Raw genomic sequence first — 110,874 nt, 5'->3', positions numbered from 1 at the left:
GACCATGCAGGTCGCCGTTTTCCCGACCGTGTTGGCGATGTCGTTGCACATGAGAAGTTGGTGCGGCGACTCGACGATGATTTTTACATCGTTTTTAATCGCAAGTTGGATTTCAGCTTTCGTTTTGCCCGGTCCGGCAAATGATACTGAACTCATGTCGGCTCGGATATTTACAAGCGCCTTTAGTTCACCCCCGGACGCAATATCAAAACCATCAACAAAAGGCGCAACTGATTGAATGAATTCTGGAAATGGATTTGCCTTAACAGCGAAATGCAGCTTCATACCGTCAGGCATAGCGGCTCTCAAAGCACGCACGCGCGTCGCCAAAGTTTGCTTGCTATAGATAAAATTGGAACGGCCAATCTCATCTCGCTGGGCGATCTGAAGAAGGTCTTCTCCCTCAAAGCGAAGGCGGTTTTCAAAGATGGAAAACGGGTCCAAAATCGAGCTGTGATGACTGAAATTGATCAAGTGAACTGCTCCACAAGCGCTTTGACATCAATCTTTCCATTGGCGTTAAGCGGCATTTTATCAACAGAAACTAATTTATCTGGAAGCATGTAGTCGGCCAGGTCCTCGCGCAGCAACACACGAACCTGTTGAAGATCAAGAAAGCCGTCATCGGCGGGTTCATAGAATAGAACAATTCGTTGGCCAATTGTCGTATCGTCTATTCCGACCGCTGCGACACTTGCTACGCTAAGCAGTCTCATGACAGATTTTTCAATCTCTTCTGGTGAAATCCTGAATCCACGGGACTTTATCAGCCGATCTTTTCGACCTGAGAAGTGGAAAAAACCATTGTCATCTTTCCAACCTAAGTCACCTGAGAAAACCGCCTTGCCGGAGTATGGTGGCAACCATTGCGGACAGTCTTTAAAACGTTCGGCGGTCTTTTCGGCGTCGCGCCAGTACCCCTGTGCGACCAAAGCACCTGCATGGACCAATTCGCCGACCTCATTCGGGTCGGCCTGTGTCAAATCTGGCCGGACGATGCCAACATGAGCGTGGGGTATCTTTTTGCCAATACTACCAGGCCTTTCTGACCAATCTTCGGACGGAAGATATGTCGACCGGAAGGCTTCGGTTAGGCCGTACATAACAACGAAGTCTAGGTTAGAATGGCGTTGTTTTAGATCGTTAACGATTTGCGAATCCATACGCCCACCAGTTGAAGCCAGCAGCTTCAGGTCGGGAAGTTCTGTTTTTGATGCAGTCGACAGGCTTGCAAAGATTGACGGCACTGCGAGGCAACACTCAACGCGGTATTTTGCAAGGCTGCGTGCAAATTCTTGTGGGAAAACAAAACGTAACGAGACAATTTCAGCCCCAACATTCAGCCCGCTCAAAACAAAATTGAGCCCTGCATCAAAGCTCATCGGAAGAACAGCACCCAGAACCATGTCTTTCCGCAGATCAAGGTAACAACAAACACTGTCAATGCCGTGCATGAGGTTGCTATGGCTTACCATCACGCCCTTGGGGCGGCCGGTTGACCCAGAAGTAAAATACATAAGCGCCAGGGCGTTTACGTCGCGCGTAGGTGGCACGAAGGTTGCCTGTTCAGGATCGCTAGGCATCTTAGGTTCAAAAACAGCGTCAAATTCAATTCCGGCTAAATGCTTCGACGCGGAGACGAGCAAAGACGCGTCCGTTGTCTGCAAAATGTAGTTTATTGCAGTCTTATGATACTGTGTGTTGATAGGGATAGCGACGCGCCCGGCGCGCAAGCAAGCCAAAATTGCGCACAGCGCTTCAACAGAGTTTTCTAAGAGAATAGCAATTTGCGAGCCTGTCGGCTCGACAACGAACCGCGCAGCAAGTGTATCAACGAATGCATTTAGTTCGCTGGCCGAGTAGTGAGCATCTTTTTGGCGCCAGATGATTTTTTCTGGCATGTTCTGCGCATGTAATCGCAACGCATCGTCAACAAACGTGCCAACGGCGAACTCAAAGGCGTCGTCAATCATTGGGCCGGCTCATTCAAGCTCTTGCAAAACGCGGCAACCTCTTGGCCGTTTTCAAGTGCCCAATAAGGATCCGCGGCGAGCTTTTTTGAAAATAAATCTGCAAAGTCTTTTGCGGGCCCGGCGCTTACAGTGACGCCGTTGAGTTCAGTAAACTTCCAACGACCTGCATCTGCGAGCTCTGCCACAATTTCATCTTCTTTTGCGGGAAAAATATCGACCTCAAGATGGCGTGCAAAGAAAGTCCATTCACCAGAAACCAATTTCTGATCATCCGCAAACACGCACTGACCGCTCACTTTCTTATGAAAGCGATAGGGCACTGCAACACGTTCCTCCGCAAGGTGGGAGTGTGAAATATTTTTGGGCCCCACACCTAACAGCAAGATCTTTGTATCCAAGTCGGCAAGCGTCTGAAAAACGCCAGTCGCTTCATAAGCTGATGCTGTTTCTATCGCGCCCAGCGCATTTGCGTTCGGTCCTATGGCGGCGACAGACTGGATCGGATGCTTGCTTCGGACCGCGCCTTCCGACGTCCGTATCCATTCGCTCAATGCGCCCATCGCAGAAGATGGTGTCTCTTTGTAGTGATATTGGCCGGATTGGATGAAGTCGAAGGTAAATGTTGGTGCAACGATTGTTCCGGTGATGCCAACTAATTCCTGCAAAGGATCAAAGTAGGTTGAAATACCTTTTTCCGGCAACCCGAAACCCATCAGATCAGAATGCACGAATACCGTGTCTCCAGCCGCAATTTTCAACGCCTTGAGAGTTTGATGTACGCTTGTTTGGGAAACGCGCTTCATGACACCTTTCGAGATAACACAAGCGCAACAATTGCACTTGGTGTGTCAAAGTTCTCTATATCCATGTCATCATCTTCAAGTTGGCACTCGAACCGATCTTCGACGAACATCGCGAGCTCCATGGCCTGCATGGAGTCCAGTTTTCCGCCCGAAATCAAAGCCGTATCACCAGAAATGTCTGACAAGGTATAGGTGGTTTCAAGATGTGCGATTACGGCCTTTGCTATCTCTTCTTTGCCGGTCATTACTTCATTGCCTCGTTGATCCTTGTTCTTAGGTATTGCGCCGTTGGTACACGACCAAAGTGGTCGGGCCCGCAATATACAAGCCGGTCGGCATACGCATCGAGCTTTTCCTGAGCCCGTGCTGCTGCTCTGGCGTAGCCAGGCTTTCGGGTCCGTATGCAGTTGCGCGCAAAAACATAATGTGGTGGGCGCATTTCGGGGCCTTCAACCAAATTCACCTGTTTCAGCTCATCCCAGATATTGGACATGTCATTCGCAGCCAGTTCTTCACCCTTAGTGGGCGTTTCGACGCAGCAAAAACTGAACCCATCATTGTCGCTTTGCTCCGAGTAAAGCCCCATCGAACTCCATCTGAAGAAGCTCAAATCATCGTCATAGTTGTGAAAGTAGCCCAGCGTCGAAATAGAGGCGCGCGGTGCAAAGAAGTAGATGAGGTGCATACTCACCGGATCTTCCAGAGGCCGAAGGTCATCGCTGATGTCGCAAAGCTGGGTCAACCGGTGAAAACTATCGCACCAGATGACTGCGTCGTAGGAGCCCACATCCAAACTCGCGGCATCAGACCCAAAGCCAACGGACAGGCTGGCCTCAGAAAACCCCAATGAGCCGACATGGGCGTTCGACATTTCACGAACACCGGCGCTCAGTACTGTCTTGTACGCCGTTTCGCAAAACCCACGCATACTGTGCGGCATTGGATGGATGTTGGCGGAAGCCGTTTCGTAGGGACGCGACACGGACCGAGGTATCGCAATCTTTTGGTCGTTCAAATCACTTGAAGCCTTCAATTGCGCTGCCGTTTTGTCGTCGAACAGCCGGACGCGTTTGAGGCTGGCGAAGATGTGGTTTGACGAGTCTGTGTCGCGCGCTGGGCTTGCAAATGCTTTCGTATTTACGCGTTCCAAATGCTCCGCGGCAGTTCTCCCCCAACGCTGTTCGTAGTATTCCCGCAACGTGTCCGCGCCCAAACCATCGCTCTTGGATGCTTTGATCTCCGCGAGCATTTTTTCGCGCGTCGAAAGCGGAAGACGCGACAAATCAGGTGCCGACATCCCGTCAGACACAGTGCCCGCGAACCGGCTCGCATAGGATATGTCCATTTCTTTGACCGCGCCGCCCGCAAGCTGCGAAATCAGTTCGCTTATGTCACGGTCAAAATTGTCAAAAACCTGGCACCCAATGTCCAGAGAGAACGGGCCATGCTCTATGCCGTTTAGGATCCCGCCAACCCGTGATGTTTGTGGGGCCCAGTCGACCTCGACATTTAATACTGATCGTAGGTAATAGGCGGCAAAAATCGCGTCAAAACCGCCGCCGACGACAAGTGCCTTACCCTGTCGCACGCCGCTAGCCTTGCTGTTTTCGGGCCGTCACATACCACTCACAATAGGGGATACGCTCGGTCCCGATATGATTGACGGTTTCAACATGTTGCAGATCAAGAATGTCCCATCCTTCAGGGTACATTTTCAAGATGTCTTGCTCACTGTGAAAGGCTGTCTGGCCTACATTGACAAGCTTTCCCTCGTCGATTTCAGTCCAAAGACCATCGCCAATTTCCGTACCTTTCCGGTGGGATTTGTCGGAGAACATATTGCTCCAAAATACGCCGCCCGGCTTCATGCAGCGATGTATTTCTTGCACAGCAGTGATGGCTCGCGAATGTCCAACCTGGGTGATCGCCTGGCGATTTATCGCCATATCAAACGATGCGTCTGCAAAAGGCAGCGCGGTGAAGTCTCCAACCCGCAGATCACCCGTGAGCCCCTCACGTTCAAATCGGTCTTGAGCGAATTTGACGCCGCTTTCAGCGGCATCAACTCCGGCAACTTGGACACCTTCTCTGGCACACATCCAAAGGTTGTTTCCGGCGCCAAACCCAACTTCTAGTACACGGACCTCATCCTTCGGCATGTCGCGCGGCAAATGCGAAAAGAAAAAGTTTGGGACATAGTTGAACGGATATTTGTTGAGATGCTGCCCGGAAGCGTAAAGTTCTTCCCAAATGGGATCAAAATCCAATGCTTTTGGGTTGCTCATCTTATCTCGCATTCTATCTGAATCTCAGGCGTGCGACACGGTCAGAAGCCCGATCCGCCAGCAACTCAAACTGGCATTTCCCTCGAACGGGCGTCGCATGCTCGCCCAGCATGATTTAACGTTAGTGGCATAGTTATTTCTTTATTTCAGCTTGGACAAGCACTATGCCAACTTTTCATGAGCGATTTCCCGAGCACCACTCACCTCGTCATTACCTACACCGATTGGCAGTCGGAGCTGGTAGACAAAATGGCGCGCATGGGCCCAGAAAGTGCCCCCCGAATTATACAAATCGGCCGGCGAACATGGCCTATCGCCTCCGCATCAGTCAGATCGCTGCGCGGCTTTCAAGAATTCGAAGCAGATGGCCCGTTACCGCAGCTCTCTGACCCGATCGCGTTTGAGCAGGCGTATCTGTTAGAATATGCATATCAGATGTCACGCTATTCGAAGGGCTATGCAAGGCGCTCGCATGCGCTCGTCCGCCCGCATGAGTATCGAGACCACTTTCACCTTACAGCCAGAAAAATATTGCGCTTTTTGCAGCGTGAACACGTTTCGACTGTTCTAATTTTCAATATTCCACATACCGGCGATGACTACCTGTTTTACAGGGTGGCGGAGACGCTTGGGATCCGGACTGTGTTATTGGCGAGCACCCTGTTCAAGAACAGGTTTTTCTCATCTCCCAGCATCGAAGCGTTCGGTCAGCTGCGCGCCCTCGATACCGTAGCCGGGCACACCAATCCTGACAGTCCAGCGGAGAATGATGATCTGGCGCGCGAGATCGAACGCCAAGTCTCAAACTACATGTTTGCTCATGATGCTAAACGCTCAGTCTCAGGTGACATCAAAGCGAGTGCTTACGCATTGTATGTTCTCATCCGGAGGGCTCCGCGAGCGGCCTTCTTGGGAAAGAACTTCCGCAGTATTTGGCGGGAAGTCACTCGATTGCGCAAGGACCTGTTGTCGCGGCGCAAGACACTCAACTACCTCGAAGGGCGCGGGCGCAGCGAGAGGTATTTGTCATGGCTGACAGAACTTGAGCAGCGGCAAGACACACTGCCACTCAAATTCATTTATGTCCCTTTGCACTTTCAGCCTGAGATGACGACATCACCACAAGGTGGGGTCTACAACGATCAAGCGCTGGCAGTCGAACAACTCGCAGCGATTTTGCCTGACGGCATAGACTTGGTTGTGAAAGAAAACCCAAAGCAGGGTTCTTTCAACAGAGAACACGCATTCATCGAGCGCATCTCCCGGCTTTCCAGAGTCCATCTTGTCCACCCAAGCCTCAGCTCCGCCCTGCTGGCAGAGAAATCTATTGCTACAGCGACGATTACCGGAACGGCAGGTTGGGAAGCTGTGCGCGCTGGAAAACCCTGCATTGCCTTCGGCTTTCCTTGGTATTTGAGTTGCCCAGGCGTTCACAAATTTGCTCCTGATATGGACATCAACCAAACTCTCAGTGCCTCGCCAACATCGCAAAATTGCCAGACCTTCTTGCACCAGCTAGCTGATGCGGCTCATCCGGGTATCGTATATGAAGCCTATCTGGCCACCGGGGGCGATGACGCCAAGCAGCTCATGAAGACCACGATGGAACAGCTTCGGGGCTTACTACATGGGGATACTGCGTTTACCTTCGACTGAGCGAAACGCATTTAAATCCGAAAAAACAAAGGCCGCAACAAGGGTTGCGGCCTTTGTTTTGTACCAAATTGGAGCGGGCGATGAGATCTGAACTCACGACCCTAACCTTGGCAAGATATTAATCATTTAAAAACAAATAGTTACATCTATATTTTGTGATTCAAGGTGTATCAAATGGCAAATATTCGACAACTGAGCTCTGGAAACTGGAATGTTCAGATCAGAAAGAGCGGTTCAAAGCCGCGTTCACAAACATTTCACAGTAGAGAAGATGCCAAACGTTGGGCAATCCAACAGGAAGGCACTGAACAGTTCACACATCCTACTTTTGAGGAGGCAGGGCTTAAATATTGTAACACGGTATTGGATGGAAAACCGTCCTCTCGATTGACAGCTATGCAGGTTATTCGAATTGGGAAATACGCGTGTATGTCCAAAACGATGGAGCGGATATCGCCCCAAGATGTGAATGCCTACAAGCAGCAACGAGCTTTTGAGGTTTGTTCTACAACCCTACGCGATGACCTATTGAAGATACGTAGAGTTTTTGGATGGTACGTGTCAGAATTATTTGCAGAATTTGGGTTGGTTCTTCACAATCCTTGCGAGGAAATTCGACTACCGAAAGCAAGGAGGACACGGGACAAAGTTATTTCCCGTGATGAGTTAAGCCTATTACTGGATAATATGAGCGAAGAAATGGCCGTTGTCGTTGAGTTTGCATTTGAAACGGCAATGAGGCGATCAGAAATTCTCAAGCTGACTGTTCAAGACATCTACTTAGACCAACGTTTCTTGCGTGTTGTGGATGGAAAAGAAGGGTCTCGCGACGTCCCTCTCACAAAACGTGCCATAGAGCTCCTCCGCGAGGCTCTCAGAGGCAGGAAAGCAGCTGATGAAATTGTCTTTGCAGTAGCTGCCTATAGCGTCACGCAGGCTGTAAGGCGAGCTAGGGAGGCACTTGGGTTTTCGAGCGACATTCGGTTCCACCAACTCCGCCACTCACGGATTACTGAAGTGGCACGGAAGGGGCTCAATCAGGCACAAATCATGGTAGTAAGCGGTCATCGAGACATTCGGAGCGTTCAGCGCTATTCGCATCTAAACGTGCAGGATGTGATCGATCTAATTGACTAGAAATTTTAGTGGGGACGGCCCTTTGCAGACCTTGGCTTCTCTACATTGACGCTACGGTGCGACACTCCGAACCTGCCGTCCGCTGCTGCAGCAAGATCAACCACTCATTGGATGGATGGGCCGCGGATTAAGCCCTTGATCGCTGCGTCTGCTTCAATGTGAGTTTCGTCACATCGAGAAATTTAAACGGTGCAAGCTCTATGTACTGGAACAGACATTGTCTTTGCCGTGACATAGAGTTCTGATTTACTGCAGACATACTAGGTTTTTTGAAATTGGAGAGAATAGATGCCTACTCGCATGCTGTCCGCTTTGGCGCTTGTCGCTCTGACCTGCTCACCTTGCAACTCGGAAACACTGAAAATTGTAAATTGGAACGTCAAGGTCGGTAGTGTTGAGGAGATAGCGAAGCGTCAAGTTAGCGTCGCGGCTGTACCAAACGGACAAACACCTGACATCGTCGTCTTGCAAGAAATCAACTCGTTTGCATCTGCTCAGCTTGTTGCAAAGTTTATGGGAATGGAAGAGCCTTACATTGCAGTAAGTGACTTTGGTGACGATCACGAAATCATCTTTTTCGGCCTTGAAACAGCAGTAATATCAAGCGTTCCAATAAAATCTGTGCACGAATTTCAGCCTAGAGACTTTAATGGCGATCCCGATCTAAATGGACCTTTTATCATTACTCCAGATGGAGAAATTTCGATCGGCGGCTCAGAGAGCATAACTCCATTAGAAGTGCCCACTGATATCATTACTGATGCCGACGATGCTGAAGTTCGGATCACAAGGGGTTTGCTGCGCGTAGAACTGGAAAATGGATTGGTTATTTACCCTGTGCACTTCAAGTCAAACCTTCCAAGGATTTGTGGTGAACTTCGCGACCTAGGCGAGGGACTCTCGGCGGCAAGATTCTTCGAACGTACGATTCCTGAAGCTGCAGACAGAGCTCACAGTGTCGTAACTGCCATTCAAAGCCTGGCTCGTGAAAAAGTTGATGGGCAGCCGAACCCAAATCCATCGATTGGTTCAAAAGACACGCAAGCGACACTAACCGCCTTCACCGAAGGTCACAGATTGACGGCAGTTTCAAGAGAAAATACGGCTGCGGCCCTTATGCAGCTAGTTTCTACAGATCTTCAAAAACCCGAAGTAAAAGCAGTATTAGTTGCGGGAGACTTTAACACACCTTTGGTCGAGGCGTCCAAAGTAGGAACTGATTTGGCGGAAGACTGCATGCCCCAGCCCTTAAGCTGCAGTACTCAGCAGGTGCCGGACAGCTGTGGTTCAAAAGACGGATACGACGATACCCATTACATTTTGCAAAGTGGAGTAGTAAGTGGAGCTGCGCTAACCCCCTTGCTGCAGGTTGATGAAGCCACCCACACGGGAGCAGGATTTGCACCGTCCCCAATTGACAACATCTACGCGTCAGAAGGTATCATTGTTGAGACTGCAGCCAAGATTGTTAGAGGATCTACGGAGATTGCTTTTGGATCGGATCACTTTCCAATAGAGGTTCATATTTCAATAGAATGAGATCGTATCGAAGCATCGTTCGGACACGCCGATCTTCAACGGCCCATTGCGGTCACTCGATGTGAGCTTGAAATGCTGCGTCCGCAGCCCACAAAGCGGACTTTCGCTGCGAGCACGAACTCTGAGTTTGGGCGAATTTGCTGACCGCGGGACTTTGCTGCCATTGGGCCAACGACGCCTCCGGTCGCGGAAGAGGTTTGTATGCCAATTATGCGCGGTCCTAGGAATGAAAATAAGCTGACGAGGAATACAGTGAGTAAGACAAGGACTTCTGCATGCATTCAAGATCATTCCGGACATGATCAACCGCTGATTTCGCCCCTTGTGATAACGGCTCGGAACAACGGTGCCTGCTTTGTGCTGATAAACGCTGACGAAAATCACCGCGCCGGATGTCACTCTTCGCTTTCCCAAACCCTACCTGGATGGCGTGATGGAGCTCCGCAAGGCCTCGGCCATCTTTCCCCCCAGCCAAAGTTCTTTGTGAAACTGCCAGGGTGCCAATCTTTTGAGTAGTCCGGCATGATGCTCCCGATTGATAGCGATCGTTTTCAAGCAGACTCTCAGACATTGAAGAGCAATCGTCAAACTCGGACGGCTACGATGCCCAGAGTCTCCGGACCACCCGATGATGGCATGCCACACCAAGGCATCAACGCTGGAGTGCAGTTACGTGTCAGCTTGTCCCTTGTTTGGAGGGTAAACGGTCTCAAAGGCTTTGAGCAGGTCAAGCATTGTTTGCGGAGGTAATTTTTGTCCTCGTGCCATTTCTCTTGTAATGCGGATTACGGCATCCGTTCGCATCCATTCAGACGCCCGTTCATTGTACGCAATCATTGAAGCGTTGTGAGTACGAGCCATGAAGGTTGCCAAAGCCGTGAGGGCAGTGAATATGGTACCTTGCCCTACTAGGAGCGTGGTCAAGTTAGGATTATTCTGTGCCACGAATAAAGTGACCAGAAAAAGCACGGCTACTACCAAGACGATAATTAACAGCGTGTAGAGTGCACCGCTCTTGGGAGGCGCTGGCAAAGAGCCCTTTGTTTCGTCCAACCGATCCGCTAAATTTAGAAGATTGGCATCTACGACCGGACTCTCACCACCTAAATCCATGGGTGCGCCACGTTCGAGGCCTTCGTCTTCTCTTATTTTGTTGGCTGTTACCTCGAGCTGCTCACGAACTTTGAATGCTGTTTCCGTCATGGTCACCGTCCAAAACTAAGTTATATTTTTGTATCCATTTCTTGATCCGGCCAAAAGGCCTACGTCAGTCAATTTTTTTTGCGCTCGTTCCAGATGTTTCGAAAGCGTCTGAGGCGCTCCAGTAATGCCTGTCCAAAACTCAACCATGTACAGCAACGCCGCACTTGCGCTTAGTTTTTCGAAGGGTGCGCAAGCCCAGACGGAGCTACCAAGCGAAAGTTTGATGGCCTTAAGACTATCCGCCCCACGACACACGGACAAATGAAGCAGCCCTGAACCCGATGGTCTCCGGAGCATAGAGATCTCAGAAATATCTAAGTATCCGTCGGTGAACTCCAGGCGTCTCGATGCCTCAAAATGTGTAAGAACTGAAAGTAACCCGCCATCTTCAAAAGCAGCTTCTGCTGCATCAATGAAATCGCGCTTCGTCGCTCCGAGCTTCACTCGCAATCCAGCAGCTTTGAGATTAAGCACTTGATGACGTCTGAGATTATAGCACTGGTAATACTGGGGCCTTGTTATCGCTCTTCCAGTTTGATCGGTTTCTGGCTTGATATATCTAGCCCCATGCAAGACATGCCCCTCCGGGTATGATCTCTCAACAAAGGTTACGGAGTCAAAGTAGTTTTGAGGCGATGACTGTGCGCCCACACCGCCGCGTCGCAAGCTGTCGATGAATTGGTCTTCTGTATCTGGCAGCGCTACAATCACCCAGGAGTTTGATTTGCCAAAGAGTTTAGTTTTAAGGTCAATGGGCGCAACTTCATAAAACCTTTCCTCTTCATTACTCATTTAGTGCCGCGAAGCGTATGCCAACTTTTGTCTCGACTACAGCAACTCTCATCTTAAGCTCTTCTACGCTATCAAACCAAAGCTGCACCTCGACTTCGCCAATTGTCGGATAGGCTTCGTATGCTTCGCGATTGAGTTCCAATGCCCTTTCAACACTACCGACAACTTCTTGCCGTGTCTGATCTTGCCGCACTGCACCAATGAGTGATCCGAATGCCACTTTGAAAGATGAATCAACCTTCGCTGCAATTCCTGCCACAGCACTCAACGATCTTGAAACCGCCGTCCACACGTGGTTCTCCTGACGAACTCTACCAATTCTTTGTGGTTGGCCGGAACCGCCAAGAGCAGCCCTAATTCCGGGCGGCAATTCGCCCCCACCATCCGATCCACTAGTTTTTGGCGGCTCACCTCCGTCGAAGCTTTCCAGTACACCGAAGCGGTACACTATTCCTCCACCTCCAGAGCCTGCTTCTGGAAGTGGCATTATCACAAGCTCCCTCTCCAATTGCCCTGCGGATAGTGCCAGCCCGAGTTCTACCGCACTGCGTTGTGCCGCGACATAGCTCGCCCGATACTCATAGAAATTGTCGTGCGCCTGTTGTTCTTCGATGCTATCAGCTTCAGATTCCCAGTATTTTGTCTCTTCGATCCGAATCTTATCGCGGACATAGGTCTGAAAGGGCTGAACCTGGAATTGCTCAAAGTTGAGTTCATTTGCAAGCCAGATATTGGAAACTCCTCCGATATCCTCAAATCCCTCGATTAGTTTTCGATCGGCATCGGTTCCAGCAATAATTTTAATCTGGAAATCAGATGTAACCGCGACCCTATCGTAGGCGTCAGTATCTGTCCGACGATGGGTCAAAGCGATGGTTCCAGGCCCAGCCTCGTGCACTCTATGTTGAAGCTCCAAAAGGTTCTCTGCGTTGCCAAACAAGTGCGAGTATTTGTTGTAGTCTCCCAGTTCAGAAGTAGCTGCTGTCTCACGATAATCCCAAACGGGCCCCGCTCCTCCGAACTTAGAAGTATCTTGAGTGTCTAGCCAAGACAGCGTCGAGTTTATGTCTCCGACTGGCTCATCTGTCTCCTCTGAGACAGCAAATGAGTTTTCAACATCAATTCGATAACTGCTGTTACTATTCGCTATGACGTCGATACCGGTAGCCGACCCAGTTCCGTTCAGCGTTAACCATCCTTCGGCCAACGCTTCCGTCAAGGAAAGCGTAGTATCGTCGGACAATCTTGTGACCTTCGCAGACTGTGCGCCTGAGCCCAACAAGTTAGACATTTTCCCGCTCGGCGCAGCTCGCCCGCTGTCCACACAAAACGCAGGAATTTTGCCGCTTCCGCCCCCACCCACCGTGTAGGTCCCTGACGGAATTGCCATGCGTTGAGTGCGAGCATCAGCTTGTAAAACAGAGAGAAAAACAACCCCAATTGCAAAAAATAGACGGAAAAATGACTTCATAATACGGCCCCTCAATGTGAAACCAGATTTGTACTGCAAATTGTCTAAAACGCTGAAATAGCTAAGCCCATAGTAGCAAATTCGGTGACCGTTAGGAAGAAAAATCACGGGCGCGGAAAGCGATGCTCTAACCACGCCGGATTGTTCCGGAGACCTATTGAAAGGAGCATGCGCCCAAGTCTTATTTCATTAAGGCATTTTTGATTTCTGAAGCTAATCTACTTCAGACATCTCTTGGTGCTTTCGAACTCTTGAACGCACCCCTATCTGGAGCTCGAGTACGCCGAACTGTCCGCTCCCTCATCTTGAAAAGCCGCGCGATCTCCGAGATTGCCCGTTGCTCGCATCCAGCGCACCTCTTCCTTTTGTGCTGGCGTGAGCGCAGGGGGGCGACCACCTATCCGCCCTAGATTGCGCGCAGACGCCAGCCCTTCCCTTGTACGCTCTGAATTCCGCTCGCATCGGGCAAGAGCTATGGGCGGATAAAGTGAAAGAATCCTGGGCCCATTGATTTCTCAATTTTAAAAATTCAGATTGAATCTAGCGGAGCCTCAGCTGGCGACGTTCAGCTTGGGTACCGCTCAATTCGGCGGTGTCCCTCCCTCAAAGCTGACGTTGCGGGCGCTTCGCCGCGTTTTGGCAAAGGCTCGCGACGTTACACACCTAAGAAATAGGAGCCATTTAGAAGCGCACGCCAAACAGGCCGCCGTCTTCGGTTGCATCTGTAAGCCGCGTAGGCAAGACATGCGCATTGATATCAAAACCACCCTTAAACCCTTCACTTGGAATAGCGTCAGAGTTCATTGTCACGATGTACTGGAATCCACTGCTCTCAGCCCGCGCTGCACCCACTTGAAGGGCCTTCGCCACTTGCCTCTCATCGACGCCGTCAAAGAGATGACTGTCATGGATCAAGAAGCCGGGCGAACGGCCACTATTTGATGACAGCTCCATCATCATCAAATCAAAGCAGAAAATCTGCATGTTCGTAATGCCCTTGCTGCGCTGACCATCAATTTTGATCTCAAAAGTTGGACCGGCGGAACCTGCATCGATCGTGAGGCTTCCCGCCTGCTCGTAGAGTGATTGAGACAGGTCTTCAAAAGATATAATGGCCTCGTTGAGCAAATCATTGCGTTCATGGATATCGTCGCGAAGCGCTTGGGAAAGACGGTTTCGCTCTGTATCGAGGTCAGCCTTCGTGCTTTCAAGCATTTCAGCGGTCTCTAAGCGTTGGCGAACTGTTTCTACCTCTGATTCAGCGCGACCAAGCTCTTCGCGCATGGCCGTATATTGTTCAAGCGCTCCACCGCTTTGCAAAACTTCCATCAGTTGGCGACGCCGTGCATCCAAAGATTGCTTTTTGGCCTCACGGTCTTCGATCCGTTTTTCAGCTGAGGCATGCTCTGCCCCAAGGTGCGAGCGACGGTTTTCAATGATAGTTTGGTGGAAGCTTTCGACCTCGTCCAGGCGGCGTTTCAACAAATCTGGCAAGATAACACCAGCTTCAGCATAAAGCTTGGCAAGATCGGCGCTTTCTGGTGCTTCCTCTTCTTGAAGGGTGGCATCGATCTCACTTATCAACCTGCGGTCAACGAAGTTTTCATCTCCTAACGCATTGACCGCTCGGGTGATCGCGCTGGCTTCGGCTTCGAGTGCGCTATATTCTGGAATAACATCAAAACTGTTCAATTGGTCGCGGACCTGTTCAACACGACGCGATACGACAGCAAGTTTTGTACGCAGATCAGCCGCGCGCCCAAAATGGGGCCCAAGCTCGCCCGAACGCGCTGCCTTACCTAGGCTTTTCACGACTTTTTCTTTTTCTCTCAGACCTTGAAAGCCCTGCGAGATGGTCCAGTCCATACCCAAAAGGTAAGAAATTGCGACCTGTTGGTCCCACACTGCTTGCATACCGGCTTGTTGGGTAGGCGCTTGGAACGCACCGCTGGATTGCCTGCGGGCAAAATAGGAAAACAAGGATCTAAATGTCGGTTGAAACTTAATATCAGTGTCCGGCGGTGCTTCCAAACCAAACCACTTCGCACCAAGTGTATGGGTCCAGTTCGCATTGGAGATGGCAAAGACACCTTTGTCCTCATCGAACTTGGGGGGATCGGCCAGTCCTCGACGGGACCATTCAAGTAGACCTTGCTGGGAGCTGCGCCCGAACGCTCAACAGTGACCTCATCACCACCAACATCCATTTGCATGTCGAATGTGGAATTTTTCAACTCATCAGAGCGAAAGATGCTGTCTGGACCAGCTTTCCCACCTGTCAAGAAATGCACAGTATCGACAAAGCTCGTCTTGCCAGCCCCATTTCGGGATTGGAGATCAGTCGCACCTTCACTTTTGTCCGCCAACAGTATGTTGAGCCCGGGTCCAAATTCCAGAGTCTTAAAACTCTCAAGATCGCTGCCCATGCGCCGGATCATTGGTCTGCCTTCATCACTGTTCCGTGCTTGGTTTGAACGGCACCCATCATGTAAAGCAGATCAAGCGCTAAAACGAACCAATTATATTCAATGGGTGCATCCGGAGACGTAACAGAACGCCGATCTCTGATTTCATTCCAAAGCCGGGACACAGTCATTGGCTCACACAACAGGTTGAGCAGCTCTGCACCCACACCGATCAAGGCGCGCTCTGCACGAACATGCTTTGTTGGCAAGATCATCCGCTCACAGCCTCCGGTTCTGGGTCTTCAAAAATATCGCACCGATCAAAGAAATAGGTCATCACGGCCATCGCTGCAGCTTGCCGCTTCGGCTCTCCTTTAACGCCTGCGAATTCCTGTAGGTAGCTGAAAATTTGGTCCGGCTCCAAGCCAACGGCCTTTAGCTGGCCATATTTTTTGCGGAAGGCTTCTGCGATCTCTTCGCCCAGCTCAACGGGGCCTGTTTTACGAAAATACATCTCGACCAATCGCGTTTTCGGACGTCCGAGTTGCATAAGCCCTGCCGCCTCATCGGATAATGCGTTTTTCTCAAGCTTCAGCAACGATGGGGGCGGAGGCAGTGGATCGTTCGGATCTAGTTCTCGTTTCTCCAAGACATCAATGACGGGCTGCAAGTCTTGTAGGACCAGAGCGCTGAAGATGGCTGCAGTTGGTACTGGTCCGTACATCGCAAGTTTTGCATCATCGCTCACCATACCATGAAGTGCCCTGAGCTCAGACTCTGCCCAGATTTCAAAATGAATATCCGGGTGTGCGATACGCATCTTGTCTAAATGATCTATAACTGCCGGTGGCTGCCCACCAGTGTGGTTGTGAACAAAGACCCAGATCTTCAAGAACCCCGGCCATTTGGCCATCGCGCCTGCAAAATCCTCATCAATCTTGTCGATGGTTTTTTTGTCTGTTGGCGTTTCAGGGCCGTAGCACTGGAACACAGTCCCAGTGCTGACCAAGCGCCCGTCGCACTTCCAATCGCCCTGATTGCCGTAGGGCCGCACGATTTCGAAGTCGGCACCGTACGCATCGCTCGCAAGTTTGGCGAACCAGTCTTGGAACTCAGTTCCCTTCTTTTCCAAGAAAGCCGTCCTGAAATGCAGTGCCCAAAACGCCTCTGAAACAGGATCCATGCTTTACCTCAAACGATCAGGGTGTTCGTAAGACCCATTTTACATATGCGGACACCAATAGTGTCATATCACCCAATGGCTACCACATTTTGTCTCCGAAATCTGTTGTTGTGGCAAGATAAATCGCCAAGTTCAGCAACCTGGAGTTGTAGTCATACGGCGTGGCATTTTGCACGATGTCTTGAATTTTAGCGACCGCCATCGTGGTGGACTTTTGCCAACGGAGACGGGCTTTGGCCAACCGAGGGTCTGCTTTGGTCCCAACGTCGGAAAGTTTCGCACGTGCAGCGAAAGTCCGCAATCCGCCCAGATGACGAGCTCACGCTGCTAGTAGCGAGGTCTTGTCAGCGTGTTGGTAAATGTCACTGCTTGTCAGCCAGTCAATAAGTAGATTGCGCATTCGATTGCAGGGAATGAAAATCGTCGTGGTCTGACGGTTCCCGCGCTGCCCATATTCCCCGTTTGCAAGCCTCCCGAACCCGCCTTTTCTGATTTGAAATCGAAACATCCATTGCACTAGCTCAGCCAAGGCATACGCCTCACAGAAGTTCGGATCTTGCTTGCAAGAAAGGAAGTTGGCGATCTGGGGGTTTGGGTGTTGATCATACAAATAAATGGCGTGTGAAATATCTGAATGCTTGTTAGTACCGCGAGTAGTGTTAGCGATCCAGCTTATTCCAGTTGTCGTCCAAGCCCCATTTTGTTTCTTTTTTGGATGGCCAAACATTCTGCTGTTCTGCGACCAATATGAACTGTGAGGCTTCTCACCATCTTTGTTAGAGAACCAGTTAATTTTTGCGCAAGTAAGCCCTATCTTCTCTGCGGCAATGTCCTTAATCGCGGGCTCTCTGCTTCTAAAATTCATAAGGCTCACTCCAACCGAGTTGCCTACTTTTTGGCGTATTGACTTACTTACATGCTTGGTTTGAGCTGTATAGCTCATGCCGGTACTTTCGAGAGCAGGGATACTTAGAATGGTAAGAGCGCTGGCAACATCATTCTTCCAAGCTCTCATCTGCTCTGAAGGAAGTTTGTCGATGACTAAGGTAACATCCTCTCTGCTAAGAGCAAGTTGCTCAAGATAGTAACGAAAGAAGCTTCCTTCATTTAGAAAAGTTAGGACCGTTACTGACTTTGGCTTCGTCAGCAATTCAAGGGGTATTGTTGAAACGAAGAGGTTTCCTTTTGTTTGGTACAACGATCCAGACTTAGCGCGGTAATATAGATTGAGGTCAAAGGTCTTGCTGCCTTGCGCTACGCGATCATCCCAGGCCTTTGTCGTTCGAATGAGACCCGTATGATCCATATTAACAAGGCCAAGCCCTAGGTAATCGGAATCAAACTCATGCGCGCGCACACCTTGAAACTGTTCAAAGGGATTTAAGACTTCATCTATTATGAGATGGTAGTCGCAGAGCGGGGAAACTTGTTTGACGCCTTTCGGGACTTGTTCTGCGGCGAATGAGCCAAGCCGATAAAAGAGTTCGTGTGTGCAAACAATGTTTTTTCGGGCTTGGATTAGGGTACGCAGGTGGTCTCCCTTTGTACCGCTTATTGGCTCACCATGCTCAAAACCCGGTCGAGAAAACAAAATGCCAATTTCTGCGGCATCAGTTTCTACTCTTTCTGTTTCAGTCAAAAATGGAACGACAACAATATAACGTTCCTCGGGTTCAAATGACTGGATCATAGCTGTTGTCTTGCCCCATCCACAGGGACGGTCTTTAATTGTGACTGTTGGCATAATAAGCCCTTCTATTGATTTATATGATTAATTGCTGTGCCTGACGAACTGACTGCGCGAAAACCAAAGCCGGAATTTTTGATACGTTTGGCGTGCATCACAGGCGCCACAAGCGCCATAAAAATAAGGTGCTTCAGGCGTTCAGCCGTATAGAAATGTTATTGAAATGAAACTTAACCGAGCAAGAGTTCTTTGCGCACTTAGCTGTTCTAAGGGCGGTATCCTTTGCCAGACTACTGTTATATGGGAGTGATCTTGAGAATTTCAAGGGTAAGACCAAGAATTTATTCGATATTTCGAGCGTTCCCATAGTGATTGTTGCAACGAACAAGGAGTGGATATTGCAAAACATCTGAAAATTTATTAATTAAAAACAATAATTTAACGTATTCTTTCTGATGGCGGAAACAGATTTGATACGTTATCGAAAAAATCTAATCAATAGCTGTGGTTTTGCCAGTGCTTCTTAGCGTTCTTCTGCGAATGGCTAATGTTCCAAATAGACTAACTAACGTCCTTGCTTGTCATAATCGAACGGTGTTTTTGAAGCATTTCCTAGTTTTGGACTGCTTTTCTAGAACGAAGTAACTATGAAGATGAGTGTTTCAGTCAATGTGTTAAGAAAACTGCGTAGGCGTCAGGGGCTTTGCCCCTAACAACCCCAACTTCTTAAGATGAGAAAATTGTCAAAAACCCGTGCGGAGCGAACTTTGTGAGCGTGAGCACTGATCAGCCGATCACTCGGCTTAATGAACAAAAAAGTCCTGAGAATCAAAATTAGATAGATACTTAATCCGATCGTCTTTCTGATCCAATCTGAGATTACAGTATTGGTGACAAACACATACACTTGCTTTACGGGCTGTAGGTCGGGTTTCCGTCCAATTAGAACCAATTTCCTATATTTTTCGCTAGATATTGAAGACTCACTATGCACCATCGTTGGGAGTCCCCATGCCCCCCGGGGTGGGCCCTTGCCGACCTCGTTAAGTTTGTCAGATTGTTTTTGACGCTGCGATCTTTTCGTTATTCTTTGAGCACAACCTCGACGAGGTTAGGGTCAGATTGTTTTGTGATATGATTTCATTGAATTTTTCCAAGAAGATTTATTAACCTTCACATCTGCTTGGTGTGAACGGTCGATTTTTCAACCGCATTAATATCAGATTTTTGGTGTTGAGTGGTCGAATTGCTCGGTGTGCTGTTGATTTGGTGCTGGCGCAATGTTTCGTCTTAGTCGGTGGGCTTCAATAAGATCCAGCTTTCAACACCGAAGCCTTTTGCCACACGATACAGATTATCAATCGAGATGTTTTGCTCAGAACGTTCAACGGCACTCAGATAGGTCCGATTCAGCCCCGCTTCTTCGGCCAGCCTTTCTTGGGACCAACTTCGTTCTGCTCGAAGTAGCCGCATGTTGCGTGCAACGATATCTCGTAGTGGGCTCTTGGGTGTTGTCTTCACACACAATTCTATTGCGCATCGACGGTTTTAACTCTACCTGTTTTAAGATACATTTCGTGTTGGTCGTAGCTTTATTGAGGAGTGGCGTATGTGGTTCCTAATTTGGAGTATGCTAAAGCTCTGGATCGGCATAGCCGTCTATGCGGGATATTTTGCAGCGTTTTATTACTGGTACGTGGGAGCTCTACCGCTGCTGTACTTGCCTTTAGTGCTTGCAGTAATTTGGGTGGTTAGTTGGGTCATCGTGATTTTGACAAGAGTTTTGGATCATGCCTTTGGGCTTTCGATTTTCCCTAACGATAGAAAACCATGATCTGATAATGTAGTTTGCGCGTACTCAGAAACAGCGAACTGAAACGTAACTGCCAGACCCGAATCTGTCCGCAGATGGACGAACGTAATTCGTGATACTGGATTGCTGAATTTCTTGAATTGATTTTGCGGATTTCTTACGCGGCAAGCCGTCAGGTCCGACAACTGCCCAGAGTTCATCGCCGCACATCTGCAGGACTGGTTGAAAAAGGTTGGCATCCGACTGATGTAGATCTAACCTGGGAGCCCTCGGGAGAACGGATACAATGAACGCTTCAACGGAACGCTGGGACGAGAAGTTCTGAATGGTGAGTGGTTCCACAGCATCAGGCAGGCGCAAGTCGCGATCAATGTTTGGCTTAGACAATATAACCAGATCAGGCCTCATCACGCTTTGAACATGCGTCCACCAGTGCCTGAAACCTTATCAGAGAATCCTCAAATCACTTGAAGAAAAGACCGGAAAATCCCGCAGTCAACTTTTTCGAGAGGCGTCAAAAGTTCTGATCCAAGCACGACATGGAAGCGACACAAACGAGGGCAGGGCGGATGACTGACGATTGGCGTGGCCAACTGTCGCCGTATCCAAGCGACAAAGGAGTAGGAGTTAAAAGTTGAAGAACTGGTTTGGAAAGACGATTTCGGTGTAGGGGCTTGTTTTGGCGGCGATCCCAATTGGGCAGTGGTTGTCTGAAGCTGAAGATAGAAAAATAGATCGCTTATCCACGATTTTGCAGGCACATGCGAGTTGCGCAGATCGTCCTACCTTCAATGAGAGCGAAGTGCCGACAACCGACATTGAGCTGCTTCAAAACGCGCGTCTTTCGCCTGAGCATCTTGACGAAATGTGGAATACACTGTGCTCCGAAGTGACGACGCATCTTTGGGGTTGAATCTGGACTGCCAGTGCCAATCGACATTGTTTGGCGACCATCAACCGAATGAAGTATTCAAATTAGAGGAGCCAAAGTCTGGAATGAGCCCAAATTGACGAATGCTGCGACCTGCATGAACGTCTGCTAAGCGGATGCGAGACTACTTCGTTTCCAATCGGAACTTCAGGAACCTCTCTCCCTCGTAGTCGACATCGCCAATGTGCTCTGCACCTAGTCTTCCGAGCGCTCCAAGGTTCTTCCTGGATGGTGGCAGCAGAAACGTCACAAACAGAATGCGGTCGTCAGCGATGGCGAAATCTATAGCCTTCTTTGAAATGCGCCTACCAAGGCCAAACGCATCCGGTCGCAAGACAAGCCCAAAATCCCACTCGTCACCTTCCTTCTGAAAACCGCCCCACCCAACATATTTGCCGTCGGACTGAAACGCCCAATGCCCGAGCCCATCCCGCGCCCAGTATTCCTCTTTCATTTTGACAAACTTGATTGCCATCTCCGTGTCCCACGCACCCGTCAAAAGCGGCATATGTTCGCTAACCCTCGGGTCGGACATATGCTTTGCAATCTCGGAAGCCGGTACATCAACCAGCCGAGAAAATGTAATCTCAAGTGTCAACGTATCTTCCCTTATGTCCTTGAATTGCCTTATCCGAGGAGCGACTTGGTCGCAATACGGCCACCTAGCTAGTGATCAGACTCCGACGTGAGGAACCGCCTGTGAGCAAATCCGAATTTCCACCAATCCCAATGAGGGACGATGATCTGGATGCACGCAACTATCATTTTGTCGAGATAGACGGCTCCGACCCTCGCGGAGCAGAAGCGCTGATTGACATCGGCGAGCACGGCATTTCCGTTTTGCCATATTACTATGTTTCAGATGGTTCCAATGCCCCATACGGTCAAAGGATTGATGGCAGCCTTTCTCGCGTGTGGTGTCGCGCCAGCTTGCTACTGATGCTTCGCTCCGCAAACCAAAAACTGTCAGCGTTTAGGTGTGAACTCGTTGTCTATGATGCATATCGCCCAATAGCCACTCAGAGAGGGCTGTGGGCTTGGGCCTTGGAAAAGGTGAGGAAAGACCATCCGGCGCTTTCTGACTCCGAGCTGGAGGTCCTGACCAGTCAGTATAGCTCGGACCCGAGAAGATTTGACCTGGGGGATGCGACCACTTGGCCGATACATACATCCGGGGCCTCAATTGATGTGATGCTTCGCTCGCTTGAGACGGGCAAGGAGTTGGATCTGGGGGCTGCGTTTGATGATCTAAGTGTCGTGGCTCACACAGACCATCTGGAGCAGGCGCTTGATCGTGGTATTATTGGGCCCGATGACGCTGCTTTGCTTAACCGCCGCATGCTATACTGGACCATGACAGAAGCGGGATTTGAGAATTACCCTTCAGAGTTTTGGCACTTTGACTTTGGTAACCAGATGTATGTGCTCAACGCGCGCTCCAAAAACGCCACGTTGAATCGAGCTTGGTACGGCTATTGCGAGCCTCCGGCGTAGTCAGCTTAGAAGCACCCACTATCCAAAGCCGACATTGGAGATGGTTCCAAGAACGGCAGCTTCGTCCGCAAAGCCGTCGTCGTTTGGTTTGCCTTCAAAAGAAAAGAGGCTGGCTATTCTCAAGTAGAAACGCTGGGCACGCTTTGGATCAACACTGGATTTTAGAATCGGCGGAGCAAAACCCAGAACGCCTGCTTTCTATGAGCGAGGAAGAGTTCAGATCAGCCTTGGCTGATGCTGGGTTTTACGCCGACGAGCTAGTCTGTCAGTTCCACTCTTCCGTACGAGAGCTGATTTCTGGGCTGCGGAGTAACAAGCATTGCTGAAGATGTCCGTTATGAGCGCTCAGCAACCGTAGGTTTGCGTCAATTCACTATTGGCGTATTCTGCTCAGAAATTCATATCGACGGATTCATGAAGCGAGAAGCTACCTGTTCATGCGGCGCACTACGAGTGATTTGCCTAAGTGACCCCGAGCTTGTGTCACTATGCCATTGCAAAGAGTGCCAGAAGCGTACAGGCGCTCCGTTTGGCATCGCAGCCTTCTTTCAAAGAAAGAATGTTGAAGTTCATGGACACTACAAGAGCTATGAGCGCTCGTCAGATGCGGGCTTTGGCCTGACATTCCACTTTTGTACTGAGTGCGGCTCTACAGTTTTTTGGGAGCCATCTCGCAAACCGGATATGGTCGCGGTTGGTGTTGGTTCGTTTGGCGATCCGGATTTTCCCGAGCCCACCCAAGAAGTACATGTAGATTGTCGTCACACCTGGGTTCGCACACTGGGCTGATGGCCTATAAATGGCCGCTTCGTCCGCGATGCAGTCATTGGCTCATATAGCATTATTGCAATTGTAGGGCAGCGCAGCCCTGATACGAAAGGCTATGGACCTGCCTTAGCCAGTGGGCGTAGTGCTGCTCTGCGCCGATGTCGGGGCCTCTACGGGGCAACAGAGAGCTCAGATGGATTGTTCCGTGATGCTTAGAATGTCAATTTTCTTGGAAAATTAGATTGAGGTGCCTTTGCGTTCAGTTAATTCAATCGCGGGCGTAGCTCAGGGGTAGAGTTATCCGCAAAAGCGAAGCTTTGTGCACCTTGCCAACTTGACTTGTTCACACTCAAATTGTGAACGCCATTGCCCAAAAACGAAACAAGGGCTACAGTTTTCACTGTAACCCTTTGTTTCCATTGGAGCGGGCGATGAGATTCGAACTCACGACCCTAACCTTGGCAAGGTTATGCTCTACCCCTGAGCTACGCCCGCATCCGTTGGTGAAGCGTGAAATATAAACTCCGATCCAATCCTGCAAGCGCTAAATCGGTATTTTGCAAAATTTTCGTACGCGCAGCCCGTGCCCGCCCCGTTCATTCAAATATCGATCGGGTCCTGCGGGGCGGGCGTGCTTAGGGCATCGGGCTTCTCAGGCGTTTTGCGCCGAATGATGATGTCGCCATTGGGCAGCACTTCGGGCGGGTGGTAGCGGTCGAGGTCGCGCAGCTGGTCTCCCAACTGGTCCATGAAGGGTGCGACGTCGTCCTCCAGCTGGGTAAACAGGTCGCGCAGGCTCTCGGCCAGCTCATCAAGCCCTTCAAAAAGCGGCGGCTCCGGGTCCTGCGCCGCGGCGGGCACCACACATGCGGCAAGCGTCAAAGCAAAGACATATTGTTTCATGGCGCCAATATAAGCGTTCAGAGCGCAATATCCAAACTCACCGGAAAATGGTCCGATGCGGTCAGCAGGTCGGACCTCAGCGCCGCGTTGCCCCAGCAATCGGGGTCATCAAACGGGTGCCAGATATGCCAAACCGGCTGTTTCGCGGCCAGATCGGGTGACACCATGATGTAATCCAACAACGCGTTCAGGTATCGGTTCTGGTCGCGCAAATGAAACCGCGATGTGGTGCGCCCGGTCCCGATCCGTCGTGACAGCGCGTCAAGCGCGTGCGGGTCGACCATTTGCGGCGCATCCGGGCGGCCAAGCCCCATCACGATTTCGACGCTGGAGCGGCCAAAGAGCTTTTCATACTCGTCCAGCCCCGGCCCGTCGTTGAAATCGCCCATCACGATCAAAGGCGCGGCCTCAGACAGCAGCGCATCGACGCGTTCGCGCAGCCAGATGCACTGCGCCAATTGCTTGCGCCGATTGGCAATCGATAGCCGGATCACTGCGTCGGCATTGCGCGCGCCATGCGGTGCTTTCGATTTCAAATGCGCCCCGATCAGGCGTAGCTCAGCCCCTGATTTAAGCCGTAGCGCGACCTCCAAAGGGGGTTTCGAGAACGTAACATGGTCCTGCCGGTCATCAATATCGAGGTCGATCTTGAACACGCCGTCAAAACGCGGGGCATCGCCTTTGCCACCCTTAAGCGGGCCCTGTGGGTCGTGGCGCGCCTCCATCTGGTCGGGGTCATAAAGCAGCGCGATCTCTTGCTGCGTGTCATTGCTGAACCCGATCAGCGCCTTTCGCGCGCGCAGATCGAACTTGCGCGCAAATGTTTCCAACGCAACGATGCCGCTGCGTTTGGCGCTGCTGTCGGGCGCCTCGATCACCATCACCGCATCGGCATCCATCGCCTGAAACACCGCGCCCAACGCCGCAAGTTGCTGTGATTTGGTGACATCGCGCCGCCCCGACCAGCTGTCATCGTCAATCAGCTGACCCGCATCATCAAACAGGTAGGTGAACCACTCCACATTATAGGTGGCCAGCCTCACGCAGCCGCCTCGGAGATTTCTTCCCAAGCGCGGTTGATCATCACCAGCCGTTTTTCGGCCAATTTCACCGCCTCTTCCGGCAGGCCACGTGCCAACATCCGGTCAGGATGGGTCTCACGCACCAAAGCGCGCCAAATCTGGCGAACTTCCTCCAGCGACATTTTCGGGTCCGCGCCCAGCACCACATAAGGATCATGATCGGCATCGGGTACGTAGCGTGCGCGCAACGTCTTAAACTCCGCGCTGGTCATGCCAAACACGCCCGCGACGACGGCCAAAAACTGATCCTCGGCGTCGTGATAATTGCCGTCAGCAATCGCGATGTGAAACAGCCCTTCCATCAGGTCAAACAGCGTATCATGACGGTCGTCAAACATCGCGGCGATCTTGCGGGCGTAGCTGTCAAAGCCTGCCACATCTTGCCGCGCAAGGTTGAAGACCCGGGCTGCATGCGCCTCATCCTCCGGCGGGATGGTGAAAACCTCGCGGAAGGCCGCGACCTCGTTTCGCGTCACTTGCCCGTCGGCTTTGGCCATTTTGGCGCCCAAAGCCACCACCGCGATTGTGAAGGCTACAGTGCGCTCAGGCTCCGCCCGCAGGCGGTCAAATACAGCGGCCAGCCCTTCGCCATTGGCAAGGGCAGAGAGTGCTTCGGCAATGCGGTCCCAAATCGACATGGGGGCACGCTACCCCAAAGCCACGGGGAATGTCAGAGGCTTTTCTGCATCAGCACAAGATCGAGCACACGGCCAAATTTTTCCCCGATTTCAGGCAGATGGCCGGTTTTTTGGTATCCTTGGGTCGCGTGAAAGTGAAGTCCTGCAGCATTTTCGCCAGAAATGCCGCCGACCATGACCCGAACCCCTTGATCGCGCGCGATATCTTCAAGCGCGCCCAGCAGTTTGGCGCCTAACCCCGCGCCACGCGCTTCCTCCGCCAGACAGATCGAGTGTTCCTTGACGGATGCGTAGCCCTTGCCGCTGCGAAACGGACCAAAGCTGGCGAAGGCTATGATGCGGCCCCCCTCCTCGGCGACCAGATAGGCGTCGGCTGCCGCAATAGCCGCCATGATCTCAGCCTCGGTCTTGTCATCGGGCAGAAAGGTGATGGTCGTGTCGCGGATGATCTGGTTGTAGATTGGCAAAATGCCCACCGCATCTTCCGCGCGGGCAGGGCGGATCACAGCGCTCATTCCAGCCTGACCTCGCCATTCGGACCATCAAAAATGGCCACCAGTTTCGGCTCCGGCGCGGGCATGAATTGCACTGTGTCGCGCGGCATCATTGGCCCCAGCAGTTCTGCCATCTGCACGGCTTCAGGGTGGTGCAGCGTTAGCCGCATCAGCCGCAACCCGCTGTCGGGCAGCGTGTCTGTCGGATGCGCCTCGCCTTGCCATTCGATGATCGCGGGCGCCCAACCGCCCCAGGGCAACACGCCGTCATCCGGGACCGCCATCTTCCAGCGCAAATCCCCGCGTTGCAACGCTATAGGCGTTCCAAACCCGTCCGGCAGGTCAGCCAATGCGGCCTCAATATCATCGCAGCGCAAAATCCAGTTGGTCAGGCGCGGCGCGCCTTCGAAATGGTCGAGGTTGAACCACCGGGGCCGCCCCGGGGCGCGGGCCTCAGGGTTGATCGCGATCAGCTCAAAGTAGAAATCCGGGCCCATCCCCGTCAGCCGGTTATGCGTGCCCATGTCGGGGTGCTGGCCCTCGACCGGCAGCGCCACGCCCAGCAAGCCCTCTACAATCGGCGCGCCGGTGTTCAGGGCAACGCAGCTCATCGCAATATGGTCTAGGCTCAATCGGGTCATGCAGCCAGCCTACCGCCGCAAAGCCGCGCTTGCCAAGGGCGCAAAGCGCGGGCAGAAACGCGCCATGACCGATTTGGCCGCCCTCAAGTCCGACGCCCGCAAAGCCGCCTTCGCACGCCGCAAATCCGCCCGCTCGGCTGCGGCCGACGCGCAGGCCGTGGCGCATTTGCTGGGCGTATTGATGCCGCACAAGGGCAAACCCATGGCGGGCTACATGCCTATCCAGACGGAGGTCGATCCGCGCCCCGCAATGGCCGCCCTGCAAGCCTTCGGCCCTGTTGGCGTGCCGGTGATCGACGGCAAGGGCCAACCGCTGAGCTTCAAGTCCTGGTCGCCTGAGGCGCAGATGGTCGACGGGCCGTTCGGGGCCAAAATCCCCGCCAAAGGCGCGCTGATCACGCCGCAAGTGGTCATCGTCCCGCTGGTGGCGTTCACGCGGCAGGGCCACCGGCTGGGCTATGGCGGCGGCTTTTATGACCGCACGCTCGAAGGGCTGCGCGCGCGCGGGCCGGTCACGGCCATCGGCTACGCCTACGCTGCGCAAGAGGCCGAAAACCTGCCGATGGAGCCCACCGACCAGCCGCTCGATCTGATCGTCACCGATCAAGGCGTGATCACCCCACAGCCCTAATTGAATTGCGCAACCGCGCGGCACCGCGTAGGAAACCGCTATGAAGCTGCTCTTTTTAGGCGACGTCATGGGCCGCGCAGGCCGCGCCGCGATCACCACTCATCTGCCCCAGCTGCGCGCCGCGTGGAAGCTGGATTTCGTTGTGGTCAATGGCGAGAACGCAACAAACGGCGCGGGCCTGTCACCGGCCCATGCCAAGGACATGCTGGCCGCTGGCGCCGATTGCCTGACGCTGGGCGACCATGCGTTTGATCAAAAAGACATGCTCAGCTTCATCACAGAGGAGCCGCGCATCATCCGCCCCCTCAACTTCGCCAAAGGCGCGCCGGGTGCGGGCGCGCGGGTGTTTGAGGCCACGCGCGGGCGCAAGGTCCTCGTCAGCCAAATCCTGGGGCAAGTCTTCATGAAACGCGCCTATGAGGACCCGTTCGGCCAGATCGAGCAGGCCTTGAAAACACACATTCTGGGCGGCGCGGTTCAAGCCTCCATCGTCGATGTGCATTGCGAAGCCACATCAGAGAAAATGGCCATGGGCCATTGGTGCGACGGGCGCGCCTCTGCGGTGATCGGCACCCATACCCATGTGCCCACGGGTGACGCCATGGTGCTGCCAGGCGGGACCGCCTACCTGAGCGATGCGGGCATGTGCGGCGACTACAATTCGGTAATCGGCATGGAAAAGGCCGAACCTATGCGCCGCTTTGTGACCGGCATGGTCAAGGGTCGCTTTGTGCCCGCAGGCGAGGAAGCCACGCTCAGCGGGCTCTACGTCGAAACCGATGATCGCACCGGAAAGGCCACCAAAGCCATCCCCGTGCGTCAAGGCGGGCGGTTACAGCCCTCGGGGCCGGAACAGGCCTGAGCCCATGCGCGAAAAGCTGGGTCTCTTTGCCATTCTGGCGGTGCTTGGGGCAGGGTGGGGGCTTACCCAGCCGCTCACCAAAATCGCCGTCAGCGAAGGGTATCGCCAATTCGGGCTGATCTTTTGGCAGCTGGCCATTTCGGCGGCGCTGATGGGCGCGATTGCCGTGGTCACGCGTCGGTCGCTGCCGCTGACGCCCGCGGCGTTCAAAACCTACCTGATCATTGCGCTTATCGGCACGGTCCTGCCGAACGCGGCCTCTTATCAGGCGGCGGTCTATTTGCCGGCGGGCATTCTGTCGATCCTGCTGTCGTTGGTGCCCATGCTGGCGCTGCCGGTGGCGCTTGCGCTGGGCAATGACACGTTCGAGCTTCGTCGCTTGCTGGGCCTTTTCTTAGGCCTCATCGCCGTTTTGCTGATCGCACTGCCGGAGGCCAGCCTGCCGGACCGCGCGATGCTCGCCTTCCTGCCGCTGGCCTTGGTTGCCCCGTTTTTCTACGCATTTGAGGGCAATTATGTGGCCCGCTGGGGCACTGCCGGGCTGGACCCGGTGCAGGTGATGCTGGGCGCATCGCTTGTTGGAACGCTGATCACGCTGCCGCTGGCACTGGTCAGCGGCCAATGGATTGACCCGCGCGCGCCTTGGTCGCTGCCCGATGGCGCTTTGGTGCTCAGCTCCGTCATTCATGTGCTGGTCTATACTGGCTATGTCTGGATCATCGGCAGGGCCGGATCAGTCTTCGCCGCGCAGGTGGCCTATCTGGTAACGGGCTTTGGCGTCCTTTGGGCGATGTTGCTGCTGGGGGAGCGTTATTCGCTCTGGGTTTGGGCCGCCTTTGCTGTCATGTTGGTTGGGCTATCCTTGGTGCAACCACGCGCGCGCACTGACACAACCCGCTGAGACCCGCTAACACTATGGATCTTTTTGCTTTTGACCAAACCACCCAAGCCATCATCGCGCTCTGCGTTGTGGCAGGTATGTTTGCCCTGTTCCTGCGCGAATCCTACCCGACGGAGGTGGTCGCCCTAGGCGGGGTGGCCGTGCTGCTGATCACCGGCGTGCTGCCTTATGAGGCGGGCCTCTCGGTTCTATCCAACCCCGCGCCATGGACCATCGCCGCCATGTTCATCGTCATGGGCGCTTTGGTCCGCACCGGGGCGCTGGATTGGTTCACGCAGGCCGCTGACGCCCGCGCGGCGACCAACCCGGTTCTGGCGATTGGCGCGCTGATGGCCTTTGTGGTCGTGGCTTCCGCCATTGTGTCGAACACGCCCGTTGTGGTGGTCATGATCCCTGTCTTTGTGCAGCTCGCCAAAACCATTGGCGTGTCGCCGTCGAAAATGCTGATCCCGCTCAGCTACGGGGCGATCCTTGGTGGCACGCTGACCCTGATCGGCACTTCTACAAACCTCTTGGTTGACGGTGTTGCGCGCGAAGGCGGGTTAGAGCCCTTCACGATTTTCGAGGTCACACCGCTGGGCATCATTCTGGTCGTCTGGGGCATGATCTATCTGCGCTTTATCGGCCCGCGCCTGTTGCCCGATCGCTCCAGCATGGCCGCACTTTTGTCCGACAATACCAAGAAGAAATTCTTTACCGAAGCCGCGATCCCCCCCGAAAGCAACCTGATCGGGCGGGAGGTGATGGATGTTCAGCTGTTCAAACGCCCCGGCGTTCGGCTGATCGACGTGGTGCGCGGCGACCTGTCGCTCCGGCGCAATCTCAAGGACGTCTCGCTGCAAGTTGGCGACCGGGTGATCCTGCGCACCGAAATGACGGAACTTTTGTCACTGCAAGCCGACAAGCAGCTCAAACGCGTCGACCAGCTTTCCGCCGTTGAGACCTCCACTGTCGAGGTGCTGATCACCCCGGGCGCGCGCATGGTGGGCCGCTCGCTAGGCTCTTTGCGTTTGCGGCGGCGGTTCGGGGTCTACACATTGGCCGTGCATCGCAGCAATCAAAACATTGGCCAGCAGCTGGATGATCTGATCGTGCGCGTGGGCGACACGCTACTGTTGGAAGGCGCGCCCGAAGACGTCGCGCGGCTGGCCTCCGAAATGGGGTTGGTCGATGTGGCCCATCCCACCGCGCGCGGGTTCCGCCGCGCCCATGCCCCCATCGCGCTGGTGACACTTTTGGGGATGGTCGGGCTGGCGGGGCTGGGCGTGGCCCCGATCTTCCTGCTCGCCATTCTCGCTGTGGCCACCGTGCTACTGACCCGTTGCATCGACGCGGAGGAGGCGTTCTCCTTCGTTGATGGTCGCCTGCTCGCGCTGATCTTCGCCATGCTCGCTGTCGGCGCCGCGCTAGAGGCCTCAGGCGCCGTCACCCTGATCGTCGAGGCACTTGCGCCCGTGATGATGAACCTGCCGCCGTTCCTGGTGATCTGGGGGATTTATCTGCTGACCTCCGTGTTGACGGAACTGGTCTCCAACAACGCTGTCGCTGTGGTGGTGACGCCCATCGCCATCGGGCTGGCCACGGCCATCGGCATCGACCCGCGCCCCTTGGTGGTGGCCGTGATGGTCGCCGCTTCCGCCAGTTTCGCCACGCCCATCGGGTATCAGACCAACATGCTGGTCTACGGCCCCGGCGGCTACAAATTCACCGATTTCATGAAGGTCGGCATCCCGCTGAACCTCAGCATCGGTATTCTGGCCTCCGCCGTCATCCCGTTCATCTGGCCGCTCTGAGGGAAGGCTCATGCGCACAACACTTGCACTTCTTATCGCCGTGACAGCGCTCACCGGTTGCGACCGCGTCCTTGACCGCGCGTTGAACCGTCCAGACAGCACCATCACCCTGCCGCCGCCCCCGCCTGAACGCCTCGCCCCACCGGTCTTTGCCGTGGTCGATGGCAACCGGGTCATCGCGGAAATGGCGGACGGCGCGCAATGCATCGGGCTGTCGCGCACCGCCCGCCCCGGCGCGGGCTGGACAGGCACGTTCACCGACTGCCCCTATAGCTACACCTACGCCGTGGCCCTCGCAGCGGGCGCGCCGACCGGGGCAATCGTGCTGCAGGAGGTCGTGGGCCCAACCCTGCCCGCCGAGGAGGGCGATATCCCCTTCCGCCCGGTCGCCGAGCTGCGCATTACGGTGAACAATGGATTAGTCTACCGCTTTGAATCCGCTGAAGGATTCTAAAACTGCCCACAGTTTGGGCAGCCATGCAGAATGCGCAATCCCGCTCTTCCGAAACGGAACTTGTCTGCGCGCCTCACTGTGGCCAAATGCCTGTTATCGCTAACACGACAACAGCCCAAAAGAGGAGGCTACATAATGACTGCTTTGATTAACTCCGTATTGACCGCCGCCCAAAAGCGCCGTGCCTATCTTAACACCGCCTATGAGCTGGAAAACCTGCCGCTCGACGTCGCGCTTGATCTCGACATCTACGCAGGCGACGCCCAAAAAATCGCGCGTCAGGCCGTTTACGGCCATTAATAATAGGCGGGCCGTTTACGGCACCTAAAGGCTACAAAGGCCAGAACACCAAAATCGCCGGGATCGACACGGCTACGACAAGGATTTCCAGCGGCAATCCCATCCGCCAGTAATCCCCGAACCCGTAGCCGCCCGGCCCAAGGATCAGCGTGTTGTTCTTGTGCCCGATGGGCGTCAGGAACGCACAGCTGGCCGCCACGGCCACGGCCATCAAAAACGGGTCCGGGTTCACGCCCAAGGACTGCGCCATCTGGATGCCAATCGGTGCGGCCACAATCGCCGTCGCCGTGTTGTTCAATACATCCGACAAGCTCATCGTCACCACCATGAGGATCGTCAGGATCGCCCAGGGCGGCATGCCTTCGGTCAGCGACACCAATGAGCCCGCGATCAGCTGCGTGCCGCCCGATTGCTCCAAGGCCTGGCCCAAGGGGATCATCGATCCCAGCAGCACCACCACCGGCCACTCGATATGGTCGTAAATCTCGGAAATAGGGATGATCTTGGCCAAGACAAAGGCCACAACCACAATCCCCAACGCCACCGGCAGGTAAACCAGCCCGATGGAGGCCGCCAAAACCGCCGCCCCAAACAGCCCAATGGCCAGCCACACTTTGGTGTCATCCGTCACCACCAGGCCCCGGTCTGCCAAAGGCAGGCAGCCCAGCCATTCCGTGACCGAGTTCGCATTCTCAGGCGCCACAAGCAGCAGCAAAATGTCGCCCGTCTGCACTTGGGTCTTGCGGATTTGCGACTTGATCGTCTTGCCCTGCCGCGAAATGCCCATCAGCACGGCCTGCTGGCGCCAGGTCAGCCCGATGGATTGCGCGGTCTTGCTGTTAATGCGCGACTGGTCGGTCACCACCACCTCAATCACCGTCAGCCCGTCATTCTCGGCGCGCAGCATTTCTTCGCGCTTGTCATCGGCAAATTGCAGCGACACGGCGGCGCGGAATTCGTCCAGCGCGTCCGGCGTGGCCTCAAACACAATGATGTCGCCCGCCGCGATCACGCGGTTTTGCCCGGATCCGTAGCGGCGCTTGCCGTCCTGAATGATGCCGATCACGGCGACATCTGCCTTCTCGGCCTCCTCATTGAGGTCGCGCAGGCGGGTGCCGATCAGCTTGCTGGTCTCGGGCACCACCAGTTCGGCGATATATTCAGCGTAATCCTCCATCGGGTCGCCCGACTGGTGCGTGCCGGTGCGCTGCGGGATCAGCCGCCAGCCAATCAGCGCCACAAAGGCGAGCCCCGCAATCGCGGTGATGCCGCCAACGGGCGCGAAATCAAACATCTTGAACGGCTCGCCCAGACTGTCTTGCCGGATGGAGGCGATGATGATGTTGGGCGGCGTGCCGATCAAAGTCACCATGCCCCCCAAAATCGTGGCAAAGCTCAAAGGCATCAGCGACAGGGCAGGGGCGCGGCCCGCCTTTCGCGCCGTCTGAATGTCCACCGGCATCAGCAGCGCCAAAGCCGCCACGTTGTTCATAAACGCGCTCAGCACGCCGCCCACAACGCCCATCAGCGCGATATGCGCCCCCAGCTTGCGCGACGCATCAACCAGCGTGCGCGTGATCAAAAACACCGCACCCGAACGCACCAGCCCGGCAGAGACCACCAAGACCAATGCCACCACCAGCGTTGCCGAATGCCCAAAGCCCGCAAAAGCGTCTTTCGTGTCGACCACGCCCAGCACCACCGCCAGCATCAGCGCAGCGAATGCCACAAGATCGTAGCGCCACTTCCCCCAAAGCAGAAAAATGAACACGCCGCCAAACAGCGAAAAGAGGATGATCTGGTCTGTCGTCATGGGTGCACCATGTTGTAATACCACGCAGGACCGCAAGGGGAGAAAGCCCGATGGCACGACCAGCGCCAAACACATCACTGATGTTGAACGTCAGACAACTTTGCCCCTCACGTCATCATACAACCCAATCTGGAAAAGCGGCCTTTCGTACAAGACACGGCTGATGTCTGCTTTGAGGCCATTCTAACGGTTGCTGCGTTCTGGACCAACGTCTGCTCTGTTTGTTTCTGTATCTGCAGAAGGGGAGTATGTTTCGCTTGAGGGTGAATGAGGCTAATCAACGACTCATATGTGAACGACGTTCATTTTTCTTGATTGAACGACGTTCATGATCTAAGGTCTCAAAATAATCCTCTAGAGGTCATCACTTTGTCTCGTCTAACTTACATAGCTGCGACGCTGTCTTTTGTAATTTTGCCCTCGGTTGCATCGGCTGGATTGGGCGCGGAATTTGTCAGAGCGATAACCCTTACTGCAATCCGAGAATTACTGGTTTGGTGCACATATGCAGTCTTGCTCGGCTTGACCGCCTGGTGGTTGTGGCGTGGAAAGCGGGCCAGATCACTCTTCTTAGGCGTGATTATCGTTGCCGTTGGTTGGATTTATCCGGCGCTCGACCGCATGTCATATGTTGAAGAGCGAGCTGATTTGCATGCAGCATTTGTCAAAGCAGACGAAATCGATATTCGCGGGAAAAGTGTCATGATTATTAAGCGCGGAGCGTGCAGTGACCTGTGCCGGGCGCTGATCAATCATGGCGTTCAATCTGACTTGTACAGGGCGAACCTCACGGCTGAGAATAAAGCTGAATTTATCAACACTGGCCAACTTCCGGATTCCACGTATGTGGAGCGCATGAAGGTACCAAATGACGCCTACCCGACTGGCGAGCATATTCCGGTAAGGGAATTACCTCGTATTGAATATATAATGCTGCTGGACTTCTATGCAGGTCTTGGAGACGCCTTCAGCGATAGGTATCCACCCAAAGTAAAGCCTGAGAATGTAGGGGTATCGGTGCTGTTTGCGCCGGTAGATGGGCTCGAGAGTATTAGCTTCAACACTCTCGAGCCTGACGTTCTCTTGTACTACCATCGGCGCTCATCTCACAAAATCCCTCTGCATCCTTTCAGCCGGTTTCACAGTAGCTTACCAAGTTATCGTGAACGCGATAGGTATTTGGCCGATCTGATATGCCCACGACGCGGTATGCGTCTCTTTCGTGGATGTACCGAACCGAGGTGAGCACCTTCGCGACGTTTAAGATCGGACGACGAGCGGGTCAGAAAGTTGCTGGGCTCACTATGCCATCAACATAAAAAGTTCAGCGATCTGCCCAGTTCGGACATTGGAATTCGTAGTTTGGAAGTCTGCTTCGTCCCGCATAGTGTCCATCAGCGACAATACACTGGAAGTATGATTTAGCTCAGAAACGTGTGACGTTTGGGTTAGTATTGCGTAACGCAGCTTGTTGATCTGACCCAACGACCATCGTTTCGAGACAACCAAAGTGATGTCCTGCAACTCAAACTGCAACCGTCGCGAAATACCGTGAAAAACCAGCGTAGATGTGACCGCAGGGTGTTTCTCTGCTCGACGCAGTCAACATCTAGCGCAGTTTTCTGCGGTTTCTGATGGGTTAATAAGCGGTTAAAAAAATCTGAGATGGTTTTTTAAATCAGTACTTTACGGGATTCCCCGCATGCGGGGTAACGTTGAATGCTGATATTGCCCATTCTTCGAAGCTTGGATAAAGAAAAGGCTGATAACAAAGAAGAAATGGAGAGACCCATGGCTGGCCACTCAAAATGGGCAAATATTCAGCACCGCAAAGGGCGCCAGGATAAGCTGCGCTCGAAGCTGTTTTCCAAGCTCGCCAAGGAAATCACCGTCGCCGCCAAAATGGGCGACCCGGACCCCGACAAAAACCCGCGCCTGCGCCTCGCCGTGAAGGAAGCCAAAAGCCAATCCGTGCCCAAGGACGTGATCGACCGCGCGATCAAGAAGTCCCAGGGCGGCGACGCCGAGAATTACGACGAGATCCGCTACGAAGGCTACGGCCCCGGCGGCGTCGCCGTGATCGTCGAGGCGATGACCGACAACAAGAACCGCACCGCCTCCACCGTCAGGTCCACGTTTTCAAAGAATGGCGGCAATCTGGGCGAGACCGGCTCCGTCGGCTTCATGTTCGACCGCAAGGGTCAGGTTCTCTATCCCGCCGACGCCGGCGACGCCGACACTGTGATGATGGCCGCCATCGAAGCTGGCGCGGAGGATTGCGAAAGCTCGGAAGACGGCCACGCCATCATCTGCGCCGACACCGACCTGAACGCCGTGTCGACTGCACTTGAGGCAGAGCTGGGCGAAAGCGAGTCCACCAAGCTGATCTGGCAACCGACTACTACGACCGAGCTGGACCTTGAGGGGATGCAAAAGCTGATGCGGCTGGTCGACGCGCTGGAAGATGACGACGACATCCAGAACGTCACGGCCAATTTCGAGGCGTCCGACGAGGTGATGGCGCAGCTCTAGCGTTCCGCTCCCCTAAATTGCAGGCCCGGCCGCCTGGACAAACAAAGACGCCGCCCCCTGACAGGGAGCGGCGTCTTTTCGTTCAAGTCGAGGGCTTAGCGCGCAGCTGCAACAGCGCGCTTGGTCAACACGCCCACCAGATGGGCGCGATACTCCGCCGTGCCGTGCAGGTCGTTGATCATATCGCTCGCATCCGGCGACATGCCAGCAACCGCGTCGGCACTGAAGTTTGCAGACAAAGCGGCCTCCGCCTCCGACCAGCGGAACACGCCGCCATTCGATGCGCCGGTGACAGCCACGCGAACCCCATCAGCGTATTTGGCGACGAACACCCCGACCAAAGCAAAGCGGGATGCCGGTTGGGCAAATTTTTGGTAGCTGGCTTTTTCCGGGATGGGGAAGCTGACGGAAGTGATGATTTCGCCGTCATTCAACGCCGTGTCGAACATGCCGGTTGAAAAGTCATCGGCGGCAATGTCGCGCGTGTCAGTCGTGATTGTTGCGCCCGACCCAAGGGCGCCGGCGGGATAGCACGCAGCAGGGTCGTTATTGGCCAAGCTGCCGCCAACAGTGCCTCGGCTGCGTACGGCTGGATCGCCAATGAGCCCGGCGAGCGCTGCTAGGGCGGGGAACTGGCCCGCCGCGTCGGCAGCCACTTGCGCGTGGGTTGTCGCCCCGCCAATGACAAGCGCGCCGCCTTTTTCGCACACACCCACCATCTCGGCCACGCCTGAAAGGCTGACCAGACTGTCGGGTGCGGCCAGCCGCTGTTTCATGGCGGGCATCAGGGTTTGTCCGCCGCCCAGGGCTTGCGCGCCCTCCGCCTTCATGGCGGCGACGGCATCGGCCAAGCTATCTGGTATTACAAAATCAAAGTTATGCATGATCTTCTCCTATTGGTTGTGGGGGCGGGCCGTTACAGCCCGCCACAGATCACTTGTTCATGGCCGCCCAAACGCGCGACGGCGACACGGGCATATCCAGATGCGCCACGTCATGGCCTGCGCGGTTCAGCGCGTCGACCACCGCGTTGACCACCGTGGGTGGGGAGCCGATGGCGCCAGCTTCCCCGCAGCCTTTGACGCCGAGCGGGTTATGCGTGCAGCGCGTCATATGCGAATGGTCGACGACCAGATTGGGCAGATCGTCGGCACGCGGCATAGCGTAGTCCATCAGGCTGCCGGACAAGAGCTGGCCGCTTTCGTCATAGACTGCGTTTTCCAGCAAGGCCTGCCCGATCCCTTGCGCGAGCCCTCCTTGGACTTGGCCCGTAACAATCATCGGGTTCACGACGGTGCCGAAATCATCGACAGCCACCATTGAGCAGATATCGACTTTACCGGTTTCGGGATCGACCTCCACCTCGCAGGCGTAAGCGCCGGACGGGTAGGTGAAGTTGGCCGGGTCGTAGAACGCGGTTTCCTCCAACCCTGGCTCGATCTCTTCGAGCGGGAAGTCATGCGGGATGTAGGCTTTCAGCGCTACGTCTCCGAAACCCACGGTTTTGTTTGATCCGCGCACCGAGAAAACGCCGTCCTCAAAATCAACCTGCTCCGCATCGCTTTCCATCATATGGGCGGCAATCAGCGTGGCTTTTTTGATGATCTTTTCTGTCGCGCGGTAGACGGCCGAACCACAAACGGCCAGCGAACGTGAGCCGTAGGTTCCCATACCAAATGGGATCTTTGACGTATCGCCATGCACGATCTCGACCGATTCTGGGTCCACGCCCAGCATGTCAGCGACCACTTGCGGGAACGCGGTCTCGTGACCTTGCCCGTGACTATGCGCCCCGACCATAACCGAGATATTACCGGTGGCGTTCACCCGCACTGTGGCTGCGTCATAGAGACCGACGCGGCTGCCCAACACACCCACGAGGTTCGACGGCGCGATGCCGCAGGCCTCGATATAGGAGTTAATACCGAGCCCCCGCAACATGCCGCGGCTTTCGCTATCCGCGCGGCGCGCCTCAAACCCTTTGATGTCGGCGAGCCCTTCGAGCCCGTCCATCAAAGCGTCGTAATTGCCGCTGTCATATTCAAGACCGGCGGCCGAGGCGAACGGGTACTGATCAGGTTTGACGAAGTTCATGCGACGGATGGCGATTGGGTCCATCCCCAGTTCCCGCGCGCATTTGTCGATGACGCGTTCGAGGGAGTAAGTGGCCTCCGGCCGCCCCGCGCCGCGATACGCATCAACGGGCGCGGTGTTGGTGAAGACCGCCTTTACGTTCACATAGACGTTGGGCACGGTGTAGTTGCCCGCCATCAAAGTGCCATGCAGGAAGGTCGGCGTCGCGGTCGAAAAATTCGACAGGTAGGCGCCGACATTGGCGTAGGTTTCCGTGCGGAAGGCAATGAACGCGCCGTCTTTTTCAGTGGCCAATTCGATCTTGGTGACGTGGTCGCGGCCATGCGCGTCTGTCAGGAACGCCTCGGACCGGCTGGCGGTCCATTTGACGGGGCGGCCCAGTTTCTTGGCGGCGGAAAGCACCAAAGCTTCCTCGCCATAGTGGTAGATTTTGGAGCCGAACCCGCCGCCGACATCGGGGGCATGCACCGTCAGCTTGTTTTCAGGAATGCCCAGCACAAAGGCGGAGATCAAAAGCCGCGTGAGATGCGGGTTTTGCGACGTTGTGGTCAGGCGGTAGTCGCCGGTGCCAGGGTCAAATTCGCCAATAGAACAGCGCGGTTCAAGTGCATTGGGCACAAGCCGGTTATTCACAAGCTCCAGCGTTGTCACATGTGGGGCGGCCTTTATCGCGGCATCAGTCGCTTCCCGGTTGTCTTCGATCCAACCCCAGTCAAAGCAAAGGTTGTCCGTAAGCTCGTCATGCACTCGGGTGCCTGCATCTGCGACGGCAGCTTTCATATCGATGACAGCGTCATGTTCTTCGATATCGATTTCAATCGCTTCAGCCGCGTCCATCGCTTGTTCTTGCGTCTCAGCCACCACGGCGGCGTAGGCATCGCCCACATGGCGCACCTTGCCATGAGCAAGTACCGGGCGCTTGGGCTCCTTCATTGGGGTGCCGTCGCGGTTGTTGATCAGCCAGCCTGCAGGGTTGCCGCCGACCTCGACGAAATCCTCACCAGTGAACACGGCCAACACGCCGGGCATGCCCTCGGCCGCCGATGTGTCGATGCTTTTGATCGTGCCGTTTGCCACCTGACTGCGCGCGAAGACGGCGTAGCTGGTGTGGGTCGGATTGAAATCATCGGTGTACTTACCGCGTCCGGTCAAGAACCGGACATCCTCGCGGCGCTTCGTTGCAGCGCCAATTCCTCCGTCTGCCATGTCTCAAGCCTCCCTTATTCTGCGGCCACGGCAACGGATTGTCCGCTGGCGGCCATGATTGCGTTGACGATGCCCTGATATCCAGTGCAGCGGCAGATATTGCCTTCCAGATAGTCGCGTATTTCCGCCTCAGTTGGGGTCGGATTTTCTTTTAGAAGGGCGGCTGCGCTCATGATCATGCCCGGCGTGCAAAACCCACATTGTAGCCCGTGATGGTCTTGGAAGGCCTGCTGCAACACGGTGAGCGACCCATCGGACAGTGCCTGGCCTTCAATCGTGTCGACCTGCGCGCCTGCTGCTTCAACGGCGAACATTGTGCAAGACTTTACGGGTTTCCCGTTCACATGGACAACACAGGCGCCGCATTGGCTGGTATCGCAGCCGACATGGGTTCCGGTCAGGTTCAGCGTCTCCCGCAAGGCGGCGGACAGCAAAGTCCGGTTTTCGACCTCTGTGGACATCTCGCGCCCGTTGATGGTCATGGTTACATTTGGCATTTTTGGCCTCCCTGGCTTCGGCTGGGTCTATGTCTGCACAACTAAGAGCGCCACGTTGGGCGCGGTGCGTCAGTCTAGAATGTTTGTGTCGTTGAATGTGTCATGTGCTCTCCCAATCACATGGGGGAAGGTGATCAGCGTGCGCAGAAGCTGTGAAGGGGAGGGGAGCAGTCGGTCGCGGCAGCTGTCTCAGATCTGAGACAGATGTGCGCGCTATTCGCTCAGCCCGAGCTGGCGCATGCGCCGATAGAGTGTTGCGCGGGATATTCCAAGGCTGCGCGCCGCCTGCGACACGTTCTGATCCGCGCGCACCAAAGCCCGCACGACAGCCGCGCGTTCCGCCTTTTGAAAGCCGGACGGCCCGTCTTCGCGGCCGAACAAATCGCTGGCCGGGACGGGCGCAACTGCGCCCTCTAGGGACAAGCCAAATGCCCGTCGCGCGCCGCGTGTGGCGCCGACCACAATGTCGTCACCGTCGATCGCCAACAACATCATGCTGCCGGTGTCATCCCGATCTGCCACCACGATGCGGTCCTTATGGAACGTGTCGCGGAAATTATCTGCTTCGATCTTGCGCGCGGTTTGCAGCACCATCTCAGAGATCAAGCCGTTGATCGCCTCGGTCTGATCTGCGCGCGCCGAGGACACGTCAAGTGCCGCTACGACCTGTCCATCTGCGCCGTAGATCGGCGCATCAATGCAGCTCATCTCGGTATTGCGAGCCATGAAGTGTTCTGCGCGATGAATTATGACGGGGCGGTTTTCAACCAGACATGTGCCGATACCGTTGGTACCCTCAGCGGCTTCTGACCAATCAGCACCAAGACCGAGGCCCCAGCCGTAAAACGCATCACGATCCGCGTCAGAGAAGCGATGATCAAGCACAACCCCATCGCTATCGGTCAGAACAATGCCGCAGCCGGAATTTCCGACCAGCTCGAACAATCTGTCGAGCATTGGTGCGGCGACACGCGTCACCCGCCCAAGCCGGTCCTTGCGCTCTGCGATTTCACTGGCGGTGTGGTAATCTTGAATTTGCTGCGTCGCCGGATCGAGCCCATGACTGACCATAGAGCGCCGCCACGACGCCGCAATCCGCGACCGTGCGGCTGCATCGCCAGAGTTCACCGTGGCGATAATTTTATCAATATGCGCTCCCGTGGATGAGATCGCGTATCCTCCCTTGCGGTCCTGCCGCTACTTAACAAAGTCTAGCGCAGAGACCATGTTTGGCCAAACCTAAATTGGTACATTTCCGGACAAACGATTCTTAAAGGGCCTGCTTTTTAGGCGTTTCCTGTTGTGAAAAACGATCAGTTTTCCATCGAGATAGCGCAACTCTTACACAATTTTAGACGATTTTCTGCAGTTGCGCGCTAATCTATGTTGATTTTGTATAGGCCTTTGCTCAAATTCTATTAGCGATGTGGGTGTTCGATCCGTCACCTTTGGGGCAGGTTTAAAAACCGAAACTGTGATTTCTGGGAGGAACAACATGAAATCTCTACGCAATACGGCTCTTGGCCTGTCTCTTGGTATTGCCAGCGTTTCTGCTGCAATGGCCGACGGTCACGCGAAAGAGCTGACAATCGCGATCGTGAACAACGGTCACATGATCAACATGCAAAAAGTTGCTGAAGCTTACACCGAAGAAACTGGTGTAAAGCTGAACTGGGTGTCGCTTGAAGAAGGCGTTCTGCGCGAGCAGGTCACATCCGACACAGCAACTGGTGGCGGTCAGTACGACATCATCAACATCGGCATGCAGGAAGCTCCGATCTGGGGTGCTGCAGGCTGGATCGAGCCACTTGAGTTCGGTGCTGAGTATGACGTCGACGACATGCTGCCTGCAATGCGCAACGGTCTGTCCCACGAAGGTACGCTCTATGCGGCGCCTTTCTACGGCGAATCCTCGATGGTCATGTACCGCAAGGACCTGATGGACGCTGCTGGCGTTTCCATCGCTGACAACGACAGCTGGGACAACATTAAAGCGGCTGCCGCTGCTGTACACGACCCAGACAACGGCGTTTATGGCGCCTGCTTGCGCGGTAAGCCAGGCTGGGGCGACAACATGGCGTTCATCACTACTATGGTGAACTCTTTCGGTGGTGCTTGGTTCGACGCGGACTACAAACCTGCTTTGGACAGCGACGAGTGGAAAGCTGCAATCAACTTCTACGTTGATTTGCTGGGCAACTACGGCCCTCCCGGCTCGGAAGGTAACTCTTTCAACGAGATCCTCGCGCTTTACAACGAAGGCAAGTGCGGCATGTGGATCGATGCCACAATCGCAGCGTCCTTCCTGGAAGTCGACGGTGTTGCATACGCTCAGTCGCCAAACGCTGGTAACCCAGTGGGCGCGAACTGGCTGTGGGCTTGGGCTATGGCTGTACCAGCTGGCACCGAGAACACTGCTGAAGCAAAAGCCTTCATCGAGTGGGCCACATCCAAAGAGTACATCAAGGCGGTCGCAGACCACCCTGAGTTCGGTTGGGGCTCCGTGCCAACAGGCACACGTGCATCCACCTACGCGTACCCTGAGTTCCAGGCCGCTGCACCATTCGCCGCTGCTGAAATGGCAGCCATTGAATCCGCAGCACCTGAAGCAACTGACATCAAGCCTTACGTAGGCGTTCAGTTCGCAGCGATCCCTGAATTCCCAGAAGTGGGTTCGGCCGTTGCGCAGGAAATGGCAGCAGCTCTGTCCGGTGCGAAATCGGTTGATGACGCCTTGGCAGCAGCACAAGCCGCCGCCGTCTCGATCATGGATGAGGCTGGCTACTAAGCCACCTAGTATCTAACTAAAATGGGTCCGGCGCTACGGCGCCGGGCCTGTCCAAATCCAGTTTTTTCCGATTAGATGGCCGGGCCGTTTGCGCCTAGCGCCGCCGCCTGACAATCGACCCGCGCCTCACATACTGCAATTGGCACAATGTCCGCTTTGTAAGGGATCTCTAGCTATGTCCGACAGAACGATACCTCGCCTGCTACAGACGCCAGCTGTGATCTTGCTGCTGATCTGGATGTTGGTGCCGCTCAGCATGACGCTGTACTTCTCCTTCATCCGCTACGTTCTGAACAGCCTGCGTCGCCCTGAATGGACCACCCCGTCGCTGAGCAACTGGCGCGGCTTCGGCAATTACGAATACGTGCTGAACGCCAAAGACTTCTGGTTCGCGATCCAGAATTCGGTTTTCATCGTGAGCTTCATTCTCATTCTGACGGTCGTGTTGGGCCTTGGCATTGCGGTGCTGGTAAACCGGTCGTTCCCCGGGCGCGGTATCGTGCGGGTGCTGCTGATCTCACCCTTCTTCGTGATGCCTGCCGTGAACGCGGTGCTTTGGATCAACATGATCCTTGACCCGGTTCTGGGCCTGCAGGGCATCGCTGTCGGAGGGCTGAACAACCTGGTAGCCGGCCTGCAGGACTTCCCGGTCTTGGGTAGCTTTTTCTCCCTTTGGCCCGAAATTCAGCCAATTTCGTTCCGGGCGACGCAGACCTCTGCCTATGCTGTGATCATGATGGTGACGTGGCAATGGACGCCTTTCGCTGTGCTGATTTTCATGACCTCGCTGCAATCCGAGGACGAATCACAAAAGGAAGCGGCGACGCTTGATGGGGCGGGACCGTGGTCGCAATTCATCAACCTGACGGTGCCGCACTTGGCGCGACCCATTGCGATTGTGGTGATGATCCAATCGATTTTCCACCTGTCGCTTTATGCTGAGATCGAGATCGTCAGCCGCGGCAACGGCAACAAAAACCTGCCTTATCTGATCGGGGAATTCGCCTCGAACAACATTGGTGCTGCAAGCGCTACGGGCATTTTCGCGGTCATTCTGGCCAACATCATTGCAATCTTCTTGCTGCGCATGGTCGGCAAGAGCTTGATGGACTGAGGGGCAAGACAATGGCAGCTGTGACCGAACGCTCGAAACTTGGAAATGTCTTGTGGCCCGTCGTGGCCTGGGGCGTGGCGCTTCTTTTCTTCTTTCCGATCTTTTGGTTGGTCTTCACCAGCTTCAAGACCGACGCCGATGCGGTGAAGCCCGAATTCCTGTTCTCCTTCACACCGACGTTGGAGAATTACACGAACATGACGCAGAACTACGACTATTGGCGCTTTGCCATGAACTCCGTCATTACGTCGACATTCGCCACTCTGTTTGCGCTGGTTGTGGGCGTGCCCTGCGCCTATGCCATGGCGTTCAATCCGTCACGAGGCACCAAAGATATTCTGATGTGGATGCTGTCCACAAAGATGTTGCCAGCGGCGGCGGTGCTTTACCCTATGACGTTTCTGACGAAGAACTTCCTTGGCATTTTCGACACGCATTTCTTGGTCATTTTGGTTTTGTGCCTGATCAACCTGCCGATCGTGATCTGGATGCTGTTCACCTATTTCAAAGAAATCCCGAAAGAGATCATCGAAGCTTCCAAGATGGACGGCGTCACGACCTGGGGTGAGATCAAGGACATCTTGATCCCGCTGGCCTGGGGCGGCGTCGCCTCGACCGCATTGTTGTGCTTCATCTTCTGCTGGAATGAGGCCTATTGGACCGTTCGACTGACCACGATTGACGCGGCGACCCTGTCGAAACTGATTGAAGGCAACCGGGCACCAGAGGGGCTGTTCTTTGGCCGCCTGTCCGCCGTATCGACCGCGGCAGTCGCACCTATCGTGATCCTCGGCTGGTTCTGCCAAAAGCAACTGGTTCAAGGCCTGACCTTTGGAGCAGTGAAGTGATGTTGAATGCTGCCCCCACGGATCTGACAGGCAAGGTGGCGCTTGTCACCGGCGCTTGCGGTGGGATCGGCGCAAGCGCGGTAGAGCACTTCGCGGCGCAGGGCGCCACGGTCTATGCGACTGATATCGCGGATAGCTTTGTCGGCCCTGCAACCTATGCCAAATTCAACCTGTTGGACGATGAAGGGTTGGAAGCCTGCCTGAATTGGATCGCCGAGATCAAACCCGACATCCTGTTCAACAATGCCGCGATCTTTGACATGGGGTCGGTGCTGGATGCAGATTTAGCGCAGTATGATCGTTTGTTCGGGGTGAATGTCCGTGCCTTTTACGCGGTGATGCAGGCTACCTCCAAATCGATGGTGGCTGAAGCTCGGTCTGGCGCAATCATCAATCTGGCGTCGCAAGCCGGGCACCGGGGTGAAGCGCTGGTGGCGCATTACTGTGCCACTAAAGCCGCCGTCATCAGTTACACGCAGTCGGCCGCTCTGGCGCTTGCACCGCATAACATCCGGGTCAACGCGATCAGTCCCGGTGTCATCGACACGCCAATGTGGAAAGAAGTCGATGCGTTGTTTGCCAAGTTCGAAGACAAGGCGCCTGGCCAGAAAAAGCGCGAGGTTGGCGAGGCCGTTCCGCTTGGCTATATGGGCGCGCCGTCGGATGTTGCGCGCGCGGCGGTTTTCTTGGCCAGCGACCAGTCGGCTTACATGACTGCCCAGACCATCGGTGTCGATGGCGGCAATGTGTTGAGGTAGCGCAATGTCGATTATTGAACCAGAAATCGAAATGGTGGACCGCTCGACCCGGTCTATTCGGTACCTTGAACATGGCTGGCCGACCGAGCTGTGCCGATGGCACGCGCATGAGGAATACGAGCTTCACCTTATTGTCGCCACCCGCGGCAAGGCTTTCGTCGGCGACTATATTGGCGAATTCAAGCCCGGCGATCTGTTCATGACCGGCCCCAATCTGCCGCATAACTGGACGACCGATGAGGTCTGGAAAACGCCTGTTGAGACGCGCGACATGCTGGTCCAATTCAGCCATGACAGCGTAGAGAAACTGGCCGCAGGCTTTCCTGAATTTGCGCAAGTCCTGAGCATGTTGCGGCTGGCCCAATCGGGTATTCAGTTTGAAGGGTTCAACCCGACATTCGCACGCGGCCATTTTGAAGCGATCCGCGATAACAAAGGCGCGGAGCGCATTCTGTCGTTCGTCCGTTTCCTTGTGCGGCTCAATGAGCATGCGGAAAAACGGACGCTTTCAGCCGCAAAGCTGGTACAGCCCGAGGGCGGTTCCAAACACGCGCGGATCGGTGCTGTGGTCGACTATGTGGTTAAGAATTTCCACGAAGAGATCTCGGTGTCTCAAGCCGCTGAGATGGCGGGCATGACGCAGGCGACGTTCAGCCGCAATTTCCAAACGGCGGCAGGGCATAAATTCGTTGAATTTCTGAACAGGGTCCGCATCGGGCAGGCTTGCAGCATGCTTTATGCGAGTGACGATCAGATCACGACAATCTGCCATCAAGCGGGGTTTCAGAACCTTGCGAATTTCAACCGACATTTTTTGAAAGTGAAGGGCATGACGCCGACTGAATACCGCAAGACGGCACGCAAAGACCTGATCCCGGCGGAGGAAAGCACGTCATGAACCGTCCCGTTCACCCAGCTGTTTGGGCCAGTAGCTATGCACGCAAAGACTGCGATATAGGTGTCGTGCATCTTGGCTTCGGTGCGTTTCACCGTGCGCATCAGGCGGTGTATCTCGACGATTACATGGAACGTTCGGGCGACTTGCGCTGGGGCATCGCGGCCGTAAACTTACGGGGCGCTGAGGCGGCTCATTTCGCCCAGGCCGAGGCTGAGACACAGCGCCATGATGGGTATTTTCTGAAATCCGTCTCCGCAGCGGAAGATGTCGACCTGCGCCGCGTGCGCAGCCATGTACATTTCGCGGATTGGAGCCAAGACAGTGATGTGGCGGAGGATCTGCTGGCGCGTGACAGCGTGTCGCTTGTCACTATCACCGTTACCGAGAGCGGCTATTACACCGACCCGCAAGGCATGCTTGATCTGAGCAATGTTTTGATCAAATCGGAGCTTGAAGGCGGGCTACAGCAAAGCATCTACGCCTATTTGCGGGCGGGCCTTTCGCGCCGTAGCGCTGCTGGCGGCGCACAGCTGACAATCGCCTGCTGCGACAACATCCGTCAAAACGGCAAAATGCTGCATCGCAACCTGACGCGGTATCTAGAGACCTCGGGTGATACAAAATTGTTGAATTGGGTCACTGAAAACGTCGCATTTCCATGCTCGATGGTGGATCGGATCACACCGCGTAGCCCGGCATCGCTGGCCTCCGAGCTAAGCGCCTTGATTGGCAGCGAAGTTGCCGCGCCGGTGATGGCCGAAGATTTCGTGCAATGGGTATTGGAAGATCGCGCCGCCGGACCGATGCCCGACTTGGCGCAGGCGGGCGTGACGGTGACCGGCGATGTTGACCCGTATGAGGAAACCAAAATCCGGGTGTTGAACGGTGGGCACACAGCTCTGTGTTATATGGCTGCGCTCGAAGGAGTTGAGACATTTGACGCCGCAATGCGGGTGCCGCATCTACATGCCCATTTCCGTGCCTTTGAGGAAGAAGAGGTGCTGCCTGCGATCACGCTCGCGCTACCCTTTTCCAAGGAAGATTACCTCGACAGCATCGACCGGCGCTTTGGTAACCGCGCGATTGGTGACACCGTTGCGCGCATTTGCGCGGATGGTATGGCCAAATTCCCGATCTTCATTCGGCCGACCATTGAAGGCTGTCTGGCGCAAGGCATCATGCCACGCCACACGATCCGCTCGATTGCCAGCTGGTACGTCTTTGCGCGCCATGTCGCGGCGGGCAAGATCACGTTTGACTATGTTGAACCCAGTTGGGACGCGCTCAGCGCCATGCTGGGCCACGACACGTTCCTGACCTCACCCGTTCTTTGGGGCGAGGTGCCCGAAACCTATCCCGACTTCGCCCCCGCGCTACGTCGCGAAATAGCAGAAATGGAAGCAAAATGGCCGGTTTGACACTGCGCGGCGTGCGCAAAAGCTACGGTGACGTGCAAGTGATGCACGGCGTCGATCTCGATATCGAAGACGGTGAATTCGTGGTGTTTGTCGGCCCGTCGGGTTGCGGAAAATCCACCCTTTTGCGCATGATTGCGGGGCTGGAGGAAATATCTGACGGCTCTGTCGCGATTGGTGATCGGGAGGTCAACGAAGTCGCAGCCGCCAAGCGGGGCGTAGCGATGGTGTTTCAAACCTACGCGTTGTACCCGCATATGACCGTGTTCAAGAACATGGCCTTCGGGTTGAAACAGGCCAAAACTGACCCAGCCGAGATTGATAAACGCGTCCGCGCTGCGGCGGATATCCTGCAGATCACTGACTACCTGGACCGTGCGCCGCGCAACCTATCGGGCGGGCAACGCCAAAGGGTCGCTATTGGCCGCGCGATTGTCCGCGACCCGGAAGTGTTCTTGTTCGACGAGCCGCTGTCAAACCTTGATGCGGCGCTGCGGGTCCAGACCCGGCTTGAGATCGCGCGGCTGCATGAGCGGCTGCAAACGACGATGATCTACGTCACCCATGACCAGGTTGAGGCAATGACGCTGGCCGATAAGATCGTGGTGCTGCGCGACGGACGGATCGAACAGGTTGGCTCGCCCATTGAGCTTTATAACAGGCCAGCGAATGCGTTTGTCGCGCAATTTATTGGCAGCCCGAAAATGAACTTTTTCGAAGCGCATGATCTGACGGAAGGTGCCCATGCCGTGCTTGGCAGAACGCTTGGCGCGCAGGAGCAGATCGGGCTTCGCCCAGAGCATCTGGTGCCCACAACAGGGCAGGATGCCGTCGTTGAAGGCAAGCTGGAGCTGGTCGAGAACCTTGGCGAATATGCCTTGGTGCACCTGATCAGCAAGAACGGTGTCGAGTTCATCGCCAAAACTGAAAAGCCGCCCTCAACATCAAAGGGCGAGACGATTGGCTTCAGCATTCTGCCAGAGCTTGCCCACTACTTCCAAAAGGACACCGGGCTACGGGCCTAGACACCGCCATGCCATGTGCTTGCTAAGCCGCGCTATATCTTTCAAAGATGCGCGCGACAGTAATTTTGGCAAAGCACGTGGCACCTATGACCCCCACACCCGATATTTTGGCGCTGGGCGAAGCGCTTATGGAATTCGTTCAAATTGACCATGACGCGGATGGCCGTCCGCTATACCGGCAAGGGTTTGGGGGCGATACGTCCAATGCGATCATTGCCGCGGCACGGCAGGGGGCCAGTTGCGGATATCTCAGCGCAGTTGGTGGGGATCCGTTCGGCGAAGCGTTGATGGCGCTCTGGGCGCGCGAGCAGGTTTCTGCGCACGCTATTCGGGTCAAACCGCAAGACCCAACGGGCGCATATTTTGTGATCCCGGACCCGGCAGGGCGTAAGTTTTCCTATGCACGGCGCGGATCTGCGGCGAGCCTTTACGGACCAGATGATCTGGATGAAGCGGCTATTGCCGATGCCAAGATTTTGCATGTCTCAGCATTGAGCCAAGCGATTAGCGCGCCGATGCGCGCTGCGGTGACGCGTGCCGCCGAAATTGCACGCGCGAATGGAACGCTCGTCTCATACGATACCAATCTGCGGTTAAACCTATGGACGTTGGAGGAGGCGCGCACGACGATTGAAGCGTTCCTGCCGCTTGCTGATATCGTGCTGCCTAGCGATGACGAGGCGGAAACGTTGACGGGGCAGTCGGATGAGGCAGCAATTCTGGAGTATTTCGGTGCACATGACCCCAAGGTTTTGATCCTGAAGCGCGGATCAAAAGGCCCGCTGTTGCGCGTCGACGGCGTTATGCAAGCTTTTGAGGTGCCTGTCGTTGAAGCAGTCGATTCAACTGGCGCCGGCGACAGTTTCGCAGGCGGGTTCCTGGCGTATTTCTTGGAAACGGGCGATGCGGCAGAAGCAACGAAGCGCGCGATGCGGGTGGCAGCGGGCACGGTCAGCGGCTACGGCGCAGTTGACCCGATCCCCTATCGCAACGCGATTATCTAAGGGACGGATCACAGATCAAAAAACCTGCTGCTCCTTTGCCATAAGGGCGGCTTGCGTGCGGTTCGATACGCCAAGTTTTGCAAACAGGTTTTTGACATGCAGTTTCACTGTGACTTCGGCAATGTCGAGCTTGCGTGCGATTTGTTTGTTGGACAGGCCCGCGCAGAGCTGTTCCAATGTTTCCAATTCGCGTCGGGACAGCGCTGCGAAAACCCCTTTGGCAGGTGTGGCGGGGCTGGGTTCGCGAAATTCAAACGGAAAGTACCGCTCGCCGGACAGAACAAATGTGATGGCATTGACCAGGCTCCCGGCATTCAACGATTTCGGTAAAAAACCGTCGGCGCCCAGTCCCATGGCACCAGTTGCAATGTCTTTGTTGGCAACGCCTGACATCAGCGCGAGCTTTGTAGTCGGGTAGGCCAGTTTTGCGCGCGACAACCCGTCGAGCCCATTCATCCCCGGCATATTGTAGTCGAGAATAATCATGTCGATATGGGCGTCCCCTGCCATCACCTCCATTGCCGCGTCGAAATCGGGGGCGGTGAATGTTTTGAACGAGCCTTCGCTCTCCAAATAGGCGGCAATCGTGTCGCGAACCAGATCGTGATCATCGGCTATCAAGATGTTCGTCATGTCTCAACTTTTCGTGTCCAGCAGCAGACTTAGGTCATTGGTCTGGAAAAAATATGAAAACCTATACCTAAGTATAGATCACTATTCCAATGACTTAAACGGAACTTGAAATGCAACGCTATAGAAAGCAAGCACTTGCATTTGTTGAGGCGACGAACATGAAGGCCAAAGCCCACTCACGGACCGTGGTTGCCCTCGTTGCTGGACTGTTTTTGCAAAATGCGCCTGTGCACGCGCAGGACGGGGTTGGGTTGCAGATCGCTGCATCGACCTCGGAGCGAGTCGAGTGGACGCTGGGAGAGCTCGACGCGCTGGACCAGGTCACCTTCGCCACATCCACAATCTGGACAGATGGCGAGGTGACCTTTTCCGGCGTCGCACTAAAGACCCTTTTGCAAGAATTCGGTGTTCCAGGTTCTGCGGTGACATTGATCGCCTTGAACGATTATTCTGTGACAATTCCGGTCGATGAATTGGAAGATGAGGCACCGATTATCGCGACGCGTATGAATGGCGCCCGCATGTCTGTGCGCGACAAAGGACCCTTCTGGGTGGTTTTCCCTTACGATTCCGATCCCGCCTACCGGACCGAGCTGGTCTATTCGCGCAGTATTTGGCAACTCAACCGCGTAAAAATTCTCGATTGAGCAGCAGCCGCGGTTTAGGGTCGCCTGAGCTGGGAGACCCTCGTTGAAGCCAACACAATCCGTATTCAGAGCCGCCATTCTGGCCAGCATCTTTGTGTTGGTGCTTGCGCTTGTCGCAATGGTGACGTCGTTGGTCGGCCAATTGCGTGGCCTGTCGACGGCCAACACGGACAACATGCAATGGAGTATCTCTCAGGTCGATACAGAGATCGCCAACCTTTCGGCGATCCTGTCGCAAAAACTGCTCAAGGTGGATGGCTTTAGCACCGAAAAAGTGAAATTGCGCGCCGACATCACAATGAGCCGGTTGAACATATTGAATGCCGGCCGCGTTGGTCGCGTATTCGAAGGCAACGCGGAAGCGCAGGCATTGCGCGCCCCGATCCGCCAGTTTTACGAAGATGCCGTTGCCATTTTGGATCGATCAGAGGTCTTAAATGACACGGATCTGCGTGAGCTTTTGGCACTTACAGAAGAGATCCGCCCGAGCATTCGCCGCATGGCCGTTTTGGGCGTCGAAATCAGCGGAACGAACACGCAATTGCGACGCCAAGAGTTTTTTGTCCAATTGGCGCGCACAGGCTGGCTGGCGGTGGGGTTGCTGGTGTTCATGGGCGGCCTGTTGCTGTTGCTGGACCGGCTGTATTTGCGCGCCGTTGACCGCGATCAAAAGCTTCTGGCGTCATCGCGCGAGTTAGCATCGACGATCTCGGCCTCGCTCGATGCGATTGTGACTGCTGATGACCAAGGCCGCATTGTTGGGTTCAATGAGGCTGCAGAACAGGTCTTTGGATGGCGCGCGCACGAGATTGTTGGCAAGCCCATGGAAGGAACGATTATCCCCGCCCGGATGCGCGACGCCCATAGCGCCGGGATGATCCGGTTTCGTGACACGGGGCAGCGTAAAATGGTCGATAGCGGCCGGGTTGAACTTCCAGCACAGCGCAAGAATGGCGAAGAATTCCCAGTTGAGCTGAACATTACCTCGGTCGAACAGGACGGTGGTATGCGGTTCATTGCCTATCTTCGCGATATCAGCGCGCGCAAGATCGCCGAACAAGACCTGATCGACGCGCGCGACCGTGCCGAACGCACCGACAAGGCAAAGTCGCAATTCTTAGCCGTTATGAGCCATGAAATGCGGACCCCGCTCAACGGGATATTGGGCGTTCTTGATTTGCTTAAGACGACCCGTTTGACCCAAAAACAGGCGCGGTATGCACAGATTGCAACAGCGTCGAGCGAAATTCTTTTGGAGCAGATCAACGAGGCGCTCGATATCACCCGCATTGAAACCGGCAGCTTGCTTTTGTCACCGCAAGAATTCGACCTTGCGGCGCTCTGCCGTCAGATCGTCGACGTATTGGAACCGCTTGCCATCGAAAAGGGGCTAAGCTTGATGCTGCGGCTCGATCCGGCGGCGGAGGGGGTGTTCTGGGGGGACAGCGGGCGCATCCGGCAAATCCTGACAAACCTTATCGGCAACGCAATCAAATTTACCGATACGGGCGACATAGTGGTCAGTGTCTCCGCTATAAACGGACCAGACGAAACGCAACTGAGCTTCGCCGTGCGTGACAATGGACGCGGCGTAGCGCCCGAACACCAAGAACAGATTTTTGAGGATTTCGTAGCGATCTCGGATGGCGAAGGACGTCAAAGCCGGGGCGACGGTCTGGGCTTGGCCATCTCACGCCGCATCGCGCGTCAAATGGGCGGAGAACTCAAAATCAAAAGCGATCTCGGCCAAGGCGCCACATTCACGTTCAGCCTGCCGGTGAACCGCGTGGCCCAAAGCGAAGTACTCCCTTCCAAAGAGCAGACTGCCGTGGCCGCAACAAAATCTGAGGCCGGGCTGAACGTCTTGATTGTCGAAGACAACAGCATCAACCGCCGCGTTCTGAAAGATATGCTGGTCGGACTTGGCCATAAACCGTGTGAGGCCGTCAACGGAGCCGAAGGTGTTTCTAAGGCGAATATGCGCAGTTTCGATGTGATCTTCATGGATATTTCGATGCCCGAAATGGACGGTATCGAAGCAACGCAACGCCTGCGCGTGGGCGAGGGCCCCAACAAAAACACACGGATCATCGGGCTGACCGCACATGGTCGCGAAGAATATCGCGCCAAGGCCGAGGCGGCGGGCATGGACAGCTTTCACACCAAACCGATCCGGTTGGAGCTGTTGCGCCGCGTGCTGCGCGATGCTGATCCGGTGCAGGTTTCCTCGCCCGATCAAACTGCGATTGATGAACTTGTTCAGGCTTTGGGCGTGGTTCGTGTGGCCGACACGGGTCGCCAGTTTTTCGATGAATTACAGGCGCTGTGCCACGATACCGAGAACGGCGATTTGACGCGTGATCGTGCAGGTCTGGTCGATGCGGCCCATAGGGTGAAGGGCGCCGCGCAATTGCTGGGGTTTGATGCACTGGTTCAGCTATTGCAGGGCCTTGAAGATGGCGCCGCAAACGCGGATGAGGCCGATTTGAAAGCACTTATCACGCAATTGTCCGCGCGTGCTAACACGGAACGCGGCGCATTTGAGAACCGATTGGAAACGTTGCAATCAAAAGATGCCTAGGGGAGGTCGGCAGCCACAACGCCGCCGACCAAATTTTCACGCATGAGTTTTTCTAAAAGCGTCGCGCGCGGTTGCGCAAGCTGCTCGAAATATGTGTTCCGCTCGCGCGCCTCTATTCGCGCTACCTGAACGGCTTCGGCAGGCGTGATCGCTTGAAACCTGACGCTGTCGCCTGCGCGCATTTGGACCAAACGGTCTTGATCCTCCGCGATCACAGTCGCAATTTTAGGATACCCGCCGGTTGTGCCGTGATCGGCCAAAAGCACCGTCGCGACCCCGTCGCCCGAAACCTGAACCGAGCCGCGCAAGATAGGCTCAGACGGAATCGATAAGGCGCCGATGGGTGTCAAAGCCGGACCTTTCAACCGCATTCCCATACGGTCATAGGCGTCGCTGATTGTGAAGCTTTGGTTGAGAAGCGCATGAAGCGCCGCTGTATCGAAATGATGGTCCTGCGGGCCGATGGTGACGCGAATGGCCTTCGATGATTTGGCGATTGAGGGCAGGGGGACCGGGCCCTCACGCGCAGGTTCCACTCTGGCGTCCGCGACAGCTAGCACTTGCCCCGCAACCAACGCGCCGCCGCCAAAGTTGGTCATTGAGGCTGTGGCCGCGGACCCCAGCCAGGTGTCCGATTTCAGCGTGCCTGCGACTGCGACATAGCACCAGCTTCCTGCTGTGCCGCCGCGAATGGTCAGTGATTGGCCCGCTGTCAAACTGACGACGTGCCAGCCGGACAAACTTTGTTCTTTTGTTTTGAGCGCGAAATCACCACCACAAACGGCCAAAGTCACGTCGCCTTGAACGCATTCCAACACCAGTCCACCAAGCGAAACCTCAAGGCAGCTTTGTCCCAAATCTTTTGCGAGCGCAGCATTTGCGGCGGCAAATCCAAGGCGGTCCATCGGACCAGCAGCAGAGACCCCGAAACGCAACGCACCTAACCGGCCTTGATCCTGAATTGAAACCAGAGGCCCCGCATGGATGACGCGCAGTTGAGCAGTGGTCATGCGATAGCGCTTTCGTAGTCGCTTCGTGATATGCGGCGAAACTGTACGGTGTCGCCAACGTCAAACAGGAAAGGGCGCTCAGGTTCGCCAGTCATGATCTGGGTCGGGCTGCGACCAATGATCGACCAGCCCGTCGGCATTTTCACCGTTGTGACAATGCATTGCGGTCCCGCGATCATTACGCTGCCGGCCGGAATGCCGCGCTCGGGCGCAGTTTTTCGGGGCACTTGGATTGTCGTTGGAACCCCTGCCAAATATGCGAATCCGGGCGCAAAGCCGTACATCCCGACGCGGTACGACCCGCTGACGTGGGCGTTGATGACCGCCTCTGCCGTCAGCCCAGTGGCAGAGGCCACAGACGCGAGGTCAGGCGTCAAACCGTCTTCATAGCAGACGTCGACAGTGTGGATGTTTGCTTGGGCATCGGAGGCTTCATCCAATGGGAAGAGCTGCTTGATCGCTGCGATGATGGCTTGGTGATCAATCACAATCGGATCAAAGACCACCAAAAGGTTCACGAGCGCGGGGGTCAATTCAAGAACGCCCGGGATACCGGCGGCCAATATCGCCTTGTCCAGCAAAACAACCTGCTTTGAAACCGGTTCGCTTATCTCCGTCGCAAGCTCAACCAGCACTGCGTGACCCGCCACTGGTTTGAATATTGGCGTATTCATCAAGACGGAAGAAATGCCGCTATGTCGGTGCCTTCGGTTGTCAATCGCGCCCGGATTTCCCGCGCCATAGACACCGCAGCGGGCCCGTCGCCATGCACGCAAATAGAGGCCGCTTCAAGCGCGATGGGGGTGCCATCGACCACTGGCATCAAGCCGGTTTCAAGATAACCCAGCAATCGATCTGCGGCCTCGTTGGCGTCATGTATCATCGCGCCCTCTTGGCCGCGTGGCACCAATTGGCCGTTGGACAGATATCCGCGGTCGGCAAAAATCTCTGAGAAAACAGGAAGGCCACTTGCGCGTGCGGATTGTTCTAACTGCATGCCCGAAATCGCCAAAATGGCCATATCAGGATCAAGTTTTTGCGTCGCCGCGACCACAGCGTCCGCCACCTGCCTGTCAGCAGCGCAAAGATTGCCGAGCGCGCCGTGGGGCTTCACATAGGCGACTTTCATCCCTTCGAGCTTGGCCAAGGCTTGCAGCGCACCGATCTGCGCGGCGACCATATGACCGACCTCGACGGGGGGCATGGCTATGATGCGGCGTCCGAACCCTTCCTTGTCGTTATAGCCCGGATGTGCGCCGACTGTTACGCCGTTTTGCTTGGCGAGCCGCAAGGTTTTGATCATGGTTTCGGGATCGCTGGCATGGCCACCACAGGCAACATTGGCCGAGGTCACAATCGACAGCATTGTGGCGTCGTCGCCCATGTTCCAAGGCCCGAAGCTTTCGCCAAGGTCCGAATTTAGGTCAATGCTGCGGCCCATCACGTTCTCCGTCGGTTTTGCGCAGGATACCTGCTTTGGCGGCCGTGGCCAGCCGCGTTTTGTTCATGCCGCGCCCGCAATAACCAATACCTCGCTCAAGTGACCTAGCGGTATCTGGTGAGGCTTCATGGTTTATTAACCACATGCGCCCTAGCTGGGCGGGATGATCAAACTGTCTGTCATAATCCCGCATCTTAACGACGTTGTGCGCCTGCGCCGCTGCCTTGGAGCGCTTGCGCCCCAAGTGACCGCCTCGGTCGAAGTGATCGTCGTGGACAATGGGTCCGACATGGATTTGGGGCCTGTCGCGCGGGATTTTCCAGGGGTCGTGTTTCGTGCGACATTGGACCGTGGCGCCGGGCCCGCGCGCAACGCGGGCGTGTCTGCTGCCAATGGCGCGCGGCTGGCATTTCTGGATTGCGACTGCATTCCAAGTGCCGATTGGCTTGCGCATATACTATCGTCTGGTGCGCAGGACCGCGTTGTTGGCGGGCATGTCGCAACCTTTGACGAAACCCAGGATGGGCTGAGCTCGGCACAATTGTTCGAGCGTGTCTTCGCCTTCGATAATGCGCGCTATGTCGAAGAATTGGGGTTCAGCGTGACAGCGAATCTAGTCACGACGCGGCGTGTTTTTGACACGGTCGGCCCTTTCAAGACAGGCGTGCCTGAAGATTTGGATTGGTGCACACGCGCCCGAAACGCAGGGTTCCGAGTGGTCTTTGACGATGCATTGCGGGTCAGCCACCCGACACGCGCAGATTGGGCTGCACTGCGCCGTAAGTATCGCCGGGTTGAGGCGGAACGATTTGCCATCAGAGATGAAGGGGCGGTGATCTGGACTATTCGTGCAATATTGACTGGAATTAGCCCCTTACGCGACACGCCTAAAGTCATCAAATCAACGCGCTTGCGTGGGTTTGGCGAAAGGATGAGGTGCCTAATTGCGCTTTTTCGGCTTAGATGTGCCCGAATGATTTGGATGCTTCAGTTTTTGGTATTGGGAGTGCCGTCGTCAAACCAAATGGTGACAGGGCCGTCATTGCAAAGAGAAACTGCCATATCAGCACCGAAAGCGCCGGTTGCCACTGTGATGCCCAGTGCCGAAATGTCGCGCGAAAACTGCTCATAAAGGGCACGCCCATCGTCGGGCCGCGCGGCTTTGGAGAAACCAGGCCGGTTTCCGCTGGACATATCAGCAGCCAAGGTGAATTGACTGACAACAAGGGCTGCGCCGCCTGTATCCAACAAAGACTTATTCATCTTGCCGGCTTCGTCTTTGAAAATGCGCAGCTTTGCAATTTTGGCGGCGAGCTTGGTTGATTGAGCCGGCGTGTCGCCCTCCATCGCGCAGAACAGGACCAGCAGACCGGACCCGATCTCACCGATGGTTTTTCCATCAACTGAAACGGAGGCGCTGCTGACGCGTTGAACGAGCGCTCTCATATCTCTGACAAACGGGGCGGGTTTGCGCCAGCGCGCGACACGGTGACAGCGGCGCAGCGCGCACCCATTTCGAGCGCGGCTTTAATCGCCTGCTCCGACAGGGTCACGATCGCCGATTTTTCAAGTAAACCCGCGTCTTGCAGGGCAAATAGCACACCTGCGTTGAAGGTGTCGCCTGCGCCAACAGTATCTATCACATCGACGTTCTCTGATGGCACAAACACCTCATGCGTGGCTGTGTAGCCGACGGCGCCTTTTGCGCCTTCGGTGATCAAGACAAGCTTGGTGCCACGGTCAATGATTGCTTGCGCCAAAGCGGCCGTCTCCCCTGTGCCTTCCAACCAAGCCAGGTCTTCATCGCTCAGTTTCACGATATCCGCCTGGGCCATCATTCCCTGAACGCGCGCGACATATGCGGCGCGATCCTTGATGAAGCTCGGCCGAATGTTGGGGTCGATCATTGTCACGCGGGTTTCAGCTTCGCGCGCCATAAGCGCCGCAAACGCGTCCGCGCTGGGACCTTCAGCTAGAGAGATGCCGCCAAAGAATAACGTATCGATGTCGTCGGACAGGGTCGGCAGATCACTTTCGCGCAGCGACGTCAAAGCCGTGTTTTCATCGTAGAATGTGTAGGTTGCGTGCCCATCTTGAAGTCGGACAAAGGCCAATGTCGTCGGTAGGTCCGGGCGCGCGGCCAAATCGGTGGACACATCAGAGGCGTTCAAAGTCTCCACCAGCAATTCGCCGAACAAGTCTTGTGATAACCCGCAAAAGAAGCCGGGCTTTGCCTCAAGCCGGCCCAAGGCGACCGCCGTATTAAACACCGCCCCACCCGCATAGGGTGCAAAGGCTTGCTCGCCCGCTGTTGTTTCGCGTGGGAGCATGTCGATCAGGGCTTCGCCGCAGCAGAGGATCATTGTTGTAACGCCATTCCATATCCGATGGCTGCCGCCAGGATCAGCCCCAGCACAACCGCAATTGCAATTTTGATGGCGGAGAAGGGCCTTTCCCCACAAACCGCGCCTGTTTGCCCGTTCACAACGAACCGAAACGTGCGCCCGCGATACTTATAAGCCGCCATCCAAACCGGCAAGAGCACATGTTTGAACGTGATATCAGAGACTTGCGTATCGGCGCTGTGGATGCGTTGCCGGTCGCCCCCAATATCAAAACGAATGTCGCGGGTAATACGACGGTCCATGACGTCTCGCGCTTCGGCAAAGCCAGTATCGAGCTCGACTGTAAAGGCCTCCGCCCGGAAACCGGCGAGGTATTCAGGGGTATAGGGGCGCAAATGGCTGAGGTCCCAAGGGCTGAGCGCGTCCGTGTACTTTTTGGGCAGGGAGGTCGAGCCCAGCACCAAAACGTCGTCAAAATCGCGCGCCACTGTGCCTGAGGTGCGGCGCCACCGGGTCTTTGTGACCATGATAGTTTTCTTTTTCCGTCGCGCATGACTGTGCGCCGTTCTTGATAATCGTCGCCTCGCTCGCCAGTGTAGCGCGTTCGCGTATCCGCGTCATAGGTCCAGTAGGGGACGTAAATCCCATCAAGCTTGCGGCCTTTGCGCGCATAGTCTTTCAGCCCGTTTGGGGCAAACCAGAGACTGCCAAGCCAGCCCGTCATGGCATTACGGGCCTGGCGTTCATCAAGCGCAAAAGGCAACGCCCCGCGTGGTTTGATATGGCGGTGCGTCCCCGTGTCGGCGACAACAGGCGTGGCGCAAAACGGGCATTCAGTGGCGTGCACGTCAGGATCAAACGCGACCTGTGCCGCGCAGTTTGGGCATTCGGTGACGCGGGTCTCTTCCATCTCGGCTTCGGCCAAGGCGCCGCGCACCGCGGTATTAAAATCCAGCTCCCGGATCGAGTCGGACCGACCCTCCACAACCTGTTCTGTGTTGCCGCAATGGGTGCATTTCAAAAGGCCTTCACCCGGGTCGAACGCCATGTCCGAGCCGCAATTGTCGCAGGGAAAACGGTGCTCTTGCGCGGGGGCGGTCATCGGTCAGAGGAACCTGTGCAAAACCTTCGGGGCCATGATGCGCAAGGCATTATCACGTAAGCTGAGGTGACGCCACAGATGGAACATCGCGTGGAACAAAACCAGGATGGCAAGCGCATAAAATTGGTAAGTGTGAAGCTGTCCGATCAAGTGGTTGGCCTTCGGTAGGCCCAGCGGCGGCGCAATCGGCACCACGCCGCCCGCCCAAAGCAGCACGGAAGATGTCAGCCCCAAGGCGAAGCCACCAAAGGCCACCAGAAACAGCCCCCAGATCAGCATGTGATGCATGAAATGATGCACATAACGCGCCCAATTGGGCAGTTTTGGGCCGGGGCGCGATGCGAGGCCACGGCGCAAATAGGCGGCGCTCCAAACCAGCGCGAGCGTCACAAAGATCAGCCCCATTACGGAATGGAAACGAAACGCAAGTTTGCCTGCGCGCCGGAGTGCATCGGGATCGGCAAACATAAACCAGATAAAAAACGGGATGATCCCCCAATGCAGCCATTTCAAGGCTGTCCGGCGCGCAGGCAGACGATTGGCCAACCACAAACGCAGTGAGGATGCTCCTCTGGGGGGACGCGTCTGCGAGCTGGTCATCGTCATGCTTTAATCACGTCGGACGGGCGCAAATAGTTTCGGTGGCACCGAAAAAAATTAGCTGCCCGGCGGGGGTGGCGGCAAGATTGTGAAAAGCTGCGCCAATTCAATGACTTCCCCAGCGGTTTTCCAGCCGTCCTGACCGGGCGTCCAGACATGCGTCTCGCGCGTCAGTGAGCCGTCACCCACCATTTGCCCCATCGCGGCCTTGGAAAACGGACCTCTGGTCGCACCGTTTTCGGCGATGTGCCAGACATGTTCCAGTGGCGGCGGCGGGGGTGGCGGCGCTGCGGGGCGTGCGCCCCAGGGCCCTTGCTGCATTTGGTTGGCCATTTGCGTGGCCATTGCCATGCCCATCCCTGCGCCAAGACCTGCGCCCATTTCACCGCCGCCGCCATTTGGGTTACGCGCCGCCGCTGTCATCGCTTCGGCAGCAGAATATTGCGTGAATTTGCCCAAATCACCGGCAATCCCCATTGAGGAGCGTTTGTCCAAAGCTTCTTCAACTGCGGGAGGCAGTGATATGTTTTCAATATAGAATTCTGGGATTGTTAGCCCGTATTCTGCAACAATGGGCGAGATCGCCGAGGCGATGAGCTTGCCCAGATCGCCGGTGTTCGCGGCCATATCCAAGGCCGGGATTCCTGATTGCGCGATCACGCGGGAAAATTCCTGAACGATGATGTTGCGGATTTGGTAGCTGATCTCGTCCATTGTGAATTCGCCGTCCGTGCCGACGATCTCTGTCAGGAACTTTGCAGGATCGGAGACGCGCGTCGAATAGGTACCAAAAGCGCGCAGACGCAGGGGGCCGAACTCAGGGTCGCGCAGCATGATCGGGTTCTTGGTGCCCCATTTCAAATCGTTAAACCGCGTCGTGTTGACGAAGTAGATCTCCGACTTGAACGGGCTTTGGAACATGTGGTCCCAATGGTTCAGCGTCGTCAGGATCGGCATGTTGTTGGTCTCGAGCATGTAGAGCCCTGGCGTAAACACATCGGCCAGCTGGCCTTCATGGATGAACACTGCGGCCTGGCCTTCGCGCACCGTCAGCTTTGCTCCGTATTTGATCGCGTGGCCTTCGCGTTCAAACCGCCAAACCATCGTGTCGCGCGTATCATCCGTCCAGTGGATGACATCGATAAATTCGCCGGTCAGAAAGTCCAAAATGCCCATCGGGTCCTCACTTGGTCTGGGAAATCAACTTGCGCCGCCAAGTACGTCCGAGGCGATAACCTCGACCACAGGGCGGGCTTTTTGCGGGGTCGCGCCCAAGGGCAGGCGCGGATCGTACAAGATACGTAAGAGCTGCTCGTCATGCGTCGTCAGCAGTGCAAACTCGTCGTCATCATTGAAGATGGAGGGCCGGGCGCGGGGGCTGTCATTGACCAGACCCAGACCTTGCGCGATCTCCTCATGCAGGCATTTGTCGCGCAGCAACTTGGGGTGCTCGGCGCGGATGATGGCCACTGATTTATGGATCGTGTTCGGCATCTTTTGGTCGTCGAACGTGTAGACCACGCAGTGATCAGGGCGGCTCAGATTGAGCATGCGTTTCGCAAAATCTGGCTCAAGGCCCGGCAAGAAAGCCTGTAGCTTCGGCGAATAGTCAGACAGCCCATCAATGCTGAGCACCGAGACAAGAAAATTGCCGTCCCGCGCGACCAGCCGGATCGGATGGTTTGTCGTACGCGCTAGTCGGTACAGATAGGTTTTCGTGGTTTGAGTGATCTCTGCGATCTGAGGTGGTGTAATCGTAGGCCCGAAATCCAGTTGCACGCGAACCGGTTGCGCAAAGCGGCGCACAACGCTTTCACCGCCTTGGCTTTGAAATGCACCATCGACGAAATCAAACTCGCTGAACACACCGATCTTGATGAAATTATTGACCAAGTCGCGCTTTGAGAACGGCGTATCCGGCCCACCACCATCGATGCGCAGCAAGCCTTGCGTTTGCAGGTTTTGCTGCACGGAGGCGTAGTAACGGGCCAGCTCTAGGCTGGCGCGCGACGGCGCTGTGGGGGCCGGGGCAATCACCGGTGCGCGCGCTTCAGGGCGCGGGCTGGTGGGCAAATCTTCACACCCGGCAAGCGCCAAAGCGCTCGCACATCCTATGAAGAGAAACCGCCAACCGCGCATATCTGATCAGCCTGCGCTTTCGCCGATAGCCTGGCCTTGGCCCGAGTCGCGCGCCTTGGCGGAGGCCAGCGTGTCGCGCAGTTCTCCCTCCATCGTTTCCAATTTTTCTTCTGCCTCAGCCCGCTTGCGCTTGCCCTCATCTGCGATCTCTAGGCTTTCATTGATTGTAGCTACCAGATCGTCATTGGCTTTCTGAACGGCATCGATATCAAAGACCCCGCGTTCCATTTCTTCGCGGATCGCTTTGTTGGCCATGCGCAGGTTTTCGGCGTTGGATTTCAGCAGTTCATTGGTCAGATCATTTGCGTCGCGCACGGCCTCGGCGGCCTCAGCGGAGCGTTGGATCGTCAGGGCTTGCGCCAGCTGCGTTTCCCAAAGTGGGACGGTGTTCACCAGCGTCGAATTGATCTTGGTGACGAGCGATTTGTCATTCTCTTGCACCAAACGGATGGAGGGCAGGGACTGCATTGTCACCTGACGCGTGAGTTTCATGTCATGCACGCGGCGTTCCAAATCATCCCGCGCAGCGCGCAGGTCGCGCAGTTCCTGCGCCTTCATTACCTGCTTTTCCTCAGACGCCGCGGCGAGCTCTTCCTCCATCTCTGGGATATCATTCGCGTCAATCTCGGCGATTTTTTCTTCACCAGCTGTGATGTAGAGCGCCAATTCTTCGTAAAACTCAAGCGTGCGCGCATAGAGCAGGTCCAGCGACTTGATGTCTTTGAGAAGCGTCATCTCATGAGCTTCCAGGTCGCCGGTGATCTTGTCGATCTGGCCTTGCACATCCTCATATTTCGCCATGAACATCGCGGCGGGCTTGGCCTTGCCGATCAGCTTTTCCCACCATGACCGTTTCCGGTTCGGGTTCAGCTCGGAGACCGAAAACCCACGAATGGTGCTGACGATATCGCGCAAGGAATTACCTGCTGGGCCCACATCCTTATTTTTGACATCCGCGAGCATGGATTGGCTGATCTCTTGCAGGCCCGCTTGCGCTTTTGAGCCGAATGACACGATTGAGTTGGTGTCGGTAATATCGACCTCTTCCATCCGCTTGCGTATCTCGGCGGCGACGGGGGCGTCGGCCTTGCCCAAAGGCACAAGGTCAGTGCTGGGCTCGGGCAAGATCACGGCGTTAACTTCTTCCACCTGTGCCAATGCGGCTTGCGCTTTTTCGCGGACAGTCTCAGTCATAATTTCCTCCTAGCGGGGCTCAATCCCTTCGCGTTGCAGCCGTTCCCGCAACACGTCAATTTCTATGTTCAATGCGTCTTTGTTGTTGGACAAGAGCTTCTGCGTTTTCGCGGTGAAATTTGCTTCCAGATCATCCAACAACGCCATGTAAGATATTTTACCTTCAGCGTTTTCTGTGCGTCGGGTCAGGTCCACATATTGCTTTGTCGCGTCGCGTGCCCCTTGCAGATAGAGGCCCAGATAGCGCCGAGCCGAGCTTAGGTCGCGCGGATCGTTTTCAACAGTGCGAAACATTTCACGCGCCGTGGTTTGGAACGTGTCTACCCGCGCGATCAGTACCCGGTCGCGGGTTTCGGCGACCAGATCGCGCATGTTTTTCAGGTGTTTTTCCGCTTCATCGACGGCCTTGGCGACGCGTTCGTTCTGAAAGTCGTCGACGCCTTCGGCAACTTTATTTTTGGTCGGATCAAGCCCGAAAGCCGTCAGGTGCAAGCCTGCCGCAATCAGCCCGTAGATCACCCCATTGGCCAATCCGCCATCAAACGTGGCCACACCAACCCCGAGCCCGGTCAGAATTGCGCCAAACAACTTGCGCGGGATCGCGGGTCTGCGCGAAATAGTGCGTGCTTCATATGCTTCCTCGGCCTCCAGGCCTTCGCGGGTCAGCCATGCGGCGAGTGCGATCAGTGCAAACCCCGTGATATGAAGCGCGAGCTTTGTCGGGCCACCACCAAATGCCGTGACCAACAAGGGCAGGGCGGCAACCGCCAATAGCGTAGCGCGCGCGCGGCCTTTTTGCGGCTTGGCATGGCGCAAAGCGCCCGTCGGTTTGGGTTGGGCGTCAGGGCTGAAGTCCCCGCCGTAGCGCTGCGCCATCAGACCAGCCCTATCCCGGCCATGAGAACGAGCAATATGAGCATGCCGTATGCGATTTTCTGTAGTGCCGCGAAAGACATGAAAGCCCCTATCAACAAATTGCGCCCAGTCAGTTATTTCGTCTGATCTATGGCAAGATATAAGGACTTCGCGTAACAGTTACCAGAAATTGCGCGATCAGTGGGTGTTAGCCCCTTGGGTTGCGGCGCGCTCGGCCTCCAGTTTGCGGGCATAGCCGGATTGGATGATCTCAACCGCAAAGAGCACGATGACTGAGAAATAGAAGGTCGTCTTGGACATTGGGATCAGCGGATACCCAAAGATCATGATTGCCAAACTGTCGTCATGCGCGGCGTGGGATGCCGCAACGCCAGCCTCACCCAGCAAGACCACACCAACGATCAACAAGATGAACAGACCCAACACTTCGTACATGCGGTTTTTTTGCAAGAAATGCGTGACGCCGTCGGCTAGCAGCAGCATCGCCAGACCGGAGATCAGTATCGCAGCGGCGAGCACCGGGAAGACTTCGGTGATCGCGATAGCAGAAAGCACTGAATCAAAAGAGAAAATCAGGTTCATAAAGACGATTAGCATGACCACTTTGGCCGCTGATTTGCCTGACTTCGCCTCAACGTCATGATCAAGATGTTGCACTGACAAGAGGTGCCCGATTTCCTTGAAAGCCGTGTACATGATGAACACGCCGCCGAAGATGAACACGCATGTGGCGAAGTTGACGCCGCCGGTCAGAATGCCTTCCCATTCGAAGATGAAAAACGGTTCTGTCAGCGAGCCGAGCAGGCTGACCATCGCAAACAGCAAGATCACGCGCAGCGCGACGGCAATTATGATCCCCCAGAACCGCACCGCCTTTTGCTGGGCGACGGGCGCGCGCTGACTTTCGATGGAAATGTAGAGCAGATTGTCAAAGCCTAAGACGGCCTGCAAAAAGCACAGCATTAGCAGGTTGCCTAGGTTTTCAAAGGTGAACAGGTTTTCGAAGCTGAAGAGCTCGGCCATCGTCGCGGTCCTTGTCGTTATTTTAGTGTCGGTTTGGAAGCAGAGGAAATGCACTAAAGCAAGGTGCCATTAGCGCCGTTTTCCCCCTTTGCTAGTATTGTGTGTCGGCGCAGTGCGGCGCTGTGGAGGTTTCTTTTTGGGTCTTGGCTTTGCATCTTCGTGCGCAATACCAAGCTGATCGCGCATGACCCGGGCTTTGACTTCCTCGACCTCGCCAGATTTTAGTTCGTTTAACCGGAATGGCCCGTAACTCACTCGGATCAAACGATTAACTTTCAACCCAACCTCGGCCATGGCGCGTCGAATTTCGCGGTTCTTGCCCTCGCGCAGCCCGACCGTAAGCCAGGCGTTCGCGCCTTGTTGGCGGTCTAGGGTGATTTCCATCGGTTGAAAACGCTCGCCTTCGGCAGTGATGCCTTTGCGCAAAGGGTCCAGCGTCGTGTCCTCGGGGCGGCCGTTGACGCGGACGCGGTATTTTCTGAGCCAACCGGTTGAGGGCAATTCGAGTTGTCGTTTGATGCCGCCATCATTGGTTAGCAGCAGCAAACCCTCGGAGTTGATATCAAGCCGACCGACGCTGACAACGCGTGGCATCTCAGGCGGCAGGGCGGCAAAAACAGTGTCGCGCCCTTTCTCGTCCTTCTCTGTTGTCACGAGGCCAATAGGCTTGTTGTAAAGCCAGAGTCGGGGCTTCTCAGGCTCCGCTATCTCCTTGCCATCAAAGGTAATTTTGTCATTCGGCGTCACGTTCAGCGCTGGGCTGGTGATGGTCTTTCCGTTCACCGCCACGCGCCCCGCTTCGATCAGGGCTTCTGCGCCACGGCGTGACGCGATGCCGGAGCGCGCGAGGACTTTGGCGATACGGTCGCCGTCTGGAGTTTTGTCAGTCATTGCTGGGGTTTAGCGGGCTGCTACCAAAAGGGAAAGGCTTGTGTGCAAGCTGTTGATATGATTAGGAAAGAAGATGGAATTCACCTCTTACATGTCGATTGCGCTTGAGGAAGCACGTGATGCGGCGGCCCGTGGGGAAGTGCCAGTGGGGGCCGTCATCATTGGGCCAGATGGTGCGGTGTTGGCGCGGGCCGGGAACCGGGTGATTGCGGCGCATGATCCGGCAGGGCACGCCGAAGTTCTGGCCATTCAAGAAGCATGTAAAACTCTGGAATCAGAACGACTTACCGGATGTTCCTTATATGTGACTTTGGAGCCTTGTGCGATGTGCGCGAGCCTGATTGCGCAGGCGCGGATCGCGCGCCTTTACTATGGTGCGAGCGATCCCAAATCGGGCGGTGTAGCGCAGGGGGCGCAGGTGTTTGAACACGCGCAAACGCATCATAAGCCTGAGGTCTATGACGGGATTTGCGAGGCGGAATGTGCCAAGCTCCTGCGTGATTTCTTCGCCGAAAAACGCGCCCGTTAACCCTATTTCCGACGTACACATCCCGTACACACCCCGTACACACTGCGTCGTGACACGGCGTGCAGACGTCCAAATGTTAACGCGGCAGTTTTGAAATCGGCAACAGCGCGCTTGCCGCTACGGAAAGTCCTTTGACATTTTCGTGAGATCGGGTATGACGCCCCCACTGCGACAATTTGGCCAGAAAGGAGGCGCTACATGATGACATATCAAACCATGCAACGCCTCGTGGCTCACCGAGCGGCCGGATTTACCTCCGGTAAGGGCCCGGTTTTTGTACCGGGCTCCTAAGCCAACCCGCAGCATCCAGCCCTTAGTGGCTGATATCCATCCAACCTGAACCGACCCAAACCACACAGTCTCCGCGCGCCGCGTTTTGGACCATGTCTTTGGGTCACTTTAACCTAACCGAAAGGACCGATGTCTTTGCGCATCGGAGACGTGACTGACATGAACGCACTCCCTTTAAAGCCCGGCAAGAGCCCGGCTGACGTTATTGACGACCTCATCGCTCATCATGGCTTGCGGGCCGTTTTGGTGGCTTTGGCAGGAAAACTGGTCAAGCGCACGCGGCCGCCAGATATCACCGCTGACCGGGTCCGGCTTGGTCAGCATCATGTCGATGGTCTCGATGACCGGCTGAGGGCCGATATTGGGCTAGACCCCAAAGGCCCCCGCGACCCGCATCACTTGCTGATGCATGTCAAACATCGTGACATCTTTCACCTCTAGAGGGTGATCGTCTTCAAAAGGCCGGGCGTCAGAACAATGACGCCCGGCTGTCTGTGGCGTAAGTCGGGCAGATGTCCCCTATGCGGATTTGCTGTCGTTGGAGCTTTCTCTTGCGACGGCCGCTTTGTGGCGTCCAGCATCAGACATAGTGTCTTGTGAGCATTGCTCAGGTCTAATTGCGCAGCAAGCGGCGGAGAATTTTTCCGGAAGGTGATTTCGGTATGTCATCGACAAAGGTTATCGCGTGCAGCTGCTTGTAGCTGGCCAAAGACGCACGCATATGGGCGTGGATGTCCTCCTCGCTTAGGGTCGGTGTTGCGCGCAAGATGAACGCGACCGGTACTTCACCTGCCTCATCATCGGGCCTGCCGATCACGGCGGCATCCTGAACCCCGGAATGGGCGACCAGCGTCGCTTCCAGTTCAGCGGGCGCGACCTGAAAACCCTTGAATTTGATCAGCTCTTTCAGGCGATCGACAATGAACATGAAACCATCCGCGTCGATGTAGGCAACATCGCCCGTCTTGAGCCAGCCGTCCGGGGTCAACGTGTTTTGGGTTGCGTCGGGGTTGTTGAGGTATTCCTGCATGACCTGAGGGCCGCGTATCCACATCTCTCCCGTCTCCCCGGCGGGCATGTCCGCGCCGGTGTCAGGATCGACGATCCGGCATTCGGTATTGGGCAAGGCCAGGCCGGACGAGCCGGCGCGCGGCTCTGTCAGCGGCGTGGCGTGCGACACTGGCGCCAATTCGGTCATTCCGAAGCCTTGCAGCATTGCGCAGTTCAGCCGGGCCGCAACCGCATCTGAAAGCTCTGCGCCCATAGGGGCCGCGCCAGAGAACACCTGATCAATGCTGCTTAGGTCGAACTGATCAACCATCGGGTGTTTGGCCAAGGCCAGAGCGACGGGCGGCACGACCCACATGCGGCGGGCCTTGTGGTCTTGGCTGATCTTGAGAAAGAGTTCGAGATCGAAGCGCGGCATCGTGACGAACGCGCCGCCACAGGCCAGGTGCATGTTCATGATCACGTTCATCCCATAAATATGGAAGAACGGCAGGAAAGCCGCCGCGGTTTCCCCGGGCCTCATTTCTGTGCCTATCGCAGTCTGATCGATGTTCATCACAAGGTTGCGATGCGACAGGCGCACGCCTTTGGGCAGGCCCGTGGTTCCGGAGGAATAGGGTATTGCGACGCTGTGGTTTTCGAGGTCAACAGGCACCTGCGCCTCAAGCGCGCTGCCGTAGAGGTCGGACAAAGGCGCGGTCCCCGCAGCCTCGCCGATCACGTAGAGAGAGACATCAGGCAGGTCCGCGACCGCCTCCTGTGCGGTGGGAAGGAAATCGGCGAAGACGATCAGCGTCGAGGCTCCGGAATTTTCAATCTGATGTTTGACTTCCGAGGCCGTGTAGGTCGGGTTCAGCGTCGTGATCGTGCCACCAGCCCAGGCCACACCGTGAAACACGATGCAATATTCGGGCGAGTTCGGAGCCATGATGGCAATCGTGCTGGTGTTCAGCCCCCGCTCAACCAGCCCGCCGGCCAAACGCTTGATATGGTCCATCAGCGCTGCGGCGGTGAAGACCCGCCCATCCGTGCCATCGGTCACAACTGTCTCTGTCAGCCGGGTTTCAAGGCTTCGAAAAACCCGTTGTGTCACAGTTTCCTGTGTGTCCGGCAGGTCGGTATAGCGGCTGCGATAGATAGTCATGAAGCACCTTCATTCGTGTTGGGCGTGAGCAGAAGCCGGGCGCGGAGAACCCGCAAATCCGGTTAGCGTCGTTATTTATCTCGCAGGCGTCTGGACCGGCGCACTGCTAGGCGCACGGGTGTCAACATAGCGCCGGATCGCCTCGGCGATTAGGATGCCCAAAGGGGCAGAGCCCCAGATGCAGCTCAAAATCGCGGCGGACTCGTAGCCACGCAATGTCGGGTCAAGAACCAGCAGCATTGCACGGAACAGCCAGAAGCTGCCCCACATCGACCCGGCGAACCGCCACATCCAGATGCGGTGGCGGGCGGCGTCTCCGCCCCGGATAGCGACCACCCCCATCGACGCCGTGCCAAACACGAAGGCCCCCATGGAATAAAAGCCAAGCTGAGCCCACACCCCTCCGTATTCGGTGACGGAGCCATGCTGGGACGCCAGCCAAACGGCGCCGATCACCCCGATGGTCATGAAACCAAAGGTGATCCGTCCGAGCAGTTTGTGCGAAATCCCGGCAAAGGACGCGCCGGGCCGTGCCATCTGCGCATGCAGCAGCAGGAACGCCAGTGTGTTGAATGTCACGTGGACATAGAGCAACCAGGAGCGGAACTGAGACCCCGAAGCAAACCGGTCGTGAAAGGCCACGCCCCAAGAGGAATGCCATGCATAACGATCCCCCCAAACAGTGCAGGTATCTTCCGCACCGACGCAAGGTGACATGCCGCCGGGCATCTCGGTGCCAATAAAGAGATTGTTGACCACATCATAAATGCCAATGAAGAAGGCGATGCCCGCAGGCGCGCCCTCAATCAGGTAGCGGCCATTGAGATAGACCGCGAGCGCCAATCCAAACAGGATAACAAGTCGGAAGGATCGGGTTTGCAGGGCCCGTACAAGCAAAACTGCCCATATGATCAGGCTGACGTAAACGGCGACAACGCCGATTGGAAATGCCATGATGTCCTCCCACATCGATCTCCCCGAGCTTAATGGCCTAGGGCCGAATTTGACAATGGTGAAACCTGGTTGGGGTCGAGCACGAAGCACGCGCATCAAAAACGCGTGGTTTTGCCAAACATGTTCGGCGCAAAAAAGCGCACTAAGTTCTTCACTTGGTCATCAAGGCACGTATCATTCAAAGAAACAGACAGCGATGCTGGGCGCTGCATCGGTCGCACTGGGTTTAGATCTACCAATCGGTGAAGTTCGCAGAGCACTCTACAGGACTGACGTTTTCTTGCGCGCATGGTCGGTGCGTGGCTCTCGCTTTGCAACGCAGTAGCGCTTGAAGCGGCGCGGGTGGGGCGGTATGTGGGCATGAGATTTACGGAGAGCACGCATGTCGATTGACACCAAAACCGCTGGCCGCGTGGCAAAGCTTGCCCGCATTGCCGTCCCTGAAGGTGACCTGCCCAAGCTGGCCGATGAGCTGAACGGCATTCTGGCCTTCATGGAGCAGCTGAATGAGGTCGATGTGGACGGGGTGGAGCCGATGACATCGGTGACCCCGCAACGGCTTAAACGGCGCGAAGACGTGGTGACAGATGGCAACCAGCAAGAGGCGGTCTTGAAGAACGCGCCGGATGCGCGGGAAGGGTTTTTTGCAGTGCCGAAGGTGGTGGAATAATGGGCGAGCTTTCCAAACTGACCATTGCCGAGGCGCGCGACGGGATGCGTGCGGGCGATTTCACCTCCGTAGACGTCACCAAAGACTGCCTTGCCGAGATTGAAGACGCCAAAGCGCTGAACGCCTTTGTGCATGACACGCCGGAAATTGCCTTGAGCCAGGCCGAAGCGGCGGATGCGCGGATCAAGGGCGGCGACGCGCCGGATATGTGCGGCGTGCCTTTGGGCATCAAGGATCTGTTCTGCACCAAAGGCGTGGACACGCAGGCGGCGTCGGACATTCTGAAAGGCTTCAAGCCGGAATATGAAAGCACCATCACGCAGCAGCTGTGGGATGCGGGTTCGGTCATGCTGGGCAAGCTGAACATGGACCAGTTTGCGATGGGATCATCGAATGAGACATCGTGCTATGGTGATGTGGTGAACCCGTGGAAGGTGGATGATCGGGATTTGACGCCGGGTGGCTCCTCCGGTGGGTCGGCCTCCGCTGTGGCGGGTGATCTTTGTCTGGCGGCGACGGGCACCGATACGGGCGGCTCCATCCGGCAACCAGCGGCTTTCGTGGGCATCACCGGGCTGAAACCCACCTATGGCCGCTGCTCGCGCTGGGGCGTCGTGGCCTTTGCGTCGTCATTGGATCAGGCCGGGCCGATGACCAAATCGGTGCGCGATGCGGCGATCATGCTGGAGGCCATGTCAGGCCATGACCCGAAAGATCTCGACCAGCGCCGAGCTGGCCGTGCCGAATTTTGAAGCAGCGTTGACCGGCGACATTCGCGGCAAGAAGATTGGCATCCCGGCTGAATACCGCCTCGACGGCATGCCGGACGAGATTGAGACGCTATGGCAAGACGGCATTGCGATGATGAAGGATGCAGGCGCGGAGATTGTCGATATCTCCCTTCCGCATACGAAATACGCGCTGCCTGCTTACTATGTCGTAGCGCCTGCCGAAGCCTCCTCGAACCTCGCGCGCTACGACGGTGTTCGCTTTGGCCACCGGGCTGGTTTAGCGCAAGGTGATGGCATCACCGAGATGTATGAGAAAACCCGCGCTGAAGGGTTCGGCCCCGAAGTGCAGCGCCGCGTGATGATTGGGACATACGTGCTGAGCGCCGGGTTCTATGACGCTTACTACAACCGCGCGCGTAAGGTGCGGACATTGATCAAAAAGGACTTTGAGGATGTGTTTGCGCGGGGCGTTGACGCGATCCTGACACCTGCGACGCCGTCCAGCGCCTTTGGTCTGGGGGAGATGAAGGACGCGGACCCCGTGCAGATGTATCTCAACGATGTGTTTACCGTCACTGTGAACCTTGCTGGGCTTCCGGGCATTGCTGTGCCCGCGGGGCTTGATAGCAAAGGCCTGCCGCTGGGTTTGCAGCTGATTGGCCGCCCTTGGGAGGAAGGCGATTTGCTCAACCACGCGTATGTGTTGGAGCAGGCCGCAGGTTTTGTGGAAAAACCCACGAAATGGTGGTAAACCATCTGTAAGGGCGCCGGATCAGAGCGCCCGCAGAGTGGATTTTGAGCGAGAGTGACCCCGATGCGCGTGATCTTGGCAAGTTTGGCTGTTGCAGGGCTAGCCGCCTGTGCCCCTCCGGTGCCCGACAGTGCGGAAGGCGTTGGCTTCAACGACTATAACAACTACCTCGACCAACGTCAGGCGCGCGAAAGGGAGCTTTCGGGGATCAATGCGCCTGCGGTCTCAGGCCCTGTTGCCGGGCAAAGTGATGCACAATCCGTCGCCGCCGATGCCGTCGCCGCGATTGGTGGGCAATCGCCAACAGCGCAGGCGCCGGTAGACCCGAGCAACCCCGGGATTTCAGACGAGCAGGATTTCGGCGCGGTGTCAGCGCGCCAAACCATTGCGTCCGACGCGGCGCGGCGCCAACAACAGCAAGGCCAGTATCAGGTGGTCGCCCCGACAGCCGTGCCGTCGCGGCCGGGCTCGAAAGTGCCGACCCCCATCGAATTTGCCCTGCAAGTGAGCCATCCGGTCGGTCAAAAGGTCTACAGTCGGTCGCCATTTGGCCGAAACAAAACAGCGGCAAATTGCGCGCGATACGGATCGAGCGATCTGGCACAAGAGGCGTTTTTGCAGGCTGGCGGGCCGAACAAAGACAAGCTGAAGCTGGACCCGGACGGCGACGGCTACGCCTGCGGCTGGAACCCAGCCAAATACCGCGCGCTCGTCAAAAAGTAGCATGACCGAGCTGAGCCACCCGTCGCCCAATTTCGGGGAGCGGAAAGACGGCGCGGTGCCTGATCTGGTCGTTATCCACTACACGGCGATGACCTCGGCTGGGGCAGCTTGCCGGACGTTATGCAACCCTGAAACAGAGGTCTCCGCGCATTACTTGATCGCCGAGGATGGCCGTGTGATGTCGCTGGTGGCGGAGGATAAGCGCGCCTGGCATGCGGGCGCGGGACGTTGGGACGACGTTGTTGACGTCAATTCACATTCGATTGGGATAGAGCTGGCGAATGATGGTTTTTCGCCATTCTCCAATGGGTTGATGGACGCGCTTGAAGATCTTCTGGGGGTATCTGCGCGCGGTGGAGCATCCCCGCGCACCGGGTTATTGCACATTCCGACCTGGCCCCGGGCCGCAAGATCGACCCAGGGCGGCGGTTTGATTGGCAGCGGTTGGCGCGCTCGAACTTGGCCGTTTGGCCCGCTCTGCGCGAGGCTGGCCCAGAGGCGTTTCATGATGCTGCTTGCGCCTTTGGCTATAGCCCGGATGTGGATGACGCGACGCGGTTGGCCGCGTTCCGGCTGCGGTTTCGCTTCGGCTATGACGGGCCGCTTGATGCCATTGACGCGGGCATGGCTGTGGATTTGGCGGAACGGTTTGCGGTTGATCGCCAGCAACAGCTGTCCTAGAGACACGGCTGCGCGGATGGCTGGATGGTCGAGGCGGATTGTTTTGCGAAACAAGACGTCTAGGAAAGTCCGGACTCCATGAAGGAACGGTGCCGGGTAACGCCCGGCGGGGGCAACCCCAGGGACAGCGCCACAGAGAAGAGACTGCCTTGCATGCAAGGTGATGGTGAAACGGTGCGGTAAGAGCGCACCGCGCGGCTGGCAACAGCAAGCGGCACGGCAAGCCCCACCGGGAGCAATGCCAAATAGGGACCTCGCGGCGCAAGCCAGGGCATCTTCGGCCCGAGACGGTCCGGGTTGGCAGCTAGAGGGACGCGGGCAACCGCGTCTTGAGATGAATGATCATCCAGAGGCTTCGCGCCTTGGACAGAATCCGGCTTACAGGCCATCCGCGCATTTCCCTTTTTGTCAGAATGCGCAGGGCAGCCGATAAGATTGAAATGGGGCAGAAATTGACCAATGATTCCGGGGCGGAATATTCTGCGTCCATCGGCAGTGGGAATGTGCATTGAGTCATCACGTGAACATCAGGCTTGCGCAAAAAGCGGATGCAGCGTCTGTCAGAGACTGTGCAGAAAATGCATATGCGCAATATGTGGCCGCGATTGGGAAAAAACCAGCGCCTATGGTTGCCGATTTTGAAGCGCTGATTGCGTCGAGAAAACTGTATGTGGCTGAGGATGCAGGCGCTGTCATCGTGGGGTTTATCGTTTTTTATCAGGAGGGTAAGGCGTTCTTGCTTGAGAATGTGGCCGTGCGTTCGGATGCGACGGGGCGGGGTATTGGAAAGCGATTGATTGCATTTTGTGAGGCAATGGCGAAACGCGCAAACGCGACATCGGTTAGGCTGTACACAAACGAGAAAATGACCGCGAATCTGTCGCTCTATCCGTATCTTGGATACCGCGAAGTGGACCGGAAGACAGAGGACGGGTTCAATCGCATTTTCTTTGAAAAACTCCTTTAATCAAAGCTCTATAGGGCGGTCTTTCCAGAAAACGTGCGATAGCGCACGCCGTGGCTGCGCCGTGGTCACGTAGAGCGCATTCAACGCGATCTTAATCAATTGATGATTGTGTTCCCCAAATGATTTGGAGCGCTGAGATGGCTGGAGACTTGCGCATAATTCTGGGCCTTGCTGTTGCGGCAAGTGTGTTGGTCGGCGGAGTCTTTTACTTTCCGCCCCTGACGGAACGCGGGACGGCCGGGTCGCCTGCGGTGAACCAGACCACCTTTGACGTCGTCTATGACGAGGAAATGGACCATTGCGAAGAACAGCCCGAAGACTTTGACTGCATTTGCTATGCAAGGACCTCCGGCGTGGTGTTGGCGGGGCCGGAGATCTTGGTGAACAACGCGGACCGTATTGACAGGCGGGTGCTGGCGCGGATGCAGGCAGCCGACCGGTGTTGAAGATAACACCGACTTCGCGGCCCTCAGGTTGAAACGGCTAGTTTTTGATCTTTTGAGAGCGAATTGCCTGGGTAAAGTCGCCGACTGGCTCTGGCCCAAATGTTGCTGGTCCGGTTTCGGTTGCCCTTAAATACGCGGGCTTTATACCAGTAGTGGTCTATTAAACGTGACCCGGGGGCCAAGCTTTTGGACGATATTCTCTCTTTGGCGGCGCAAAACCTGCTTTCGCCGATTATCTTGTGCTTTGCACTGGGGGTCGCTGCCGCTCTCGCAAAATCAGACCTGAATTTCCCGGAGGCCGTGGCCAAGGGCATGTCCCTGTATTTGTTGTTTGCCATCGGGTTCAAGGGCGGGGCGGCGATTGCGGATCATGGGGTCGATGGCCAGCTGGTGGGCTCGCTTCTATTCGGTGTTGTCCTGTCGTTCTTGCTGCCACTCATTGCCTTTGCGCTTCTCAGGGCGATTACCAAGATGAGCGTTCTGGACGCCGCGGCTGTCGCTGCGCATTACGGGTCGATCTCGATTGTGACTTTCGTGGCGGGCAGCTCGATCCTTGAAGCGCAGGGCATCGGCTTTGAAGGGTATATGGTTGCGGTGGCGGCAGCAATGGAAGCGCCCGCGATCATCTCCGCTCTGTGGTTGATCTCAGCCAAAGGGGACGGGGAGAACCGGGGTATGGATAGCGCGTTGATGCGGGAGATATTGCTCAACGGATCCATCGTGCTTTTGATCGGCTCCTTCTTCATTGGATGGGTGACGGGCAAGGACGGTTTGGCCGAAATCGCGCCCTTTATTACCGACCCGTTCAAAGGCGTTTTGTGCCTGTTCTTGCTGGATATGGGGCTGGTGGCGGGCCGCGGTTTGGCCCGTGCGGGCGGCGCGGTGTCGGGCCGCGCTATCGTCTTTGGCTTGCTGATGCCGTTGGTTGGCGCCTCGCTTGGTTTGCTTGCCGGCTGGGTGCTGGGGCTGTCAGTGGGGGGCGTCGCGCTGATGATGGTATTGTCGGCTTCGGCCTCCTACATTGCGGTGCCGGCGGCGATGCGGGTCGCGCTGCCTGAAGCAAACCCGGCGATTTATTTGACCCTGTCTTTGGGCGTGACGTTTCCGTTCAATCTGACCCTGGGCATTCCCTTATATGTGGCGGTTGCAAGCGCCGTGATCGGAGGCTGACATGGATATGCATGACGCAAAACGCATTGAGATCATCATCGAACAGATCATGGAACGTCGCTTGACGGACCTGCTGGTTGAGAATGGCGTGACCGGGTTCTCGGTTCTGCCGGTGCGCGGTGGTTCGGGCCGGTCCGGTCAGTGGAGCCGCCAGGGCCAGATCAGCCGCGCCGAAGGGATGTCGGCGGTGGTTTGCCTGATCAAGCCCGCGCGGCTGGACGCGTTGTTGGACGCGATTTTCCCGGTCTTGGATCGCCATATCGGTGTGGTGAATATCACCGACGCGAAAGTGCTCAGGGCGGAGTTGTTTTAACGTCTTGTAGTTTTGGGGGCTATGCACCGTTTTTTTGGGGGGGCTCTGCCCCCGGCGCATTTGCGCCTCCCCCGGAATATTTTTGAAACAATGAAGGGGGAGGCGCTGCGCGTTTGCGTCTCGTGTTATTCACCCAAGGCGATGCCTTCGCGTCTGGGATCGGCGCCGCCTTTGAGGCGTGTCTCGTCGATAGAGATGGCGTGAAGGCCAGAGGTGAGGGCGCGTGCGTTGACCTCAAAACCCAGAGCCGTGAGCGGGTCGGTGAAACCAGTGGCGGTTGTGCCGTCTTCGACGTCATAGGTGCCAAAGCGGTTGACCAGATGCGGCATGGCAATGGCCTGCTGCACATCCATGCCCCAATCGAGATGGGCAATGATGGTTTTGGCCACGTAGCCAATGATGCGCGAACCGCCGGGGGAGCCTACGACCAGCGTGGGTTTGCCGTCTTTCAGCACGATTGTGGGCGCCATGGAGGAACGGGGACGCTTTCCGGGTTCGACCCGGTTGGCGATGGGGACGCCGTCGCGATGCGTGCGGAAGGAGAAATCCGTTAGTTCGTTGTTGAGCAGAAACCCGCCCGGGGCCATCAGACGTGAGCCAAAGCCGTTCTCGATTGTCGTCGTCATGCTGAGCGCATTGCCCATTTTGTCGACGATTGAGATATGGGAGGTTGAGGGCAATTCCAGGCTGTCATCATCGGCCCAGAGCAGCGCGTGATCAAAGGCGGGGGTGCCGGGGCTGACCTCACCAAGCGCCATGTCCGTGTCGAGTTGCGCTGCGCGTTCAGCCAAATAGGCAGGACCGACGAGGCCTTCGGTTGGCACCGGGACATAATCGCTATCAGCCATGTAGCGGCCCCGGTCGGCGAAAGCGAGGCGTGAAGCGTCGCCGATCAGCCGCCAGCTTTCGGGGTTTTCAGCGCCCAAAGCGGCGAGGTCATAGCCATCGAGCAGTCCCAGGATTTGACCGACCGTCAAAGCGCCGGAGGAGGGCGGACCCATGCCGCACACCTCATGCGCGCGGTAGGTGGCGCAGATGGCGGGGCGTTGCTTGACCTCATAATTGGCCAGATCGCGCAGGGCCAGCACGCCAGGATTGCCATCCGCGTTTTGGACCGTGTCGATGATGCCTTGGGCGATGTCGCCGTCATAAAATACCGCCGCGCCTTCGCCGGCGATGCGGGCGAGTGTGTCGGCATAGGCAGGGTTTTTCAGCAAGTCGCCTTCTTTGAGTGGCACGCCGCCGGGCAGGAAATAATTGGCCGTGCGCGGGAAGCGCGACAGGCGTTCTTGGTCACTGTCAACAAGCCCTGCAAGACGGGGCGAGACGGCGAAGCCCTCATCGGCCAGCCTGATTGCATCGTCAAAGAGCCCGGCCCAATCGGAGGCGCCCCAGCGCTTGTGGGCTTGCTCCATCAGGGCAGGGGTGCCCGGCGTGCCAACGGAGAGCCCACCGACGACCGCGTCGAAGAATTTGAGAGGCTCACCGCTCGCGTCCTGAAACAGGCGCGGGGTGGCAGCCATTGGCGCGGTTTCGCGGCCATCGAGCGTGGTGATTTCGCCGGTGCCCGCGTCGTACCAGACCAAAAACGCACCGCCGCCGAGGCCGGAGCTTTGCGGCTCCACCAGCCCTAGCACAGCCTGCACCGCGACCATCGCATCCGCCGCGGTGCCGCCTTGGCGCAGCACTTTTGCACCGGCCTGAACGGCCAGCGGGTTGGCGGCCGCGACCATCCAATCCTGCGCTTCGACAACCTCGCCTGCGCCTTTGGCGGAGATCGCGGATGCAGCTTCGGGCGCGATGGCGTCGGCGGCTTCCTGGGCGAGAGCAGGCTGGGACAGGGCCAAGAGCGCGGCAATGGGAAGGGCGGCGGAGAGGGGAGGGCGCATAGGGAAAACTCCTTTTTTCTGAATGCTCCCATGGTTGGCCTTGAGTTGCGTGATTGCAAGTCAGGTATTTGCGGTTTTGGCGGTTGACTCGGGCGCGTGCTGGCGTAAAAGGCAGCTTCAGATGAATTTCCGAGGGTGTGCCCCTCGTGCAGGAGATGTAACATGGCGAAGCCAACCACGATCAAAATCCGCCTGAACTCGACCGAAGGCACGGGCCACTTCTACGTGACCAAGAAGAACGCCCGCACCATGACCGAGAAAATGGTGGTGCGCAAATACGACCCCGTTGCGCGCAAGCATGTTGAATACAAGGAAGGCAAGATCAAGTAATCTGCCCCCGACTTGACCGACAAAGACAAAGCCGCGCCATTGAGCGCGGCTTTTTCGTTTTGGAGGACCAAAAAATGCATATACGCCCCACGACCAAAGCCGATATTGCCGCCGTTGATGCCCTTTTGGCGCGCAGCTACCCGGCGCTTTTGAAAGCGGATTACCCGCCATCGGTATTGGTGACGGCCTTGCCGCTGATCTCGCGTGCGCAGCCGCGCCTTGTGACATGTGGGACCTATTTCGGGGTGTTTGACGGCGACGCGTTGGTGGGGGCTGGCGGTTGGACCTATGCGGAAAAACGCGGCGGATGCTTGGCCCGTATTCGCCATGTCGTGACCGATCATCGACGGGTGCGCGAAGGCATTGGTCGCGCGCTGATGACGCATATCTTTGACACCGCGCGGGAGGGTGGCGTGCGGGAGATGAGTTGCGAGGCGACATTGACGGCTGTTCCATATTACCGCGCGATGGGTTTTACCGGGAACAAAGCCATTGAGGTTCCATTGCAACCCGGCATCGGGTTTCCGGCGGTCTTAATGCACCGCACCCTTTGAGCAGAAAAAAGCCCCGCCGGATCGCTCCGACGGGGCATTCTGTTTGATGAAGGCTGAGCCTATTCGCGGTTGCCGAAGAGCTGCAGCAAGAACATGAACATGTTGATGAAGTCCAGATACAGGTTCAGCGCGCCCATGATGGCGGATTTGCCGAGCCATTCGCTGTCACCCATATGGGCCATCTGAATGTAGTCATTCTTGATCTTCTGCGTGTCATAGGCGGTCAGACCGGCGAAGATCAGCACACCCAGGATAGACACGGCGAACATGATCGCAGGCGAGCCGATGAAGATGTTGACGATTGACGCCACGATCAGGCCGATCACACCCATTATCAGGAAGGAGCCCCAACCGGAGATGTCCTTTTTGGTGGTGTAGCCATACATGCTGAGGCCCGCGAAGGCGATCGCGGTGATCAAGAAGACCTGCGCGATGGAGAAGCCTGTATAGACCAGGAAAATCGAGCTGAGCGACAGACCCATCACTGCGGCAAAGGCGTAGAACACGACCTGGGCGGCAGCGGCCGACATGCGGTTGATCATGGCGCTGAAGCCGAACACGAAGATCAGCGGCGCGAACATGATGACCCAGCGCAGCGGCGACAGGTAGATGGCAGAGCCAAGTGCGGTCAGCAATTGGCCATTGCCCAGCTGCGCGGCGGCTTGGCTTGGGTCTTCAGTCACAGCGAGGCCTGAAATGGACCAAGCAGCGAGTGCTGTGATAATCATACCTACGGACATCGTGCCGTAGACCTTGTTCATGTGTGCGCGGAGGCCCGTATCCAGCTGCTCGGCTGAAATGCCGGCTGTGGAGCGTGCGCCTACATAGTCTTGCATGGAATTTCTCCCTTAACATAACGAAAGTGGCTGCCCCGGAAGATCCGGGATTTCTGAGGTAAATGTGGGGCAGGAGAGGTGACATTTCAAGGAATTACGGCGCTAATTATTAGCTTTTCCGTCGGAATTGTCACAAAACACACTTAAACCGGCAATGCGGTCGTATCTTTGATGTTTTCCATCACGAAACTGGCCGAAATATCGCGCAACGGCACCAAATCTATGAGCCTTTTGTAGAAGCGATCATAATCTGCCACATCGGCAACCTGCACCCGCAACACGTAGTCCAGATCGCCCGACATGCGATGCGCCCCCAGAATTTCGGGCAGGATGCGAATGGCGCGATGAAATTTCTCAAGCCAATCTGCGGAATGATCGGCGGCATGCACCAGAACAAACACGCTTTGGCCGAGGCCCAAAGCCGCGGGGTCGACAAGGGCCACGCGGGCGGTGATGACGCCCGCTTCTTCCATTTGTTTGATGCGGCGCCAGCAGGCATTGCGTGAAAGGGCGACGGCCTGCGAGACGACGTCAACGCTGGCGGCGGCGTCTTTTTGCAGGATTTGAAGGATATTGCGGTCTATAGAATCTAATTCATACGGCATATGTGGGATATTATCCCAGAAAGCACGGAATGTGGAGGGGTATTTGAGACAAAGCCTCGGGGTGTTTGAACGATGATGCTCAAAACACATGAGGAGCCCCCAATGAGTATTACGACCGACCAACCCAGATCGAAGCCCGGGTTCTTTGCGTCTTTCCACGCCCATCCCGCCAGTGTCGGGGAAAGCTATTTTGGGCATATGGGGTTCGCGCTGCGTTTTGCAGGCAAGTTGTTTTTGGCAGGCGGTGCGGCGCTTGTGCATGCGGTGATTCCGCCTTTTTGCGAAACGACTGCCAGCCGGGCCGTGACCGAGCTTTATGAGATGTGCCAGCATCGCCATGATGATCAAAGCTGATGTGTAGATTGGCAGCTTGGGCGGGTGCACCGATACCGCTGGAAGACCTTATCGTGCATCCCAGCCATTCCTTGTTGGAACAGAGCCAGGAGGCAAATGAGGCCAAGCTCGCCGTCAATGGAGACGGGTTTGGGATTGCGTGGTATGACGCAGATCGCGGCCCGGGGCTCTACCGCGACGTGTTGCCGGCGTGGTCGGATGGCAATCTGACGAGCCTGTGTCGGATGATCCGCGCGCCGCTTTTCTTGGCGCATGTGCGGGCCTCGACGGGGGGCGGTATTGGGCGGTCGAACTGTCACCCGTTTGTGTATGAAAATTGGTCGTTTATGCATAACGGTCAGCTGGGCGCGTTTGCGCGGACGCGGCGGAAATTGGAAAGCCTGCTGCCGGACGCGCTTTATAATTTGCGTGGCGGCACAACCGATTCCGAGATTTTGTTTTTATTGCTGCTGGCCAATGGGTTGCAGCGTGATCCTAAAGGCGCTGTCGAAGCCGTTCTACGCCTGCTTGATGAGATGCGTGCGCCCGGTGATGCGCCGGACCGGATCACATGCGTTTTCTCCGATGGCGGCGCGCTTTATGCGTTTCGCTATGCGTCTGATAAAAAATGCCCGACGCTGTATCAACGCCGGGCAGGGACAGGGAGTATTTTGGCATCAGAGCCGTTGGATGGGGACGCGGCGGGCTGGCAACGCGTGTTGCCGGACCATTTGTTGCGGGTGACTGCCGCGCAAAGCGCGCTGTCACCGTTTGAGTTCAGGGCTGCCGCCGCTTAGCGAAACCAGTGCTGCGGGGCATCCCAAATTGGGCGGGCGGCCTCGATATCGGCCTCCTTGCGGGTGAGACCGAGATCCATCAACTGCGCTGTCTCCATCGCGGCCAAAGCGCGGCGCTGACGGTAGAGGTCAAGATACCCCATCAGGCCCATACGAGGGCGTGGAAGACGGGTCGCGAGGCGGGTTGCTGTGAGATCTGCCATGGTCTTATCCTTTGTGTTTGCTGATCCAATCAGTGGTTTGTATCATTTATGTTGATCGTTATGCCGATCTGTGCTTGATTTGTGAAACGAATGTTTTTCATCGCAAACATCACGGATTTTGATATGATTAGAAATCTTGATCTCACAGCGTTGCGCTCCTTTGTGGCTGTTGCCGACACGGGCGGCGTCACCAAAGCGGCGGGCGTCTTGCACCTGACGCAATCGGCGGTCTCGATGCAGCTCAAACGGTTGGAGGAGGCTCTGGACGTGCGGCTACTTGATCGCGCGAACCGCTCGGTCACGCCGACCGCAGAGGGTGAGCAGTTGCTGAGCTACGCGCGCAAGATGCTGGCTTTGAATGATGAGGTTTGGGGGCGTCTTACGGCGCAGGAATTCGAGGGGGAGATCACGCTTGGCGTGCCTTACGACATTATCTACCCCTACATCCCACCGATCCTGCGCAAGTTCGCACAAGACTTCCCCCGGATGCGGATCAAGCTGCATTCAGCGCCAACGACCGAGCTGCGCGAGATGTTTGGGCGCGGGGCTTGCGACGCCATTCTGACGACGGAGGACCAGCCGGGCCCGGGCGGCGAAGTGCTTGTTGAACTGCCGCTTGTTTGGGTCGGTGCCGAAGGCGGCAGTGCCTGGAAGCAGCGCCCGCTGCCGATTGCGTTTTGCAGCCGGTGTATTTTCCGATCGGGCGTGATGCGCCGCATTGAAGACGCCGGTTTCGACTGGCAACTGGTGATCGAGTCGGAGCTGGACAACGCTGTCGAGGCCGTGGTGAGCGCCGATTTGGCGGTGCACGCCGTTGTCAAAGGGTTTCAAGGCCCGCAATGCGCGCCGATCCCGGATCAATCAAGCCTGCCTGATCCGGGAAACACGCAGATCATCCTGTATATGCAGCCCAACGCCGATGTGGTGCAGCAAGCGCTGGGTGAAATGATCCGGCGCATTTATGTGCATGGCGCAGACTATATGCCGGTGGCGGAACCGTTCTCGGCAACTGGCTAGGGCGTGACCACGACTTTACCGGTAGATTTGCGCGTGCGCAGGACGTCCAATGCCTCATCAGCTTGTTCTAGTTTGAACCGGTGCGAGATATGCGGGTTAAGCGCGCCCTGTTCGTACATCTCAAATAGTGCCTTCAGACTATTGGTCAGCACGTCTGGTTTGAAGGTGAGGTAGCCCCCCCAATAAAACCCCAACACATCGATGTTTTTGACAAGGATATGGTTCGCCGCGATCTTTGGCACCTCACCAGCCGCGAACCCGATTGTGAGCACACGGGCTTCAGGGTTGCAGGCACGCAAGGCGGCGGTGAACAGCGGATCGCCGATCACATCGTAGACGACATCCGCGCCACCCAGCGATTTGACCACCTCGCGCAGATCATCTGTGTCGGTGTCGATCAGGTGGTCGGCGCCATGTTCCTTGGCAACGGTCAATTTGTCGGCCCCGCGCGCCGCAGCGATGACGGTTGCACCCATTTTGTGGCCCAGCTCTACAGCGGTGAGACCGACCCCGCCTGCGGCCCCGGTGACGAGCAGCGTTTCGCCTTTTTGCAGTTTAGCGCGATAATCCAGCGCGACATGTGATGTCGAATAGGCGACTTGGAAGGCTGCAGCCGTTTCGAAATCCATCGTATCAGGCAAAGGCGCACAAAGCGCGGCTGGGAACGTGCCATACTCGGCCAACCCACCGTAGCCGCCATACACAGCGACGCGCGTGCCGATGGCAGGGGTCGTGACGCCGTCGCCATGGGCCACGACCTCGCCCGCGACCTCCATTCCCGGTGAGAACGGTTTGGGCGGTTTTTCCTGATAGGTGCCTTTGATCATCAGCAGATCGGCAAAATTCAGCGCACAGGCGCCGATACGGATCAGAACCTGCCCCGGTGCGGGCTCAGGCTGCGGGGCATTGATGACAAATTGAGTTTCGTTCTCTGCGGTGACCTGCAATGCGCGCATGTCAGCTCCTATTGGTTTGGCTTTCTTGCACCCTAGCCAGCCAAAAAGCCCGCCGCCAGCCCGAAGCGCGCGGCTTTCCCTTGCGTTTTTGGCACGGCTTGTGCGACCGATATGCGGTGCCGAAGGAAGACGCGATGGATCAGCAAACCAGAAACACCTGCCTAAATCTTGTCGAGCAATTGGTTGAGGCCGCGCGCCAGGAAACGCTGACGCATTTTCGCAGCAAAGGTCTGCGGACGGACAACAAGCTCAGCGACGGGTTCGATCCGGTGACGGAAGGCGACCGCGCCGCCGAGTCCGCCATGCGCACCCTGATCGAGACGCGCCGCCCTTCGGACGGCATCTTGGGTGAGGAATTCGGGCGCAAGCCAAGCATCAGCGGATTGACCTGGGTGCTGGACCCGATTGATGGCACACGCGGCTATATTGCAGGCACGCCGACCTGGGGCACGCTGATTGCGCTGCATGACGGCGCCAGACCCGTTCTTGGCGTGATTGACCAACCCTATATCGGGGAGCGTTTCATGGGCGGGTTCGGCAAAGCCGTCCTGCAAGGGCCGCAGGGCAAGCAACCATTGCGGGTCTCGAAAGTCACCGAATTGTCGGAAGCCATCATCCTGACGACCTTCCCGGAAGTGGGGTCTGAGCAGGAGCGCTTGGCGTTTCACGCTTTGGCCAGCCAGTGCAAGCTGACCCGCTACGGTATGGATTGCTACGCTTACGGGCTTTTGGCCTTGGGGCAGGTTGATCTGGTGGTTGAAGCGGGGCTTCAGCCCTATGACATTCAGGCCCCTATCGCGGTTGTTGAGGCTGCGGGCGGTATTGCCACGAATTGGCTGGGCGAGCCTGCGGATTGGGGCGGCACCGTCGTGGCCGCCGCGACGCCGGAGCTGCACCGCGCGGCGCTTGATATTCTAGGCGAAATGTAGGCGTAAGATGAGCGATCTTCTGATCAAAGGGGCCGATTGGCTGATCACGATGGATGACCAACGCCGGGAGTTGGCGGGCGCGGACATGTTGCTGCGCGACGGCGTGATCGCGGAAATTGGCGCGAATTTGGATAGCGACGGCGCTGAGGTGTTGAATGCAGCGGGCTGCGTCATCACCCCGGGGCTGGTGAACACGCATCACCATCTTTACCAAACGCTGACCCGGGCAGTCCCTGCAGCGCAGGACGCGGATTTATTTGGCTGGCTGCAGACGCTCTACCCGATTTGGGGGCGCATGGGGCCGGAGCATTTGTTTGTCTCGGCCCAAGTGGGGTTGGCAGAGCTGGCCTTGTCGGGCTGCACGATGACCTCGGATCACCTGTATCTGTATCCCGGGGGCGGGCGGCTTGATGACACGATTGACGCGGCGCGCGAGGTCGGTTTGCGGTTTCACGCTACGCGTGGCTCCATGAGCATTGGCGAAAGCAAAGGCGGGTTGCCGCCTGATGCTCTGGTCGAGGATGAAGCGGGAATCTTGAAAGACAGTATCCGCGTCGTCGACCGGTTCCATGATGCAGGACCCGGCGCGATGGTGCGGGTCGGCCTCGCGCCGTGTTCGCCATTCTCTGTCAGCCGGGAGCTGATGCGCGACACAGCGGTGTTGGCCCGCGACAAGGGCGTGATGCTGCACACGCATCTTGCCGAGAACGACGAAGACATCGCCTATAGCGAGGCCAATTTCGGCTGCCGCCCCGGCCAATATGCCGAAGACCTGGGCTGGGTGGGTGACGATGTCTGGCACGCGCATTGCGTCAAGCTGGACGGGGCGGAGATTGATTTGTTTGCCCGCACCCGCACCGGCGTTGCGCATTGCCCGTGTTCCAATTGCAGGCTTGGTTCTGGGATTGCGCCGTTGCGCGACATGGTGCGCGCGGGGGTGCCGGTGGGTTTGGGCGTTGATGGCTCCGCCTCCAACGACGCGGGCAATCTGGTGGCGGAGGCGCGTCAGGCGATGCTGCTGCAACGGGTCAAACATGGCGGGAATGCCTTTGGCGCGCGCGCCGCGTTGGAGATCGCGACACGCGGCGGGGCGCAGGTTTTGGGCCGCGGCGATGACTGCGGTCAATTGGTGCCGGGCTATCGCGCCGATATCGCTATCTGGGATGTGAGCGGCGTGGACACCGCAGGGTCTTGGGACCCGGCGGCGCTGCTGTTGGCCGGGCCCACGCGCGTGCGCGATCTGATCGTGGAAGGTCAGCGTATTGTCACGGATGGACGGGTCGTCAGTTTTGATCTGGACGCGGCTGTGACGCGCCAGAACGCCTTGGTGCGGGAGATGATGGCATGAGGGTATTGGCGGGTTTGATCGTTGCGCTGGGACTTTCCGCATGCGCCACACAACCGAGCGTCGACCCCGTGCCGGTGTCAGCAACGCAAACGCAAGGCACATTGTTGGGCCCCGAATTGCAGGCCGCGCGCAGGGCCAATGGCCGTGGAGCATTGGCGTTCAATGCCAGGTTGCAAGCAGCGGCGCAGGCCCATGCCAACGATATGGCGGCGCGGGGGTTTTTCGACCATGTCAGCCCGGATGGCGGCGATTTGACGGACCGGCTGCGTCGCGCTGGATACGCATATTGCTATGCGGCTGAAAACATTGCGCAAGGGCAGCGATCCACCGCAGAGGTCATGGCGGCTTGGATGAAAAGCGCGGGGCATCGGCGCAATAACCTTTCACCACGTGCCCGCGAATTTGGCGCGGCGCGCGGGCCGAACAATACTTGGGTTTTGGTTTTCGGGGACCAGTGCTAGCGGGCAACCGGTGTCAGCCCTTCGCGGGCTGGCTCCGACGCGGGGAGTTTGACGTTCCAAGCGAGGCCGCATCGCGCCAGTAGTGAGACGAAAACAAAGCCCGGATCAAACTGCCCGGGCTCAACACCAAGCTTGGCCGAATGCGGGAAGGCGTGGTGGTTGCCGTGCCAATTCTCGCCAAAGGTGACAAGACCAAGGCCCGGAAGGTTGTAACCCTGCACCGGAAGCCCGTTGATGCGCCAGTTTTGCTGTCCGCGCTTATGGGCGAAATGGCCGACCATCCAATGCCCGGTGAGCGAGACAAAGATACGCAGGCAGATACCCCAAAGCACCCATGCCCAGCCGCCCAGCAAAAAAAGCAGGGCCGCGAGGGGGAGTTGTTGCAGCATCCAGCTGCGTTCAAGGAGTTGGTAGAAACGGTCGCTATGTACCTCTGGTTCGATTTCGACGCGCGGCGGGTGGGCAAGGTCATAGCGACAGCACAGTTGCCACCATGCGTCGCGCCAGAACCCGGCACCATGCGACGGGTGCGGTGGGCAAACATGCTGGCGTTGATGCCAGTCGCGCATGTCATGGGCGCGGATCATGCCGAAGGGCCCGGCCATGCCAACCAACACCCCGAGCCAGACCAGCAGATATTCAACCCCGCGCGGGGTTTCAAAGCTGCGATGGATCAGCAACCGGTGCATTCCCACAGAATGCCCAGCGCAGATTGTGACCGCCGTGAGCGCAATGAAAACGAGCGCCGCATCCCATGTGGCGAAGGCGATCACACCGGCGGCGCCTGCAATCCCATGCCCAAAGAGCCAGAACGTCTTAGCGGGGTCCATGCGGATTGTGCCCGTCACGGCGCAGGTTGCGGCGTCGGGGATGACGCGATCAGATGCGACCCAGACGGGGCCTGTCACGGGGCCTGTCGTCTGGCTATCCTTCGGCACGTGTTTTCACATCGCGCGCAAGCACATCCATAGCCAGAAAAGCCGCGACTTTCGTGAGCGGGTCAAAGAACCACGCGGGCGCGAGCAAGCGGTCATACTCCAGACTGACAGACAGTTCGCTGCCCTGCGATGTCGGCGTCACGCGGTAGGTCAGCCGTTTGTGGGCGACCCAGTTGGCAACGGGGCTGGTGTCTTTTTGCACTTGAAACACGGCTTGTGTGTCGCTGCGTTCGATCACCCGCAGGCTCAACACGCCGCGCCCTTCACGGCCTTGGAATGCCACCTTGCGGTTTGCGCCAAGGGCGGTTCCCTCATCGACCAAAACGGCGACCGGGTGCGGGATCACCTGCAAGGCGGCGGGCAAGGGGAAGCTGGGGGAGGTGGCGCGCTCAAGCGTTTGCCATACCTGATCGGGCGTTGCATCGACACTGTAGGTGGCGGTGCCTGTATCATCGTTTGGGAATGTATAGAAAGCGGGCACGCCCTCGACGCTGGCAAGGCTGAGCGCAAGGGCCGCCACAGCAAGACTGCCGACATCAAACAGGCGTGTGCCCGGCCCGTCATCTTTTCGCGCCCCGAAGATTGCTTTGAGCACGCGGTAGATGATGAGGATCGCACCGGCCACCACGGCGACAACGACTGCGATCATGGCAACACAGATGATGATGGTCGATGCGCCCGCGAAAATGTCGGAGGCGCCGGCCTGTGCGGGATGCGGGGTGATGGTTGAGGCTAAAATAATCGCCAAAGCCATCCCAATCGCCGTTTGTGCCGTGCGCTTGTAGATCAGAGCCGAGAACCCAACTTGCAGTTGCCGCGTGGCCAAAAGCCAGCCGCCATGGACAAGCATAATAACGATAACGGGTGCTACGAATTGCAGTCCCGTTTTCGCAAAGCTGGAAGTTGAGACATGGTAGGCGTAGATCAGCGCGGCTGTGGCCGCCAAAATGTGCAGAATAAGGCTGGACTGAAGTAATTTCTGTGCCATTCACGCGCCCTTTGTCCCCGCCAAAAAGCTTAGCCGCTGCGTGAAGAACGGGTCAAGCTGCGCGCTGTCGCACCTGCTTTTGCCCCCCGATCCAAACATCGGAAATGGCGCGGTCATCGCCCATCATGATGGTTGGGAAGAGCGCTTCCCAGAAGGTGTCCGCCTGGGCGTGGCGCTGGGCAATGGCAGGGGTGGAGGCGAGGTCGAGAACGATCAAATCGGCTTCCATCCCCGCCTGCAGATTGCCGATTTTGTCCTGCATATGAAGTGCACGGGCGGAGCCGCATGTCGCCAGCCACATCAGCTGCGACGGGTGCAGTGCGGTGCCTTTGAGTTGGCCGATTTCGTAAGCTGCGGCCATGGTGCGCAGCATGGAAAAAGATGAGCCGCCGCCGGTATCTGTGGCCAGCCCAACGCTGAGACCCGCGCCCTTGAGCCCGGCCATATCGAAAAGACCGGAGCCGATGAAGGTGTTGGAGGTCGGGCAATGCACAACGCTGGCGCCTGTCTCGCGCAGGCGGTCGACCTCACGTTGTTCGAGATGGATGGCGTGGCCATAGACGCCTTTTTCACCGAGCAGCCCGTGCATTTCGTAGGTGTCGAGGTAATCGCGCGCCTCGGGGAAGATGCCGCGCACCCAGTCGATTTCTTCGACCTGTTCGGACAGGTGGGTTTGCATCAGGCAGTCAGGGTGCTCTTTCCACAATGCGCCTAAGGCCAACAATTGCCCTTGCGTTGAGGTCGGCGAGAACCGCGGCGTGATCGCGTATTCCAAGCGGTCAACGCCGTGCCATTTTTCAAGCAGGGCTTTGCTGTCATCATAGGCCGATTGAGCGGTGTCGCTGAGGTTATCGGGCGTTTGATAGTCCATACAGGTCTTGCCGGTGACGGCGCGCATTCCGCGCGATTGCGCTTCCTTAAAGAAGCTCTCAACGCTGATAGGATGCACGGTGGCGAAGCTGCACATTGTGGTCGTGCCGTGCGAGGTGGCGAGCTCAAAGTAACTTTTGGCAATCTGGCGCGCATAGGCGGGGTCCGCGAGACGCGCCTCTTCGGGGAAGGTGTAGTCGTTCAGCCAGTCGATCAGCCGTTTGCCCCAGCTGGCAATCATCGCGGTTTGCGGGTGGTGCAGATGCGCATCGATGAAGCCCGCACAGATGAGCTTGTTGCCGCAATCGGTGACGTGTTCATCCGCTAGTTTAGGGCGATCAGACGCCGGACCCGTCCAAGTAATATGGCCGTTTTCGATAATGACAGCACCATGCGTCTCATGCCGCGCGGCGCTTGGGCCGTCTTGAAACGGGTCGCCTTTGAAAGACAGGGTTTGGCCGAGAAGAATTTGGATCATTCTGACGTCCTAACCCGAGCGCAATGAAAAAGAAATTACCGAAATCGGACCTACCTGTCACCGATGAGTTTGGCTAAGCTTTGACCAAGCATCCGACGAAGGGCAGCCGAGATGACCGATCCACAAAATGACGCAGTTGAGCCGGCACCTGAGGTGAAGGAGGATGAATACCAGCTTGAAAAGAGCCTCGTCAGCGATGTGCTGGCTGCGATTGATGCCACCAATGCAAATGCGCTTGATGCGCTGTTGGAACCACTGCACCCAGCCGATATTGCCGACCTGTTAGAGCAGATCAGCGGGCCGGAGCGGCGCGCGCTGCTGTCTTTGTGGTCCACCGGGCTTGATGGCGAAGTGCTGTCAGAGCTTGAGGAAAGCCTGCGCGAAGAAGTGATTGAATACCTTCCCAATCACGTCCTTGCCGGAGCGGTGCGGGAGCTGGAATCAGACGACGTTGTTGACCTGATCGAGGACCTTGAAGAAGACCAGCAAGAGCTGATCCTTGATGCGTTGGACGTGGCCGACCGGGCCGTGGTCGAGGATGCTTTGAGCTATCCCGAATTCTCTGCCGGACGTTTGATGCAGCGCGAGATGGTTGTGGTCCCAGAAGACTGGACCGTGGGGCAGGCGATTGATTTCATGCGGAAATCTGAAAATCTGCCCGAGCAGTTTTACCACGTTTTATTGGTCGACCCAGCTTACCACCCGGTGGGCTATGTCACGCTGGGCCGCATTCTGGGCGCGCCGCGTAGCAGCCAGTTGAAAGCGATGGGCGAAGACAGTTTCCGCGTGATCCCCGTCACACAGCCTGAGGCGGACGTGGCCTATGCGTTCAACCAATACCACCTGATTTCGGCGCCGGTCGTAGATGAAGATGAACGTCTGGTCGGCGTGATCACCATCGACGACGCCATGGCCGTGCTGGATGAGGAGGCAGAGGAAGATATTTTGCGCCTCGCGGGGGTTGGCGCGGATGAAAGCGTCTCAGACCGCACATTGGAAACCGTGAAACAGCGGTTCCCGTGGCTTGCCGTGAACTTGTTTACGGCGATCCTGGCATCGGTCGTGATCGCACAGTTTGAGGAAATCCTGGCGCAGATCGTGGCCTTGGCGGTGCTGATGCCGATTGTCGCCTCGATGGGCGGCAATGCGGGCACGCAGTCGTTGACGGTCGCCGTGCGCGCGATTGCAACGCGAGATTTGACCGGGTCGAACCTGTTGCGCGTTGTCCGGCGGGAAGCCGTTGCGGGGCTTGTAAACGGGCTCATTTTTGCAGTCGTCATGGGTGTGATCGGGGTGATCTGGTTTGGCACCCCAGCGCTGGGCGGCGTCATCGCGGTGGCCATGGTTGTCAACATGGTCGTCGCCGCTTTGGCAGGGATTTTGATCCCGATTGGTCTGGACAAGCTGGGGATCGACCCGGCCTTGGCCTCCGGCGCATTTGTGACCACTGTCACGGATGTCGTTGGTTTCTTTGCCTTTTTGGGGCTGGCGGCGATGGTGCTGATCTGAGCGTCAGCTCTGTGGCATCTTGAGCGTCACGTTGCGCCCGCCCTTTGTGTAGCGCAGGGACCCGCTATCAATCGCGGCCACGCGGCCACCATCAACGCGGTCGCCGACGGCCACTTTCTTGAAGCGGCCATTGGGCATGCGCACCAGAGCGCGGCGGTTGGATGACGTCCCAAACACCCCAACAAGTGAGACCTTTCCAAGCGCGATTGCGTTGGTTTCCGTGGCCGCGCGCGCCACGGTGCGACTGACGGGGCCCGTTGGTTGAACGCGGCTTGCGCGGGCAACAGCTGGGCCGGTTGCAGGCGCGGCCGCTATTGAGGCAGCGGCGCTTTGCGGTTGTGCCGCCGCAGGCGCTTGGCGGGCCTGAGCAACGATTGCGCTGAAATTCGACGGGCGCTGGCGCGCGCGCAGTGATGCTGCGACCGCCAGTTCGCTGGCGTTGGCAGGCGCGTCTGCTTCGGCTTCTGCGAGCGCGCGGGCGATGGCCTCTGCCTGTGCCTGTGCGGAGGCCGGGCGTTGAACAGGCCGAAGCCGCGCCAGTTCCAGCCGCGTGTTGCCGCCAAGGCTGGCGCGTTCGCGTTGTTCGATCAGATCGCTTGGCCGCGCGACGGGGCGAAAAGCAGCAAGTCTGATCTGTTCAGCGCTGAGCGTGGGTTCTGCCGGGTCCGCTGCCGCAATGCCTTCAGACAGGGCACTATCGGCGCCGTCAGGTGTTGGGCGCGGCAAGGATCGAATGGGTGGTGGGCCCAAAGTGACAAGATGGCCAAGAGGGCTCAGCGCGCCCTGCGGGGTTGCACGAACCAATCCACGCGCGTCCATGTCGAAAATCACACCGGGCGGAGGGGGCGGCATAAAGCTTGCCAATTCGAGCACGCTATTATCGCGGGCAGGCGGTATCAATGTTGGCGGATCTTCCAATGCGAGCTCTGGCGCAAGCGAGGCAATATAGAGATTGTCCAGCGTGGTTTCTGGTTGCGTGTCGCCCGCAAAGGGTTCCATCCGTTGCCATATGCCGGTTGCCGCGTAAGCTGTCAGCGCCTCGTCCTCGGTCATCGGTGCTGGCGCCAATGGGACCGGCTCTGCGATGACTTCTGGCTCTGGCAGCAGATCGGTTTGCGCCTCAGTGTCAGGCACGGACAGCTCAGGGGCCGTGCCTGCGATTGGCAGGTCAGCGATATCGAGCGCTTCGGGCAGCGACAAGCCTGCCTCCGCACCTTCGATCAGGGCAGGGTCTGTTTGCGTTTCGTCGAAAGCCGGGGGCGTTTGGTCCAATTCCACAAGTTCCGACGTGTCGTCCTGAGGGGCGCCAAACCAGTCGCTTACGGTGTCCGATGGCAGTAAATAGGACGACAACAGAGCCGCCAGCCCAAGGCAGGCCAACAAAATGACCGTCAGGATCAGGCCCAGAAACCGTGGCTTTCCGCGTGTTTGTGTCGCGGCCATGGCCGCAATCGGATCTTGCGTATCCGCGGCGGCTGCCTTTGCTTTCGCGGGTGCGCCGCTGGCAAGCACTGGTTTGGGAATGTCGCGCTTTGGCGGGGCAGGCGGGATGGTCGGCGCTTTGCGCGGCTGTTTTGCTGGTGGTGCAGCTTTCTTGGCTGCCGGTCGGGCCTTTGTCGTCACGCCACCCAGTTTGGGTGCCGTGTCCGGGACCGCGATACGCGGCGGCACTGCGGCAAGACGTTGGGTGGTTTCGGTGTCGGGTGCATCGCTTTCACCGGGTCTGCGACGGCTTGAAAACGCCGCCGACGGGGCCGCATCAGCTGCCTCCAGCCGCAGGGTGCGCGCTATGGGTTTGGCAGGGGCGGCCGGTTTTTCAGCCGGCTTTGGTGCGGGTGCTGCCGCTTGGCCCTTTGGCGGCAATATTTTGACCGGCTTGTCGTCGGTCTCAAAACTATCGGGACCCATCAAGGTGCCGCCGAGCATCGGTTCACCTTCGAACTGGTCCATCCCGGGGACAGCCGTGAACCCCACGGGGTTAAATTCGTAAGGGCTTATGAACCCTTCGGCCTCACCCAGCGTTTCCAATGCGACGGCCACAACCTGGACCGTGTCGCCTTTGGTGCTGGTGTCAAAGCTCAACTGGTCGCGCTTGTAGGGGGTCCGCGCCTCCAACGCCTCACCAATATCGTCATCCTTGCTGAGCGTGGCAAAAAGCAGCTGGGAATGCGGCAAAATCAGTTTGGTTTCAAAGCCTTCGCCGGCCAGTTCGACAGCCTTTGCGCGCAGCGATTTCAACCCTTCGGAAATGTCATCGCTGTCAAAGATGACACGGCCTTCGTTGTACCAGCCAGACCCATCGGCGGCACGATGCAACAGCACAATGCCGTCCTCAGACAGGTTAAGAGCAATTTGTGGCGTCATATCCGTCCGCTTTGTTCCGCGCTTCACCGGGGAGGATGCAGAGTGTTCTGCCAGCCCCAACCCGTTCTGTTATAACATATAACGCGACCGGTAAAAGAAAAACCAAGGGCGGGATTTGAACCTGCCGCCCTTGGATGCGATCCGCCTAAGACGTCGCTTTTGTCAGCGCCTGATCAAGGTCGCGGATCAGGTCGTCAGCATCTTCAATACCGATGGAAATGCGCACCACATTGGGCGCAGCGCCTGCGGCTTCCTGCTGCTCTGCGGTCAATTGACGGTGCGTGGTGGAGGCCGAGTGTATGATCAACGACCTTGTGTCGCCCAGATTGGCCACATGGCTGAAGATTTCCAGGCTGTCGACCAACTTGACGCAGGCCTCATACCCGCCCTTGACCGCGACGGTGAACAGCGCGCCCGCGCCTTTCGGGCAGACGGTTTTGACCCGGTCAAAATAGGGCGATGACTTCAGACCCGCATAAGTGACGTAGTCGACGCGGTCATCTTTTTCGAGCCATTCCGCCACCTTTTCGGCGTTCTCGACATGCTTTTCCATCCGCAGGGACAGCGTTTCGATCCCCATCAAGGTGTAGTGTGCACCTTGCGGGTTCATCGTCATGCCCAGATCGCGCAGCCCTATGGCGATGCCGTGGAATGTGAAGGCGAGGGGCCCAAAGGTCTCGGCGAATTTCAACCCGTGATAAGCTGGCTCCGGCTCTGACAGCGATGGGAATTTGCCCGATGCAGCCCAGTCAAATTTACCGGAATCGACGACACAACCACCTGTGACGGTGCCATTGCCAGTCATGTATTTGGTCGTGGAATGGACCACCAGCGTGGCGCCATGCTCGATCGGGCGGCAGAGATATGGCGTGGCTGAGGTGTTGTCGATGATCAGCGGAATACCTGCTTCATCCGCGATATCGGCCACAGCGCGCACATCCATGATGTAGCCGCCGGGGTTGGCGATCGCTTCGCCAAAAATCGCCTGCGTGTCGTCATTGATGGCGGCTTTCACTGCGTCCAGATCGTCGAAATCCACGAATGTCGCCGACCAGCCGAAGCGTTTGATGGTCTGGCTGAACTGAGTGACCGTCCCGCCGTAAAGCCTGCTTGAGGCCACAACGTTCTTTCCCGGCCGCATCAGCGGGAACAATGCCATGATCTGAGCTGCATGGCCTGAGGAGCAGCAAACCGCCCCAACGCCGCCTTCCAGCGTGGCGATGCGTTCTTGCAGTACTGCCACGGTCGGGTTGGTGAGGCGGGAATAAATATAGCCCACCTCCTGAAGGTTAAACAGCGCCGCCGCATGTTCTGCGTCACGGAAAACAAAGGCTGTGGACTGGTAGATCGGCGTGTTGCGTGCGCCGGTGGCCGGGTCGGGCCGGGCCCCCGCGTGCACTTGCAAAGTGTCAAACCCGTAGCTTTCTGTGTCGGACATGTCCGTTCCTCCTCACAATCAATTTGAGGCGGACATTAGTGCGAAGGCCTGCGCGCCACAATCAGCAAAGAGGTGTGGGACGTAGCAACAAGGGTAGGGCGTCAGTAACCGCCGCCCATATCTTCCTCAATCCGTTCGCCGGCTTTCGCGCGGTTCAATGCGGCTTGACACGATACCTCATTGGCCGCCCTGCAAGAATAGGTTTTGCCATCGACGACAATCGCCCAGACCTCTTGCCCGGCTTTACGCCCGCTTGTTGCCGTCGCGCGTTTCAGCACGTAGCTTTCGCCCTCAAGCGTGATTGTCCCGTCTGGCAACGGCGTGGTTCTTGCGAACACACTCGTTGGTATTTCCACCTGACCGCACGCGCCAAGCATGCCAAAAGATAGCGCAACGAGACCTATTTTGATGTGTGTTGTCATGTAACTTCCCCCTATAAAACAAGGAGAAGCGTAGCATGCGCCGCCAAAATCGCCAAATCTGTGCCTAGGCTGAGCGCAAGCCAGTTTCCACCAAAAGCCCTAAGCGCTTGGCCTCAAAGTAATAACCACGTGCATACCAGCCGACCGCCGCCGCTTCGTCACCACCAGAGACCAGCCACGCCCCTTTGAGGTATTTGCCGGCGAATTCAAGGTTCACCTCCGGGTCCAGCAGTTCCGATGGCGGGCCGCGATGTCCCATCGTTCGCGCGGTTTCGGGAAGGATTTGCATCAAACCCCAATAGGGCCCGTTGCGTGCATCTGCGCGGTAATCGCTTTCGCGTTGTATCACCCGGTGAAGCAGGCTTTCAGGGATCTCGTGAATCGCTGCCCACCTGACGATACGCGCACGCATGGCAGGTGTTTCGCCGGGATAAAGCGCGTTTGTTGGCGCGGCAACCGGCGGCTCAGCGCGGCCACAAGCGATGAGAAGCATTGGCGCCGCGAGGTGCAAAAGAAAGTGACGACGGATCATGCGATCAGCCTATGCAAACGCAGCAACCGATGCCATGCTCATCGCAGAGATCGGCGTTCCTTCGCCTGCACATCTACATGGCCCGCATTCATGATCACACCTTTCCACCTTGCCTATCACGTCACCGATCTGGACGCCGCGCGCCGCTTCTACGGCCAGGTTTTGGGATGTACCGAGGGGCGCTCAACCGACACGTGGGTCGATTTCGACTTTTTTGGCCACCAAATTTCGCTTCATCTTGGAACGCCGTTTGAAACGACAAACACCGGTAAAGTTGGTGATCACATGGTGCCGATGCCCCATTTGGGGCTGGTCTTGGGCTATGACGACTGGCGCGCCTTGGCGGATCGGTTAGGTGCTGCCGAAACGGACTGGGTCTTGCCACCCTCGGTGCGTTTCGAGGGTGAGCCGGGCGAGCAATGGACGATGTTTTTCCGCGACCCGTCAAGCAACCCTATCGAAATTAAAGGCTTCAAAGACCTGTCCGGTGTGTTCGCGCAATAACCTCCATTTGGTTACAAATACGCTTGTGGGATGCCCTTGCTGCGGGAGGCGAAGCCTCCCAGGAGCAAAAATATGTTGCGCACCGAAGGTGCACATTTGGGTCAGAGTTTGGACGATATGATACCGGTTGCGAAGCCGCCCATCCGCAGCTCGCCAAAAAGTCGCTGATATTCGATTTTGGGGCAGCGATCTTGGATGACTGTTATCCCGCGTGCCTCTGCCTTGGCCGCGGCATCTGCATGGGTGACGCCGATCTGCATCCAGATGGTTTTGAGATGCGGCAGATCCGCCAGAGCGTCATCGACAATATCCGGCACAAATTCGGAACGTCGAAAGATATCAACCATATCAACGCCAAGCCCCTCTGGAATGTCGCGCAGGCTGGCATAGACAGGCTGGCCAAAGACACGCGTACCAGCATGGCCCGGATTGACGCCGATCACTGTAAAACCTTTCAGGCTTAGGTAGCGCGCGACATAGTAACTTGGTCGCACTGGGTTCATCGACATGCCGACGCACGCCACTACTTTTGTGCGGGTCAAAACGGATTTCAGTTCTGTGTCACTATACGCCATGTGCGCGACGCTAGCGGGCGGGTTTGCAGTGCGAAAGACCTAAAACAAAAAAGCGCCTGCGCGGGGGAGTGCGCAGGCGCCAGTTACGGAACGAGGGACAGTGCTTGTTGGGGGCGCAGTTCCGATGCGCCACCCTCACAATGAAAAAATAGGCACTGTGTTTACCCTGTTCCAGAAGTCTTACGAAACTGTGAACGTTGCGTGCGCAGCCGTGAAGCCTGCCGGGTGCGTCCTTAGTCGAACACATCCTCGACGGCGTCCCATGCCTCCTCGACGATTTTGGAAAACAAGCCTTGGCGTTTTTTGTGTTTCTTGCGCGGCTTGCTGGGCTTGGACCAGTCGGCGAGTTTTGCAGGTTTGGGGGCTTTGCGTTGTTTTTCAGGTTTTTTGTTTGGCTGCTTGAGCCACTTCATCTCATGCAGAGGCGCACCACAGGATCCGCAGGCAAGCTCGTGCCCATGTCGCGCTGTGGGTTGCAGCAGTGTTCGGGCACCGCAATAGCAGCACGTCGCAAGCTTGGTCGGGTGAGGCATCGAGGCTCCTTTATTGCGCGCAACTAGTCTCGCGCCTGAACCTCATATAGGGACACCGCCGCCGCATTCGAGACGTTGAGCGATCCAAACGCGCCTGAGGCGTCGATCCGTACCAGCTTGTCACAGGTCTCCTTGGTTTTGTCGCGCAATCCGGGCCCTTCAGCGCCCAGTACCAGCGCAATCGCACCGTCGCGGGACGCAGCCGCATCCCGCAGCGCGACATCGGCCTCACCGTCTAGCCCGTAGATGGCGTAGCCCATCTCTTTAAGCGCCTCCATCGTGGTCGCCAGATTGCGCACTCTCAAATAGGGCTGCCGTTCCAATGCGCCCGATGCGGTCTTGGCCAAAGCCCCCGTCTCAGGCGCGGAATGACGTTGCACGCCGATCACCGCGCGCGCGCCAAACACCTCCGCTGAGCGCAGGATCGCACCAACATTATGGGGGTCCGTCACGCGGTCGAGCAGGATCACCCGTGCCGGCTGTCCGCGCGGCGCGCAAATTTCTGTCAGGTTGCCCCAGTCGAGCGGCTTGACCTCCAATGCCACGCCCTGATGCACAGATTGCGGGTCAATCGGTGCCGCGAATTTGCGTGGATCAGACAGCTCGACCTCCATACCTGATGCGGCAATCTCATCGGCCAACCGATCAGCGGCGTTTTTGGTGGCCACCAACCGCAACCGCTCGCGCATCGGGTTTTGCAGCGCATCGCGCACGGCATGGATGCCAAACAGCCATACGGTTTCTGCCGCCGAGGCGCGCTTGTCGCGTTCTTTTTGGATGACCCATTTGGGTTTTTTCTGGTTCATGGGGCGACGTTGAACAGTTTCGCCAGAAAAGCGCAAGCTCCGGCATTATTTCGTGTTGACGCACGCGGGCCGGGCTTATAGATCAGCCGCCTAGTGGGCGACAGGCCGCAAGGTGTGGCAGGGGACTGTAACTCCCTCGCGGAGACGCACGCCTGGTTCGATTCCAGGGTCGCCCACCACTTTTAAGCCATTGATATCTAAGTGCGGTTTTATTTTCCGCGTGCCGATACTGATACTAGCCGCGCCCCAACTTCCCATCTTGACGCCGACTTGCGTCTAAAACGACGCTTGCGATTGCAATGTCTTGTGCTGCGATCCCTGTCAGATCAGCAATTGTGACCTGCGTTTCTTTGATCCGCCCTTGACTTGCTCCAGATAAAAGGTGGCCGATGTCTTCAATTCTGGAACGCGTTATCAGATCTGCGCTATATGCCTGCGAGAGTTCCCCGTGATCCAAACACTGATCAATTGAGTCCGCGACCAAGACATCCGCGCGTGCGACAAGATCGACGTCAAGTTCTTGTTTGCCGGGTGCATCTGCCCCCACAGCGGTAATGTGCGCACCTGCGGTTACCCATGTGTTTTCGATGAGCGCGCGTGTTGCACCGGTCGTCGTGACAATGATATCCGCGTTTCGCACTGCTTTTTCCAGGGTATCAGCGACCGCAATCTCACAGTGCCCTTTCATCATGTCTGCGATGGTTTGGGCCTTCTTAGGTGAACGTCCCCACACGTCGAATGTCAGGTGGCTTCCGATCAAATGAACGTGGCTTTCAATCTGCCTCAGGGCTTGCGGACCTGTCCCGACGACCAACACTTGCCTGCTGTCCGAGCGGGCCAAGCACCGCGTCGCAATGGCGCCGCCAAGCCCAGTGCGGATGTCTGTCATAACCATCTCATCATGGAGTATAGCCTGCACTGCTCCGGTCTGCGCGGATATCACCAATGACAAACCGTTGCCCGTTGGCAATCCCGCTAGGGCATTGTCGGGAAAACCGGTCGCAACTTTAATGACAAAATTCGGATCGTTCGCTCGGTGGCCGTATTTGATATGACAATCTGCTGTGAGTTCCGGAAACGTGATATGTCCCACGGGCGGCAGGGTCACCTCACCTTGACTGGCAGCAATATAGGCGGCCTCGATGGCATCGCCAGCAACGTGCAGATCGATTAGGCCTTCGATTTGAGCGCGATCCAAGATAATCATGTTCTACCAAACCTTTATGAGTGACAGCGACAATGCCAACCTTGCCCGACTTTCGACTTGAGACCCACTTTTCCAAATGGGAATTCAAAGCGCGATACCACATGACCGCGTCTGATGCCGAGAGCATTTCGTTGCGGGAGCTGATGGCAATGGCAACCCCTGACGACAAGGACGCACTCGAAGGAATGTCGCTTGGTTACACAGAAACCTTCGGCGACCCTGAGCTGCGAGGGATTATTGCACAAACCTACGCAAACCAGCAGGCATCGGACATCTTATGCTTCGCAGGCGCCAGTGAGGGTATCTTTGTCGCCAACAACGTGATCCTGGACGCCGAAAGCCATGCCATTGTTGTGACGCCGAATTACCAAAGCCACGAAACCCTGCCGGTTGCAATTTGTGAGGCGACTGGTGTCCCGCTGGACCCAAATGATGGCTGGTCTTTGGACATCGATCGGGTGAAGGCCGCCATCAAGCCAAACACCAAGCTCATGACAATCAACTTCCCTCACAACCCTACGGGAACGATTTTGCCACTAGATCGCTACATGGCGCTGATTGAACTTTGTCGCGCCCATGGCATCTATATTCTGCATGACGAAATCTTTAATGGTTTGGGGCCAACCGGCACCCAACACCTTCCCTTCATTGCGGATGTCTACGAACGCGGGCTGTCGCTGAACGTCATGTCCAAGTCATTTGGTTTGCCGGGGCTTCGCATTGGCTGGATCGCCTGTCAGGACGCAGAGATCCTTTCAAAGATGGAGCGCTTCAAGCATTACCTGTCGATCTGCAACTCCGGTCCGAGCGAACAGCTGACTAAGATTGCCCTGAAGAACAAGGATCAACTGTTGCGTCGCAACTGCGCAATCGTCGATGAGAACTTACCCAAGTGGGACGCCTTCTTTGCGCGGCATCCTGACTTGTTTGACTGGCAGCGCCCTGACGGTTCATGCATGGCGTTCCCAAGGTATTTGGGGGCGGAAGGCGTGGACGAGTTCTGCCGTTCCTTGGTCGAAGACAGCGGTGTTCTTTTGCTGCCCAGCACGATCTACAGGTCTGATCTTGGCGTCACTCCGAATGATCGTTTCCGATTGGGATATGGACGCAAAGGGCTTGATGAGGGGTTGGCTGCTCTAGAGGCGCACGTCATGAAGAACAAAGCTACTTGAAACCTGTCGTTGCGTTCGGGTACGCAAGCTGCGCGAGGGTCCTCACGAAAACACGTGATGTTCTATTGGCTGGCGAGGCGCTTATCGAGGAGGCGGCGCGCTACGATCTGCTCACGGAGACGCTTAGGTTGGGCGTGACCGAGCTTGTAGCGTGCACTTGGTTGCAAAGGTTTCTGCGCAGTTTGAAGGAGGCCTATGGCATGGGCGCGCGTAGCTTGTTTCTGGCTCCCTTGGAGCTGTCACTTGGGTCCACAGGTGTGGCCGTTTTTAAGCGCGACTAAATGAGAGGTTTTGCATAAACAAAGATGTTCAAAGTACACGGTGCCGACTCGCATCTTGGTGCGGATTTTTTTTCGCGAGTTTTCGTGCTTGCCATGTTTAGCTTCAAAATCCTTGATGCAGAAATTCTCGTAAATAATTGAAAGTAATATTTAAAAAATGAAATCAAAGGCAATAAGTTATAGTGAATATATCTACTAAAAAATTAGTTTGACAGCGTGCAAGGCTTGCGGCTAGCGTTTGTGAAGCTGGCATTGACCGGCTCACATAAATCTTTGGGAGGAGACAAGATGCGCAAGTATCTGCTCTCCGCGACTGCGGCCATGGCCGTCATCGCGGGGTCCGGGACTGCTTTTGCCGACGCGGCAGCAGCCCAGAAATGGATTGATCAAGAATTCCAGCCATCCACATTGTCGAAAGACGTGCAAATGAGCGAGATGCAGTGGTTCATTGACGCCGCGCAGCCATTCGCGGGGATGGAAATCAACGTGTTGTCCGAGGGCATTCCGACCCACGGCTACGAATCCGAGGTGCTGACCAAGGCCTTCGAGGAAATCACCGGGATCAAGGTGAACCACCAGATCTTGGGCGAGGGCGAAGTTGTCCAGGCGGTGCAAACGCAGATGCAGACGCAGCGCAACCTCTATGACGGTTACGTCAATGACAGCGACCTGATCGGCACGCATTCGCGGCTGCAACTGGCCTATAACCTGACAGAGCAGATGGCCGGTGACTGGGCGGCGACAACCTCGCCGACGCTTGATTTGGATGACTTCATGGGCATCCAGTTCACGACGGGCCCCGATGGGAACCTTTACCAGCTGCCTGATCAGCAATTCGCCAACCTATATTGGTTCCGCAAGGATTGGTTTGACGACCAAGCCAACAAGGACGCGTTCAAGGCCAAATACGGCTACGACTTGGGCGTGCCGGTCAACTGGTCGGCTTATGAAGACATCGCGGAGTTCTTCTCGAACGATGTGCAGGAAATCGACGGAACACGCATTTACGGCCACATGGATTACGGCAAACGCGCGCCGGATCTCGGCTGGCGCATGACCGATGCTTGGCTGTCAATGGCAGGCACCGGTTCGAAAGGGGAGCCGAACGGCGTTCCGATTGACGAATGGGGCATCCGCATGGAAGCGGGAAGCTGTAACCCGGCGGGTGCATCTGTGTCCCGTGGCGGTGCGGCCAATGGCCCGGCGGCGGTCTATGCGATCCGCAAATGGGATGAATGGCTGCGCAACTATGCACCACCCGGTGCTGCATCATTCGACTTTTACCAATCGCTTCCGGCGCTCAGCCAAGGCAATGTGGCCCAGCAAATTTTCTGGTACACTGCGTTCACCGCTGACATGGTGAAACCACAGGCTGAGGGCAACAACACTGTCGACGCCGATGGTAACCCGCTCTGGCGGATGGCCCCAAGCCCGCACGGCCCTTACTGGGAAGAAGGTCAGAAGGTTGGCTATCAGGATGTGGGGTCTTGGACCTTCCTGAAATCCACGCCGTCGGATCGCGCGCAGGCAGCATGGCTCTACGCTCAGTTCGTGACGTCCAAAACTGTTGATGTGAAGAAATCCCACGTGGGTCTGACCTTCATACGTGACAGCACGGTGAACCACGAAAGCTTCACAGAGCGCGCGCCGAAGCTTGGCGGATTGGTGGAATTCTACCGCTCGCCTGACCGCGTGGCCTGGTCGCCAACAGGCATCAACGTGCCCGACTACCCGAAGCTGGCGCAAATCTGGTGGCAGCAAATCGGCGACGTGAACTCGGGTGCTTTCACACCGCAACAGGCGATGGATCGTCTGGCTGAGGAAATGGACATCACCATGGCCCGGATGCAGGCGGCTGATGAAAGTGCCAGCGTCTATGGCGGTTGCGGCCCACGCTTGAACGAGAAACAAGACGCCGCGTTCTGGTTTGCCAATGGGGGCGCTAAGCCCAAGCTGGACAACGAAAAACCGCAGGGCGAGACCGTCAACTACGACGATCTGGTCGCGCGCTGGAACCAGTAAACCAAACGCCCGGCCCCGCTTGAGCGCGGGCCGGGCCCTTACCGAGGGCCGCGCGAGAGCGCAGTCATCCCTCACTTGGGTCACGGGATTACAATGACAATCGAGTTGAAACAGGCCAGCAAGGTTGTGCGGGGCATTTCGCATATCAAACCGGTCTCTCTGGTGATGGAGCCAGGACATTTTAACGTTTTGCTGGGCCAGACGGGCTCGGGCAAGACGTCTTTGATCAAGCTGATGGCGGGGCTGGACCCGCTGGCCTCGGGCCAGATTTTCATGAACGGGCAGGACGTCTCACGGCTGTCGACGCAGAAACGCAAGATCAGCCTCGTGCACCAGTTTTTCGTCAACTACCCGCATATGAGCGTCTTCGACAATATCGCCTCCCCCTTGCGGGTTGCAGGCATGGCGCAATCCGAAATAGAGGGCCGCGTTCAAGAGGCTGCCGACATTTTGCAGCTGGGCCCAATGCTGAAGCGCCGCCCGCAAGAGCTGTCTGGCGGCCAGCAACAACGCTGTGCCCTGGCGCGTGCGATTGCCAAGGAAAGCCAGGCAGTATTCCTGGACGAGCCCTTGGCAAATCTTGACTACAAACTGCGCGAAGAGCTGCGTGAGCAATTGCCAGAGCTTTTTGCAGGCCGCGGCGCTGTCGTGGTTTACGCCACCTCGGAGCCAGAGGAAGCCTTGCTGCTGGGGGGCGAAACTGCGCTGATGGATGACGGTACTGTCACCCAATTCGGCACCACCGCCGCGATCTACCGCAAGCCGCAAAACCTGACAGCGGCGCGGGTGTTTTCCGACCCGCCGATCAATTCAGCCGAGATCATCAAAACCGGAACTGAAGCGCGGATGAAAACCGGTGTGGTTTGGCCTTTGGACGGCGCCGCAGCAAACCTGCCGGATGGGCAATACACGATCGCGCTCCGCCCGCATCATGTCACGCCATATGCTGCCAAACCCGGCGACGTCGCCATTGAAGGGACCGTGTTGGTGACCGAGCTGTCGGGCTCGGAATCAAGCGCGCATTTTCAACTTGGCGAAGACGGTTGGGTGTCGCTGGCTCATGGCGTGCATCCTTATGAGGTCGGTGAAAACCACCAGTTCTTCATGGATGCGACGCAGGCGTTCTACTTTGCTCCGGATGGGAGGCTCGTGGCCTGATGGCAAAAATCACGCTTTCAAATCTGCGGCATTCCTATTTGCCCGAACCGCAAGGCCCGCAGGATTTCGCACTGAAGGAGATTGATCTCGATTGGCAAGATGGCGGGGCCTACGCGCTGCTGGGCCCGTCGGGTTGCGGAAAATCCACGTTGTTGAACATCGTCTCTGGCCTGCTGACGCCTTCTGAGGGCCGGATCCTATTTGACGAGAAAGATGTCACCGACCTGCCGCCGGACCAGCGTAACATTGCTCAGGTGTTCCAGTTCCCGGTGATCTACGACACGATGACGGTGCGCGACAATCTGGCATTTCCTTTGCGCAATCGCGGGGTAGATGAGGCCCGGATTTCGGAGCGTGTCGCTGAGATCGCCGCCATGTTGGAGGTTGAGGAGATGCTCGATACGCGCGCCTCCCATCTCAGCCCGGACAATAAACAGAAAATCTCCATGGGGCGCGGGTTGGTGCGCGACGACGTCAATGTCGTGATGTTTGATGAGCCGCTGACGGTAATCGACCCGCATCTGAAATGGAAGCTGCGCTCCAAGTTGAAAGAGCTGCATCAGCGCGTCCGCGCGACGATGATCTATGTCACCCATGACCAGACCGAAGCACTGACCTTTGCCGATCAGGTGGTCGTCATGCAGGAGGGGGAGGTCGTCCAAATCGGTACCCCTGTGGAGCTGTTCGAGCGCCCGCAGCATACATTTGTCGGCCACTTTATCGGTTCACCGGGCATGAACGTCCTTCCCGCGGAAGAAGTCGCAGGCCGTGTCAACTTTGCCGGACAAGCTATTGAACTTGAAGGCAAGGTGACCGGGCAAGGCGGTGCCACCCAATTGGGCGTCCGGCCGGAATTTGTGTCGCTTGCGGCATCCGGTATCGAGGCGCGGGTGCGCAAAGTCTCGGACGTCGGCCGGCATTTGGTTGTTGAGGCCATGGTCGCCGACACGCCCGTCAAAGCCGTGATCGAAGGGGAGGCCCCCCAACAAGGCGCTCAGGTCCATCTCGATTTCAAAAAAGAACACACGCGGCTTTACCGGGACGGCTGGATCGCGACGGAGGCGGCATCATGAAGACAGATAACCCACGCGCATGGTTCTTTGTACTGCCGGTGCTGTTGCTGGTCGCGTTCAACGCGCTGGTGCCGATCATGACGGTGGTCAATTATTCGGTGCAGGAGACCTTTGGCAATAACGTCTTTTTCTGGCAGGGGCTGGATTGGTTTGAGCAAATCCTGCGCTCAGACCGCTTCCATGCGGCTTTGGGGCGGCAGTTTCTGTTCACCTTCTTGATCCTGATCATCGAGGTGCCGCTGGGCATCATCATTGCGCTGTCTATGCCCAAGAAAGGGTTCTGGGTGCCGGTCTGTCTGGTGACCATGGCTCTGCCGATGCTGATCCCGTGGAACGTTGTGGGCGCGATGTGGAACATCTTTACGCTGCCCGATATCGGGCTGCTGGGATACTTGCTGAACAACACGTTGGGCATCACTTATGACATGACCCAAGACCCGTTCGCGGCCTGGGTGACGATCATCACGATGGATGTCTGGCACTGGACGTCGCTGGTGGTGTTGCTGAGCTATGCGGGTCTGGTGTCAATCCCGGACGCGTACTACCAAGCTGCCCGGATTGATGGCGCATCGCCATGGAAGGTCTTCCGCTACATTCAGTTGCCGAAGATGAAAACCGTGCTGACCATCGCGATCCTGCTGCGCTTCATGGACAGCTTCAACATCTATACCGAACCCTTCGTTCTGACAGGTGGCGGGCCGGGAAATTCGACGACCTTGCTTTCGATTGATCTGGTCAAAATCGCGCTTGGGCAGTTCGACCTTGGCCCTGCTGCGGCGATGAGCCTGATCTATTTCGCGATCACGCTGCTGGTCAGCTGGCTGTTCTACACGCTCATGACAAAGGATGATGACGCATGAGAAAACGGACAATCATACCGATCCTCTACATCGCCTTCCTGTTGCTGCCGATCTACTGGCTGGTGGCGATGAGCTTCAAGACGACGCAAGAGATCCTCGGCGGTTTCAGCCTGTTCCCGCAAACCTTCACGCTGGAGAATTACCGGGTCATCTTCACTGACCCAACTTGGTACTGGGGATACATCAACTCCATCATATACGTGTCCCTGAACACGGTGATTTCGGTCTGCGTGGCGCTACCGGCGGCTTATGCTTTCTCCCGCTACCGCTTTCTGGGTGATAAGCAGCTCTTCTTCTGGCTGCTGACCAACCGGATGGCGCCCGCAGCCGTTTTCGCACTGCCGTTTTTCCAGCTCTATTCCTCCGTCGGGCTGTTTGACACACACTTGGCGGTTGCCCTCGCGCACTGCTTGTTCAACATCCCGCTTGCGGTTTGGATCCTTGAAGGCTTCATGGGGGGCGTCCCGAAAGAGCTGGATGAAACCGCCTATGTCGACGGCTATTCCTTCCCGCGTTTCTTCGTCACCATCTTCTTGCCGACGATCAAGGCTGGTGTCGGGGTCGCCGCGTTTTTCTGCTTCATGTTCTCATGGGTGGAGCTGCTTTTGGCCAAGACATTGACCGCCGTTGAGGCCAAGCCGATTGCCGCCACGATGACCAAAACCGCGTCCTCTGCTGGCTATGAGTTGGGGCTACTGGCAGCGGCCGGCACGCTGACCATCATCCCCGGCGCCATCGTGATCTATTTCGTGCGCAATTACATTGCCAAGGGCTTCGCCCTGGGGAGGGTTTGATGAAACGGTTTTTGACACCGGTTGTCCTGTTGCTGGCCAGCCCCGGGTTTGCTCAAGGCTGGGGCAATGTCGCCAAGAAGGAAGAGGAAACTGGTTTCTCTTGGACGCAGCCGCTCTGGCCATCTTTTTGGATGGCCTGGACGCCCGCTACTTTCGCGCTGTTTTGCGGAATTTTCGGTGCGATTGCCGTTATCGGCGTGCTCGAAGGGGTGAAATACCGCGACGGATTGGAACGAAAAGGCGTACTCGGCCTGACCACGACATTAGGCGACAGGCTGTTCATCACGCTGCTCGGAACGGCCTATATCTTCTTGGCCTGGTTGGGTTTTGTGGGCCAGCCCTTGTGGTGGCCGCTGGCGATTTCGCTTGCTTGGGGGGCTTTCTGTTTTAGGAAAGTATGAGATTTTGCTTTGGAAACGTGAATGCATGCGTTTTACTCATTCTGCGTAGTGAGTGAGCGATTGCCTAGGATAGGACGGCAATGAAAAAGAAAAAGAGTGATCTGCTGACCGAGGTCGAACTTGAGTTCATGAACGAACTTTGGGCATTGGGGGAGGGGACCGTGCGCGACGTTTTGGACAAGCTGCCGAAAGACCGCGATCTCGCCTATACCTCGGGCGCGACCATCCTGCGCATTCTGGAGCAAAAAGGCTTCGTGACCAGCCGTAAACAAGGCAAAAGCCATGTTTACATCCCATCGCTGGCCAAAGATGCCTACCAATCTCGCTCACTCAAAGACCTGTCGGCTAAGCTATTTGACGACACGCCTGCCTCGTTGGTGGCGCGTCTCGTCAATGACGATGCATTGACTGAAGAAGCGTTGGGGCAAATCCGAGCATTGGTGGATCGGAGGTTGAAAAATGATAGTGGGTGAAGCGCTGCTGGACGCGTTTATCAATGCCAATATATTGATTTGCGTGGCTTTTGTTCTTTGGTTTTTGGTGCGGGCCGCGATGTGCCGCATCGGCTTGAAATACGCTTATGGTGCGCAGCTTGGCCTGCTGAACGCGGTCTTCATTGCGATCCTGTGCGCGCCGTTTTTGGCCGCCGGGTTTCACGCATTGCAAGGATCCGGCGTCGCGCGCGGCGTCAATGTGAACCTGTCCGACATGGTTGTGTCCTATTACCTAAATGGCGGGTTGGAGATGAAAGCCTCCGAGTTTGAAAAGCTCGTGATGGCGCGCGATACGTTTACGCTCAACCTGCTTAATATGGATGGCTTGCTTGCCAAATCTGTCATCGCGGCTTTCACGGTCGGCATTGTCGTCGGTCTGACGCGTCTGGCGTATTCGATCTTTTGCCTCTGGCGCATCGTGGCGCAAAGCTACGCCTGGCGTAGCTTTAACCGGTTGCAACTGCGTGTCTCCGACAAGACGCTGGTACCGTTTTCGACCCGTGGGCTACGCAATTATTACGTGGTGATCCCGTCGCATATGCTGGGGCAGGCCGATGAGATGAAAGTCTCTCTCGCGCATGAGCTGCAGCATATTCGCAATGGCGATCTGGAATGGGAGGTGCTGCTTGAAGCCCTGAAGCCGCTGTTCTTTTTCAACCCAGCATATCGTGCTTGGAAACGTCAGGTCGAACACCTTCGTGAGCTGAATTGCGACAGTGCTGTGATCGCAGGTGGACGGATTGAGATGCGCACTTATTGCGAAACACTGCTGTCGATCTGCCAGCAAACCCTGCGCCGCGACCGCGCATTCGTGATTGCAGTCCCAAAGGTAACGCTGGTGACGGCTGATCGGTCCTCTGCCGGTGATGGCAAACCAAGCTTTTTGGAACGCCGCGTCCTGTCTCTGCTGAATGCCCGCCGCGCTACGCATCAGAAGATCGTTTTCGCGGTTCTGGCCGTGCCGCTTGTCGCCGCAGTCGCCCTGACCACGGTCGCTATCCAACGCCCCGGCGATTGGAGCCAGGACCGGCTGATGCTTTCGACCGTCGTCAATTTGGATCGGCTCAACGAAATCAATCGCCTGTCGACATTCGGCCGGATCCGCAACTAGTCGTATTTGCAAGACAATGAGAAGCCCAGCTGAGATTGCGCACCACATCGCGGATCAATTACCTGTCCTTGATGGACGCCAATTGATCGCTATTGCAGGGGCTCCGGCCTCAGGAAAATCCACCGTTGCGCAGTCTCTTTGCGACCATCTCAATGCTGATGGTCGGCCGGCTGGCCTTGTACCGATGGACGGCTTTCATCTCGACAACGCTATTTTGGAAGCGCGTGGGATTAGGGAACGCAAAGGTGCCCCCGAGAGTTTCGATTTAGCGGGGTTCAAGGCTGTTTTGCACCGGCTACTAGCTGAACCGGAAGTAATCACCCCGCGTTTTGATCGCGCCCAAGATCAGACAATTGGCTCAGCTGAAGTCATCTCAGCCGACATGCAGTTCGTCATCGTTGAGGGCAATTATCTATTGCTGGACGCACCGGGCTGGCGCGATTTGTGCAGGTTTTGGTCCTTTGCCGTGTTCCTAGAACTTGATGAGAATACGCTGGAGGCCCGCCTTGAAAATCGTTGGCGTAAGCACGGGCTGACCGATGCAGATGCCGGGGCGCGCATCGTCGAAAACGACCTGCCCAATGCACGGCTGGTCCAGGAGAACCGGATCGCTGCCGACCTTACGCTGTCGCTTTGACGTCTTCGGTCACTTGTTTTGCCGAGCTATGGCCTGTGACCGTGCGTATGTGTGTAGGTCGGTCTGCCGACCGCGCAACAAGCTGTGATTGACAGCGGTGATGTGCTCGAAGACCCTGCCCGCATGAAAACATACTGGCAGAACTATATCGACGGCGCTTGGGTTGATGGCGGGGCGGGGCGGATTGACGTCATCAACCCCGGAACGGGCGAAAAGCTGGCGACCCATGCGCTTGCCGATGCCGCCGATGTGGATCGCGCCGTGATGGCGGCGAGACGCGTGCATTTGTCCGGAGTTCTTTCGGACCTGCGTCCGGTGGAACGTGGCCGCATGGTTCAAGCCATGGGGCGCTACATACTGGACCATATCGACGAGATTGCGGAGCTTTTGACGCTCGAACAAGGTAAGCCGCTTTGGGAGGCGCGCGGCGAGGTACATGGTGCTGCCCGATATTTTGAATATTATGGCAATCAAGCGGAAACTGTTGAAGGCCGCTCCATTCCGCTTGGCAAAAACTATTTCGACTTCACCACCCATGAGCCCTTTGGCGTCTCCGCCCAGATCATCCCGTGGAATTTCCCGCTTGAGATTGCGGCGCGTTCGCTTTCCGCCGGGCTTGCCACCTCCAACACCTGCGTGATCAAAACGTCGGAGCAAACACCGCTTTCAAGCGCGTGGTTTGCTTATGCGGCTGAGGAGGTCGGCCTTCCAAAAGGCGCGGTTAACATCTTGTGTGGGCTGGGGCATGAAGCGGGCGC

The 110,874-nt window shown here is 56.7% G+C and carries 110 protein-coding genes, 2 tRNA genes, 1 other RNA gene and 4 pseudogenes (2 of these 117 only partly in view); 59 read left to right on the top strand and 58 right to left on the bottom strand.

Annotation, left to right across the window (positions count from 1 at the left end; genetic code table 11):
* The 6 genes in view from ACZ1G7_RS05345 to ACZ1G7_RS05320 are tightly spaced (at most 4 nt apart) and all read right to left on the bottom strand, a layout consistent with a single transcriptional unit that may run on beyond the window.
* Positions 1 to 474 carry the 5' portion of a type III PLP-dependent enzyme domain-containing protein gene (locus ACZ1G7_RS05345; protein ID WP_472662799.1) on the bottom strand. Its footprint begins 762 nt before the window's first position, so 474 of the gene's 1,236 nt are visible here — the first part of the coding sequence; the start codon lies at positions 472 to 474; its stop codon lies off the left edge, out of view.
* Positions 471 to 1,973: an AMP-binding protein gene (locus tag ACZ1G7_RS05340; protein ID WP_472662798.1), complete on the bottom strand. Its 1,503-nt coding sequence runs from the start codon at positions 1,971 to 1,973 to the stop codon at positions 471 to 473. The genes ACZ1G7_RS05345 and ACZ1G7_RS05340 overlap by 4 nt, the downstream gene beginning before the upstream one ends.
* On the bottom strand, positions 1,970 to 2,776 hold the full coding sequence (locus tag ACZ1G7_RS05335; protein WP_472662797.1) for an AAC(3) family N-acetyltransferase: 807 nt from the start codon (positions 2,774 to 2,776) through the stop codon (positions 1,970 to 1,972). Before ACZ1G7_RS05335 ends, ACZ1G7_RS05340 begins: the two co-directional genes overlap by 4 nt.
* Positions 2,773 to 3,021 carry an acyl carrier protein gene (locus ACZ1G7_RS05330; RefSeq protein WP_472662796.1) on the bottom strand — a complete coding sequence of 83 codons (249 nt, stop codon included), beginning with the start codon at positions 3,019 to 3,021 and terminating at the stop codon, positions 2,773 to 2,775. The genes ACZ1G7_RS05335 and ACZ1G7_RS05330 overlap by 4 nt, the downstream gene beginning before the upstream one ends.
* Positions 3,021 to 4,364 carry a hypothetical protein gene (locus ACZ1G7_RS05325; protein WP_472662795.1) on the bottom strand — a complete coding sequence of 448 codons (1,344 nt, stop codon included), beginning with the start codon at positions 4,362 to 4,364 and terminating at the stop codon, positions 3,021 to 3,023. Before ACZ1G7_RS05325 ends, ACZ1G7_RS05330 begins: the two co-directional genes overlap by 1 nt.
* Positions 4,365 to 4,368: 4 nt before the next feature.
* Positions 4,369 to 5,061 carry a class I SAM-dependent methyltransferase gene (locus ACZ1G7_RS05320; RefSeq protein ID WP_472662794.1) on the bottom strand — a complete coding sequence of 231 codons (693 nt, stop codon included), beginning with the start codon at positions 5,059 to 5,061 and terminating at the stop codon, positions 4,369 to 4,371.
* Positions 5,062 to 5,238: 177 nt separating this feature from the next.
* On the opposite strand from ACZ1G7_RS05320, the gene ACZ1G7_RS05315 reads away from it, so the two are divergent.
* The 3 genes from ACZ1G7_RS05315 (at position 5,239) to ACZ1G7_RS05305 (ending at position 9,393) form a co-directional block, all read left to right on the top strand.
* On the top strand, positions 5,239 to 6,717 hold the full coding sequence (locus tag ACZ1G7_RS05315; RefSeq protein WP_472662793.1) for a capsular polysaccharide export protein, LipB/KpsS family: 1,479 nt from the start codon (positions 5,239 to 5,241) through the stop codon (positions 6,715 to 6,717).
* Positions 6,718 to 6,891: 174 nt separating this feature from the next.
* The gene (locus tag ACZ1G7_RS05310; protein ID WP_472662792.1) at positions 6,892 to 7,854 is read left to right on the top strand and encodes a tyrosine-type recombinase/integrase; all 963 of its coding nucleotides are present in this window, start codon (positions 6,892 to 6,894) and stop codon (positions 7,852 to 7,854) included.
* 288 nt (positions 7,855 to 8,142) lie between these two features.
* Positions 8,143 to 9,393: an endonuclease/exonuclease/phosphatase family protein gene (locus ACZ1G7_RS05305; RefSeq protein WP_472662791.1), complete on the top strand. Its 1,251-nt coding sequence runs from the start codon at positions 8,143 to 8,145 to the stop codon at positions 9,391 to 9,393.
* A gap of 669 nt (positions 9,394 to 10,062) precedes the next feature.
* On the opposite strand, the gene ACZ1G7_RS05300 is transcribed toward ACZ1G7_RS05305, so the two are convergent.
* The 8 genes from ACZ1G7_RS05300 to ACZ1G7_RS05265 form a co-directional block, all read right to left on the bottom strand.
* A complete protein-coding gene (locus ACZ1G7_RS05300) occupies positions 10,063 to 10,596 on the bottom strand; it encodes a hypothetical protein (RefSeq protein ID WP_472662790.1) in 534 nt (177 codons plus the stop codon).
* Positions 10,597 to 10,611: 15 nt separating this feature from the next.
* Positions 10,612 to 11,388: a hypothetical protein gene (locus ACZ1G7_RS05295; protein ID WP_472662789.1), complete on the bottom strand. Its 777-nt coding sequence runs from the start codon at positions 11,386 to 11,388 to the stop codon at positions 10,612 to 10,614.
* On the bottom strand, positions 11,381 to 12,859 hold the full coding sequence (locus tag ACZ1G7_RS05290; protein WP_472662788.1) for a hypothetical protein: 1,479 nt from the start codon (positions 12,857 to 12,859) through the stop codon (positions 11,381 to 11,383). Before ACZ1G7_RS05290 ends, ACZ1G7_RS05295 begins: the two co-directional genes overlap by 8 nt.
* A gap of 681 nt (positions 12,860 to 13,540) precedes the next feature.
* The gene (locus ACZ1G7_RS05285) at positions 13,541 to 14,890 is read right to left on the bottom strand and encodes an ABC-three component system protein (protein WP_472662787.1); all 1,350 of its coding nucleotides are present in this window, start codon (positions 14,888 to 14,890) and stop codon (positions 13,541 to 13,543) included.
* Positions 14,891 to 15,293: 403 nt separating this feature from the next.
* Positions 15,294 to 15,539: an ABC-three component system middle component 6 gene (locus ACZ1G7_RS05280; protein ID WP_472662786.1), complete on the bottom strand. Its 246-nt coding sequence runs from the start codon at positions 15,537 to 15,539 to the stop codon at positions 15,294 to 15,296.
* Positions 15,536 to 16,447, bottom strand: a complete 912-nt coding sequence (locus tag ACZ1G7_RS05275; protein WP_472662785.1) for an ABC-three component system protein — start codon at positions 16,445 to 16,447, stop codon at positions 15,536 to 15,538. The genes ACZ1G7_RS05280 and ACZ1G7_RS05275 overlap by 4 nt, the downstream gene beginning before the upstream one ends.
* A gap of 319 nt (positions 16,448 to 16,766) precedes the next feature.
* A complete protein-coding gene (locus ACZ1G7_RS05270; RefSeq protein ID WP_472662784.1) occupies positions 16,767 to 18,191 on the bottom strand; it encodes a hypothetical protein in 1,425 nt (474 codons plus the stop codon).
* A 1,233-nt stretch (positions 18,192 to 19,424) separates the two neighbouring features.
* Positions 19,425 to 19,607, bottom strand: coding sequence for a helix-turn-helix domain-containing protein (locus tag ACZ1G7_RS05265; RefSeq protein ID WP_472663674.1), 183 nt, complete (start codon positions 19,605 to 19,607; stop codon positions 19,425 to 19,427).
* Positions 19,608 to 20,253: 646 nt separating this feature from the next.
* Here ACZ1G7_RS05265 and ACZ1G7_RS05260 point away from each other — a divergent pair.
* The gene (locus tag ACZ1G7_RS05260; protein WP_472663673.1) at positions 20,254 to 20,418 is read left to right on the top strand and encodes an integrase core domain-containing protein; all 165 of its coding nucleotides are present in this window, start codon (positions 20,254 to 20,256) and stop codon (positions 20,416 to 20,418) included.
* Between the two features lie 584 nt (positions 20,419 to 21,002).
* On the opposite strand, the gene ACZ1G7_RS05255 is transcribed toward ACZ1G7_RS05260, so the two are convergent.
* Positions 21,003 to 21,413 carry a GNAT family protein gene (locus ACZ1G7_RS05255; protein WP_472663672.1) on the bottom strand — a complete coding sequence of 137 codons (411 nt, stop codon included), beginning with the start codon at positions 21,411 to 21,413 and terminating at the stop codon, positions 21,003 to 21,005.
* 164 nt (positions 21,414 to 21,577) lie between these two features.
* Here ACZ1G7_RS05255 and ACZ1G7_RS05250 point away from each other — a divergent pair, with 164 nt between their 5' ends.
* Positions 21,578 to 22,372, top strand: a complete 795-nt coding sequence (locus ACZ1G7_RS05250) for a M15 family metallopeptidase (protein WP_472662783.1) — start codon at positions 21,578 to 21,580, stop codon at positions 22,370 to 22,372.
* 414 nt (positions 22,373 to 22,786) lie between these two features.
* On the top strand, positions 22,787 to 23,161 hold the full coding sequence (locus ACZ1G7_RS05245) for a GFA family protein (RefSeq protein ID WP_472663671.1): 375 nt from the start codon (positions 22,787 to 22,789) through the stop codon (positions 23,159 to 23,161).
* A gap of 399 nt (positions 23,162 to 23,560) precedes the next feature.
* Here the strand turns inward: ACZ1G7_RS05245 and ACZ1G7_RS05240 are convergent.
* From ACZ1G7_RS05240 to ACZ1G7_RS05215, 6 genes are all read right to left on the bottom strand, one after another.
* Positions 23,561 to 23,635, bottom strand: a tRNA-Gly gene (locus tag ACZ1G7_RS05240).
* 105 nt (positions 23,636 to 23,740) lie between these two features.
* On the bottom strand, positions 23,741 to 24,043 hold the full coding sequence (locus ACZ1G7_RS05235; RefSeq protein ID WP_472662782.1) for a mediator of RNA polymerase II transcription subunit 21: 303 nt from the start codon (positions 24,041 to 24,043) through the stop codon (positions 23,741 to 23,743).
* 17 nt (positions 24,044 to 24,060) lie between these two features.
* A complete protein-coding gene (locus ACZ1G7_RS05230) occupies positions 24,061 to 25,086 on the bottom strand; it encodes an endonuclease/exonuclease/phosphatase family protein (RefSeq protein WP_472662781.1) in 1,026 nt (341 codons plus the stop codon).
* Positions 25,083 to 25,763, bottom strand: coding sequence for a TerB family tellurite resistance protein (locus tag ACZ1G7_RS05225; protein WP_472662780.1), 681 nt, complete (start codon positions 25,761 to 25,763; stop codon positions 25,083 to 25,085). Before ACZ1G7_RS05225 ends, ACZ1G7_RS05230 begins: the two co-directional genes overlap by 4 nt.
* A gap of 32 nt (positions 25,764 to 25,795) precedes the next feature.
* Positions 25,796 to 26,278 carry a GNAT family N-acetyltransferase gene (locus ACZ1G7_RS05220; protein WP_472662779.1) on the bottom strand — a complete coding sequence of 161 codons (483 nt, stop codon included), beginning with the start codon at positions 26,276 to 26,278 and terminating at the stop codon, positions 25,796 to 25,798.
* Positions 26,275 to 26,898: a VOC family protein gene (locus ACZ1G7_RS05215; protein WP_472662778.1), complete on the bottom strand. Its 624-nt coding sequence runs from the start codon at positions 26,896 to 26,898 to the stop codon at positions 26,275 to 26,277. The genes ACZ1G7_RS05220 and ACZ1G7_RS05215 overlap by 4 nt, the downstream gene beginning before the upstream one ends.
* A gap of 64 nt (positions 26,899 to 26,962) precedes the next feature.
* Between ACZ1G7_RS05215 and ACZ1G7_RS05210 the strand changes: the two genes are divergently transcribed.
* The 6 genes from ACZ1G7_RS05210 (at position 26,963) to ACZ1G7_RS05185 (ending at position 31,839) form a co-directional block, all read left to right on the top strand.
* Entirely contained in the window at positions 26,963 to 27,529 is a 567-nt protein-coding gene (locus tag ACZ1G7_RS05210) for a 5-formyltetrahydrofolate cyclo-ligase (protein WP_472663670.1), read from the top strand.
* 40 nt (positions 27,530 to 27,569) lie between these two features.
* Positions 27,570 to 28,391, top strand: a complete 822-nt coding sequence (locus ACZ1G7_RS05205; protein ID WP_472662777.1) for a TIGR00282 family metallophosphoesterase — start codon at positions 27,570 to 27,572, stop codon at positions 28,389 to 28,391.
* A gap of 4 nt (positions 28,392 to 28,395) precedes the next feature.
* Positions 28,396 to 29,292: a DMT family transporter gene (locus ACZ1G7_RS05200; RefSeq protein ID WP_472662776.1), complete on the top strand. Its 897-nt coding sequence runs from the start codon at positions 28,396 to 28,398 to the stop codon at positions 29,290 to 29,292.
* A 14-nt stretch (positions 29,293 to 29,306) separates the two neighbouring features.
* Entirely contained in the window at positions 29,307 to 31,085 is a 1,779-nt protein-coding gene (locus ACZ1G7_RS05195) for an SLC13 family permease (protein ID WP_472662775.1), read from the top strand.
* A 10-nt stretch (positions 31,086 to 31,095) separates the two neighbouring features.
* Positions 31,096 to 31,539 (top strand): hypothetical protein, encoded by a 444-nt coding sequence (locus tag ACZ1G7_RS05190; RefSeq protein WP_472662774.1) that lies wholly within the window; start codon positions 31,096 to 31,098, stop codon positions 31,537 to 31,539.
* A 135-nt stretch (positions 31,540 to 31,674) separates the two neighbouring features.
* Complete coding sequence (locus tag ACZ1G7_RS05185) at positions 31,675 to 31,839, top strand: hypothetical protein (protein WP_472662773.1); 165 nt, start codon at positions 31,675 to 31,677, stop codon at positions 31,837 to 31,839.
* A gap of 31 nt (positions 31,840 to 31,870) precedes the next feature.
* Here the strand turns inward: ACZ1G7_RS05185 and ACZ1G7_RS05180 are convergent, their stop codons facing one another.
* Positions 31,871 to 33,652, bottom strand: coding sequence for an SLC13 family permease (locus ACZ1G7_RS05180; protein ID WP_472662772.1), 1,782 nt, complete (start codon positions 33,650 to 33,652; stop codon positions 31,871 to 31,873).
* A 369-nt stretch (positions 33,653 to 34,021) separates the two neighbouring features.
* Here ACZ1G7_RS05180 and ACZ1G7_RS05175 point away from each other — a divergent pair, with 369 nt between their 5' ends.
* Complete coding sequence (locus ACZ1G7_RS05175; protein ID WP_472662771.1) at positions 34,022 to 34,897, top strand: hypothetical protein; 876 nt, start codon at positions 34,022 to 34,024, stop codon at positions 34,895 to 34,897.
* A gap of 546 nt (positions 34,898 to 35,443) precedes the next feature.
* Positions 35,444 to 36,184, top strand: a complete 741-nt coding sequence (locus ACZ1G7_RS05170; protein ID WP_472662770.1) for a YebC/PmpR family DNA-binding transcriptional regulator — start codon at positions 35,444 to 35,446, stop codon at positions 36,182 to 36,184.
* A 95-nt stretch (positions 36,185 to 36,279) separates the two neighbouring features.
* On the opposite strand, the gene ACZ1G7_RS05165 is transcribed toward ACZ1G7_RS05170, so the two are convergent.
* From ACZ1G7_RS05165 to ACZ1G7_RS05150, 4 genes are all read right to left on the bottom strand, one after another.
* Positions 36,280 to 37,068 carry an FAD binding domain-containing protein gene (locus ACZ1G7_RS05165; RefSeq protein WP_472662769.1) on the bottom strand — a complete coding sequence of 263 codons (789 nt, stop codon included), beginning with the start codon at positions 37,066 to 37,068 and terminating at the stop codon, positions 36,280 to 36,282.
* A gap of 49 nt (positions 37,069 to 37,117) precedes the next feature.
* Complete coding sequence (locus ACZ1G7_RS05160; protein ID WP_472662768.1) at positions 37,118 to 39,484, bottom strand: xanthine dehydrogenase family protein molybdopterin-binding subunit; 2,367 nt, start codon at positions 39,482 to 39,484, stop codon at positions 37,118 to 37,120.
* 14 nt (positions 39,485 to 39,498) lie between these two features.
* Entirely contained in the window at positions 39,499 to 39,981 is a 483-nt protein-coding gene (locus ACZ1G7_RS05155) for a (2Fe-2S)-binding protein (RefSeq protein WP_472662767.1), read from the bottom strand.
* Positions 39,982 to 40,194: 213 nt separating this feature from the next.
* The gene (locus tag ACZ1G7_RS05150; RefSeq protein WP_472663669.1) at positions 40,195 to 41,151 is read right to left on the bottom strand and encodes a GAF domain-containing protein; all 957 of its coding nucleotides are present in this window, start codon (positions 41,149 to 41,151) and stop codon (positions 40,195 to 40,197) included.
* 325 nt (positions 41,152 to 41,476) lie between these two features.
* On the opposite strand from ACZ1G7_RS05150, the gene ACZ1G7_RS05145 reads away from it, so the two are divergent.
* From ACZ1G7_RS05145 to ACZ1G7_RS05110, 8 genes are all read left to right on the top strand, one after another.
* Positions 41,477 to 42,769 (top strand): ABC transporter substrate-binding protein, encoded by a 1,293-nt coding sequence (locus ACZ1G7_RS05145; protein ID WP_472662766.1) that lies wholly within the window; start codon positions 41,477 to 41,479, stop codon positions 42,767 to 42,769.
* A gap of 175 nt (positions 42,770 to 42,944) precedes the next feature.
* On the top strand, positions 42,945 to 43,883 hold the full coding sequence (locus ACZ1G7_RS05140; protein ID WP_472662765.1) for a carbohydrate ABC transporter permease: 939 nt from the start codon (positions 42,945 to 42,947) through the stop codon (positions 43,881 to 43,883).
* A gap of 11 nt (positions 43,884 to 43,894) precedes the next feature.
* Positions 43,895 to 44,731, top strand: a complete 837-nt coding sequence (locus ACZ1G7_RS05135) for a carbohydrate ABC transporter permease (protein ID WP_472662764.1) — start codon at positions 43,895 to 43,897, stop codon at positions 44,729 to 44,731.
* Complete coding sequence (locus tag ACZ1G7_RS05130; RefSeq protein WP_472662763.1) at positions 44,731 to 45,489, top strand: SDR family oxidoreductase; 759 nt, start codon at positions 44,731 to 44,733, stop codon at positions 45,487 to 45,489. The genes ACZ1G7_RS05135 and ACZ1G7_RS05130 overlap by 1 nt, the downstream gene beginning before the upstream one ends.
* 4 nt (positions 45,490 to 45,493) lie before the next feature.
* Complete coding sequence (locus tag ACZ1G7_RS05125; RefSeq protein WP_472662762.1) at positions 45,494 to 46,387, top strand: cupin domain-containing protein; 894 nt, start codon at positions 45,494 to 45,496, stop codon at positions 46,385 to 46,387.
* Positions 46,384 to 47,805, top strand: coding sequence for a mannitol dehydrogenase family protein (locus ACZ1G7_RS05120; RefSeq protein WP_472662761.1), 1,422 nt, complete (start codon positions 46,384 to 46,386; stop codon positions 47,803 to 47,805). Before ACZ1G7_RS05125 ends, ACZ1G7_RS05120 begins: the two co-directional genes overlap by 4 nt.
* Positions 47,793 to 48,827 carry an ABC transporter ATP-binding protein gene (locus tag ACZ1G7_RS05115; RefSeq protein ID WP_472662760.1) on the top strand — a complete coding sequence of 345 codons (1,035 nt, stop codon included), beginning with the start codon at positions 47,793 to 47,795 and terminating at the stop codon, positions 48,825 to 48,827. Before ACZ1G7_RS05120 ends, ACZ1G7_RS05115 begins: the two co-directional genes overlap by 13 nt.
* Before the next feature lie 86 nt (positions 48,828 to 48,913).
* Positions 48,914 to 49,831, top strand: a complete 918-nt coding sequence (locus ACZ1G7_RS05110; RefSeq protein WP_472662759.1) for a sugar kinase — start codon at positions 48,914 to 48,916, stop codon at positions 49,829 to 49,831.
* A gap of 15 nt (positions 49,832 to 49,846) precedes the next feature.
* Here the strand turns inward: ACZ1G7_RS05110 and ACZ1G7_RS05105 are convergent, their stop codons facing one another.
* Positions 49,847 to 50,464: a LuxR C-terminal-related transcriptional regulator gene (locus ACZ1G7_RS05105; protein WP_472662758.1), complete on the bottom strand. Its 618-nt coding sequence runs from the start codon at positions 50,462 to 50,464 to the stop codon at positions 49,847 to 49,849.
* A gap of 110 nt (positions 50,465 to 50,574) precedes the next feature.
* Here ACZ1G7_RS05105 and ACZ1G7_RS05100 point away from each other — a divergent pair, with 110 nt between their 5' ends.
* Together ACZ1G7_RS05100 and ACZ1G7_RS05095 are read left to right on the top strand one after the other, a co-directional pair.
* Positions 50,575 to 51,111, top strand: coding sequence for a putative pterin-binding protein (locus ACZ1G7_RS05100; RefSeq protein WP_472662757.1), 537 nt, complete (start codon positions 50,575 to 50,577; stop codon positions 51,109 to 51,111).
* A 43-nt stretch (positions 51,112 to 51,154) separates the two neighbouring features.
* Positions 51,155 to 53,692 carry a hybrid sensor histidine kinase/response regulator gene (locus ACZ1G7_RS05095; protein WP_472662756.1) on the top strand — a complete coding sequence of 846 codons (2,538 nt, stop codon included), beginning with the start codon at positions 51,155 to 51,157 and terminating at the stop codon, positions 53,690 to 53,692.
* On the opposite strand, the gene ACZ1G7_RS05090 is transcribed toward ACZ1G7_RS05095, so the two are convergent.
* Genes ACZ1G7_RS05090 through ACZ1G7_RS05080 form a run of 3 tightly spaced genes read right to left on the bottom strand, consistent with a single transcriptional unit; the run spans position 53,689 to position 56,143 of the window.
* A complete protein-coding gene (locus ACZ1G7_RS05090; RefSeq protein WP_472662755.1) occupies positions 53,689 to 54,702 on the bottom strand; it encodes a 5-oxoprolinase subunit C family protein in 1,014 nt (337 codons plus the stop codon). The two genes, ACZ1G7_RS05095 and ACZ1G7_RS05090, sit on opposite strands and share 4 nt — an antisense overlap.
* The gene (locus ACZ1G7_RS05085) at positions 54,699 to 55,376 is read right to left on the bottom strand and encodes a 5-oxoprolinase subunit B family protein (protein WP_472662754.1); all 678 of its coding nucleotides are present in this window, start codon (positions 55,374 to 55,376) and stop codon (positions 54,699 to 54,701) included. Before ACZ1G7_RS05085 ends, ACZ1G7_RS05090 begins: the two co-directional genes overlap by 4 nt.
* Positions 55,376 to 56,143: a LamB/YcsF family protein gene (locus ACZ1G7_RS05080; protein WP_472662753.1), complete on the bottom strand. Its 768-nt coding sequence runs from the start codon at positions 56,141 to 56,143 to the stop codon at positions 55,376 to 55,378. Before ACZ1G7_RS05080 ends, ACZ1G7_RS05085 begins: the two co-directional genes overlap by 1 nt.
* Before the next feature lie 163 nt (positions 56,144 to 56,306).
* Here ACZ1G7_RS05080 and ACZ1G7_RS05075 point away from each other — a divergent pair.
* A pseudogene (locus tag ACZ1G7_RS05075) lies at positions 56,307 to 56,876 on the top strand (glycosyltransferase family 2 protein); the annotation flags it as partial.
* Positions 56,877 to 57,130: 254 nt separating this feature from the next.
* Here the strand turns inward: ACZ1G7_RS05075 and dtd are convergent.
* The 10 genes and pseudogenes from dtd to ACZ1G7_RS05025 all read right to left on the bottom strand — a co-directional run bounded on the left by dtd (position 57,131) and on the right by ACZ1G7_RS05025 (position 66,313).
* Positions 57,131 to 57,589: a D-aminoacyl-tRNA deacylase gene (dtd, locus tag ACZ1G7_RS05070; protein ID WP_472662752.1), complete on the bottom strand. Its 459-nt coding sequence runs from the start codon at positions 57,587 to 57,589 to the stop codon at positions 57,131 to 57,133.
* The gene (locus tag ACZ1G7_RS05065; protein WP_472662751.1) at positions 57,586 to 58,506 is read right to left on the bottom strand and encodes a carbohydrate kinase family protein; all 921 of its coding nucleotides are present in this window, start codon (positions 58,504 to 58,506) and stop codon (positions 57,586 to 57,588) included. The genes dtd and ACZ1G7_RS05065 overlap by 4 nt, the downstream gene beginning before the upstream one ends.
* A pseudogene (locus ACZ1G7_RS05060) lies at positions 58,503 to 59,590 on the bottom strand (TFIIB-type zinc ribbon-containing protein). Before ACZ1G7_RS05060 ends, ACZ1G7_RS05065 begins: the two are co-directional and overlap by 4 nt.
* A 3-nt stretch (positions 59,591 to 59,593) precedes the next feature.
* Positions 59,594 to 60,142: a cytochrome b/b6 domain-containing protein gene (locus ACZ1G7_RS05055; protein WP_472662750.1), complete on the bottom strand. Its 549-nt coding sequence runs from the start codon at positions 60,140 to 60,142 to the stop codon at positions 59,594 to 59,596.
* A 105-nt stretch (positions 60,143 to 60,247) separates the two neighbouring features.
* A complete protein-coding gene (locus ACZ1G7_RS05050) occupies positions 60,248 to 61,366 on the bottom strand; it encodes an SPFH domain-containing protein (RefSeq protein WP_472662749.1) in 1,119 nt (372 codons plus the stop codon).
* 24 nt (positions 61,367 to 61,390) lie between these two features.
* The gene (locus tag ACZ1G7_RS05045; RefSeq protein ID WP_472662748.1) at positions 61,391 to 62,329 is read right to left on the bottom strand and encodes a DUF2927 domain-containing protein; all 939 of its coding nucleotides are present in this window, start codon (positions 62,327 to 62,329) and stop codon (positions 61,391 to 61,393) included.
* Between the two features lie 6 nt (positions 62,330 to 62,335).
* On the bottom strand, positions 62,336 to 63,523 hold the full coding sequence (locus ACZ1G7_RS05040; RefSeq protein ID WP_472662747.1) for a toxic anion resistance protein: 1,188 nt from the start codon (positions 63,521 to 63,523) through the stop codon (positions 62,336 to 62,338).
* A 9-nt stretch (positions 63,524 to 63,532) separates the two neighbouring features.
* The gene (locus ACZ1G7_RS05035; RefSeq protein WP_472662746.1) at positions 63,533 to 64,399 is read right to left on the bottom strand and encodes a 5-bromo-4-chloroindolyl phosphate hydrolysis family protein; all 867 of its coding nucleotides are present in this window, start codon (positions 64,397 to 64,399) and stop codon (positions 63,533 to 63,535) included.
* Positions 64,400 to 64,576: 177 nt separating this feature from the next.
* A complete protein-coding gene (locus ACZ1G7_RS05030; protein WP_472662745.1) occupies positions 64,577 to 65,422 on the bottom strand; it encodes a TerC family protein in 846 nt (281 codons plus the stop codon).
* Between the two features lie 69 nt (positions 65,423 to 65,491).
* Positions 65,492 to 66,313, bottom strand: a complete 822-nt coding sequence (locus ACZ1G7_RS05025; RefSeq protein ID WP_472662744.1) for a pseudouridine synthase — start codon at positions 66,311 to 66,313, stop codon at positions 65,492 to 65,494.
* A gap of 73 nt (positions 66,314 to 66,386) precedes the next feature.
* On the opposite strand from ACZ1G7_RS05025, the gene ACZ1G7_RS05020 reads away from it, so the two are divergent.
* Both ACZ1G7_RS05020 and ACZ1G7_RS05015 read left to right on the top strand, forming a co-directional pair.
* A complete protein-coding gene (locus ACZ1G7_RS05020; RefSeq protein WP_472662743.1) occupies positions 66,387 to 66,842 on the top strand; it encodes a nucleoside deaminase in 456 nt (151 codons plus the stop codon).
* 450 nt (positions 66,843 to 67,292) lie between these two features.
* Entirely contained in the window at positions 67,293 to 67,574 is a 282-nt protein-coding gene (locus ACZ1G7_RS05015) for a hypothetical protein (protein WP_472662742.1), read from the top strand.
* 172 nt (positions 67,575 to 67,746) lie between these two features.
* Here ACZ1G7_RS05015 and ACZ1G7_RS05010 read toward each other — a convergent pair whose 3' ends face one another.
* Together ACZ1G7_RS05010 and ACZ1G7_RS05005 are read right to left on the bottom strand one after the other, a co-directional pair.
* Positions 67,747 to 69,285 (bottom strand): AMP-binding protein, encoded by a 1,539-nt coding sequence (locus ACZ1G7_RS05010; RefSeq protein ID WP_472662741.1) that lies wholly within the window; start codon positions 69,283 to 69,285, stop codon positions 67,747 to 67,749.
* Between the two features lie 75 nt (positions 69,286 to 69,360).
* Positions 69,361 to 70,239: a DUF2306 domain-containing protein gene (locus ACZ1G7_RS05005; protein WP_472662740.1), complete on the bottom strand. Its 879-nt coding sequence runs from the start codon at positions 70,237 to 70,239 to the stop codon at positions 69,361 to 69,363.
* 382 nt (positions 70,240 to 70,621) lie between these two features.
* On the opposite strand from ACZ1G7_RS05005, the gene gatC reads away from it, so the two are divergent.
* From gatC to ACZ1G7_RS04960, 9 genes and pseudogenes are all read left to right on the top strand, one after another.
* Positions 70,622 to 70,909 carry an Asp-tRNA(Asn)/Glu-tRNA(Gln) amidotransferase subunit GatC gene (gene gatC, locus ACZ1G7_RS05000; RefSeq protein ID WP_472662739.1) on the top strand — a complete coding sequence of 96 codons (288 nt, stop codon included), beginning with the start codon at positions 70,622 to 70,624 and terminating at the stop codon, positions 70,907 to 70,909.
* Positions 70,909 to 72,391 (top strand): annotated as a pseudogene (gene gatA / locus ACZ1G7_RS04995) (Asp-tRNA(Asn)/Glu-tRNA(Gln) amidotransferase subunit GatA). The gene gatC and the pseudogene gatA overlap by 1 nt, the downstream one beginning before the upstream one ends.
* Before the next feature lie 63 nt (positions 72,392 to 72,454).
* On the top strand, positions 72,455 to 73,114 hold the full coding sequence (locus tag ACZ1G7_RS04990) for a hypothetical protein (RefSeq protein WP_472663668.1): 660 nt from the start codon (positions 72,455 to 72,457) through the stop codon (positions 73,112 to 73,114).
* 1 nt (position 73,115) lies between these two features.
* Positions 73,116 to 73,795, top strand: a pseudogene (locus tag ACZ1G7_RS04985) (N-acetylmuramoyl-L-alanine amidase).
* A 12-nt stretch (positions 73,796 to 73,807) separates the two neighbouring features.
* An RNA gene (gene rnpB, locus ACZ1G7_RS04980) (RNase P RNA component class A) lies at positions 73,808 to 74,192 on the top strand.
* A gap of 198 nt (positions 74,193 to 74,390) precedes the next feature.
* Entirely contained in the window at positions 74,391 to 74,762 is a 372-nt protein-coding gene (locus tag ACZ1G7_RS04975) for a GNAT family N-acetyltransferase (RefSeq protein ID WP_472662738.1), read from the top strand.
* A gap of 137 nt (positions 74,763 to 74,899) precedes the next feature.
* Positions 74,900 to 75,208 carry a hypothetical protein gene (locus tag ACZ1G7_RS04970; RefSeq protein ID WP_472662737.1) on the top strand — a complete coding sequence of 103 codons (309 nt, stop codon included), beginning with the start codon at positions 74,900 to 74,902 and terminating at the stop codon, positions 75,206 to 75,208.
* Between the two features lie 186 nt (positions 75,209 to 75,394).
* A complete protein-coding gene (locus ACZ1G7_RS04965) occupies positions 75,395 to 76,378 on the top strand; it encodes a sodium-dependent bicarbonate transport family permease (RefSeq protein ID WP_472662736.1) in 984 nt (327 codons plus the stop codon).
* 1 nt (position 76,379) lies between these two features.
* Entirely contained in the window at positions 76,380 to 76,691 is a 312-nt protein-coding gene (locus tag ACZ1G7_RS04960; protein WP_472662735.1) for a P-II family nitrogen regulator, read from the top strand.
* A gap of 125 nt (positions 76,692 to 76,816) precedes the next feature.
* On the opposite strand, the gene ggt is transcribed toward ACZ1G7_RS04960, so the two are convergent.
* The gene (gene ggt, locus ACZ1G7_RS04955) at positions 76,817 to 78,580 is read right to left on the bottom strand and encodes a gamma-glutamyltransferase (protein ID WP_472662734.1); all 1,764 of its coding nucleotides are present in this window, start codon (positions 78,578 to 78,580) and stop codon (positions 76,817 to 76,819) included.
* 162 nt (positions 78,581 to 78,742) lie between these two features.
* On the opposite strand from ggt, the gene rpmG reads away from it, so the two are divergent.
* Complete coding sequence (gene rpmG / locus ACZ1G7_RS04950) at positions 78,743 to 78,910, top strand: 50S ribosomal protein L33 (protein ID WP_009812452.1); 168 nt, start codon at positions 78,743 to 78,745, stop codon at positions 78,908 to 78,910.
* Positions 78,911 to 78,984: 74 nt separating this feature from the next.
* On the top strand, positions 78,985 to 79,464 hold the full coding sequence (locus ACZ1G7_RS04945) for a GNAT family N-acetyltransferase (protein WP_472662733.1): 480 nt from the start codon (positions 78,985 to 78,987) through the stop codon (positions 79,462 to 79,464).
* Between the two features lie 59 nt (positions 79,465 to 79,523).
* On the opposite strand, the gene ACZ1G7_RS04940 is transcribed toward ACZ1G7_RS04945, so the two are convergent.
* Positions 79,524 to 80,300 carry a Bax inhibitor-1/YccA family protein gene (locus ACZ1G7_RS04940; protein WP_472662732.1) on the bottom strand — a complete coding sequence of 259 codons (777 nt, stop codon included), beginning with the start codon at positions 80,298 to 80,300 and terminating at the stop codon, positions 79,524 to 79,526.
* Between the two features lie 143 nt (positions 80,301 to 80,443).
* Positions 80,444 to 80,905 (bottom strand): Lrp/AsnC family transcriptional regulator, encoded by a 462-nt coding sequence (locus ACZ1G7_RS04935; protein ID WP_472662731.1) that lies wholly within the window; start codon positions 80,903 to 80,905, stop codon positions 80,444 to 80,446.
* A gap of 102 nt (positions 80,906 to 81,007) precedes the next feature.
* Here ACZ1G7_RS04935 and ACZ1G7_RS04930 point away from each other — a divergent pair, with 102 nt between their 5' ends.
* Complete coding sequence (locus ACZ1G7_RS04930) at positions 81,008 to 81,259, top strand: DUF6356 family protein (protein WP_472662730.1); 252 nt, start codon at positions 81,008 to 81,010, stop codon at positions 81,257 to 81,259.
* On the top strand, positions 81,259 to 82,035 hold the full coding sequence (locus tag ACZ1G7_RS04925) for a class II glutamine amidotransferase (protein ID WP_472662729.1): 777 nt from the start codon (positions 81,259 to 81,261) through the stop codon (positions 82,033 to 82,035). The genes ACZ1G7_RS04930 and ACZ1G7_RS04925 overlap by 1 nt, the downstream gene beginning before the upstream one ends.
* Here ACZ1G7_RS04925 and ACZ1G7_RS04920 read toward each other — a convergent pair.
* Positions 82,032 to 82,238, bottom strand: coding sequence for a DUF1127 domain-containing protein (locus ACZ1G7_RS04920; protein ID WP_472662728.1), 207 nt, complete (start codon positions 82,236 to 82,238; stop codon positions 82,032 to 82,034). The genes ACZ1G7_RS04925 and ACZ1G7_RS04920 overlap by 4 nt on opposite strands.
* Positions 82,239 to 82,361: 123 nt before the next feature.
* On the opposite strand from ACZ1G7_RS04920, the gene ACZ1G7_RS04915 reads away from it, so the two are divergent.
* Positions 82,362 to 83,255, top strand: a complete 894-nt coding sequence (locus tag ACZ1G7_RS04915) for a LysR family transcriptional regulator (protein ID WP_472662727.1) — start codon at positions 82,362 to 82,364, stop codon at positions 83,253 to 83,255.
* On the opposite strand, the gene ACZ1G7_RS04910 is transcribed toward ACZ1G7_RS04915, so the two are convergent.
* The gene (locus ACZ1G7_RS04910) at positions 83,252 to 84,211 is read right to left on the bottom strand and encodes an NADPH:quinone oxidoreductase family protein (protein ID WP_472662726.1); all 960 of its coding nucleotides are present in this window, start codon (positions 84,209 to 84,211) and stop codon (positions 83,252 to 83,254) included. The two genes, ACZ1G7_RS04915 and ACZ1G7_RS04910, sit on opposite strands and share 4 nt — an antisense overlap.
* A gap of 134 nt (positions 84,212 to 84,345) precedes the next feature.
* Here ACZ1G7_RS04910 and hisN point away from each other — a divergent pair, with 134 nt between their 5' ends.
* The 3 genes from hisN to ACZ1G7_RS04895 are packed head-to-tail and all read left to right on the top strand — an operon-like array spanning position 84,346 to position 86,949.
* Positions 84,346 to 85,140, top strand: a complete 795-nt coding sequence (hisN, locus tag ACZ1G7_RS04905; protein WP_472662725.1) for a histidinol-phosphatase — start codon at positions 84,346 to 84,348, stop codon at positions 85,138 to 85,140.
* Between the two features lie 7 nt (positions 85,141 to 85,147).
* Positions 85,148 to 86,488, top strand: coding sequence for an 8-oxoguanine deaminase (locus tag ACZ1G7_RS04900; protein ID WP_472662724.1), 1,341 nt, complete (start codon positions 85,148 to 85,150; stop codon positions 86,486 to 86,488).
* Positions 86,485 to 86,949: a CAP domain-containing protein gene (locus tag ACZ1G7_RS04895; protein ID WP_472662723.1), complete on the top strand. Its 465-nt coding sequence runs from the start codon at positions 86,485 to 86,487 to the stop codon at positions 86,947 to 86,949. The genes ACZ1G7_RS04900 and ACZ1G7_RS04895 overlap by 4 nt, the downstream gene beginning before the upstream one ends.
* Here ACZ1G7_RS04895 and ACZ1G7_RS04890 read toward each other — a convergent pair.
* The 3 genes from ACZ1G7_RS04890 to guaD are packed head-to-tail and all read right to left on the bottom strand — an operon-like array spanning position 86,946 to position 90,223.
* Positions 86,946 to 87,857 carry an acyl-CoA desaturase gene (locus tag ACZ1G7_RS04890; protein ID WP_472662722.1) on the bottom strand — a complete coding sequence of 304 codons (912 nt, stop codon included), beginning with the start codon at positions 87,855 to 87,857 and terminating at the stop codon, positions 86,946 to 86,948. The two genes, ACZ1G7_RS04895 and ACZ1G7_RS04890, sit on opposite strands and share 4 nt — an antisense overlap.
* 16 nt (positions 87,858 to 87,873) lie before the next feature.
* Positions 87,874 to 88,875, bottom strand: a complete 1,002-nt coding sequence (locus ACZ1G7_RS04885; protein WP_472662721.1) for an SRPBCC family protein — start codon at positions 88,873 to 88,875, stop codon at positions 87,874 to 87,876.
* Between the two features lie 52 nt (positions 88,876 to 88,927).
* On the bottom strand, positions 88,928 to 90,223 hold the full coding sequence (gene guaD, locus ACZ1G7_RS04880; protein ID WP_472662720.1) for a guanine deaminase: 1,296 nt from the start codon (positions 90,221 to 90,223) through the stop codon (positions 88,928 to 88,930).
* Between the two features lie 111 nt (positions 90,224 to 90,334).
* Here guaD and mgtE point away from each other — a divergent pair, with 111 nt between their 5' ends.
* Complete coding sequence (gene mgtE, locus ACZ1G7_RS04875) at positions 90,335 to 91,732, top strand: magnesium transporter (RefSeq protein ID WP_472662719.1); 1,398 nt, start codon at positions 90,335 to 90,337, stop codon at positions 91,730 to 91,732.
* Positions 91,733 to 91,735: 3 nt separating this feature from the next.
* Here the strand turns inward: mgtE and ACZ1G7_RS04870 are convergent, their stop codons facing one another.
* From ACZ1G7_RS04870 to ACZ1G7_RS04855, 4 genes are all read right to left on the bottom strand, one after another.
* Complete coding sequence (locus ACZ1G7_RS04870; protein WP_472662718.1) at positions 91,736 to 94,096, bottom strand: hypothetical protein; 2,361 nt, start codon at positions 94,094 to 94,096, stop codon at positions 91,736 to 91,738.
* A 145-nt stretch (positions 94,097 to 94,241) separates the two neighbouring features.
* The gene (locus tag ACZ1G7_RS04865; RefSeq protein WP_472662717.1) at positions 94,242 to 95,534 is read right to left on the bottom strand and encodes an O-acetylhomoserine aminocarboxypropyltransferase/cysteine synthase family protein; all 1,293 of its coding nucleotides are present in this window, start codon (positions 95,532 to 95,534) and stop codon (positions 94,242 to 94,244) included.
* A gap of 101 nt (positions 95,535 to 95,635) precedes the next feature.
* The gene (locus tag ACZ1G7_RS04860) at positions 95,636 to 95,956 is read right to left on the bottom strand and encodes a hypothetical protein (RefSeq protein WP_472662716.1); all 321 of its coding nucleotides are present in this window, start codon (positions 95,954 to 95,956) and stop codon (positions 95,636 to 95,638) included.
* A gap of 64 nt (positions 95,957 to 96,020) precedes the next feature.
* Positions 96,021 to 96,488: a transglycosylase SLT domain-containing protein gene (locus ACZ1G7_RS04855; protein WP_472662715.1), complete on the bottom strand. Its 468-nt coding sequence runs from the start codon at positions 96,486 to 96,488 to the stop codon at positions 96,021 to 96,023.
* 90 nt (positions 96,489 to 96,578) lie between these two features.
* Here ACZ1G7_RS04855 and ACZ1G7_RS04850 point away from each other — a divergent pair, with 90 nt between their 5' ends.
* Positions 96,579 to 96,992: a VOC family protein gene (locus ACZ1G7_RS04850; protein ID WP_472662714.1), complete on the top strand. Its 414-nt coding sequence runs from the start codon at positions 96,579 to 96,581 to the stop codon at positions 96,990 to 96,992.
* Between the two features lie 101 nt (positions 96,993 to 97,093).
* On the opposite strand, the gene ACZ1G7_RS04845 is transcribed toward ACZ1G7_RS04850, so the two are convergent.
* From ACZ1G7_RS04845 to rlmB, 3 genes are all read right to left on the bottom strand, one after another.
* Positions 97,094 to 97,567 (bottom strand): CoA-binding protein, encoded by a 474-nt coding sequence (locus tag ACZ1G7_RS04845; RefSeq protein ID WP_472662713.1) that lies wholly within the window; start codon positions 97,565 to 97,567, stop codon positions 97,094 to 97,096.
* A 233-nt stretch (positions 97,568 to 97,800) separates the two neighbouring features.
* Positions 97,801 to 98,100 (bottom strand): hypothetical protein, encoded by a 300-nt coding sequence (locus ACZ1G7_RS04840; RefSeq protein WP_472662712.1) that lies wholly within the window; start codon positions 98,098 to 98,100, stop codon positions 97,801 to 97,803.
* 23 nt (positions 98,101 to 98,123) lie between these two features.
* Positions 98,124 to 98,906, bottom strand: coding sequence for a 23S rRNA (guanosine(2251)-2'-O)-methyltransferase RlmB (gene rlmB / locus ACZ1G7_RS04835; protein ID WP_472662711.1), 783 nt, complete (start codon positions 98,904 to 98,906; stop codon positions 98,124 to 98,126).
* A 95-nt stretch (positions 98,907 to 99,001) separates the two neighbouring features.
* On the opposite strand from rlmB, the gene ACZ1G7_RS04830 reads away from it, so the two are divergent.
* A tRNA-Tyr gene (locus ACZ1G7_RS04830) sits at positions 99,002 to 99,085 on the top strand.
* A 56-nt stretch (positions 99,086 to 99,141) separates the two neighbouring features.
* On the opposite strand, the gene ACZ1G7_RS04825 is transcribed toward ACZ1G7_RS04830, so the two are convergent.
* Entirely contained in the window at positions 99,142 to 100,113 is a 972-nt protein-coding gene (locus ACZ1G7_RS04825; protein WP_472662710.1) for an ornithine cyclodeaminase family protein, read from the bottom strand.
* Positions 100,114 to 100,145: 32 nt separating this feature from the next.
* On the opposite strand from ACZ1G7_RS04825, the gene ACZ1G7_RS04820 reads away from it, so the two are divergent.
* The 12 genes from ACZ1G7_RS04820 to ACZ1G7_RS04765 all read left to right on the top strand — a co-directional run.
* Positions 100,146 to 101,285: an aminotransferase class I/II-fold pyridoxal phosphate-dependent enzyme gene (locus ACZ1G7_RS04820; RefSeq protein WP_472662709.1), complete on the top strand. Its 1,140-nt coding sequence runs from the start codon at positions 100,146 to 100,148 to the stop codon at positions 101,283 to 101,285.
* 65 nt (positions 101,286 to 101,350) lie between these two features.
* Positions 101,351 to 101,566, top strand: coding sequence for a hypothetical protein (locus ACZ1G7_RS04815; protein ID WP_472662708.1), 216 nt, complete (start codon positions 101,351 to 101,353; stop codon positions 101,564 to 101,566).
* A 288-nt stretch (positions 101,567 to 101,854) separates the two neighbouring features.
* Positions 101,855 to 103,588 (top strand): ABC transporter substrate-binding protein, encoded by a 1,734-nt coding sequence (locus tag ACZ1G7_RS04810; RefSeq protein ID WP_472662707.1) that lies wholly within the window; start codon positions 101,855 to 101,857, stop codon positions 103,586 to 103,588.
* 93 nt (positions 103,589 to 103,681) lie between these two features.
* Positions 103,682 to 104,746 (top strand): ABC transporter ATP-binding protein, encoded by a 1,065-nt coding sequence (locus ACZ1G7_RS04805; RefSeq protein WP_472662706.1) that lies wholly within the window; start codon positions 103,682 to 103,684, stop codon positions 104,744 to 104,746.
* A complete protein-coding gene (locus ACZ1G7_RS04800) occupies positions 104,746 to 105,819 on the top strand; it encodes an ABC transporter ATP-binding protein (protein ID WP_472662705.1) in 1,074 nt (357 codons plus the stop codon). The genes ACZ1G7_RS04805 and ACZ1G7_RS04800 overlap by 1 nt, the downstream gene beginning before the upstream one ends.
* Entirely contained in the window at positions 105,816 to 106,679 is an 864-nt protein-coding gene (locus ACZ1G7_RS04795; protein ID WP_472662704.1) for a carbohydrate ABC transporter permease, read from the top strand. The genes ACZ1G7_RS04800 and ACZ1G7_RS04795 overlap by 4 nt, the downstream gene beginning before the upstream one ends.
* On the top strand, positions 106,676 to 107,473 hold the full coding sequence (locus tag ACZ1G7_RS04790) for a carbohydrate ABC transporter permease (RefSeq protein WP_472662703.1): 798 nt from the start codon (positions 106,676 to 106,678) through the stop codon (positions 107,471 to 107,473). Before ACZ1G7_RS04795 ends, ACZ1G7_RS04790 begins: the two co-directional genes overlap by 4 nt.
* Positions 107,473 to 107,874 (top strand): DUF2160 domain-containing protein, encoded by a 402-nt coding sequence (locus tag ACZ1G7_RS04785; protein WP_472662702.1) that lies wholly within the window; start codon positions 107,473 to 107,475, stop codon positions 107,872 to 107,874. The genes ACZ1G7_RS04790 and ACZ1G7_RS04785 overlap by 1 nt, the downstream gene beginning before the upstream one ends.
* 80 nt (positions 107,875 to 107,954) lie before the next feature.
* Positions 107,955 to 108,347 (top strand): BlaI/MecI/CopY family transcriptional regulator, encoded by a 393-nt coding sequence (locus tag ACZ1G7_RS04780; protein ID WP_472662701.1) that lies wholly within the window; start codon positions 107,955 to 107,957, stop codon positions 108,345 to 108,347.
* Positions 108,334 to 109,479, top strand: a complete 1,146-nt coding sequence (locus ACZ1G7_RS04775; RefSeq protein WP_472662700.1) for a M56 family metallopeptidase — start codon at positions 108,334 to 108,336, stop codon at positions 109,477 to 109,479. The genes ACZ1G7_RS04780 and ACZ1G7_RS04775 overlap by 14 nt, the downstream gene beginning before the upstream one ends.
* Positions 109,480 to 109,561: 82 nt before the next feature.
* A complete protein-coding gene (locus ACZ1G7_RS04770; RefSeq protein WP_472662699.1) occupies positions 109,562 to 110,116 on the top strand; it encodes a nucleoside/nucleotide kinase family protein in 555 nt (184 codons plus the stop codon).
* 123 nt (positions 110,117 to 110,239) lie between these two features.
* Positions 110,240 to 110,874: the 5' portion of an aldehyde dehydrogenase family protein gene (locus ACZ1G7_RS04765; protein WP_472662698.1), read on the top strand. The gene runs 811 nt beyond the window's last position; the window shows 635 of its 1,446 coding nt (coding positions 1-635); it begins with the start codon at positions 110,240 to 110,242; the stop codon falls past the right edge of the window.

The organism is Litoreibacter sp. JB4-2 (genome assembly GCF_055693445.1).
The sequence above is the reverse complement of the archived record's forward strand: the minus strand, read 5'-3'. Positions and strand labels throughout refer to the sequence as shown.

What these genes read in the sequence shown, in the direction of transcription:
- ACZ1G7_RS05340 (WP_472662798.1), bottom strand. Translation starts at nt 1,973, where the DNA reads ATGATTGACGACGCCTTTGAGTTCGCCGTTGGCACGTTTGTTGACGAT.
- ACZ1G7_RS05335 (WP_472662797.1), bottom strand. Translation starts at nt 2,776, where the DNA reads ATGAAGCGCGTTTCCCAAACAAGCGTACATCAAACTCTCAAGGCGTTG.
- ACZ1G7_RS05330 (WP_472662796.1), bottom strand. Translation starts at nt 3,021, where the DNA reads ATGACCGGCAAAGAAGAGATAGCAAAGGCCGTAATCGCACATCTTGAA.
- ACZ1G7_RS05320 (WP_472662794.1), bottom strand. Translation starts at nt 5,061, where the DNA reads ATGAGCAACCCAAAAGCATTGGATTTTGATCCCATTTGGGAAGAACTT.
- ACZ1G7_RS05315 (WP_472662793.1), top strand. Translation starts at nt 5,239, where the DNA reads ATGAGCGATTTCCCGAGCACCACTCACCTCGTCATTACCTACACCGAT.
- ACZ1G7_RS05310 (WP_472662792.1), top strand. Translation starts at nt 6,892, where the DNA reads ATGGCAAATATTCGACAACTGAGCTCTGGAAACTGGAATGTTCAGATC.
- ACZ1G7_RS05305 (WP_472662791.1), top strand. Translation starts at nt 8,143, where the DNA reads ATGCCTACTCGCATGCTGTCCGCTTTGGCGCTTGTCGCTCTGACCTGC.
- ACZ1G7_RS05300 (WP_472662790.1), bottom strand. Translation starts at nt 10,596, where the DNA reads ATGACGGAAACAGCATTCAAAGTTCGTGAGCAGCTCGAGGTAACAGCC.
- ACZ1G7_RS05295 (WP_472662789.1), bottom strand. Translation starts at nt 11,388, where the DNA reads ATGAGTAATGAAGAGGAAAGGTTTTATGAAGTTGCGCCCATTGACCTT.
- ACZ1G7_RS05290 (WP_472662788.1), bottom strand. Translation starts at nt 12,859, where the DNA reads ATGAAGTCATTTTTCCGTCTATTTTTTGCAATTGGGGTTGTTTTTCTC.
- ACZ1G7_RS05280 (WP_472662786.1), bottom strand. Translation starts at nt 15,539, where the DNA reads ATGATCTTGCCAACAAAGCATGTTCGTGCAGAGCGCGCCTTGATCGGT.
- ACZ1G7_RS05275 (WP_472662785.1), bottom strand. Translation starts at nt 16,447, where the DNA reads ATGGATCCTGTTTCAGAGGCGTTTTGGGCACTGCATTTCAGGACGGCT.
- ACZ1G7_RS05270 (WP_472662784.1), bottom strand. Translation starts at nt 18,191, where the DNA reads ATGCCAACAGTCACAATTAAAGACCGTCCCTGTGGATGGGGCAAGACA.
- ACZ1G7_RS05265 (WP_472663674.1), bottom strand. Translation starts at nt 19,607, where the DNA reads ATGCGGCTACTTCGAGCAGAACGAAGTTGGTCCCAAGAAAGGCTGGCC.
- ACZ1G7_RS05255 (WP_472663672.1), bottom strand. Translation starts at nt 21,413, where the DNA reads ATGTCCGACCCGAGGGTTAGCGAACATATGCCGCTTTTGACGGGTGCG.
- ACZ1G7_RS05245 (WP_472663671.1), top strand. Translation starts at nt 22,787, where the DNA reads ATGAAGCGAGAAGCTACCTGTTCATGCGGCGCACTACGAGTGATTTGC.
- ACZ1G7_RS05235 (WP_472662782.1), bottom strand. Translation starts at nt 24,043, where the DNA reads ATGAAACAATATGTCTTTGCTTTGACGCTTGCCGCATGTGTGGTGCCC.
- ACZ1G7_RS05225 (WP_472662780.1), bottom strand. Translation starts at nt 25,763, where the DNA reads ATGTCGATTTGGGACCGCATTGCCGAAGCACTCTCTGCCCTTGCCAAT.
- ACZ1G7_RS05220 (WP_472662779.1), bottom strand. Translation starts at nt 26,278, where the DNA reads ATGAGCGCTGTGATCCGCCCTGCCCGCGCGGAAGATGCGGTGGGCATT.
- ACZ1G7_RS05215 (WP_472662778.1), bottom strand. Translation starts at nt 26,898, where the DNA reads ATGACCCGATTGAGCCTAGACCATATTGCGATGAGCTGCGTTGCCCTG.
- ACZ1G7_RS05210 (WP_472663670.1), top strand. Translation starts at nt 26,963, where the DNA reads ATGACCGATTTGGCCGCCCTCAAGTCCGACGCCCGCAAAGCCGCCTTC.
- ACZ1G7_RS05205 (WP_472662777.1), top strand. Translation starts at nt 27,570, where the DNA reads ATGAAGCTGCTCTTTTTAGGCGACGTCATGGGCCGCGCAGGCCGCGCC.
- ACZ1G7_RS05200 (WP_472662776.1), top strand. Translation starts at nt 28,396, where the DNA reads ATGCGCGAAAAGCTGGGTCTCTTTGCCATTCTGGCGGTGCTTGGGGCA.
- ACZ1G7_RS05195 (WP_472662775.1), top strand. Translation starts at nt 29,307, where the DNA reads ATGGATCTTTTTGCTTTTGACCAAACCACCCAAGCCATCATCGCGCTC.
- ACZ1G7_RS05190 (WP_472662774.1), top strand. Translation starts at nt 31,096, where the DNA reads ATGCGCACAACACTTGCACTTCTTATCGCCGTGACAGCGCTCACCGGT.
- ACZ1G7_RS05185 (WP_472662773.1), top strand. Translation starts at nt 31,675, where the DNA reads ATGACTGCTTTGATTAACTCCGTATTGACCGCCGCCCAAAAGCGCCGT.
- ACZ1G7_RS05180 (WP_472662772.1), bottom strand. Translation starts at nt 33,652, where the DNA reads ATGACGACAGACCAGATCATCCTCTTTTCGCTGTTTGGCGGCGTGTTC.
- ACZ1G7_RS05170 (WP_472662770.1), top strand. Translation starts at nt 35,444, where the DNA reads ATGGCTGGCCACTCAAAATGGGCAAATATTCAGCACCGCAAAGGGCGC.
- ACZ1G7_RS05165 (WP_472662769.1), bottom strand. Translation starts at nt 37,068, where the DNA reads ATGCATAACTTTGATTTTGTAATACCAGATAGCTTGGCCGATGCCGTC.
- ACZ1G7_RS05160 (WP_472662768.1), bottom strand. Translation starts at nt 39,484, where the DNA reads ATGGCAGACGGAGGAATTGGCGCTGCAACGAAGCGCCGCGAGGATGTC.
- ACZ1G7_RS05155 (WP_472662767.1), bottom strand. Translation starts at nt 39,981, where the DNA reads ATGCCAAATGTAACCATGACCATCAACGGGCGCGAGATGTCCACAGAG.
- ACZ1G7_RS05145 (WP_472662766.1), top strand. Translation starts at nt 41,477, where the DNA reads ATGAAATCTCTACGCAATACGGCTCTTGGCCTGTCTCTTGGTATTGCC.
- ACZ1G7_RS05140 (WP_472662765.1), top strand. Translation starts at nt 42,945, where the DNA reads ATGTCCGACAGAACGATACCTCGCCTGCTACAGACGCCAGCTGTGATC.
- ACZ1G7_RS05135 (WP_472662764.1), top strand. Translation starts at nt 43,895, where the DNA reads ATGGCAGCTGTGACCGAACGCTCGAAACTTGGAAATGTCTTGTGGCCC.
- ACZ1G7_RS05130 (WP_472662763.1), top strand. Translation starts at nt 44,731, where the DNA reads ATGTTGAATGCTGCCCCCACGGATCTGACAGGCAAGGTGGCGCTTGTC.
- ACZ1G7_RS05125 (WP_472662762.1), top strand. Translation starts at nt 45,494, where the DNA reads ATGTCGATTATTGAACCAGAAATCGAAATGGTGGACCGCTCGACCCGG.
- ACZ1G7_RS05120 (WP_472662761.1), top strand. Translation starts at nt 46,384, where the DNA reads ATGAACCGTCCCGTTCACCCAGCTGTTTGGGCCAGTAGCTATGCACGC.
- ACZ1G7_RS05115 (WP_472662760.1), top strand. Translation starts at nt 47,793, where the DNA reads ATGGCCGGTTTGACACTGCGCGGCGTGCGCAAAAGCTACGGTGACGTG.
- ACZ1G7_RS05110 (WP_472662759.1), top strand. Translation starts at nt 48,914, where the DNA reads ATGACCCCCACACCCGATATTTTGGCGCTGGGCGAAGCGCTTATGGAA.
- ACZ1G7_RS05105 (WP_472662758.1), bottom strand. Translation starts at nt 50,464, where the DNA reads ATGACGAACATCTTGATAGCCGATGATCACGATCTGGTTCGCGACACG.
- ACZ1G7_RS05100 (WP_472662757.1), top strand. Translation starts at nt 50,575, where the DNA reads ATGCAACGCTATAGAAAGCAAGCACTTGCATTTGTTGAGGCGACGAAC.
- ACZ1G7_RS05090 (WP_472662755.1), bottom strand. Translation starts at nt 54,702, where the DNA reads ATGACCACTGCTCAACTGCGCGTCATCCATGCGGGGCCTCTGGTTTCA.
- ACZ1G7_RS05085 (WP_472662754.1), bottom strand. Translation starts at nt 55,376, where the DNA reads ATGAATACGCCAATATTCAAACCAGTGGCGGGTCACGCAGTGCTGGTT.
- ACZ1G7_RS05080 (WP_472662753.1), bottom strand. Translation starts at nt 56,143, where the DNA reads ATGGGCCGCAGCATTGACCTAAATTCGGACCTTGGCGAAAGCTTCGGG.
- dtd (WP_472662752.1), bottom strand. Translation starts at nt 57,589, where the DNA reads ATGAGAGCGCTCGTTCAACGCGTCAGCAGCGCCTCCGTTTCAGTTGAT.
- ACZ1G7_RS05065 (WP_472662751.1), bottom strand. Translation starts at nt 58,506, where the DNA reads ATGATCCTCTGCTGCGGCGAAGCCCTGATCGACATGCTCCCACGCGAA.
- ACZ1G7_RS05050 (WP_472662749.1), bottom strand. Translation starts at nt 61,366, where the DNA reads ATGGGCATTTTGGACTTTCTGACCGGCGAATTTATCGATGTCATCCAC.
- ACZ1G7_RS05045 (WP_472662748.1), bottom strand. Translation starts at nt 62,329, where the DNA reads ATGCGCGGTTGGCGGTTTCTCTTCATAGGATGTGCGAGCGCTTTGGCG.
- ACZ1G7_RS05040 (WP_472662747.1), bottom strand. Translation starts at nt 63,523, where the DNA reads ATGACTGAGACTGTCCGCGAAAAAGCGCAAGCCGCATTGGCACAGGTG.
- ACZ1G7_RS05035 (WP_472662746.1), bottom strand. Translation starts at nt 64,399, where the DNA reads ATGGCGCAGCGCTACGGCGGGGACTTCAGCCCTGACGCCCAACCCAAA.
- ACZ1G7_RS05030 (WP_472662745.1), bottom strand. Translation starts at nt 65,422, where the DNA reads ATGGCCGAGCTCTTCAGCTTCGAAAACCTGTTCACCTTTGAAAACCTA.
- ACZ1G7_RS05025 (WP_472662744.1), bottom strand. Translation starts at nt 66,313, where the DNA reads ATGACTGACAAAACTCCAGACGGCGACCGTATCGCCAAAGTCCTCGCG.
- ACZ1G7_RS05020 (WP_472662743.1), top strand. Translation starts at nt 66,387, where the DNA reads ATGGAATTCACCTCTTACATGTCGATTGCGCTTGAGGAAGCACGTGAT.
- ACZ1G7_RS05015 (WP_472662742.1), top strand. Translation starts at nt 67,293, where the DNA reads ATGAACGCACTCCCTTTAAAGCCCGGCAAGAGCCCGGCTGACGTTATT.
- ACZ1G7_RS05010 (WP_472662741.1), bottom strand. Translation starts at nt 69,285, where the DNA reads ATGACTATCTATCGCAGCCGCTATACCGACCTGCCGGACACACAGGAA.
- ACZ1G7_RS05005 (WP_472662740.1), bottom strand. Translation starts at nt 70,239, where the DNA reads ATGGCATTTCCAATCGGCGTTGTCGCCGTTTACGTCAGCCTGATCATA.
- gatC (WP_472662739.1), top strand. Translation starts at nt 70,622, where the DNA reads ATGTCGATTGACACCAAAACCGCTGGCCGCGTGGCAAAGCTTGCCCGC.
- ACZ1G7_RS04990 (WP_472663668.1), top strand. Translation starts at nt 72,455, where the DNA reads ATGCGCGTGATCTTGGCAAGTTTGGCTGTTGCAGGGCTAGCCGCCTGT.
- ACZ1G7_RS04970 (WP_472662737.1), top strand. Translation starts at nt 74,900, where the DNA reads ATGGCTGGAGACTTGCGCATAATTCTGGGCCTTGCTGTTGCGGCAAGT.
- ACZ1G7_RS04960 (WP_472662735.1), top strand. Translation starts at nt 76,380, where the DNA reads ATGGATATGCATGACGCAAAACGCATTGAGATCATCATCGAACAGATC.
- ggt (WP_472662734.1), bottom strand. Translation starts at nt 78,580, where the DNA reads ATGCGCCCTCCCCTCTCCGCCGCCCTTCCCATTGCCGCGCTCTTGGCC.
- rpmG (WP_009812452.1), top strand. Translation starts at nt 78,743, where the DNA reads ATGGCGAAGCCAACCACGATCAAAATCCGCCTGAACTCGACCGAAGGC.
- ACZ1G7_RS04945 (WP_472662733.1), top strand. Translation starts at nt 78,985, where the DNA reads ATGCATATACGCCCCACGACCAAAGCCGATATTGCCGCCGTTGATGCC.
- ACZ1G7_RS04940 (WP_472662732.1), bottom strand. Translation starts at nt 80,300, where the DNA reads ATGCAAGACTATGTAGGCGCACGCTCCACAGCCGGCATTTCAGCCGAG.
- ACZ1G7_RS04935 (WP_472662731.1), bottom strand. Translation starts at nt 80,905, where the DNA reads ATGCCGTATGAATTAGATTCTATAGACCGCAATATCCTTCAAATCCTG.
- ACZ1G7_RS04930 (WP_472662730.1), top strand. Translation starts at nt 81,008, where the DNA reads ATGAGTATTACGACCGACCAACCCAGATCGAAGCCCGGGTTCTTTGCG.
- ACZ1G7_RS04925 (WP_472662729.1), top strand. Translation starts at nt 81,259, where the DNA reads ATGTGTAGATTGGCAGCTTGGGCGGGTGCACCGATACCGCTGGAAGAC.
- ACZ1G7_RS04920 (WP_472662728.1), bottom strand. Translation starts at nt 82,238, where the DNA reads ATGGCAGATCTCACAGCAACCCGCCTCGCGACCCGTCTTCCACGCCCT.
- ACZ1G7_RS04915 (WP_472662727.1), top strand. Translation starts at nt 82,362, where the DNA reads ATGATTAGAAATCTTGATCTCACAGCGTTGCGCTCCTTTGTGGCTGTT.
- ACZ1G7_RS04910 (WP_472662726.1), bottom strand. Translation starts at nt 84,211, where the DNA reads ATGCGCGCATTGCAGGTCACCGCAGAGAACGAAACTCAATTTGTCATC.
- hisN (WP_472662725.1), top strand. Translation starts at nt 84,346, where the DNA reads ATGGATCAGCAAACCAGAAACACCTGCCTAAATCTTGTCGAGCAATTG.
- ACZ1G7_RS04900 (WP_472662724.1), top strand. Translation starts at nt 85,148, where the DNA reads ATGAGCGATCTTCTGATCAAAGGGGCCGATTGGCTGATCACGATGGAT.
- ACZ1G7_RS04895 (WP_472662723.1), top strand. Translation starts at nt 86,485, where the DNA reads ATGAGGGTATTGGCGGGTTTGATCGTTGCGCTGGGACTTTCCGCATGC.
- ACZ1G7_RS04885 (WP_472662721.1), bottom strand. Translation starts at nt 88,875, where the DNA reads ATGGCACAGAAATTACTTCAGTCCAGCCTTATTCTGCACATTTTGGCG.
- guaD (WP_472662720.1), bottom strand. Translation starts at nt 90,223, where the DNA reads ATGATCCAAATTCTTCTCGGCCAAACCCTGTCTTTCAAAGGCGACCCG.
- mgtE (WP_472662719.1), top strand. Translation starts at nt 90,335, where the DNA reads ATGACCGATCCACAAAATGACGCAGTTGAGCCGGCACCTGAGGTGAAG.
- ACZ1G7_RS04870 (WP_472662718.1), bottom strand. Translation starts at nt 94,096, where the DNA reads ATGACGCCACAAATTGCTCTTAACCTGTCTGAGGACGGCATTGTGCTG.
- ACZ1G7_RS04865 (WP_472662717.1), bottom strand. Translation starts at nt 95,534, where the DNA reads ATGTCCGACACAGAAAGCTACGGGTTTGACACTTTGCAAGTGCACGCG.
- ACZ1G7_RS04860 (WP_472662716.1), bottom strand. Translation starts at nt 95,956, where the DNA reads ATGACAACACACATCAAAATAGGTCTCGTTGCGCTATCTTTTGGCATG.
- ACZ1G7_RS04855 (WP_472662715.1), bottom strand. Translation starts at nt 96,488, where the DNA reads ATGATCCGTCGTCACTTTCTTTTGCACCTCGCGGCGCCAATGCTTCTC.
- ACZ1G7_RS04850 (WP_472662714.1), top strand. Translation starts at nt 96,579, where the DNA reads ATGATCACACCTTTCCACCTTGCCTATCACGTCACCGATCTGGACGCC.
- ACZ1G7_RS04845 (WP_472662713.1), bottom strand. Translation starts at nt 97,567, where the DNA reads ATGGCGTATAGTGACACAGAACTGAAATCCGTTTTGACCCGCACAAAA.
- ACZ1G7_RS04840 (WP_472662712.1), bottom strand. Translation starts at nt 98,100, where the DNA reads ATGCCTCACCCGACCAAGCTTGCGACGTGCTGCTATTGCGGTGCCCGA.
- rlmB (WP_472662711.1), bottom strand. Translation starts at nt 98,906, where the DNA reads ATGAACCAGAAAAAACCCAAATGGGTCATCCAAAAAGAACGCGACAAG.
- ACZ1G7_RS04825 (WP_472662710.1), bottom strand. Translation starts at nt 100,113, where the DNA reads ATGATTATCTTGGATCGCGCTCAAATCGAAGGCCTAATCGATCTGCAC.
- ACZ1G7_RS04820 (WP_472662709.1), top strand. Translation starts at nt 100,146, where the DNA reads ATGCCAACCTTGCCCGACTTTCGACTTGAGACCCACTTTTCCAAATGG.
- ACZ1G7_RS04810 (WP_472662707.1), top strand. Translation starts at nt 101,855, where the DNA reads ATGCGCAAGTATCTGCTCTCCGCGACTGCGGCCATGGCCGTCATCGCG.
- ACZ1G7_RS04805 (WP_472662706.1), top strand. Translation starts at nt 103,682, where the DNA reads ATGACAATCGAGTTGAAACAGGCCAGCAAGGTTGTGCGGGGCATTTCG.
- ACZ1G7_RS04800 (WP_472662705.1), top strand. Translation starts at nt 104,746, where the DNA reads ATGGCAAAAATCACGCTTTCAAATCTGCGGCATTCCTATTTGCCCGAA.
- ACZ1G7_RS04795 (WP_472662704.1), top strand. Translation starts at nt 105,816, where the DNA reads ATGAAGACAGATAACCCACGCGCATGGTTCTTTGTACTGCCGGTGCTG.
- ACZ1G7_RS04790 (WP_472662703.1), top strand. Translation starts at nt 106,676, where the DNA reads ATGAGAAAACGGACAATCATACCGATCCTCTACATCGCCTTCCTGTTG.
- ACZ1G7_RS04785 (WP_472662702.1), top strand. Translation starts at nt 107,473, where the DNA reads ATGAAACGGTTTTTGACACCGGTTGTCCTGTTGCTGGCCAGCCCCGGG.
- ACZ1G7_RS04780 (WP_472662701.1), top strand. Translation starts at nt 107,955, where the DNA reads ATGAAAAAGAAAAAGAGTGATCTGCTGACCGAGGTCGAACTTGAGTTC.
- ACZ1G7_RS04775 (WP_472662700.1), top strand. Translation starts at nt 108,334, where the DNA reads ATGATAGTGGGTGAAGCGCTGCTGGACGCGTTTATCAATGCCAATATA.